This window comes from Sphingomonas glacialis, assembly GCF_006439055.1.
In the GTDB taxonomy this organism is placed as follows: domain Bacteria; phylum Pseudomonadota; class Alphaproteobacteria; order Sphingomonadales; family Sphingomonadaceae; genus Sphingomonas; species Sphingomonas glacialis_A.
In genome coordinates, this window is record NZ_RCZC01000006.1 from 1 (window position 1) to 115,343 (window position 115,343).

100 protein-coding genes, 3 tRNA genes and 1 pseudogene are annotated in these 115,343 nt (G+C 67.6%); 45 read left to right on the top strand and 59 right to left on the bottom strand.

Features of this window, described 5'->3' with window-relative positions; all coding sequences use genetic code 11:
* A pseudogene (locus tag EAH76_RS17355) lies at window positions 1-301 on the top strand (saccharopine dehydrogenase); the annotation flags it as partial.
* Window positions 302-419: 118 nt separating this feature from the next.
* On the opposite strand, the gene EAH76_RS17360 reads toward EAH76_RS17355, so the two are convergent.
* The 4 genes from EAH76_RS17360 to EAH76_RS17375 all read right to left on the bottom strand — a co-directional run bounded on the left by EAH76_RS17360 (window position 420) and on the right by EAH76_RS17375 (window position 8,610).
* Window positions 420-2,765, bottom strand: coding sequence for a ribonuclease R family protein (locus EAH76_RS17360; protein WP_140851547.1), 2,346 nt, complete (start codon window positions 2,763-2,765; stop codon window positions 420-422).
* A gap of 88 nt (window positions 2,766-2,853) precedes the next feature.
* Window positions 2,854-5,901, bottom strand: a complete 3,048-nt coding sequence (locus EAH76_RS17365) for a TonB-dependent receptor plug domain-containing protein (protein WP_140851548.1) — start codon at window positions 5,899-5,901, stop codon at window positions 2,854-2,856.
* 312 nt (window positions 5,902-6,213) lie between these two features.
* Window positions 6,214-7,281, bottom strand: coding sequence for an acyl-CoA dehydrogenase family protein (locus EAH76_RS17370; protein WP_140851549.1), 1,068 nt, complete (start codon window positions 7,279-7,281; stop codon window positions 6,214-6,216).
* Between the two features lie 111 nt (window positions 7,282-7,392).
* Window positions 7,393-8,610, bottom strand: a complete 1,218-nt coding sequence (locus EAH76_RS17375) for an acyl-CoA dehydrogenase family protein (RefSeq protein ID WP_140851550.1) — start codon at window positions 8,608-8,610, stop codon at window positions 7,393-7,395.
* Between the two features lie 326 nt (window positions 8,611-8,936).
* Here EAH76_RS17375 and EAH76_RS17380 point away from each other — a divergent pair, with 326 nt between their 5' ends.
* From EAH76_RS17380 to EAH76_RS17415, 8 genes are all read left to right on the top strand, one after another.
* Window positions 8,937-9,632, top strand: coding sequence for a glutathione S-transferase N-terminal domain-containing protein (locus EAH76_RS17380; RefSeq protein ID WP_140851551.1), 696 nt, complete (start codon window positions 8,937-8,939; stop codon window positions 9,630-9,632).
* A gap of 209 nt (window positions 9,633-9,841) precedes the next feature.
* Window positions 9,842-11,356 carry a class I adenylate-forming enzyme family protein gene (locus EAH76_RS17385; protein ID WP_140851552.1) on the top strand — a complete coding sequence of 505 codons (1,515 nt, stop codon included), beginning with the start codon at window positions 9,842-9,844 and terminating at the stop codon, window positions 11,354-11,356.
* The gene (locus tag EAH76_RS17390; RefSeq protein ID WP_140851553.1) at window positions 11,353-12,129 is read left to right on the top strand and encodes a thioesterase family protein; all 777 of its coding nucleotides are present in this window, start codon (window positions 11,353-11,355) and stop codon (window positions 12,127-12,129) included. The genes EAH76_RS17385 and EAH76_RS17390 overlap by 4 nt, the downstream gene beginning before the upstream one ends.
* Window positions 12,130-12,370: 241 nt before the next feature.
* Window positions 12,371-12,871 carry an EF-hand domain-containing protein gene (locus tag EAH76_RS17395; protein WP_140851554.1) on the top strand — a complete coding sequence of 167 codons (501 nt, stop codon included), beginning with the start codon at window positions 12,371-12,373 and terminating at the stop codon, window positions 12,869-12,871.
* A 104-nt stretch (window positions 12,872-12,975) separates the two neighbouring features.
* Entirely contained in the window at window positions 12,976-13,695 is a 720-nt protein-coding gene (locus EAH76_RS17400) for a response regulator (protein ID WP_140851737.1), read from the top strand.
* 44 nt (window positions 13,696-13,739) lie between these two features.
* Window positions 13,740-15,050, top strand: coding sequence for a sensor histidine kinase (locus tag EAH76_RS17405; RefSeq protein WP_194151039.1), 1,311 nt, complete (start codon window positions 13,740-13,742; stop codon window positions 15,048-15,050).
* Window positions 15,051-15,275: 225 nt separating this feature from the next.
* Window positions 15,276-16,541 (top strand): SAM-dependent methyltransferase, encoded by a 1,266-nt coding sequence (locus tag EAH76_RS17410; RefSeq protein ID WP_140851555.1) that lies wholly within the window; start codon window positions 15,276-15,278, stop codon window positions 16,539-16,541.
* A 31-nt stretch (window positions 16,542-16,572) separates the two neighbouring features.
* On the top strand, window positions 16,573-17,016 hold the full coding sequence (locus EAH76_RS17415; protein ID WP_140851556.1) for a nuclear transport factor 2 family protein: 444 nt from the start codon (window positions 16,573-16,575) through the stop codon (window positions 17,014-17,016).
* 24 nt (window positions 17,017-17,040) lie between these two features.
* Here EAH76_RS17415 and EAH76_RS17420 read toward each other — a convergent pair whose 3' ends face one another.
* Window positions 17,041-17,493, bottom strand: coding sequence for a GreA/GreB family elongation factor (locus EAH76_RS17420; RefSeq protein WP_140851557.1), 453 nt, complete (start codon window positions 17,491-17,493; stop codon window positions 17,041-17,043).
* A gap of 79 nt (window positions 17,494-17,572) precedes the next feature.
* Here EAH76_RS17420 and EAH76_RS17425 point away from each other — a divergent pair, with 79 nt between their 5' ends.
* Together EAH76_RS17425 and EAH76_RS17430 are read left to right on the top strand one after the other, a co-directional pair.
* The gene (locus EAH76_RS17425) at window positions 17,573-19,432 is read left to right on the top strand and encodes an ABC-F family ATP-binding cassette domain-containing protein (RefSeq protein WP_140851558.1); all 1,860 of its coding nucleotides are present in this window, start codon (window positions 17,573-17,575) and stop codon (window positions 19,430-19,432) included.
* 119 nt (window positions 19,433-19,551) lie between these two features.
* Window positions 19,552-19,935, top strand: coding sequence for a hypothetical protein (locus tag EAH76_RS17430; RefSeq protein ID WP_140851559.1), 384 nt, complete (start codon window positions 19,552-19,554; stop codon window positions 19,933-19,935).
* Between the two features lie 14 nt (window positions 19,936-19,949).
* Here EAH76_RS17430 and EAH76_RS17435 read toward each other — a convergent pair.
* A tRNA-Leu gene (locus EAH76_RS17435) sits at window positions 19,950-20,036 on the bottom strand.
* Window positions 20,037-20,254: 218 nt separating this feature from the next.
* On the opposite strand from EAH76_RS17435, the gene EAH76_RS17440 reads away from it, so the two are divergent.
* Together EAH76_RS17440 and EAH76_RS17445 are read left to right on the top strand one after the other, a co-directional pair.
* Window positions 20,255-20,857, top strand: a complete 603-nt coding sequence (locus EAH76_RS17440) for a DUF4337 family protein (protein WP_140851560.1) — start codon at window positions 20,255-20,257, stop codon at window positions 20,855-20,857.
* A gap of 94 nt (window positions 20,858-20,951) precedes the next feature.
* A complete protein-coding gene (locus EAH76_RS17445; protein ID WP_161989082.1) occupies window positions 20,952-21,497 on the top strand; it encodes a DUF2076 domain-containing protein in 546 nt (181 codons plus the stop codon).
* Window positions 21,498-21,530: 33 nt separating this feature from the next.
* On the opposite strand, the gene EAH76_RS17450 is transcribed toward EAH76_RS17445, so the two are convergent.
* A complete protein-coding gene (locus EAH76_RS17450; protein WP_241659779.1) occupies window positions 21,531-22,718 on the bottom strand; it encodes an FUSC family protein in 1,188 nt (395 codons plus the stop codon).
* 21 nt (window positions 22,719-22,739) lie between these two features.
* On the opposite strand from EAH76_RS17450, the gene cobO reads away from it, so the two are divergent.
* Window positions 22,740-23,348: a cob(I)yrinic acid a,c-diamide adenosyltransferase gene (gene cobO / locus EAH76_RS17455; RefSeq protein WP_140851563.1), complete on the top strand. Its 609-nt coding sequence runs from the start codon at window positions 22,740-22,742 to the stop codon at window positions 23,346-23,348.
* A gap of 150 nt (window positions 23,349-23,498) precedes the next feature.
* Here the strand turns inward: cobO and EAH76_RS17460 are convergent, their stop codons facing one another.
* Entirely contained in the window at window positions 23,499-24,353 is an 855-nt protein-coding gene (locus EAH76_RS17460; RefSeq protein WP_140851564.1) for an ABC transporter substrate-binding protein, read from the bottom strand.
* A gap of 98 nt (window positions 24,354-24,451) precedes the next feature.
* On the opposite strand from EAH76_RS17460, the gene EAH76_RS17465 reads away from it, so the two are divergent.
* Window positions 24,452-25,459 (top strand): FecCD family ABC transporter permease, encoded by a 1,008-nt coding sequence (locus EAH76_RS17465; RefSeq protein WP_140851565.1) that lies wholly within the window; start codon window positions 24,452-24,454, stop codon window positions 25,457-25,459.
* Window positions 25,453-26,226: an ABC transporter ATP-binding protein gene (locus EAH76_RS17470; RefSeq protein ID WP_140851566.1), complete on the top strand. Its 774-nt coding sequence runs from the start codon at window positions 25,453-25,455 to the stop codon at window positions 26,224-26,226. Before EAH76_RS17465 ends, EAH76_RS17470 begins: the two co-directional genes overlap by 7 nt.
* Before the next feature lie 22 nt (window positions 26,227-26,248).
* Here the strand turns inward: EAH76_RS17470 and EAH76_RS17475 are convergent, their stop codons facing one another.
* Window positions 26,249-27,259 (bottom strand): fumarylacetoacetate hydrolase family protein, encoded by a 1,011-nt coding sequence (locus EAH76_RS17475; RefSeq protein ID WP_140851567.1) that lies wholly within the window; start codon window positions 27,257-27,259, stop codon window positions 26,249-26,251.
* 162 nt (window positions 27,260-27,421) lie between these two features.
* Between EAH76_RS17475 and EAH76_RS17480 the strand changes: the two genes are divergently transcribed.
* Window positions 27,422-28,579, top strand: coding sequence for an acyl-CoA dehydrogenase family protein (locus tag EAH76_RS17480; RefSeq protein ID WP_140851568.1), 1,158 nt, complete (start codon window positions 27,422-27,424; stop codon window positions 28,577-28,579).
* A gap of 163 nt (window positions 28,580-28,742) precedes the next feature.
* Here the strand turns inward: EAH76_RS17480 and EAH76_RS17485 are convergent, their stop codons facing one another.
* From EAH76_RS17485 to ubiA, 4 genes are all read right to left on the bottom strand, one after another.
* Window positions 28,743-29,216 carry a c-type cytochrome gene (locus tag EAH76_RS17485; protein ID WP_140851569.1) on the bottom strand — a complete coding sequence of 158 codons (474 nt, stop codon included), beginning with the start codon at window positions 29,214-29,216 and terminating at the stop codon, window positions 28,743-28,745.
* Window positions 29,213-29,992, bottom strand: a complete 780-nt coding sequence (locus EAH76_RS17490) for a 3'(2'),5'-bisphosphate nucleotidase CysQ (protein ID WP_140851570.1) — start codon at window positions 29,990-29,992, stop codon at window positions 29,213-29,215. The genes EAH76_RS17485 and EAH76_RS17490 overlap by 4 nt, the downstream gene beginning before the upstream one ends.
* A complete protein-coding gene (locus tag EAH76_RS17495; protein WP_140851571.1) occupies window positions 29,985-31,343 on the bottom strand; it encodes a TldD/PmbA family protein in 1,359 nt (452 codons plus the stop codon). The genes EAH76_RS17490 and EAH76_RS17495 overlap by 8 nt, the downstream gene beginning before the upstream one ends.
* A gap of 170 nt (window positions 31,344-31,513) precedes the next feature.
* Entirely contained in the window at window positions 31,514-32,446 is a 933-nt protein-coding gene (gene ubiA, locus EAH76_RS17500; protein WP_140851572.1) for a 4-hydroxybenzoate octaprenyltransferase, read from the bottom strand.
* 176 nt (window positions 32,447-32,622) lie between these two features.
* Here ubiA and EAH76_RS24190 point away from each other — a divergent pair, with 176 nt between their 5' ends.
* Complete coding sequence (locus tag EAH76_RS24190) at window positions 32,623-32,778, top strand: hypothetical protein (protein WP_170208041.1); 156 nt, start codon at window positions 32,623-32,625, stop codon at window positions 32,776-32,778.
* Window positions 32,779-32,793: 15 nt separating this feature from the next.
* On the opposite strand, the gene EAH76_RS17505 is transcribed toward EAH76_RS24190, so the two are convergent.
* On the bottom strand, window positions 32,794-33,597 hold the full coding sequence (locus EAH76_RS17505) for an APH(3')-I family aminoglycoside O-phosphotransferase (RefSeq protein ID WP_140851573.1): 804 nt from the start codon (window positions 33,595-33,597) through the stop codon (window positions 32,794-32,796).
* Between the two features lie 300 nt (window positions 33,598-33,897).
* Here EAH76_RS17505 and EAH76_RS17510 point away from each other — a divergent pair, with 300 nt between their 5' ends.
* Together EAH76_RS17510 and EAH76_RS17515 are read left to right on the top strand one after the other, a co-directional pair.
* Entirely contained in the window at window positions 33,898-34,638 is a 741-nt protein-coding gene (locus EAH76_RS17510; protein ID WP_140851574.1) for a 16S rRNA (uracil(1498)-N(3))-methyltransferase, read from the top strand.
* 50 nt (window positions 34,639-34,688) lie between these two features.
* Complete coding sequence (locus EAH76_RS17515; protein WP_140851575.1) at window positions 34,689-36,077, top strand: glutamate--cysteine ligase; 1,389 nt, start codon at window positions 34,689-34,691, stop codon at window positions 36,075-36,077.
* Between the two features lie 117 nt (window positions 36,078-36,194).
* Here EAH76_RS17515 and EAH76_RS17520 read toward each other — a convergent pair whose 3' ends face one another.
* The 12 genes from EAH76_RS17520 to rutB all read right to left on the bottom strand — a co-directional run bounded on the left by EAH76_RS17520 (window position 36,195) and on the right by rutB (window position 48,042).
* Window positions 36,195-37,499, bottom strand: coding sequence for a methyltransferase family protein (locus EAH76_RS17520; protein WP_194151040.1), 1,305 nt, complete (start codon window positions 37,497-37,499; stop codon window positions 36,195-36,197).
* Between the two features lie 73 nt (window positions 37,500-37,572).
* Complete coding sequence (gene mmsB / locus EAH76_RS17525) at window positions 37,573-38,451, bottom strand: 3-hydroxyisobutyrate dehydrogenase (protein ID WP_140851576.1); 879 nt, start codon at window positions 38,449-38,451, stop codon at window positions 37,573-37,575.
* A 129-nt stretch (window positions 38,452-38,580) separates the two neighbouring features.
* Window positions 38,581-39,354 carry an enoyl-CoA hydratase gene (locus tag EAH76_RS17535; RefSeq protein ID WP_140851578.1) on the bottom strand — a complete coding sequence of 258 codons (774 nt, stop codon included), beginning with the start codon at window positions 39,352-39,354 and terminating at the stop codon, window positions 38,581-38,583.
* A 103-nt stretch (window positions 39,355-39,457) separates the two neighbouring features.
* Window positions 39,458-40,498, bottom strand: coding sequence for an enoyl-CoA hydratase/isomerase family protein (locus EAH76_RS17540; protein WP_140851579.1), 1,041 nt, complete (start codon window positions 40,496-40,498; stop codon window positions 39,458-39,460).
* Window positions 40,499-40,715: 217 nt separating this feature from the next.
* Window positions 40,716-41,861, bottom strand: a complete 1,146-nt coding sequence (locus EAH76_RS17545) for an acyl-CoA dehydrogenase family protein (RefSeq protein WP_140851580.1) — start codon at window positions 41,859-41,861, stop codon at window positions 40,716-40,718.
* On the bottom strand, window positions 41,858-43,012 hold the full coding sequence (locus EAH76_RS17550; RefSeq protein ID WP_140851581.1) for a polysaccharide deacetylase family protein: 1,155 nt from the start codon (window positions 43,010-43,012) through the stop codon (window positions 41,858-41,860). Before EAH76_RS17550 ends, EAH76_RS17545 begins: the two co-directional genes overlap by 4 nt.
* 25 nt (window positions 43,013-43,037) lie before the next feature.
* Window positions 43,038-43,418: a RidA family protein gene (locus EAH76_RS17555; RefSeq protein WP_140851582.1), complete on the bottom strand. Its 381-nt coding sequence runs from the start codon at window positions 43,416-43,418 to the stop codon at window positions 43,038-43,040.
* Between the two features lie 4 nt (window positions 43,419-43,422).
* Complete coding sequence (locus EAH76_RS17560; protein ID WP_140851583.1) at window positions 43,423-44,922, bottom strand: CoA-acylating methylmalonate-semialdehyde dehydrogenase; 1,500 nt, start codon at window positions 44,920-44,922, stop codon at window positions 43,423-43,425.
* A gap of 133 nt (window positions 44,923-45,055) precedes the next feature.
* Window positions 45,056-46,126, bottom strand: a complete 1,071-nt coding sequence (gene rutA / locus EAH76_RS17565) for a pyrimidine utilization protein A (protein WP_140851584.1) — start codon at window positions 46,124-46,126, stop codon at window positions 45,056-45,058.
* Between the two features lie 5 nt (window positions 46,127-46,131).
* Window positions 46,132-46,932 (bottom strand): pyrimidine utilization protein D, encoded by an 801-nt coding sequence (gene rutD, locus EAH76_RS17570; protein WP_140851585.1) that lies wholly within the window; start codon window positions 46,930-46,932, stop codon window positions 46,132-46,134.
* Window positions 46,925-47,308: a pyrimidine utilization protein C gene (gene rutC, locus EAH76_RS17575; RefSeq protein WP_140851586.1), complete on the bottom strand. Its 384-nt coding sequence runs from the start codon at window positions 47,306-47,308 to the stop codon at window positions 46,925-46,927. The genes rutD and rutC overlap by 8 nt, the downstream gene beginning before the upstream one ends.
* Before the next feature lie 2 nt (window positions 47,309-47,310).
* Window positions 47,311-48,042, bottom strand: coding sequence for a pyrimidine utilization protein B (gene rutB / locus EAH76_RS17580; protein ID WP_140851587.1), 732 nt, complete (start codon window positions 48,040-48,042; stop codon window positions 47,311-47,313).
* Between the two features lie 132 nt (window positions 48,043-48,174).
* On the opposite strand from rutB, the gene EAH76_RS17585 reads away from it, so the two are divergent.
* The 5 genes from EAH76_RS17585 to mtnA all read left to right on the top strand — a co-directional run bounded on the left by EAH76_RS17585 (window position 48,175) and on the right by mtnA (window position 51,214).
* A tRNA-Gly gene (locus EAH76_RS17585) sits at window positions 48,175-48,248 on the top strand.
* A gap of 11 nt (window positions 48,249-48,259) precedes the next feature.
* Window positions 48,260-48,874 carry a methylthioribulose 1-phosphate dehydratase gene (locus EAH76_RS17590; RefSeq protein ID WP_140851588.1) on the top strand — a complete coding sequence of 205 codons (615 nt, stop codon included), beginning with the start codon at window positions 48,260-48,262 and terminating at the stop codon, window positions 48,872-48,874.
* Window positions 48,871-49,413: a 1,2-dihydroxy-3-keto-5-methylthiopentene dioxygenase gene (locus EAH76_RS17595; RefSeq protein WP_140851589.1), complete on the top strand. Its 543-nt coding sequence runs from the start codon at window positions 48,871-48,873 to the stop codon at window positions 49,411-49,413. The genes EAH76_RS17590 and EAH76_RS17595 overlap by 4 nt, the downstream gene beginning before the upstream one ends.
* Window positions 49,410-50,084 carry an acireductone synthase gene (gene mtnC, locus EAH76_RS17600; protein ID WP_140851590.1) on the top strand — a complete coding sequence of 225 codons (675 nt, stop codon included), beginning with the start codon at window positions 49,410-49,412 and terminating at the stop codon, window positions 50,082-50,084. Before EAH76_RS17595 ends, mtnC begins: the two co-directional genes overlap by 4 nt.
* Window positions 50,085-50,182: 98 nt before the next feature.
* A complete protein-coding gene (gene mtnA, locus EAH76_RS17605) occupies window positions 50,183-51,214 on the top strand; it encodes an S-methyl-5-thioribose-1-phosphate isomerase (RefSeq protein WP_140851591.1) in 1,032 nt (343 codons plus the stop codon).
* A gap of 41 nt (window positions 51,215-51,255) precedes the next feature.
* On the opposite strand, the gene EAH76_RS17610 is transcribed toward mtnA, so the two are convergent.
* Together EAH76_RS17610 and EAH76_RS17615 are read right to left on the bottom strand one after the other, a co-directional pair.
* Window positions 51,256-52,398, bottom strand: coding sequence for an aminotransferase (locus EAH76_RS17610; RefSeq protein ID WP_140851592.1), 1,143 nt, complete (start codon window positions 52,396-52,398; stop codon window positions 51,256-51,258).
* Between the two features lie 24 nt (window positions 52,399-52,422).
* A tRNA-Tyr gene (locus EAH76_RS17615) sits at window positions 52,423-52,509 on the bottom strand.
* A 241-nt stretch (window positions 52,510-52,750) separates the two neighbouring features.
* On the opposite strand from EAH76_RS17615, the gene rlmB reads away from it, so the two are divergent.
* Window positions 52,751-53,497 carry a 23S rRNA (guanosine(2251)-2'-O)-methyltransferase RlmB gene (gene rlmB / locus EAH76_RS17620; RefSeq protein ID WP_161989083.1) on the top strand — a complete coding sequence of 249 codons (747 nt, stop codon included), beginning with the start codon at window positions 52,751-52,753 and terminating at the stop codon, window positions 53,495-53,497.
* Between the two features lie 115 nt (window positions 53,498-53,612).
* Here the strand turns inward: rlmB and EAH76_RS17630 are convergent, their stop codons facing one another.
* Entirely contained in the window at window positions 53,613-53,930 is a 318-nt protein-coding gene (locus EAH76_RS17630; protein WP_133186893.1) for a 2Fe-2S iron-sulfur cluster-binding protein, read from the bottom strand.
* A 71-nt stretch (window positions 53,931-54,001) separates the two neighbouring features.
* Between EAH76_RS17630 and EAH76_RS17635 the strand changes: the two genes are divergently transcribed.
* From EAH76_RS17635 to EAH76_RS17645, 3 genes are read left to right on the top strand one after another with little or no spacing between them, the layout of a single operon-like run.
* On the top strand, window positions 54,002-54,625 hold the full coding sequence (locus tag EAH76_RS17635) for a DNA-3-methyladenine glycosylase family protein (protein WP_140851595.1): 624 nt from the start codon (window positions 54,002-54,004) through the stop codon (window positions 54,623-54,625).
* On the top strand, window positions 54,625-54,969 hold the full coding sequence (locus EAH76_RS17640) for a hypothetical protein (protein WP_140851596.1): 345 nt from the start codon (window positions 54,625-54,627) through the stop codon (window positions 54,967-54,969). Before EAH76_RS17635 ends, EAH76_RS17640 begins: the two co-directional genes overlap by 1 nt.
* The gene (locus tag EAH76_RS17645; protein ID WP_140851597.1) at window positions 54,966-55,835 is read left to right on the top strand and encodes an S-methyl-5'-thioadenosine phosphorylase; all 870 of its coding nucleotides are present in this window, start codon (window positions 54,966-54,968) and stop codon (window positions 55,833-55,835) included. The genes EAH76_RS17640 and EAH76_RS17645 overlap by 4 nt, the downstream gene beginning before the upstream one ends.
* A 133-nt stretch (window positions 55,836-55,968) precedes the next feature.
* Here the strand turns inward: EAH76_RS17645 and EAH76_RS17650 are convergent, their stop codons facing one another.
* The 5 genes from EAH76_RS17650 to EAH76_RS17670 all read right to left on the bottom strand — a co-directional run bounded on the left by EAH76_RS17650 (window position 55,969) and on the right by EAH76_RS17670 (window position 64,135).
* A complete protein-coding gene (locus tag EAH76_RS17650) occupies window positions 55,969-56,787 on the bottom strand; it encodes an HpcH/HpaI aldolase/citrate lyase family protein (protein WP_194151035.1) in 819 nt (272 codons plus the stop codon).
* Complete coding sequence (locus EAH76_RS17655; protein WP_140851598.1) at window positions 56,784-58,265, bottom strand: efflux transporter outer membrane subunit; 1,482 nt, start codon at window positions 58,263-58,265, stop codon at window positions 56,784-56,786. Before EAH76_RS17655 ends, EAH76_RS17650 begins: the two co-directional genes overlap by 4 nt.
* On the bottom strand, window positions 58,262-61,450 hold the full coding sequence (locus EAH76_RS17660) for an efflux RND transporter permease subunit (RefSeq protein WP_140851599.1): 3,189 nt from the start codon (window positions 61,448-61,450) through the stop codon (window positions 58,262-58,264). Before EAH76_RS17660 ends, EAH76_RS17655 begins: the two co-directional genes overlap by 4 nt.
* Window positions 61,451-61,456: 6 nt before the next feature.
* Entirely contained in the window at window positions 61,457-62,659 is a 1,203-nt protein-coding gene (locus EAH76_RS17665) for an efflux RND transporter periplasmic adaptor subunit (protein WP_140851600.1), read from the bottom strand.
* A 207-nt stretch (window positions 62,660-62,866) separates the two neighbouring features.
* A complete protein-coding gene (locus EAH76_RS17670) occupies window positions 62,867-64,135 on the bottom strand; it encodes a metal-dependent hydrolase family protein (RefSeq protein WP_140851601.1) in 1,269 nt (422 codons plus the stop codon).
* Between the two features lie 53 nt (window positions 64,136-64,188).
* Between EAH76_RS17670 and EAH76_RS17675 the strand changes: the two genes are divergently transcribed.
* The gene (locus EAH76_RS17675; protein ID WP_140851602.1) at window positions 64,189-66,390 is read left to right on the top strand and encodes a penicillin acylase family protein; all 2,202 of its coding nucleotides are present in this window, start codon (window positions 64,189-64,191) and stop codon (window positions 66,388-66,390) included.
* A 5-nt stretch (window positions 66,391-66,395) separates the two neighbouring features.
* Here the strand turns inward: EAH76_RS17675 and EAH76_RS17680 are convergent, their stop codons facing one another.
* The 8 genes from EAH76_RS17680 to EAH76_RS17715 all read right to left on the bottom strand — a co-directional run bounded on the left by EAH76_RS17680 (window position 66,396) and on the right by EAH76_RS17715 (window position 77,682).
* Window positions 66,396-68,831, bottom strand: coding sequence for a TonB-dependent receptor domain-containing protein (locus EAH76_RS17680; protein ID WP_241659771.1), 2,436 nt, complete (start codon window positions 68,829-68,831; stop codon window positions 66,396-66,398).
* Window positions 68,755-69,711, bottom strand: a complete 957-nt coding sequence (locus EAH76_RS17685) for a FecR family protein (RefSeq protein WP_140851603.1) — start codon at window positions 69,709-69,711, stop codon at window positions 68,755-68,757. The genes EAH76_RS17680 and EAH76_RS17685 overlap by 77 nt, the downstream gene beginning before the upstream one ends.
* Window positions 69,701-70,261: an RNA polymerase sigma factor gene (locus EAH76_RS17690; protein ID WP_140851604.1), complete on the bottom strand. Its 561-nt coding sequence runs from the start codon at window positions 70,259-70,261 to the stop codon at window positions 69,701-69,703. The genes EAH76_RS17685 and EAH76_RS17690 overlap by 11 nt, the downstream gene beginning before the upstream one ends.
* Window positions 70,262-70,357: 96 nt before the next feature.
* On the bottom strand, window positions 70,358-71,230 hold the full coding sequence (locus tag EAH76_RS17695; RefSeq protein WP_194151036.1) for a glycosyltransferase: 873 nt from the start codon (window positions 71,228-71,230) through the stop codon (window positions 70,358-70,360).
* 272 nt (window positions 71,231-71,502) lie between these two features.
* Complete coding sequence (locus EAH76_RS17700; RefSeq protein ID WP_194151037.1) at window positions 71,503-72,969, bottom strand: ArnT family glycosyltransferase; 1,467 nt, start codon at window positions 72,967-72,969, stop codon at window positions 71,503-71,505.
* Window positions 72,966-74,255 (bottom strand): N-succinylarginine dihydrolase, encoded by a 1,290-nt coding sequence (locus EAH76_RS17705; RefSeq protein WP_140851605.1) that lies wholly within the window; start codon window positions 74,253-74,255, stop codon window positions 72,966-72,968. The genes EAH76_RS17700 and EAH76_RS17705 overlap by 4 nt, the downstream gene beginning before the upstream one ends.
* A gap of 27 nt (window positions 74,256-74,282) precedes the next feature.
* Window positions 74,283-76,640: a transketolase gene (locus tag EAH76_RS17710; RefSeq protein ID WP_140851606.1), complete on the bottom strand. Its 2,358-nt coding sequence runs from the start codon at window positions 76,638-76,640 to the stop codon at window positions 74,283-74,285.
* A 52-nt stretch (window positions 76,641-76,692) separates the two neighbouring features.
* A complete protein-coding gene (locus EAH76_RS17715) occupies window positions 76,693-77,682 on the bottom strand; it encodes a LysR family transcriptional regulator (RefSeq protein ID WP_241659772.1) in 990 nt (329 codons plus the stop codon).
* A 166-nt stretch (window positions 77,683-77,848) separates the two neighbouring features.
* On the opposite strand from EAH76_RS17715, the gene EAH76_RS17720 reads away from it, so the two are divergent.
* Window positions 77,849-79,147: a spinster family MFS transporter gene (locus EAH76_RS17720; RefSeq protein ID WP_140851607.1), complete on the top strand. Its 1,299-nt coding sequence runs from the start codon at window positions 77,849-77,851 to the stop codon at window positions 79,145-79,147.
* 121 nt (window positions 79,148-79,268) lie between these two features.
* On the opposite strand, the gene EAH76_RS17725 is transcribed toward EAH76_RS17720, so the two are convergent.
* Both EAH76_RS17725 and EAH76_RS17730 read right to left on the bottom strand, forming a co-directional pair.
* A complete protein-coding gene (locus tag EAH76_RS17725; RefSeq protein WP_140851608.1) occupies window positions 79,269-81,806 on the bottom strand; it encodes a TonB-dependent receptor in 2,538 nt (845 codons plus the stop codon).
* A 132-nt stretch (window positions 81,807-81,938) separates the two neighbouring features.
* Window positions 81,939-83,942, bottom strand: coding sequence for a tetratricopeptide repeat-containing sulfotransferase family protein (locus EAH76_RS17730; RefSeq protein ID WP_140851609.1), 2,004 nt, complete (start codon window positions 83,940-83,942; stop codon window positions 81,939-81,941).
* Between the two features lie 450 nt (window positions 83,943-84,392).
* Between EAH76_RS17730 and EAH76_RS17735 the strand changes: the two genes are divergently transcribed.
* From EAH76_RS17735 to EAH76_RS17750, 4 genes are all read left to right on the top strand, one after another.
* On the top strand, window positions 84,393-86,288 hold the full coding sequence (locus tag EAH76_RS17735) for a two-component system sensor histidine kinase NtrB (RefSeq protein WP_241659780.1): 1,896 nt from the start codon (window positions 84,393-84,395) through the stop codon (window positions 86,286-86,288).
* Complete coding sequence (locus tag EAH76_RS17740; RefSeq protein WP_140851611.1) at window positions 86,267-86,878, top strand: response regulator transcription factor; 612 nt, start codon at window positions 86,267-86,269, stop codon at window positions 86,876-86,878. Before EAH76_RS17735 ends, EAH76_RS17740 begins: the two co-directional genes overlap by 22 nt.
* A gap of 179 nt (window positions 86,879-87,057) precedes the next feature.
* Window positions 87,058-89,130 (top strand): catalase, encoded by a 2,073-nt coding sequence (locus EAH76_RS17745; RefSeq protein ID WP_140851612.1) that lies wholly within the window; start codon window positions 87,058-87,060, stop codon window positions 89,128-89,130.
* A 36-nt stretch (window positions 89,131-89,166) separates the two neighbouring features.
* Complete coding sequence (locus EAH76_RS17750; RefSeq protein WP_140851613.1) at window positions 89,167-89,628, top strand: hypothetical protein; 462 nt, start codon at window positions 89,167-89,169, stop codon at window positions 89,626-89,628.
* Between the two features lie 322 nt (window positions 89,629-89,950).
* Here the strand turns inward: EAH76_RS17750 and EAH76_RS17755 are convergent, their stop codons facing one another.
* Entirely contained in the window at window positions 89,951-92,053 is a 2,103-nt protein-coding gene (locus EAH76_RS17755; RefSeq protein ID WP_140851614.1) for an AsmA family protein, read from the bottom strand.
* 161 nt (window positions 92,054-92,214) lie between these two features.
* Here EAH76_RS17755 and EAH76_RS17760 point away from each other — a divergent pair, with 161 nt between their 5' ends.
* The 10 genes from EAH76_RS17760 (at window position 92,215) to EAH76_RS17805 (ending at window position 102,392) form a co-directional block, all read left to right on the top strand.
* Window positions 92,215-92,415, top strand: a complete 201-nt coding sequence (locus EAH76_RS17760; RefSeq protein ID WP_010187745.1) for a hypothetical protein — start codon at window positions 92,215-92,217, stop codon at window positions 92,413-92,415.
* A gap of 117 nt (window positions 92,416-92,532) precedes the next feature.
* Window positions 92,533-93,513 (top strand): aldo/keto reductase, encoded by a 981-nt coding sequence (locus EAH76_RS17765; protein WP_140851615.1) that lies wholly within the window; start codon window positions 92,533-92,535, stop codon window positions 93,511-93,513.
* A 216-nt stretch (window positions 93,514-93,729) separates the two neighbouring features.
* On the top strand, window positions 93,730-94,851 hold the full coding sequence (locus tag EAH76_RS17770) for an 8-amino-7-oxononanoate synthase (protein WP_140851616.1): 1,122 nt from the start codon (window positions 93,730-93,732) through the stop codon (window positions 94,849-94,851).
* Window positions 94,848-95,474 carry a dethiobiotin synthase gene (bioD, locus tag EAH76_RS17775; RefSeq protein ID WP_140851617.1) on the top strand — a complete coding sequence of 209 codons (627 nt, stop codon included), beginning with the start codon at window positions 94,848-94,850 and terminating at the stop codon, window positions 95,472-95,474. The genes EAH76_RS17770 and bioD overlap by 4 nt, the downstream gene beginning before the upstream one ends.
* Window positions 95,471-96,718, top strand: coding sequence for an adenosylmethionine--8-amino-7-oxononanoate transaminase (locus tag EAH76_RS17780; protein ID WP_140851618.1), 1,248 nt, complete (start codon window positions 95,471-95,473; stop codon window positions 96,716-96,718). Before bioD ends, EAH76_RS17780 begins: the two co-directional genes overlap by 4 nt.
* Before the next feature lie 77 nt (window positions 96,719-96,795).
* Window positions 96,796-98,928 carry a TonB-dependent siderophore receptor gene (locus EAH76_RS17785; protein ID WP_140851619.1) on the top strand — a complete coding sequence of 711 codons (2,133 nt, stop codon included), beginning with the start codon at window positions 96,796-96,798 and terminating at the stop codon, window positions 98,926-98,928.
* 18 nt (window positions 98,929-98,946) lie between these two features.
* A complete protein-coding gene (locus tag EAH76_RS17790; RefSeq protein WP_241659773.1) occupies window positions 98,947-99,249 on the top strand; it encodes a hypothetical protein in 303 nt (100 codons plus the stop codon).
* The gene (locus tag EAH76_RS17795; protein WP_140851621.1) at window positions 99,246-100,787 is read left to right on the top strand and encodes a PepSY-associated TM helix domain-containing protein; all 1,542 of its coding nucleotides are present in this window, start codon (window positions 99,246-99,248) and stop codon (window positions 100,785-100,787) included. Before EAH76_RS17790 ends, EAH76_RS17795 begins: the two co-directional genes overlap by 4 nt.
* Window positions 100,784-101,074: a DUF3325 domain-containing protein gene (locus tag EAH76_RS17800; RefSeq protein ID WP_140851622.1), complete on the top strand. Its 291-nt coding sequence runs from the start codon at window positions 100,784-100,786 to the stop codon at window positions 101,072-101,074. Before EAH76_RS17795 ends, EAH76_RS17800 begins: the two co-directional genes overlap by 4 nt.
* Window positions 101,075-101,147: 73 nt before the next feature.
* Window positions 101,148-102,392 (top strand): NAD(P)/FAD-dependent oxidoreductase, encoded by a 1,245-nt coding sequence (locus EAH76_RS17805; RefSeq protein WP_140851623.1) that lies wholly within the window; start codon window positions 101,148-101,150, stop codon window positions 102,390-102,392.
* Between the two features lie 4 nt (window positions 102,393-102,396).
* On the opposite strand, the gene EAH76_RS17810 is transcribed toward EAH76_RS17805, so the two are convergent.
* The 14 genes from EAH76_RS17810 to EAH76_RS17875 all read right to left on the bottom strand — a co-directional run bounded on the left by EAH76_RS17810 (window position 102,397) and on the right by EAH76_RS17875 (window position 115,199).
* On the bottom strand, window positions 102,397-103,098 hold the full coding sequence (locus EAH76_RS17810; RefSeq protein ID WP_140851624.1) for a haloacid dehalogenase type II: 702 nt from the start codon (window positions 103,096-103,098) through the stop codon (window positions 102,397-102,399).
* Window positions 103,095-104,189 carry a histidinol-phosphate transaminase gene (gene hisC / locus EAH76_RS17815; RefSeq protein ID WP_140851625.1) on the bottom strand — a complete coding sequence of 365 codons (1,095 nt, stop codon included), beginning with the start codon at window positions 104,187-104,189 and terminating at the stop codon, window positions 103,095-103,097. Before hisC ends, EAH76_RS17810 begins: the two co-directional genes overlap by 4 nt.
* Before the next feature lie 190 nt (window positions 104,190-104,379).
* Complete coding sequence (locus EAH76_RS17820) at window positions 104,380-106,095, bottom strand: DEAD/DEAH box helicase (protein WP_140851626.1); 1,716 nt, start codon at window positions 106,093-106,095, stop codon at window positions 104,380-104,382.
* 105 nt (window positions 106,096-106,200) lie between these two features.
* Window positions 106,201-106,587, bottom strand: a complete 387-nt coding sequence (locus EAH76_RS17825) for an endonuclease domain-containing protein (RefSeq protein WP_431358000.1) — start codon at window positions 106,585-106,587, stop codon at window positions 106,201-106,203.
* Between the two features lie 110 nt (window positions 106,588-106,697).
* Window positions 106,698-107,876 (bottom strand): NAD(P)/FAD-dependent oxidoreductase, encoded by a 1,179-nt coding sequence (locus EAH76_RS17830; RefSeq protein WP_140851628.1) that lies wholly within the window; start codon window positions 107,874-107,876, stop codon window positions 106,698-106,700.
* A gap of 55 nt (window positions 107,877-107,931) precedes the next feature.
* Window positions 107,932-108,285 carry a HesB/IscA family protein gene (locus EAH76_RS17835; RefSeq protein WP_140851629.1) on the bottom strand — a complete coding sequence of 118 codons (354 nt, stop codon included), beginning with the start codon at window positions 108,283-108,285 and terminating at the stop codon, window positions 107,932-107,934.
* 123 nt (window positions 108,286-108,408) lie between these two features.
* A complete protein-coding gene (locus tag EAH76_RS17840; RefSeq protein WP_140851630.1) occupies window positions 108,409-108,870 on the bottom strand; it encodes an SUF system Fe-S cluster assembly protein in 462 nt (153 codons plus the stop codon).
* Window positions 108,867-110,081 carry an aminotransferase class V-fold PLP-dependent enzyme gene (locus EAH76_RS17845; protein ID WP_140851631.1) on the bottom strand — a complete coding sequence of 405 codons (1,215 nt, stop codon included), beginning with the start codon at window positions 110,079-110,081 and terminating at the stop codon, window positions 108,867-108,869. Before EAH76_RS17845 ends, EAH76_RS17840 begins: the two co-directional genes overlap by 4 nt.
* A 127-nt stretch (window positions 110,082-110,208) precedes the next feature.
* On the bottom strand, window positions 110,209-110,961 hold the full coding sequence (locus EAH76_RS17850; protein WP_140851632.1) for a SufD family Fe-S cluster assembly protein: 753 nt from the start codon (window positions 110,959-110,961) through the stop codon (window positions 110,209-110,211).
* A 133-nt stretch (window positions 110,962-111,094) separates the two neighbouring features.
* Entirely contained in the window at window positions 111,095-111,838 is a 744-nt protein-coding gene (gene sufC / locus EAH76_RS17855; RefSeq protein WP_140851633.1) for a Fe-S cluster assembly ATPase SufC, read from the bottom strand.
* Complete coding sequence (locus tag EAH76_RS17860; protein ID WP_161989085.1) at window positions 111,825-112,007, bottom strand: hypothetical protein; 183 nt, start codon at window positions 112,005-112,007, stop codon at window positions 111,825-111,827. The genes sufC and EAH76_RS17860 overlap by 14 nt, the downstream gene beginning before the upstream one ends.
* A 182-nt stretch (window positions 112,008-112,189) precedes the next feature.
* Window positions 112,190-113,674: a Fe-S cluster assembly protein SufB gene (gene sufB, locus EAH76_RS17865; protein WP_140851635.1), complete on the bottom strand. Its 1,485-nt coding sequence runs from the start codon at window positions 113,672-113,674 to the stop codon at window positions 112,190-112,192.
* A 154-nt stretch (window positions 113,675-113,828) separates the two neighbouring features.
* Entirely contained in the window at window positions 113,829-114,242 is a 414-nt protein-coding gene (locus EAH76_RS17870) for an SUF system Fe-S cluster assembly regulator (protein ID WP_140851636.1), read from the bottom strand.
* 87 nt (window positions 114,243-114,329) lie between these two features.
* Window positions 114,330-115,199 (bottom strand): helix-turn-helix transcriptional regulator, encoded by an 870-nt coding sequence (locus tag EAH76_RS17875; protein WP_140851637.1) that lies wholly within the window; start codon window positions 115,197-115,199, stop codon window positions 114,330-114,332.
* Between the last annotated feature and the right edge of the window lie 144 nt (window positions 115,200-115,343).

Sequence of the window (115,343 nt, forward strand, 5' to 3'; positions counted from 1 at the left end):
GCTCACCAGCGACAAGGGCCCCAAGCCCGGCGAAGGCCCCTCGCCCGAGGAACGCGATGCGGGCTTCTACGACCTGCTGTTCATCGGCGAGGGCGCCAATGACGAGCGGATCGACTGCGTCGTCACCGGCGACAAGGATCCGGGCTATGGCTCGACCAGCAAGATGATCGCCGAGACGGCGCTGTGCCTGGTCGAGGATGTCGCGGGCGAAGGGGGGATCTGGACGCCCGGCGCGCTGATGGGGCAAGTGCTGGCCGACCGGCTGCAGGCGAAGGCGGGGCTGACGTTCCAGGCGGGGTGATCGCAGCCGTCGCCCCGGCGGAGGCCGGGGCCGCTGGAATGCGCGCGCGCGGCCGCGGCGCGCGCCATCTGGCCGGCCCCGGCCTACGCCGGGGCGACGATGGCGGTCGTCGGCCGCGCTACCGCTTCTTCCCCTGATGCCGGATGTTCGTCGGGCGTCCGCGATGCTTGATCACGCGCTTGGGGCGTCGCTCGTCGCTGTCGACGCGCGCGCCCCTGCCCTCGACCATTTCGAAGCGCAGCGCGCCCGACACCGGGTTGGCTTCCGCCAGCCGCAGCGGAAGCTTCTGCCCGCTGGCATAGACCGTCCCGCTCTGGTCGCCGATCAGCGTGCGGCTCGCTTCGTCGAAGCGGAAATACTCGCCGCCGATATCGCGCACCGGCATCAGCCCGTCGCCGCCGATGCCCTCGACCGTCGCGAAGAAGCCGAAATTTGTCACGCCGGTGATCCGCGTCTCGAGCACCTCGCCGACCTTCTCCGACAGATAGGCCGCGACATAGCGGTCGATCGTGTCGCGCTCGGCCTCCATCGCGCGGCGCTCGAGCATCGAGATGCTCTCGCCGATCTTCTCCATCGCCGCGGCTTCGCCTTCGGTCAGTCCGCCTGGGCCGAGATCGTAGGCCGACACCAGCGCGCGGTGGACGAGCAGATCGGCATAGCGCCGGATCGGCGAGGTGAAGTGGCCGTAGCTGCCGAGTGCGAGCCCGAAATGGCCCATATTGGCAGGGCTGTAATAAGCCTGCGTCTGCGTCCGCAGCACCTGCTCCATGATCTGCGGGCGTTCGTCGCGATCGATCACCTTGTCGAGGATGTGGTTGAAGGTGCGCGGCTGGACGACCTGGCCGAGCGCGAACTCGATCCCGAAGGTCTTGAGATAGTCCTTCAACGCGACGAGCTTCTCGCGGCCGGGCTGTTCGTGGACGCGGTACATGACGGGCGCCTTCTTCGCCTCGAGCGCCTTGGCCGCGGCGACGTTGGCGGCGATCATGTAATCCTCGATCAGCTTGTGCGCATCGAGCCGCTCGCGCGGGGCGACCGAGAGGATGCGGCCCTTCTCGTCGAGCATGACGCGGCGTTCGGGGAGATCGAGATCGAGCGGCGCGCGGGCGGTGCGGGCTTTGTTGAGCGCGTGCCAGCAGGACCAGAGGGGAAGGAGGGCGTGGAGGATTTCATCGCTGCCCGAATCCCCCTCCCGCTTGCGGGAGGGGTTAGGGGAGGGGCGTGCCTCAACCTCGTCGTCTCCCGCGCTGACAGGCCCTCCCCCGACCCCTCCCGCAAGCGGGAGGGGAGCAGTAAGGGCAGCGTGATGCGCATCCACCATCGCCTGCGCATCCTCATACGCCAGGTTCGCCGCAATCCGCACCACCGCGCGCGTAAAGCGCCAGCTCTTCAGCGCCCCATCCTTGCCGATCCGCAAATGGCACGCGAGCGCCGCCCGATCGACGCCCTCCTTCAGCGAACACATCTCGGCCGACAGGCTCTCGGGCAGCATCGGCACCACCCGGTCCGGAAAATACACGCTATTCCCACGCCGCCGCGCCTCGCGATCGAGGCTCGAGCCCGGGCGCACATAAAACGACACATCGGCAATCGCGACGATCGCCTTCCAGCCACCATCGTTCGAGGGATCGTCATCAGGCGCCGCCCACACCGCATCGTCATGATCGCGCGCATCGGCCGGGTCGATCGCGACGATCGGCAGATGGCGCAGATCCTCGCGCTTCTCGCCGAGCGGCTGCGCGGCAACGCGAACCGCCTCGTCGAGCGTCTCGGACGAAAAGACGTCCGGAATCCCAAGCTTGTGGATCGCGATCAGCGAGAAGCTGCGCGGCGCGAACGGATCGCCCAGCACCTGGGTCACGCGCACCGTCATGCGCGGTGGCCGCCCCGCCATCTCCGCCAGCACGAGGTCGCCGACCTGCGCCTCGCCCGCGTCGGACACCTGGAACTCGCGCCGCTCCTTCTTCTCGACGCCCTGCAGCCACAGCGTCTTGCCCTCCTGGCGCAGCACGCCGAGAACCAGCTCCTCGCCCTTGGGCAAGGTCTTCATCGGATGCGCGATCCAGCCCTGGCCGGCTTCCTCGGTCCGCGCGAGCACGCGGTCGCCGACGCCGAGCGCACCGTTCTTCTTCTCGCGCACGCGCAGTTTGGGCGCGGGCGTCGTCGCTTCCCAGCGCTCGGGTACCGCCCAGATATTGCCGCTGTCGTCGACATCGACGATCCGCAGCACCGTCACCTTCGGCACGCCACCCATTTTGTGAAACGCGCGGCCGGGGGCGCTGTCGATCAGCCCCTCATCGGCCATGTCCTTGAGCAGCGCTTTCAGCAGGATCTTGTCCTGCGCGGTCAGCCCGAAGGCGCGCGCGATCTCGCGCTTGCCCGCGGGCACGTCGCTTTCGGCGATGAAGGCGAGGATCTGGTCGCGGGTGGGCAGACCGGGGGTGCGCTTGATTGGCTTGGGCATCGCATAAGCGATACGCCACCCCGCGCCAAACGGCAAAGGGCGCGCCGTCCGATCCGAACGGCGCGCCCCTCCTCTGCCCTGCCCCGTCTCAGAACTTCTGCGAAATCCCGACCTTGGCGGTGAAGCCGAGCGGGCTCGCGGTGAACGGATCGTAATTCTGGTCGAGCCGCGCGAACGGCGGCGCCTTGTCGAAGATGTTGAGCGCCGACAGCGTGATCGCCGAACCCGTCCCGCGCAGCACCAGCCGATAGGTCGCATCGAAGGTGGTGAACGGCTTGATGGTCTTGCCCGCCGTCACCGACGCGCCCGCCAGCGCGCCCGTATTCGCGCCGAAGATCGCGGCGCCACGCTGGTCGGTATAGCCGTCGATGTAATTATACTGGACGCGCAGGCTGTGCCCGCCGACGGCACCCTGGACATAGGCGGTGCCTTTGATCTGCGGGATCGGATAGGCGGTGGTCTGGTAATTGAGCAACCCCACGCCATCGAAAGCAGGCTGGACGACCACGCCCTCGACCGTGATGTCCCTGGTCTTATACTCGATCACGTACGTGCCGTTGCCGCCGAATTCGAGGTTCGCCGCGCCGAGCCCGAAGCGATACGCCGCCTGCAGATCGAGCCCCGACGTCGTGACGTTGGCGCTGTTGATATTTTGCGTCCGCAGCCGCTGGACATTGGCGATGCCGCAGCCCGAGCCGGTAAAGGTAAAGCGCGCCTGGAGCGCGGCAAAGGTCGGATTGCCGCAATTGGCGGTGCCGCTCGCGCCGAACAACGCGGTGACCATCCCCTGGATCGGCTCGCCCTCGATCGGCCCCTTCAATTTGTAGCGATAATAATCGAGGCTCGCGCTGAAGCCGCCGCTGTGGAGCAGGAGGCCAGCACTGTAGGTCGTCGCCTTTTCGGGCGAGAGGTTGGGGTTGCCGTTGATATCGACCGCGCGGAACGACGTGCCGATGATCTGCAGCGCGGTCAGATTGCCCGACAATTGCTGTGCCGGCGGCCCGCGAAAGGTCGTCCCCGCCCCACCGCGCAGCGCCAGCCAGTCGGTCACCTGCAGCCGGATGCGCCCTTGCGGGTTGAAGGTCGAGCCGACCCGCCCGCCATAATCCTCATACCGCGCCGCGAGTTGCACATTGAGCCGGTCGAACACGGGCAGCTGCAGTTCGGCGAACACCGCCTTGATATCGTTGCTCGTCTTCAGATTGGCGTTGGTACCGAGGAAGCCGAGCGCGCCGGTCTGCTGCGTACAGGTCGCCGCCGGGTTGAGCGGCGAGCCCGGGCACGGATTGACCGCGATGTTGCTGTCATTGTTGTAGAGCACCGAATAGTCGTTCTTGCGATACTGCGTGCCGACCGCGAAGCTGAGGTCGCCGCCCGGCAGCCGCAGTCCGGTCTTGCCGCTCAACACCAGATCGCCGACCAGCAGCCGCGTGTCGTAGCGCGTGTTGGTGGTTCGGAAGAAATTGTCGAAGGTCGCCAGATCGTTGATCAACCCGGCGCCGGGGGTGAGGTTGTAGCCCGCCGGATTGCGCGTGCCGGCATAATTGGGGTTCGCCGTCCCGCTTACCCCGTTCGCCGCGACCGCGGTCGAGAAGGGGTTGAAGAAGGTGCAGCCATTGGTCCCGGCCAGCGCGGCGAGTTGCGCCGAGCTCAGCCCGGCGCGCGACTGCGGCGTCGCATAGGCGCAGTTCGCACCGCCAAAGCCCGCCAGCGCGTTCTGCAGCAGGTCGCCGAAGGTGTCGGTCCCCTCGCTCTCGCGATAATATTCGGAATAGGTGAAGCTGCCGGTCAGATTGAGATCGGGCGTCACGTCGTAGGAGAGATCGGCGGTGAAGCGCATCTCGTCGGAGACGCGCTTGCTGTACGCCGATCCGCGATCGTCGCCATTGCGACCGCGGAACAGCGGATTGCCGCCGAGCAAGGCCGGGCGGAACAGCACCGGGAAGGCGATTGCCGGCGCGAGTGGAACGCCGCCCGCGGTGATGCAGCCCGACGCCGCACCGTATAACGAACAGTAATCGCGCAACGCCGGGGCATAGGTCGGGATGACGAACAGCCCAGCGCCACCGCTCGCCGCGTTCACCGATGGCGGCAGCGTCGGCAGATAGGTCGGCGAGGTGGTGATCCGGGTCGAACTGTTGCCATACAGCGCGCTGGCCGAGAATTTGAGGGTGTCGGTCAGCTGGATCGAGGTCTCGACATAGGCCTGGATGCGATCCTCGGGCTCGACGAGATTGCCGAACTGGCCGTAATTGTTGAAGCAGCGGTCGGTCGTCGATCCCGCCTGGCTGCGGAACCCGCCAAGCGCCTCGCACCCGAGATCGCGGACGAAATTGGCCGAGCCGGCAAAGCCGAAATTGCCCGGATTGCCGCCGCCGGTATAGCCGCCCTGCGGGTTGTTGGCATAAGGCTGAATGGTGAAATCGCGATCGGTGGTGCGCAGTTCGGAACGGTGCTGATAGCCGACCGAGGCGAGGAAATGCAGCGCCCCGCCATTATGGCCGAAGCTCAGATTGGCGGTGTAGTCGCCGGTCGACCCGCGGATGTAGCGATAGTCCCCCGAGGCGAGGAAGCCCTTCTGATCGGTCCGCGTGATGAAATTGACCACGCCCGCGATCGCATCGGAGCCATAGGTCGCCGCCGCGCCGTCCTTGAGCACTTCGACCCGGCCGATCGCGCCCGAGGGGATCAGGTTGATATCGACGATCGGGATGCCGCCGCCGATCGGCACCAGCCGCTTGCCGTTGAGCAGGACGAGCGTGCGCTGCGGCCCGAGCCCGCGCAGATTGACCGAGGCGACGCCTTCATTGCCCTGGCTGCGGCTGTCGAACTGGTTGGCATCGCCGATCACGCCGCTCGAGGTCGGCAGGTTCTTGAGCAGGTCGACCGCGCTCGGCGTACCCTGTTTCGACAGTTCTTCGCTCGAAATAACATCGACCGGGATGGCGGCGTCCTCGGGCGTGCCGCGGATCAGCGATCCGGTGACGACGATGTCGGGGCCGGTGAGCTCCTCCACCGGCCCGCTCGGTCGCGGTGACGGTGGCGGCGTGGCCCCGATCTGCGCTGCGGCGGGCCATGCTAGGCCGACCGACAGCGCAAAAAAAGCGCACGACGTCACATGCCGCGAACGAGGCATCGCATCTCTCCCCTAATGGGTCAGAGCGCTGAACGGCTCCGTACCCGAAGCTCAAACTGACTCCGAAACGGTCCTAATGTCAAGTCGCACATGCGCTAATATGCCCTTGTTTCCGTAAGGGGAAATGCTCCTAAGGGATTTCACTAGGTCCAGGACGGCCAGAACCGATCCTCGAAGAGCCGCCACGTGCGACCACTGCAGCGGCGTCACGCACGCTTACAGGCGGCGCCCGCCCTTCCCGCGAAGAGAAAGCACCGCCCGCGTCTCTTGGTCCTTGATACGCCGGACGCGACGCGTCGCGCCCGTTCCGGCTCAGTAGCCGTTGAGCCGCGCGAAGCGCTCGCGGTGAAACGCCGCATTGCCCCACATCGTCTCGAGCACGCGCGCGCGCTTGAGGTAGAAGCCCGCGTCGTAATCGTCGGTCATGCCAATCCCGCCGTGGAGCTGGATCATCTCGCGGCTGACGAGGTGGAGCGTGTCGCTCGCCACCGCCTTGGCGAGGCTGACCGCCTGGTCGAGATCGGACCGCCCGGCATCGATCGCCTCGAGCGCGCCCTCGACGACCGAGCGCATCAGCTCGAGCTCGGTGAACATCTTCGCCATGCGGTGCTGGAGCGCCTGGAAGGTCGAGAGCTGCTGGCCAAACTGGACGCGCGTCTTGAGATAATCGTTGGTGGTGGCGAACGCCTGTTCGGCCATGCCGAGCATTTCCGCGCATACCGCCGCGGTTGCGCGATCGATTACCTGCGCCGTGAGCGTTGCGTCGCCCAGTTTCTCGGCCGGGGCGGCGTCGAACGTCACCTGCGCGTGGCTGCGCGAGTCGGCCATATGGCGCGGCGCGCGCGTCACGCCGGCATCGCCCGCGACGAGATACAGGCCGTCGGTCGTCGCGACGACGAAGACGCTGGCGCTGTCGCCCTCGGCGACGAACGCCTTGGTGCCGCTAAGCTTGCCGTCCACCACGCTGGTCGCGATCTTCGCGGGGTCATGCACCGGCCCCTCGTCGACCGCGAGCGTCGCGACGACCGCGCCGCTGGCGATCTGCGGCAGCCACTGCGCCCTGAGCGCCTCCGACCCGCCGAGCAGGATCGCGGTCGCCGCCGCTGAAGTCGACGCCAAGGGCGAGGCGGCGAGATTGCGGCCAAGCTGCTCGAGCACCAGCCCGAGCGAGAGATAGCCGAACGCCGTGCCGCCATGCTCTTCGGGGATGACGATGCCCGGCAGCCCCATCTCGCCAAGCGTCGCCCAGGCCGCGGGATCATAGCCCTCGGCGGGCGCCGCGGCGCGCATCTTGCGGAACGCACTGACGGGCGATTGCTCGTCGGACCATTCGCGCACCATGTCGCGGAGCATCGTCTGTTCGTCGTTGAGTACGGCCATGGTGCAGTCCCCGCTCGTGAAATGGGAAAACGGGGGAGGATGACTTAGGCCATCCTTCACCCCGCCCCTCTCCGGCCCGCCGGCAAACGCGCGCGGCAGCCTATCCTTGAATTACTGGTGGTCGAGCATCCCGAGGATGCGCTTCGAAATCACGTTGTTCTGGATCTCGGTCGATCCGCCATAGATCGACACCGCCTTGCCCCACAGCCAGGTGCGCGTCTGGGTCAGCTCGTCCTCACTGAAGCCCTCGCCTTCCCAGCCGAGCCCGGCCATCCCCATGATCTCGATCGACAGTTCGGCGCGATCCTGCGTGATCCGCGCGCCGACATTCTTCATGATCGAGGTGGCCGCCGACGGCCCCTGGTTCGACTTGGCTTCGAGCGCGGCGCGGCGCAGCGTCAGCGCGAAGGCGCGGCTGTCCATCTCGTGCCGCACGATCCGCATCCGCAGATCGGTGTCGGGAACGCGGCCCTGTTCGTCCTCGCCGCGATATTCCTTCGCGAGCTTCCCCATCGGCTTGCCCGCGAACAGCCGCGAAGCGCCACCGCCGCCGGACAGGCTGTTGCGCTCGTGCTGGAGCAACCGCGTGCCGATCTCCCAGCCCTGCCCTTCGCGCCCTACGAGGTTTCCCTTGGGCACCTTCACATCGGTGAAGAATGTCTCGCAGAACGGCGACTGGCCCGAGATCATCGCGATCGGCCGCACTTCGACGCCCGGCGCGGTCATGTCGAGCAGCAGGAAGCTGATGCCGCCATGCTTCTGGCTCTTGTCGGTGCGGACAAGCGCAAAGCATTTGTCGGCCCATTGCCCGCCCGAGGTCCAGGTCTTCTGGCCGTTGACGATGTAATGGTCGCCGGCATCCTGGGCGAAGGTCTGAACGTTGGCGAGGTCCGAGCCGGCGTTTGGCTCGCTATAGCCCTGGCACCAGCGCACCTGCCCCTTGGCGATCGCCGGGATATGCTCGTGCTTCTGCGCCTCGCTGCCATATTCAAGCAGGGTCGGGCCGAACATCATCACGCCCATGCCGCCGATCGGGTTCCACGCGCCCGCACGCGCCATTTCCTCGTTGAGGACGCGGATTTGCGCCTTGTCGAGACCGCCGCCGCCATAGGCCGCGGGCCAGCTCGGCACGCCCCAGCCCTTTTCGCCCATCGCGGCCTGCCACGCAGACTGGTCGGGCGAGAGCTCGGTCGGCCCTTCGAGTGCCGACAGCGCATTGTCCTTGCCCTTGAGCGACGCCGGGAAATTGGCGGCGAGCCACGCGCGGACTTCGCCACGAAACGCATCGAGAGGAGCTGCTGGAGCGTCGAGTTCGGGCGCGGTTGCCATGAAAGCTGTCCTCTCAGAACGAATCTGAAGATCGGGTATGGCCGCGCAATACGCCGGAATGCAGCGGATGGGAAGAGCCTGTGTTGCGCTTCGGTTCGCAACGACGTGCCTCCCCTCCCTGGAAGGGAGGGGCTGGGGGTGGGTCGGCTGATGGCGGGCGCCACGCGCGACAACGGGCCGACCCACCCCCGCCCCCTCCCTTCCAGGGAGGGGAGGCGCCCGCCGCGAGCGACAGCGACATCACGCCGCCGGGCCGCATGGTCGCGGTTGCGCGGGCGTAACGGCTGCCCCATGTCCCGTTGCGACCCGCAAAGGAGCCCGCGCCGATGATCGACCTGCATTACTGGCCCACGCCGAACGGCCACAAGGTCACGCTGTTTCTCGAAGAAGCCGGGATCGACTATCGCATCGTGCCGGTGAACATCGGCGCAGGCGAACAATTCCAGCCCGATTTCCTCAAGATCGCGCCCAACAACCGCATGCCCGCGATCGTCGATCATGACCCGGTGGGCGGCGGCGAACCGATCGCGATCTTCGAATCGGGCGCGATCCTGCTCTATCTTGCCGACAAATATGGCAGCTTCATCGGCATCGATCTGCGCGGGCGCACCGAGACGGTGCAATGGCTGATGTGGCAGATCGGCGGGCTCGGCCCGATGCTGGGGCAGAACCACCATTTCAGCGGCTATGCGCCCGAGAAGATTCCTTACGCGATCAACCGCTACGTCAACGAAACCAACCGGCTGTACGGCGTGCTCGATCGTCGGCTCGAGGGGCGCGACTTCATCACCGGCGAATATTCGATCGCCGATATGGCCTGTTATCCGTGGATCGTACCGTATGAGCGGCAGGGCCAGCGACTCGAGGACACGCCCAATCTGAAGCGATGGTTCGACGCGATCGCCGCGCGGCCGGCGACCGTCACGGCCTATGCCAAGGGAGCGGAAATCAGCGAGAACAAGCCGATGACCGAGGAGGCGAAGAAGGTTCTGTTCGGCCAGACGGCAAAGGTCTTGGGTTAACCCTTGATCCTCCCCCCGGGAACCGGGGGAGGGGGACCACCAGCCTCCTTCAGGCTGGTGGTGGAGGGGGCCGCCACACGCATAATGCTCGCGGACAGGCCCCCTCCGCCCGCTGCGCGAGGAGGATCCGCCGCATTCGAACATCGCGTATGGCCTTTCCTTCTGTCATCCTCTAGCGAATCGAACATCAAGACTTGCCGAGACCGCCAATGACCGCTGCCGAGATGCTTGCGAGCGACTTCGCCACCCTCCCCGACCTGATCCGCGCGCACGCCACCGAGCAAGGCGACAAGGTCGCGCTCGCCGAGGCTGGCGGCGAGCTCGACTACGCCAGCCTCGACGCGCTGATCGACCGCATCGCCGCCGCGCTCCAGCGCGACGGCGTGACGCAAGGCCAAGCGGTCGCGATCGTCGCCTCGGCCAGCATCGATTATGCCGCGGTGTTCCTCGGTGCGCTCCGCGCCGGTTGCCTCGCCACCCCGATCGCGCCGTCGGGCACGCCCGAGAGCATCGTCGCGATGATCGCCGATTGCGCCGCGCCGATCACCTTCGTCGATATGGACGCCGCCACCGCGCTCGCCGGGCAGCATATCCCGGGCAAGCTGGTCCGCCTCAAATCGCTCGGGAACTGGCTCGCGCCCGAGGGTGCCACCCCCGCGCCCGTCACGATCCGGCCCGAAGACGGCTTCAACATCATCTATTCGTCGGGCACCACCGGCACGCCCAAAGGCATCGTCCAGAGCCATACGATGCGCTGGGCGCATATCCACCGCAACGAGGCCGCGGGTTTCGCCACCGCGGTGACGATGATCGCCACCCCGCTCTATTCGAACACCACGCTGGTCAGCTTCCTGCCGACGCTCGGCTGGGGCGGCACCGTCGTGCTGATGAAGAAGTTCGACGCGCGCGGCTATCTTACGCTCGCCGAGCGGCACCGCGCAACGCACACGATGCTGGTGCCGGTGCAATATCAGCGGCTGATGGCGCTCCCCGATTTCGATAGGTTCGACCTGTCGAGCTTCCGCTTCAAGACCTGCACCTCCGCCCCCTTCTCGGCAGCGCTGAAAGCCGATATCCTCGCGCGCTGGCCGGGGCTGCTGGTCGAATATTACGGCATGACCGAGGGCGGCGGAACCTGCCTGCTTGTCGCCAACGGCTTTCCCGACAAGCTCCACACCGTCGGCCGCCCGGTCGAGGGCCACGACATCCGCCTGATCGACGACGACGGCAACGAGGTCCCACAGGGCGAGATGGGCGAAGTCGTCGGCCGTTCGCCAGCGATGATGACGGGCTATTTCGGCCGCAGCGAGGCCACCGCCGCAGCCGAATGGCACGATGCCGAGGGCAACCGCTACATCCGCCATGGCGACGTCGGACGCTTCGACGAGGACGGGTTCCTGACGCTGCTCGATCGCAAGAAGGATCTGATCATCTCGGGCGGGTTCAACATCTACCCGACCGATCTCGAGGCGGTCCTGTCGCAGCACCCAGCGGTCGCGGATTGCAGCGTGATCGGCGTGCCGTCCGAGGCGTGGGGCGAAACGCCGGTCGGCTTCTACGTCGCCCACACCGGGTTCGATGCGAGCATCGCGGAGATCCTCGACTGGACCAACGGGCAGCTCGGCAAGACCCAACGCCTGTCGGCACTCCACGCGATCGACGAACTGCCGCGCAGCGCGATCGGTAAAGTGCTCAAGCGGACGCTGCGCGAGCAGCTGGCATGACGCCGATCCGCGACATCCTCGCCGCCGCGACGCCGATCGCGGGTGGCTTCCGCGCCGAGATCCCGAGCGACTGGCTGCAGGGCCGCACCGCCTATGGCGGCCTGTCGAGCGCGCTCGCGCTGCATGCGGCACAGGGGATCGAGCCCGATCTCCCGGCGCTGCGCTCGGCGCAGATCTCGTTCATCGGTCCGCTCGCGGGCGCGGTCAGCGTCACCGCGACCAAGCTGCGCCGCGGCCGGACAGCTGCCTTCATCCAGGCCGATATCGTCTCGGAAGCGGGGCTCGGCTATCGCGCGATGTTCGTGTTCATGGCCGAGCAGCCATCGCGGATCGAGCTCAAGGGTGGCCTAGCCCGCCCGCTCCCGCCGCCCGCGCCGGATGCGCAGCTCTACACCGGGCCCGACGATTTCTTCACCGGCAATTTCAACTTCCTCGACCTCAAGGAAGAAGCCAAAGGCGAGGCCGAATGGCTGCGCTGGGCACGGCTGCGCGATTCCGCCGGGATCGACCCGATGGTCGAGGTGCTCGCGCTCGCCGACGCGCTCCCGCCCGCGGCGTTCAAGCTGTTCGGCAAGGACTTCGTGCCGCTGTCGTCGCTAACCTGGATCGTCAATCTGCTGACCCCGACGCCGGCCACGACCGACGGCTGGTGGCTGCTCTCGGCAGAGTCGCAGCATGCGGTCAATGGCGGCTCGAGCCAAAGCATGATGCTGTGGAACGCCGACGGCGTGCCGGTGGCGCAAGGAATGCAGAGCGTGGCGATCTTCGGATAAAGCGCGCCGTGTTTCCCTCCCCTCCCTGGAAGGGAGGGGGTTGGGGGTGGGTCGGTCTAGGGCGGGTGTCGCGCGCTCCACGCCCCCCCCACCCCCAGCCCCTCCTATCCAGGGGGGGGAGAGAGAATTGCGACATCTTGCGACACTTTGCCGCCACCACCGGCACACACGCGCGACAGAGTCTCCTACATAACAGGCTCAAGGAACGGCGCCCCGCCCAGCCAGCAAGGAGTTTTCCGGCATGTCCTTCACGCGTTTTCTCGTCGCGACGACGGTCGCCGCGCTGGCGACAGCCGCTGCGGTGGCGCAGGGCGGCGGCGGCATGTTCCGCAGCGCCGACAGCAATGGCGACGGCCTGATCTCGCACGCCGAGGCGACCGCGCAGGCCAATATCCGCTTCGACGCGATGGACCGCAACAAGGATGGCGTGCTCACCACCGACGAGCTGACCGGGCCGGGCAGCCGCATGATGACGCGCGCCGACACCGATGGCGACGGCAAGGTGACCCGCGCCGAATTCCTGGCGCAGGCCGACATGCGCTTCAACCGGATGGACGCGAACAAGGACGGCCAGATTTCCAAGGAAGAAGTCGCCGCCTGGATGGATTCGATGCGCGGCCCCGGCGGCCCGGCGGGGGCTAACGGCCGCCCCGGGCGCAGCGACCCCGCCGACGCGATCGCGCCACCACCGGCTTCGGCGCCTGCGCCGACGTCGCCCGCTTCCCCCCCTCCGAGCCAGTAATCCCCCCTGGCCCGGCCGCCGGGCGAGCCGCCCCCCGCTCGCCCGGCACCCTCCTTTCCGCGGGCGCCTGTTCCGAAGGGCAGATCATGCTAAGCAGCGACACCATGGGAGACACACCGCACCTGTTGCTCGTCGACGACGAACGTTCGATCCGCGAGCCGCTCGCGCAATATCTCACCCGCCAGGGCTTCCGCGTGACGCAGGCTGGCGATGCCGAGGGCGCGCGCGCGCGGATGACGGCCTATGCGATCGACCTCGTCATCCTCGACATCATGATGCCGGGCGAAGACGGCCTGTCGCTCACCCGCCACATCCGCGAGAGCGGCGAGATCCCCGTCATCCTGCTCACCGCGCGGACCGAGGAGACCGACCGGATCGTCGGGCTCGAGATGGGCGCCGACGATTATGTCGTGAAGCCCTTCTCGCCGCGCGAACTGGCGGCGCGCGTCAAGGTCATCCTGCGCCGCGCAGCGGCAGGCGGCACGCGCCAGCATGCGCCCGAAAGCGGATCGTTCGCCTTTGCCGGCTGGGTGCTCAAATCGGGCGAGCGCACCCTCGTCGACCGCGAAGGCGTGTCGGTGCCGCTCTCGACCGGCGAATATAACCTCCTCCACGCGCTCGTCACGCGCCCGCGCCAGGTGCTGACGCGCGACCAGCTGCTCGATCTGACGCAGGGCCGCGAGGCCGCCGCATTCGACCGCGCGATCGACAATCAGATCAGCCGGCTGCGGCGCAAGATCGAGGCCGACGCCAAGGCGCCCGAGCTGATCAAGACGGTGTGGGGCGGCGGCTATACGCTCGCGGCCGAAGTGACGCGCCTTTGACGGCGCCGCGCCTGCGGGTGATGCCGCGCAGCCTGTCGGGGCAGATGGCGCTGCTCATCGCGATCGCGCTGTTCGTCGCGCAGGCGATCAATTTCACGCTCGCGCTGCAGGACCGCCGCCGCGCGCGGCTCGACCAGGCGACCGGCCCGGTGGTGACGCGGATCGTCGATGCCGACGAACGGATCGCGGCGGGGCGGCATGTCGGCAACGGATCGGGCTGGAGCCGAATCCATCTCGCGCCGAGCTCGCCGATCCAGCCGAGCGGCGAGCATGTCGCCGAGGTCGAAACCGCGTTGCGCACCGCGCTGTCCGAAGCCGGGGTCAAGGTCTCGCGGATCCAGACGCAGGTCATGCCGATCCAGCGCGACGACCCGCGGCTGCGCTATGTCAGCGCGCAACGCGTCGAGCGCTTGTTGCGCGCCGGTGCCGAGCTGCAGGTCGCGGTCGAACGCCCCGCCGGGCAATGGCTGGTGCTCAGCCTGCCGTGGACGCGCGACAATTCGGACATTTTCTGGCGGCTGATCGCCCAGACCGCGATCCTCTACATCGTCGTCCTGGTGCCCTTGCTGTGGGCCGGGCGGCGGATTTCGCGCCCGTTGCGCGGCCTTGCCGAAGCCGCGCGCAGCTTCCAGCCGGGCGCCGCCGCCGATCCGGTCGCCGCCGCCGGGCCACAGGACGTGCGCGACGTGATCGCCGCGTTCAACGCGCTGCGGCTGCGCGTCACCGCGATGCTCGACGAGAAGGACCGGATGCTCGGCGCGATCGGGCATGACCTGCGCACCCCGCTCGCCTCGCTGCGCGTCCGCGTCGAGTCGGTCGACGACGATGCCGACCGCGCCAAGATGGCCGAGACGATCGCCGAGATGAACCGGATGCTCGACGACATCCTGTCGCTCGCCCGGCTCGGGCGGCCGAGCGAGCCGCCGACCGAGGTCGATCTGGCGGCGCTGGTCGATGCCGTGGTCGAGGATTTCCGCGAGATCGGGCGCGAGGTCGTGTTCGAGGAGAGCCCGCGCATCCGGATGCGGCTGCGCCCCGGCCTGATGCGGCGGGCGCTGCGCAACCTGATCGAGAATGCGCTGAAATATGCCGGTGCAGTCGAGGTCAGCGTCGAAGCGGGCGCGCATTCGGTGGCGGTCCTGGTCTGCGACCGCGGGCCCGGCATTCCCGCCGATCGGCTCGGCGACGTGTTCGAGGCGTTCACCCGGCTCGAGACCTCGCGCAACAAGGAGACCGGCGGGATCGGGCTCGGCCTTGCGCTCGCGCGGACGATCGTGCGCGATGCCGGCGGCGACATCACGCTCGCCAATCGCGACGGCGGCGGGCTGATCGCGCGGATCACGCTGGCGCGCTGACCCCGGCGACGGATTGTCTCTGCAGAGGATCGCGATCAAGCATCAGGCCGGCGCTGCGGTTGCCGGCTGACGCCCGCGCGTTCGCGCCGCCCGCGGGTTGCGCGCAACGGGCAAGACGGGCACGATCCCGCCATCCTACCTTGCGCGTGCCCTCCTCTTGCTTCGCCCGGTCTTGGGCGTCGCGATTCGACCAGCGACAGGGCCTTCGCGTGGAGAGTATCATCGATGTGGCTGTTCGACCGTTTCGCCAAGAACCTCGTCAAGCGCGGCGAACTGACGATCATCGACGCCGACGGCAAGCGCTATCAGTACGGGACGCCCGACCCCGCCTTCAGGCCGGTTACGCTGCGCTTCGCCGACAAGAACGTCGCGACCTATATCGCGCGCCACCCGCGGCTCGGCGCCGCGCTTGCCTGGATGGACGGACGGCTGCTCGTCGATGATGACGACATTGCCGGAATGATCGACCTGATCCGCGGCAATGGCCGCTGGGAAGACGGGCGGAGCACGCTCGGCACCAAGAACCCGGTCAAGCTCGCCTGGGCGGCGAGCACCGCGCGGCTGCGGCAGCTCAACCGCATCGCCAAGTCGAAGCAGAACGTCGCGCACCATTACGACATCGGCGACCGGCTCTACGATCTCTTCCTCGACGCCGACCGCCAATATAGCTGCGCCTATTTCACCGACGAGGACAACACCCTCGAGCAGGCGCAGCTCGACAAGAAGGCGCATATCGCCGCCAAACTGCAGCTGCGGCCGGGGCAGCGCGTGCTCGATATCGGCTGCGGCTGGGGCGGGATGGCGCTGTATCTCAACCGCGTCGCGGATGTGGACGTGCTCGGCATCACGCTGTCGGAAGAACAGCTCAAGATCGCAAGGCGCCGCGCCGAGGAAGCGGGCGTCGCCGATCGCGTGAAATTCGAGCTGATCGACTATCGCGAGCTGACCGGCCGGTTCGACCGGATCGTCTCGGTCGGGATGTTCGAGCATGTCGGCGTGCCCAACTACCGCACCTTCTTCCACAAATGCCGTGCTTTGCTCGAGGAGGACGGCGTGATGCTGCTCCACACGATCGGCCGGATGGGCGGCCCGGGGCAGACCGATCCCTTCACCGCGAAATACATCTTCCCCGGTGGCTACAACCCGGCGCTGTCCGAGATCGTCGGCGCGAGCGAATCGGTCCGGCTGATCACCGCCGATGTCGAGACCCTCCGCGTCCATTACGCGCTGACGATCCGCCATTGGTACGACCGCACGCGCGCCAATCGCGACAAGATCGAGGCGATGTTCGACGCGCGCTTCTATCGGATGTGGGTGTTCTACCTCGCCGGGGCGATGGCGGCGTTCAAGCATGGCGTGATGTGCAATTACCAGCTCCAGCTGATCCGCGACCGCCGCGCGCTGCCGCTGACGCGGGGGTATATCGCCGAGGCCGAAGCTAGGTTGCAGGGCGCCGAAGCGGCGCCGTTGCCCGAGCCTGCCTTGCCATGATACGCTAGCGTCACGATCCGGGGGGACGATCATGACGTATCGGCTGGTTCTCGCAGCAGTGCTGATGGCAGGCGGCGGGCTTGCCTCGGCGCAGACCACAGATGTCGCCGTGAAAGAGATCACGCAGGCCGAAGACGCCTGGCGACAGGCGCGGATCCACGCTGACCTCGACTTTCTCGAAGCCTTTTACGCCAAGGAAGGGCGGATCCAGGACATGACCGGCGCGGTCAAGACGCGTGCCGAGGATATCGACGTGTTCAGGACCGGCAAGATCAAGCCGAAATTCATCGATCACGGCAAGCTCGACATCGCCGTCTATGGCACTGCCGCGGTCGTCACCGGGGTCGATCACCTCGGCGGCACCGCCTTCGGGCAGTATGGCGAGATGTATCTGCGTTTCACCGATGTCCTGGTGAAGCGCGATGGCCGCTGGCAGTTGGTCGTCCAGCAGGCCACCCCGACGACGGGCTTTTAACGCGTACGCCGACCTGATCGACGATCAGGCGACCGCGACAATCTCGATCGCCTCGTCCTTGCCCGCAAAATCGACCCGCTCGCCGACCTCCGCGCCGATCAGCGCGCGCGCCAGCGGCGCCTGATAGCCGATCTTCCCTGCCGCCGGATCGGCCTCGTCGCCACCGACGATCTCGACGCTGCGCTCGGCGCCGTTGAGGCGGTACGTCACGCTGCTGCCGATGCCGACCTCACCCTCAGCCGGCGCCGCTACCACCTCGGCGGTCGTCTGACGCGTGTGCCAGTAGCGCAGCTCGCGCAGCGCCGCGTCGCGGTCCTCGACCGATGCGCCCGCCACCGCCGCCTCGAGCTCGACCACCTTCGCCCCGATCAGCGCCAACCCGCGCGGCGTCACCAGGTTCGGCCCCGGCGCGATCGGCCGTTCGAACTTGGGTTCCATATGTTCTTCGTCGCTCTCGCGGCGGAAGGCGACGCTCATTTAGGCTCTCCACAGGCTTTGTTGCACAACGTCGTGGCGGACACTTGGGTGCAACGCAACAATCTGCTACGGCCCGCCGATGCTGAATATCAATGGTATCACGGTGCGCCTCGGTGGGCGCGCGATCCTCGACGGTGCGAGCGCGGCGCTGCCGCCCAAGAGCCGCGTCGGCCTGATCGGGCGCAACGGCGCCGGCAAGTCCACGCTGATGAAGGTCATGATCGGCCAGCTCGAGCCCGATCTCGGCGAGATCGAGATGCCGCGCGGCACGCGCATCGGCTATATCGCGCAGGAAGCCCCCTCGGGCACCACCACCCCGGTCGAGGCCGTGCTCGCCGCCGATACCGAGCGCGCATCGCTCCTGGAAGAGGCCGAGACCTGCGAGGATCCCGACCGCATGGGGGTCATCTACGAGCGCCTGACCGCGATCGACGCGTACACCGCCCCTGCCCGCGCCGCGCGCATCCTCGTCGGCCTCGGCTTCGACGAGGAAATGCAGGGCCGCCCGCTCGATTCCTATTCGGGCGGCTGGAAGATGCGCGTCGCGCTCGCGGCGCTGCTCTTCTCCGAGCCCGATCTGCTGCTGCTCGACGAGCCGTCGAACCATCTCGATCTCGAAGCGACGCTGTGGCTCGAGAACTTCCTCAAATCCTATCCGGCGATGATGGTCGTCATCAGCCACGAGCGTGATCTGCTCAACAACGTGGTGGACACGATCCTCCATCTCGAGGGCGGCAAGGTCCATCTCTACACCGGCGGTTACGACAGTTTCGAGCGCCAGCGCGCCGAGCGCGTCGCGCAGCTCGCCGCCGCCAAGGCCGCGCAGGACACGCAGCGCGCCAAGCTCAGCGAATATATCGCCAAGAACTCGGCCCGCGCCTCGACTGCGAAACAGGCGCAGAGCCGCCAAAAGATGCTCGCCAAGATGCAGCCGATCGCCTCGATGGCCGAGGATCCGACGCTGTCGTTCGAATTCCCGAGCCCGGAAGAACTGCGCCCGCCGCTGATCACGCTCGACATGGCAGCGGTCGGTTATGCCGAGAAGCCGATCCTCCAGCGGCTCAACCTGCGACTCGATCCCGACGACCGCGTCGCCCTCCTGGGCCGCAACGGCAACGGCAAGACCACGCTCGCGCGCCTGCTCGCCGCGCAATTGCCGACGATGGACGGCGCGATGAATGCCAGCGGCAAGATGCGCGTCGGCTATTTCACCCAGTATCAGGTCGAGGAACTCGACGGCGACGATACCCCGCTCGAGCACATGACCCGCATGATGTCGGGCAAGACGCCCGGCGCGGTCCGCGCGCAGCTCGGCCGGTTCGGTTTCTCGGGCGTCAAGGCGACGCAGAAGGTCGGCAAGCTCTCGGGCGGCGAACGCGCGCGTCTGGCGCTCGCGCTGATCACCCGCGACGCGCCGCACATGCTGATCCTCGACGAGCCGACGAACCATCTGGACGTCGATGCGCGGGAGGCCCTCGTCCAGGCGCTCAACGCCTATGACGGCGCGGTCATCCTCGTCAGCCATGATCGCCACATGGTCGAGCTGACCGCCGATCGGCTCGTGCTGGTCGATAACGGCACGGCGAAGGAATATGCCGGCAGCATGGAGGATTACATCGCCTTCGTGCTCTCGGGCGACGGCGGGGGCGAAGGCGCCAAGGCCAAGGCCGCCAAGAAGGACGACAAGCCGCAGCTGAGCGCCGCCGCGGTCGCGCTGCAGAAGCGTGCTCACGAGGCCGAAGCGCTCGTCGCCAAGCTGACCAAGCAGCGCGACGCGATCGACCGCGCGATGCTCGATCCGAGCACGGCCGAGGCCTGGCTCGCACGGCTCAGCCCGGCTGACCTCGTCAAGCAGCACGCACAGATCTCGAAGAAGCTCGATGCCGCCGAGGCGGTGTGGTTCGAGATCAGCGAATCGCTAGAAATGGCAGCAGCTTAACCGCAATCAACGACGTTTCCTTACGGATGTGCAACGATTCGCCCGAGGGAAAAGGCGGAAATCGTAGACGCGTGTCGTCTTTCAGGTGACAGTGATCATATCCTGGGGAGGCAACACTGATGAAACTCTCACCACAAATGCGTGCGCGCCTGACCGCGGCTCGGAATGATCTTGCGGCGCGCAGCCACGCGAACATGCTCGACTGGTCCGACGACCAGTGCCTGTCCGCGCTGAGCCTGATCAACGCCGGCCATAGCGTGTGCGACGCGGTGGCGATCGTGCTCGGCGATGCGGTGCTCGAGGACGGCCAGGTCGATTACAATCCCGGCTGCGCGTGGATCGATTTCGCGCTGGCGCGTCGCGACCGGACACCGGCGCAGGCCGAAAACATCCTCGCGCACTGGGAAAGCCTGCAGCTCTTCCCGACGGGATCGACCGAGGCGCTGATCCGCGATCCGGGCAACACCGCAACGCCCTCGCAAACGGGGCACGCACTCTACTGAGTTTGCTCTGCTGATGGTGCGGGCGGTCGGGCTCGAACCGACACTCCGATTAAGGAACGGGATTTTGAGTCCCGCGCGTCTACCAATTTCACCACGCCCGCTTGGCCGATCGGGGCGGCGATGCCGCGCCCGTTCGGCGAAGCGCAGGCCTATAAGCGACGCGTCCGCCGATTTCCAGCGCGATTGTTGAAGAATATCGGCGGGCGCTTCCGCAGCCCGTCCCGACCCCCTCGGGCGCGATCATGACAGGGAATTCACGAGGAACGCGGCGCGCGTTGCTCGTACAAGGCGCGCTTCCGTTCGTATCTGGAAACGCCCGATGGTCGAAGCTGCCGACGCAAAAGAGTTGATCGACGACGCGATCGAACGCGCCGAGGCCGAGCGCGACGCCGGCGAGCGCGCGGAACGCGCCACCGAACGCGCGTTTCGCGACCGCGTGTCGCTGATGGTCGGCGGCTTCGCGGTCAGCCTCGCGGTGATCCATATGGCGGCGGCCGGCACTGCGCGAGAAAGCCTGTTGAAGGGGATCGAGGCGTCCGACACCTTCGCCTATATGCAGGCCAAGATCGTCCGCGAGACGGTGCTCAAGACCGCCGCGCAGGGTGGCGGCGGCGCCCCCGCCGACCGACGCGACTGGAGCGCCGAAGCCGCTCGCCTGCGCGCGCCCGACACGGCGGGCCACGGCATCGGCCAGCTGCAGGCGAAGGGCGATGCGTTGCGCGAAGAGGGAACCCATGCCGCGCGCGCCGGCGAAGGCTATGAACTCGGCGAAACCGCGTTGCAGCTCGCGATCGTGTTGCTGTCGATCGCGTTGATCGCACGTTCGCGGCCGATCGTCGTCGGGGCGGCGGGCCTCGCGGTGGTCGGCGTGGCGACGGCGATCGCCACCGCGCTGGGCGTCACTTTGCCCTGGGTCGCCTAGCCGCGCGGATGAAATTCGCGTCACGAACCGCCGCGCGGCTTGAAGCGCGCAGACCGCCGAACGATCTCCCACTCCCCCGATGCGGAGAGTGGACATGACCCCCGACGAACGCACCCTATTGACCAACTTTCTCGGCGAGCTGACCAGCGCGCGCGGCGGCGCCAAGGACAGCGAGGCCGACGGCCTGATCCGCCAGGCGCTCGCCGCCAATCCCGATGCCGGCTATCTGCTCGTCCAGCACGCGATCGTCGCCGACCAGTCGCTCCACGCGGCGCAGGCGCGGATCGCCGAGCTCGAGCAGCAGCTGAGCGCCCCCGCCCCGACCCAATCGACCAGCTTCCTGTCGCCCGCCGGCGGCCCATGGGGCAACCGCGCGGCGGCTTACGCCCCGCCCCCGCCCGACGAGCGCCCCGGGATCTTCTCGGGCGGCGGCGGGCTCGGCAGCTTCCTGCGCTCGGCCGGGACGACCGCGGCGGGCGTCGCGGGCGGCGAGATGCTGTTCAGCGGCCTGTCGGGGCTGTTCGGCGGGCATCGCTCGGAAGGGTTCGGCGGCGGCCAGGGCTTTTTCGGCGGTGGCGGCGAAGAGAATGTCGTCATCAACAATTACGGCGATGACGACGACGATCGCGGCAATTGGTGAGCGCAGCGGCGCGCGGGCAGCGGTGCCCGCGCGTCACGACACGCCGATACTGTCCGCCTCGCTGACCCGCGACGCGCGGCCGCCGGGGATGACGAGCGCCATCAGCAAGGCGAGCCCCCCGCCGATCAGCGTCGCGGCGATGCGGTGCTCGGCATTGGCGACCGCATCGCCGGTGCCGAGCGAGATCAGCAGCACGATCGTCGCGGTGATCGACGCGGTCAGCCCGGCATAATGCGCCTTCTGCAGCGCGAACGCCGATCCCGCGGCAAGCGTCGCGCCCGCGAGGAAGATCCAGCTCTCGGCATGGAACGCGGCGGCGAACAGCGTTGCGACCAGACACCCGCCGAGCGTCCCGCCGATCCGCGCGAGCCCGCGCGCCCGCGTATCGCGCAACCGCGGCTTGAGCACGATCAGCGCGGTCATCGGCGCCCAATAGCCATTGGCGAGCCCGAGCCGCTGGATCACGACGAGGCTGACCCCGACACACAGCGCCGCACGCAGCACATGCCGCACCAGCGTCCCGGTCTGCGGCGCGGGGAGGATCGCGGGCGCGAGGAACGGTGCCGCCGAGCGTGGGAACAGCCGCGCCAGGGCGACGACCATGCCGATCTCGATCGTGCCGCCGAACAGGATCATCGCCGAACGCTCGCCCGCGGCGGCGATCCCGCCATGATAATAGCCCGCGACGAAGAAGATGATGACGACCTGCAGCACCACCCACCACACATCCTCGTCATACAAGGCAAGCGCCGCGCAGCCGGCGGCGGCGGCGGCCGCGGCGACCACGAAGACCGTGCTCTCCTGCCCGAGCAAGGTGCCCGCAAACGCCGCGACGACCATCCCCGCCATCGCCCAGCCCATCGCCGCCCAGCGCCTACCGCGCATCTCGCGTGCCGCGCCGAAGCCGACCGCGAACGCCGCGCCTGCCGCGGTCGCCGCCTGGACCGGATAGCCGAGCAGCTGCCCCGCAAGCAGGATCAGCGGCAGCGCCGGCACGCACACCGCCGCCTCGCGCCAGTGGAAGGGTCGCAGATGATGGTGCCCGAGCCGCAACCGGCGGGGCGGTAGCGCTTCGGGCTGCGTCGCAGCGGTCGGATGGAGACGGTCCATCGCGGCTAAACTCGTCGCCGCGCCGAAGGAGCCAAGCTCGGGCGGCAGATTCGCCGACGCGCGCGCTTTGGCTTTGGCGTCGCGGCGCGCGATGCGGTACCCGCCGCGCATCTCACCCACCGGAGCACCGTGATGGCCGAACGCACCGACGCAGAGCACAACGCCAAGATGGCCAAGATCAAGGTCGCGCGCGACCGGATCGTCGAGGGCAAGACGCAGGAGAAGGGCTTGCTGATCGTCCACACCGGCAACGGCAAGGGCAAGACCTCGGCGGCGCTCGGCATGGTGGTGCGCGCGATCGGCCACGGGATGAAGGTCGGCGTCATCCAGTTCGTCAAGGGCGCGTGGGAGACGGGCGAGAAGCCGGTGTTCGACCGCTTTGCCGACCTGATCGAATTCAAGCCGATGGGCGAAGGCTTCACCTGGGACACGCAGGACCGCGCACGCGACGTGGCGGTGGCGCGCGAGGCATGGGACGAGGTCAAGCGGATGATCGCCGATCCGTCCTACGCGATGGTGGTGGCGGACGAGCTCAACATCGTGCTGCGCTACGATTATCTGCCGCTCGACGAGGTGCTCGCAGTGCTGGCCGCGAAACCGGCCGACACGCATGTCATCGTCACCGGCCGCAATGCCCCGCAGGCGCTGATCGACATGGCCGACCTCGTTACCGAGATGACGCTGGTCAAGCACCCGTTCCGCGAACAGGGTGTGAAGGCGCAGAAGGGGATCGAGTTCTAGGGCGGTCGCGCGAAGGCAGCTCCGTACCCGTCACCCCGGCCTCGTGCCGGGGTCTACCGTGACGCGCGTCTGGTCGGGCATTTCGCGCGTCCCGGTGGACCCCGGGACAAGCCCGGGGTGACGATGGAGGGGCGCGGCTTGAGCGAGGGGTTAGCGCCCGCGGAGTCCTTCCCGTCTATCCACCGCGCGGATCTGCGCCGCGAGCGAAGCGACCGCGTCAGCAAACGCCGGGCTGCCGCACACCGTCTGGGCCTGCTCGATGTACAGGTGCCGCGCCGCCGGGATCGCGGTATCGAGCAAGGGATGATGCAACGCCGCTGTCCCGCGATCGGCAACGGCCCGCGTCCCCGATTCGAGGATCAGGAAATCGGGCCGCGCGAGCGCCATCTCCTCGAGCGAAAGCTGCGACAAAGCCGGCCGCCCGAGCCGCCCCGCCAGATTGACCAGCCCGACGCGGCGGAACATGTCATCCACCAGCGTCCCCGTTCCGGTGAGATACCCCTGCCGCTGATAATAGGCCGCGACCCGTCCGCGCCCCGGCGGCGGCCCGACCGCCGCGAGCGCGCGCCGCATCTGCGCGATCATCCGCACGCCCCGCTCGGGATGGCCGACCGCCGCCGCCATCGTGGTAATCGCGGCTTCGATCGCCACCACGTCCTGGCTCCATGGCAGATCGAGCAGCTTCAATCCCTGCGCCTTCAGCGGCGCGAGCACAGCACGAGTCTGGAACGGCGCGCCGATCACCAGATCGGGCCGCAGCGCCATCACTTCTTCGGCGCTGCGATGGGTGAAGGCAATCGCGCGCGCCTGTGTCGCCACCGCCGAAAGCTCGGGATCGCGCGCCCATTCGGTCAGCGCGACGATCTGCGACCGATCGGCGAGGCCGACGAGCAACTGATCGGCGCACAGATTGAGCGACACGATCCGCCGCGGCGCGGACGGCGGCGACGTCGCCCCCAGCAAGGCGAGGCTTGCGAGCGTGAGCATGATCCGAAAGCTGCGCACGTTGGATTTCCTTCGCTTTCGCTCGCGTGCCCGCTACGGCTTGGACGAGGCGTCCGAGACTAAGTTACGGGCCCGACCGATCCTGAGCGAGGTCTGCCGTGCCGAACCTGCCGCCCGCGCGCAATGCCGCGTGGCTCATTCCCCTGCTGGCCGCGCTGGCGATCGTCGCCGGCATCGCGTCGCTGCTGGTCGGGCCGGCACATCTTTCGGCGGCCGCGCTATGGGCAGGGCTAACCGGGCACGGTGATCCGATCGTCCGCGCGATCCTGTTCCAGCTGCGCCTGCCGCGCGCACTGCTCGGGCTGCTGGTCGGCGCGATGCTCGGGATGGGGGGCGCGTCGATGCAGGGCTATCTGCGCAATCCGCTCGCCGATCCCGGCGTGCTGGGCGTATCGGGCGTCGCGGCGCTCGGCGCGGTGATCGCGATCTACTGGCAACTGGCGAGCGCGCATCCGTTCGTGCTGCCGCTGCTCGCGATCACCGGCGCCCTCCTTTCGCTGCTCCCCCTGATGTGGCTGTCGCGGCGTGGCGAGAGCACGCTCAGCCTGATCCTCGCGGGCGTTGCGGTCGCGACCGTTTCGGGCGCGGGGATCAATCTCGCGCTCAACCTAGCACCCAATCCGTTCGCGGCGATGGAGATCACCACCTGGCTGCTCGGCAGTCTCGAGGATCGCAGCTTCGGCGACGTGTGGATCGCGCTGCCGTGCGTCGCGATCGGGATGGCGCTGCTGCTGTGGGACGGTCGCGCGCTTGATGCGCTGTCGCTCGGCGAGGATGCGGCGCGCACGCTCGGCGTCGATCTGGCGCGCGTCCGGTTGCGGCTGATGCTCGGCATCGCGATCGGGATCGGCGGCGTCGTGGCCGTCGCCGGGAGCATCGGTTTTGTCGGGCTGATCGTGCCGCATCTCGTCCGCCCGCGCACCGATCGCAGTCCGTCGGCGATCCTTATCCCCTCGGCGCTTGCGGGCGCGGCGCTGCTGACCTTCGCGGATCTCGGGACTCGGCTGGTACCGACCGCCACCCCACTCAAGCTCGGCGTGCTAACCGCGTTCCTTGGGGTGCCGGTCTTCCTCCACTACCTGCTGCGGGAGCGCCGCTTGTGGTGACGATCGCGACCCAGGCGCTGTCGGTCGAGCTTGGCGGACGCCGCGTGCTCGATGCGGTCGACGTGACGCTCGATTGCGGCGCGCTGATCGGCGTGATCGGCCCGAACGGCGCGGGCAAATCGACGCTGGCGCGCGCGCTGCTCGGGCTCCTCCCGGCCGCGGCGGGGCGCGTGAAGATCGATGGCGCCGACCTGACAACGCTCGGCAGCGCCGAGATCGCGCGCCACGTCGCCTATCTGCCGCAAGCCTATGCGCTGCACTGGCCGCTCAGCGTCGCGCGGCTCGTCGGGCTCGGGCGGTTGCCGCATCTCGGGCCCTTCTCGCGGATCAGCGTGGAGGATCAGGCAGCGATCGACGCAGCGCTGCGCGACACCGGCACCGCACATCTCGCCGATCGCACCGCGACCGATCTGTCGGGCGGCGAGCGGGCGCGCGTCATGCTTGCGCGTGCGCTCGCGACCGGCGCGCCGGCGCTGATCGCCGACGAGCCGCTCACCGCGCTCGACCCCGGGCATCAGCTCGACGTGATGGGGCTTTTGCAGACCCAGGCCCGCAGCGGGGCGCTGATCCTGGTCGTGCTGCACGATCTGTCGATCGCGGCGCGCTTCTGCGATCGCTTGCTGCTGCTCGATGGTGGGCGGTTAGTCGCCGACGGCACCGCCGAGGCCGTGCTGACCGACGAAGCGCTCGCCAGCGTCTACGGCATTACCGCATGGCGCGGGGTGGCGGGGGAGCAGCCGCTGCTGCTCCCGTTCAAGCGGATCTAATCGCCGCCACGCCCGAGCAATCTTATGCCGCGGCGCCGACTGTCTGTTCGATCGTCCCGAAGATCGGATGGTGCTTGTCGTCCTCGGCCCAGATCCGCACGGTGTCGCCCGCCTTGAGGAACCCGGTGATCGGCGACCCGCTGACGATCGTCTCGACCGTGCGCAACTCGGCCAGGCACGCGTACCCGACCCCGCCTGCGGCGATCGGCTTGCCCGGACCGCCATCACTATCGCGGTTCGAGACCGTGCCCGACCCGACGATCGTCCCCGCCCCCAGCGCACGCGTCTTGGCGGCGTGCGCGATCAGCGTGCCGAAATCGAACGTCATGTCGGCCCCCGCCGCGACGCGCCCGAACGGCTCGCCGTTGAGATCGACCATCAGCGTGCGGTGGAGCTTGCCCTCCTGCCACCAGTCACCGAGCGAGTCGGGCGTGACGAACACCGGCGAGAAGGCGCTGGCGGGCTTCGACTGGAAGAAGCCGAAGCCCTTGGCGAGTTCGCCCGGAATGAGATTGCGCAGCGACACGTCGTTGGTCAGCCCTACAAGCCGCACCGCAGCAAGTGCCTCGTCGCGGCTCGCGCCCTGCGCCACGTCGCCGGTGACGACGACGACTTCGCCTTCGAAATCGCAACCCCAGCTCGCATCGGCGAGCGGGATCGCCTCACGCGGTCCGAGGAAGCCGTCCGACCCGCCCTGATACATCAGCGGATCGTGCCAGAAGGTCTCGGGCATCTCCGCCCCGCGCGCCTGCCGGACGAGCGCCACGTGGTTCACATAGGCCGATCCGTCGGCCCATTGATACGCGCGCGGCAAGGGTGCTGCCGCCTTGTGTTCATGGAAGCGCTGCATCGGGATCGTCTCATGCTCGAGATCGATCGCGAGGTTCTGCAGGTCGGGCAGCACGCGGTCCCAATCGTCGAGCGCGGCCTGCAGCGTCGGCGCGATGTGTCCGGCATCGGCGTACCAGGCGAGATCGTTCGATACGACGACGAGCTTGCCGTCACGCCCGGACTTGAGGCTGGCCAGTTTCACATGCGCTCTCCTGATTGTTTGCCCATCCTTAGCCCCCTTCGTCATTCCCGCGAAAGCCGGAATCCTGTTTTCGCGCGGATGACAGCGGGGATTGACGCTCGCGTAAAGACACCGCACACCGTCAAAAAACGCGTTGCAACGTGAAACCTAGGAGAGTCCGAAATGTCCTCGCTCGACACCGTCGCCGGCCGCTTTGCCTATACCGAGGATCACGAGGCGTTTCGCCAGACCGTCCGCCAGTTCCTCCAGAAGGAAGGCGTGCCGCATGTCGCGCAATGGGAGGAGGATCGGCTCGTCCCCAAGGATTTCTGGATGAAGGCCGGCGAGATCGGCATGCTCTGCCCGACCGCACCCGAGGCCTATGGCGGGCTCGGACTCGACTTCGGCTACAATGCGATCGTCGACGAGGAGATGGCGTATGCCGGCGTCCCCGCGGGCTTTTCGCTCCAGTCGGACATCGTCGCGGGCTATATCGAGACCTATGGCTCGGAAGAGCAGAAGGCGCAGTGGCTCCCCAAGATGGTCTCGGGCGAGGTGATCACCGCGATCGCGATGACCGAGCCGGGCACCGGCTCCGACCTCCAGGCGATCCGCACCACCGCGAAGAAGGATGGCAATCACTACGTCATCAACGGCTCGAAGACCTACATCACCAACGGCCAGAACACCGACCTGACGCTGGTCGTCGCCAAGACCGACCCCGACGCCAAACCCGCCTGGAAGGGCATGTCGATCATTCTGGTCGAGAGCGACCGCGCAGGCTTCAGCAAGGGGCGCAAGCTCGACAAGATCGGGCAGGAAGCCGCCGATACCTCCGAGCTGTTCTTCGAGGACGTCCGCGTGCCGATGACCAATTGCCTCGGCGAAGAGGGCAAGGGCTTCATCTATCTGATGAGCCAATTGCCGCAGGAACGCCTGTCGATCGCGGTGTCGGTCCAGGCCTCGGCGCAAAAGGCGTTCGACGAGACGGTCGAGTTCACCAAGACGCGCAAAGCCTTTGCCGGGATGGTGTTCGATTTCCAGAACACCCGCTTCGTGCTCGCGGACTTGAAGGCCAAGCTGCAAGTCGGCTGGGCGCATCTCGACTGGGCGATCGCGCGGCATCTGAAGGGCGAGCTGACCAACGAGGAAGGCGCTGCGGCCAAGCTGTGGCACACCGACCTGCAATGGGAAGTGATGGACGCCTGCCTCCAGCTTCATGGCGGGGCGGGCTATATGAACGAATATCCGATCGCGCGCGCCTGGCGCGCCGCGCGCGTGACGCGGATCTTCGGCGGGACCAACGAGATCATGAAGGAGCTGATCGGGCGCTCGCTCTAGCGGTTGCTCCCCATTGCTCGGCTCCCGTTCCCCGGCGAAGGCCGGGGCCCAGGCGTAGAACGAGCATAGGCAGAGGATCGCGCCCGCTTACCTTGGCCATCGCACCTTTGCCCCGGCCTCCGCCGGGGAACGGGTGAGGAGCGCTGCCCTTTCCCGGCTCGGCTCAGTGCTGCTTCTGCAGATAGGCGATCACGTCGGCGCGATCGAGCGGGTCGGCGAGCCCGGCGAACCCCATCGCGGTGCCGGGCACCATCGCCTTGGGGTTGGTCAGCCACACGTCCATCCGCTCGGGCGTCCAGGTGCCGCCTGCCGCCTGCAGCGCCCCGCTATAAGGAAAGCGCGGCCGGCGCTGTCCGACCGCCGCGCCCATCACGCCGAACAGGTTCGGCCCGCTGCGATCGGCGGCGGAAGCGTCGATCGAATGGCACGCAAAGCACTGGCCGAACACCTTCTCGCCGGCGGAGGCATTGGCGACGCGCAACAGGGCGGCCGCCGAGGGCGCAGGTCCCGCGGCGCGGCGGCGCGACTCCTTGTCGTCGCTCGGCGAACACGCCGCCAGCACGAGCGCGGTGACGCAAACAAGCAAGGTCGGACGCACCGCGCCGGCAGCACAGCCGCGCCGACTGGGTCCGCTCATGCCGACAGCGTCCGCGCCCGCTCGCTCAGCCGCTCGACCGCGGCGGCGTGGATGCCGGGCGTCGTCGCGAGCACGCCGAACGCCTGCGCGCTCGCCGTATTGAAGGCGAGCGGCGCGCCGAAGGCGTCGGTCACGCTGGCGCCCGCCTCGGCGGCGATCAGCGCCGCAGCGGCAATGTCCCACTCATAGCCCCAGCGCAGGGTGGCGACGAGATCGGCCTCGTCCGCCGCGACCATCGCAATCCGCAAGGCGATCGAATTGGGCTTGGCGACCACGACCAGATCGCTGTCGACCTTGGGCAGCCCATCGGTCGGCACGCGCGACCCGCTGAACACGCGCCGATCGCCGACCTGGATGGCGGCGCCATTGCGCGTCGCCCCCTGGCCCAGCGCCGCGCGAAAGATGTCGCCGCGCGCCGGCGCGTCGAGCACGCCGATCGTTACGCGGCCCTGCTCGACCAAAGCGACCGAAACCGCCCAGCCGTCGCGCCCGCGGATGAAGTCGCGCGTGCCGTCGATCGGATCGACCACCCATACCCGTCCGCAGGCGAGCCGATCGGCATTGTCGGCGGTCTCCTCGGACAGCCAGCCCGCATCGGGCAGCAGCGCCGAGAGCCGCGCGTGGAGCAGCGTGTTGACGTCGAGATCGACCTGGCTGACCGGATCGTTCGGCGCCTTTTCCCACCGCGCGAAGTCGGTCCGCCAATGCCGCAGCGCGAGCGCGCCCGCCTCGGCCGCGACCGCTGCTACCGCATCGGCGAGTCCCGCCTCAGCCACTCGCCACCGTCATCCCGTCGATCCGGATCGTCGGCACGTTGATCCCGTAGCGGAACTCGAGATCGTTCGCCGGGGTCAGCTCGCGGAACATGTCCTTCAGATTGCCCGCGATGGTGAACTCAGCAACCGGACCGGTGACGACGCCGTTCTCGATCCGGAAGCCCGCGGCACCGCGGCTGTAGTCGCCCGTCACGCCGTTGACGCCCATCCCGATCAGCTCGGTAACGAGCACGCCGTTGGCAATGTCCTCGATCAACGTCTCGGGTGGGAGATCGCCCGCTGCCATGTGAAGGTTGCTGGTCGACACGCCCGGCGCGCCGCCGACGCCGCGCGCGGCGTGGCCAGTCGGCTCGAGCCCCAATTGCCGCGCCGACGCGCTGTCGAGCAGCCAGGCCTCGAGCATCCCGGCATCGATGATCGCCATCGGCGAAACCGGCAGCCCCTCGCCGTCGAACGGGCGCGAGCGCAGGCCGTGCGGCAGATGCGGATCGTCGAGCACGGTCACACCGCTCGAGAACACCTGCGTGCCGAGCGCGTCGAGCAGGAAGCTCGTCTTGCGCGTGATCGCCTGCCCCGAGATCGCGCCGATCAGATGGCCGAGCAGGCTCGACCCGACGCGCGGATCGAACACCACGCTCATCGGCCCGCTGGCGAGCCGTCCGGGATTGACGCGCGCCACCGCACGATTGCCGGCGCGCGTGCCGATCTCGGCGGGATCGTCGAGCGCGGACCGGTGCCGCTTCGAGCTGTAGGCGTAATCGCGCACCATCGCGCCGCCCTCGCCCGCGAGCACGCTCGCCGACAGGCCGTAGCCGGTGGTGGCATAGGCCGCGGCGAACCCGTGGCTGGTGGCGAGCGCCCAGATCGAACGCGCCGCGCTGGCCGATCCGCCTTCGCTGTTGGTGACGCCCGGAACCGCACGCGCGGCGTCTTCCGCCGCCTGCGCCGCGTCGCGCAGCGCCGTCGGCGACGCTTCTTCGCCACCACGCGCGAGATCGTCGAGATCGAGCATCGGCGGGGCGCCATGCATCAGCCGCTCGGCGGGGGCGAGGCCGGCCCAGGCATCCTCGGGCGCCTCGCGCGCCATCGCGATCGCCCGGTCGACCAGCGCCGACAGCGCATCGGCCGACAGGTCCGAGGTCGAGACGCTCGCCGAACGCTTGCCGACAAAGACGCGCAGGCCGAGCTCGGCACTTTCCGACCGCCCGACATCCTCGAGCGCGCCGAGCCGCACCGCCACGTCGAGCGAGGTATCGGCGGCGTAGACCGCGTCGGCGGCATCGGCGCCCGCCGCCTTGGCACGAGTGACGATATCGGCAGCGCGATCGCGGGCTTGGTCTGGGGTCAACATGGTCCGGACTTAGGTGCGGGCGGGCGGAGGCGCAACCTTCCCTGCTCCCCTCCCCTTTAGGGGAGGGGCTGGGGGTGGGGCAGCGGCGGAGCGGGCTCGAGCTTCGGACCGAGCGAAGCCTTCGCGGCACGGCCCCACCCCAACCCCTCCCCTGAAGGGGAGGGGCTTGATCAATACGGCCACGGCGTCCCGACCACGACGCACGCCAGAAACACCAGCAGCCCTGCGAACCGGTTCGAGCGAAAGCGCTGCAGCGCGCCCGCGCCATCGTCGGGCGCGAGCGTCGCCACCTGCCACACGAAATGCCCCGCCACCGGCAGCAACGCGAGCAACGCCAGCCAATCCGGCCGCAACACCCAGATCGCCGCCGCCCAAAGCACCAGCGCCGCCACATAGAACAGCCCGACGCCGAGCCGTACCCGGCGCCCCATCCGCAGCGCCGACGAGCGAATCCCGATCAGCGCATCGTCCTCACGGTCCTGCAGCGCGTAGATCGTATCATAGCCGACCACCCAGCAAATCGACCCGGCATAGAGCAGCAACCCCGGCATGGTGAGCGCACCCGCGACATCGCTCCACCCGACCAAAGCCGCCCAGGAAAAGACGAGGCCAAGCCAGATCTGCGGCCACCAGGTGATCCGCTTCATGAACGGGTAAGCGGCGACCGGCGCGAGGCTCGCCACCGCGACGACCGCGGCATAGAGATGGAGCTGGAGCAGCACGACCAGCCCGATCAGGCTGAGCGCGACCAGCCACGCCCACGCCGCCCTGAGCGACACCGCGCCGCTCGCCAGCGGTCGGCTGCGCGTGCGTGCGACCTGTCGATCGAGATCGCGGTCGACGATATCGTTGAACACGCACCCCGCCCCACGCATCGCGATGCTGCCGAGCAACAGCCACAGGATCAGATCCCACCGCGTCATAGCGCCCCCCGCCAGTGCGACGCCCCACGCGCCCGGCCAGAACAACAGCCACCACCCGATCGGCCGATCGAACCGCGCGAGCAGCGCGAAAGGCCGCGCACGGCGCGGGAGCAAACCGACGAGCCCGCGATGCTCGGTATCGGGGGTGAGGTCGGCGGGGAGGCGATCAGCGGAGGTCATGGCACCCGCTCATACCCGCGCGGAAAGATTGCGGAAACGCTGTTGTGCGACCGCCCGAACGCTATTGCGCCGGCCTGTACGACGAGAGGCGCGAAAGACAGCCGCCTCGACTTCGCCATGCTCGGCCGCGATAGGAGGCCAACCCACTTCCGGGCCGGACAGCACAGGCGGACAGCATGGTACATCTCTCCGTCGCGATCGGACGGTTCTTCGAGGCTTTGCTCTGGGCGCTCACGCGCGGCATCGGCGTGATGGCGGGCTGGGCGATCCTGGCGGCGCTGGTGCTGGGGATGGTGGCGCTCGGGGTGCGCGCGATGTGGCGGCGGCGGTAGGCTGAAGGCAAGGCCTCAGAACAGCTCATCCAGGAGCAGATGGACCTGAAGCTTGGCGCGGTCGACCTCTGCGATGCCATAGTGCGCGAGAAACCGCTCTTGCAGCGCTGCGTCGAATTCCCCGAGACTGTTCCACGCGATGGCGATGTCCTGGTAGCGATCGGCGACACCGACCCGCCCGACATCGATGCAGCCGACCACCGCGCCATCGCGCATCAGGATGTTATCGAGCGAGAAGTCGCCGTGCGTGACGACCGAATCGGACGGCAGTGGCAACAGCTGCTGCAGCGCCCCCCAGACCTGTTCCGCCGTCCAGCCTTCGCGCGCCGCATCGAAATCATCCTCCTCGACCAGACCCGCATCGATCCGCGCGCGCGCGCGTGCGAGCCGGTGCGGAAGATCGCTGATGAAGGGACAATCGCTGACCGGGATGGTGTGGAGCCGCCGCAGGAATGTCGCCAGCGCGTCGATGGTCGCGATCCGGCAATCGGGGCGTTCCTCCAGCGCCTGATACGCCGTTTCTCCCGGTACTGCCGTCATCAGCAGCCAAGCTTCGTCCGGGTCAGCGACGAAGCGGATGACAGCCGGCACGGGCAGGTGGCGCGCCAGCCATCGCAGCCTGAGCATCTCGCCGGTTATGTCGTCGGCGACGTTATCGCTGCCGTGCTTTAGGAACAGGTCGGGAGCGCCGGCTTTGCTGTGCAGCCGGTATACGGCACCGCCGGATTGGCCGACATAGTCACGCGACCATGTATATCCCGCCACTTCGGCGGACAGACTCGCCGGCACGCACACGGCCGCACAGTCTTCTTCGCGCATCCCATCCCTCCACCTGTCGTCCGATCATGCCGCATCGCCTCAGCAGACGGTAGGCCTGCGCTTGGAGGCACAAACCTTCTCCCGGAGGGAGAAGGTTGGCAGCGTGCTGCCTAGCGGAGGTTGGATGAGGGGACACCGTCTCCGGAGAGGATGATCCCCTCACCCAGCTCCGACTAGGGCCCGCTGAAGGAGCGGACCCAAGTCTGCGCAACCCTCTCCCGCCGGGAGTGGGAAAAACCCGCGACGGTCCTCCGAGCAATGACGGTAGCAAACCGCCCCGCCACCCCCTACGACACGCCCATGCCCGCTACCCCCGCCTGGCCGCCGCAATCGACCCCACGCCTGTACGTCGAGACTCCACTCGGCGTCGGCCCGCTCCGCGTCGACGGGCCGCAGGCGCATTATCTCGGCAGTGTGATGCGGATGAAGCCGGGCGATCCCGTCAAGCTGTTCGACGGCCATTCCGGCGAATGGCTCGGCGTCGCGGCGAGTGTCGCCAAGCGCGAGCTGATGCTCGACGTCACCGAACAGCTGCGCGGCCCCGAGAGCGTGCCCGACCTGTGGCTCTGCGCCGCGCCGATCAAGAAGGGCCGGATCGATTGGGTCGCCGAGAAGGCCTGCGAGCTCGGCGTCGCGCGGCTGGTGCCGGTGCTGACGCGCCGCACCGTGGTCGATCGGCTCAACGGCGAGCGCCTGCGCGCGCACATGATCGAGGCGGCCGAGCAGTGCGGCCGCACCGCCGTCCCCGAGCTCGCCGAGCCGGTGAAGCTCACCGCCTTGCTGCGCGACTGGCCGCAAGACCGCGCGCTGTTCTTCGCCGACGAGACCGGTGGCGCGCCTGCGCTCCAGGCGATGCGTGACGGCCCCGCCTCCGCCGCAATCCTGATCGGCCCTGAAGGCGGCTTCGACGATGACGAGCGCGCGGCGATCCGCGCGTTGCCCGGCGCGGTCGCGATCGGGCTCGGCCCGCGCATCCTGCGCGCCGATACGGCTGCCGCTGCGGCGGTCGCACTGTGGATGACATCGCGAGGGGATTGGTAGCCGTTCGAAACCTGCTGGCGGGCGGGCAATCGCAGCGCTAAGGCGCGGACATGACAACGCGCCCAGACACCATCAAAAGCTCGCCCCTGATCGAATCGCGCGACCAGCTCGTCGCGAGCTTCGCGCGCGGCGAAAAGCCCGCCGACCGCTGGCGGATCGGCACCGAGCATGAGAAGTTCGTCTATGCCGACAGCGATCATCACGCGCCGAGCTATACCGAGAAGGGCGGCATCCGCGACCTGCTGAAAGAGCTCGAGACGTTCGGCTGGGCGCCGGTGACCGAGCGCGGCCCCGACGGCACCGAAAACGTCATAGCGATGACCGGCAGCGACGGCTCGATCAGCCTCGAGCCCGCCGGGCAGTTCGAACTGTCGGGCGCGCCGCTCGACAACCTCCACCAGACCTGCGCCGAGACCGGCCGTCACCTCGAACAGGTCAAGGCGATCGGCGAGAAGTTCGGGATCGGTTTCCTCGGGCTCGGCATGTGGCCCGACAAGACGCGGAGCCAGCTGCCGATCATGCCCAAGGGCCGCTATGCGATCATGCTGCGCCACATGCCGCGCGTCGGCTCGATGGGGCTCGACATGATGCTGCGCACCTGCACGATCCAGGTGAACCTCGATTACGCCTCCGAAGCCGATATGGTGAAGAAGTTCCGCGTCGGCCTCGCGCTCCAGCCGCTGGCGACCGCGCTGTTCGCCAATTCGCCCTTCACCGAGGGCAAGCCCAACGGCATGCTGTCGTACCGCAGCCATATCTGGTCGGACACCGATCCGGCGCGTACCGGCATGCTGCCGTTCGTGTTCGAGGACGGCTTCGGCTATGATCGCTACACCGACTATGCGCTCGATGTGCCGATGTACTTCGTCTATCGCGAGGGGAAATATATCGACGCTGCGGGCCTGTCGTTCCGCGATTTCCTTAAGGGCGAGCTGTCGGTGCTGCCGGGCGAGAAGCCGACGTTCGACGACTGGACCGACCATCTCTCGACCGCCTTTCCCGAGGTGCGGCTCAAGACCTTCCTCGAGATGCGCGGCGCCGATGGCGGCCCGTGGAACAAGATCTGTGCGCTGCCTGCGCTGTGGGTCGGGCTGCTCTACGATCAGGGGGCGCTCGATGCGGCGTGGGACTTGGTCAAGGATTGGACGATCGACGAGCGCCAGGCACTGCGCGACGCGGTGCCCAAGCTCGGGCTCGATGCGCCGGTGGCTGGCGGGCGCACGCTGCGCGATATCGCTGGGCAGGTCGTCGACATCTCGAGCGCTGGCCTCAGCGCGCGCAATCGCACCGATGCGAGCGGGAGCAACGAGACGGGCTTCCTCGATCCACTGCGCGAGATCGTACGCAGCGGTAAGGTGCCAGCGCAGCTGCTGCTCGACAAATATCACGGCGTGTGGGGCGGTGACGTTTCGAAGGTCTACGACGAACTGCGGTTCTAGGAGATCAAAAGCCGCTCCCCTTCAGGGGAGGGGTTGGGGTGGGGCTGTAACAAGCGCTGCGCTCTGCGAGGCATCCCCCACCCCTACCCCTCCCCTGAAGGGGAGGGGCTGATTAGGTCAGCGCTTCCCGCTCACCCACCCAAAAAACCGCGGCACCGCGCCATTGCGCGCCATCCATTCGGTATAGACCTGGTAGTCCGGGTCCATCCCCAGGTGCCGCTCCTCGGTCTTGGCGCGCCAGTAATATACCCCGCTGACCATCCCCATCAGGATCGTGGCGCGCGCCGCATCGACGAACGAGCCGGTCGTCAGGAAGGGGATCGTCGAGATCCACCAGAACAGGTTCTTCGACAGATAGGCCGGATGCCGCGAAAAAGCGTAGGGCCCGTGCGTCAGGATCCCGCGGTTGGTGAGGTTCGAGAAGCGGAAGCCGAACGCCACCGTCGCCCAGGCATAGATCGCGGTCAGGCCGATCAGCACCACGCCGATCGGAGTCAGGATCGCGGGATGCCCGGCGAACCAGGTCGACCAGCCATCCGCGCCATAGGTGCCGGGATGATAATCGAGCGGGCCATTGTCGGCCATGAGCGTGAACGGCGGATAGCAGATCAGCGCCGCCATCCACGCCGCCGCGAACGGGTTGGCGCTGCGGATGTGCGAATCGAGCGGGCGGAAGGTCAAAATGTAGCCCGCGGTCGCGAACGCGCAGTCGATCACGAACATAAAGCCGATCAGCCAATTGGCGAGCGCCACCGGATTGTGCAGCACCTCCGAGACATTGCCGCGAATGAAGCCCGCAAACCCAGGCGGCACCACCGCGAGCATGAAGGCGAGGAAGAACGCCTTCACCCCCCAACTGCGCAGATGGTTGAAGATCGCCTCCCGGTCGATCGATTCGTCGAGCCCCATCAGCCACGCGCCGAGTGCCCAGCAACCGTCCTTGGGCTGTTCGAGCCGGCGGTCGATCCAGGGGATGTAGACGATCGAGGCAATGAACAGCACCGGCGCAGCAATGCCGAAGCACGCCATCGCGAACGGGAACCCGCCCCATTGGTTGGTCCAATAGAAGCGCCCGGTGCCATAGATCAGCGCGATCCCGGCCCAGGTCAGCCACAGCCCGGCGAGCTTGGTGAGCGAGAGGTCGAGCGTCTCGCGCCACGGCTTCGGCGCGGACCAGTCGATCCCGGTCGAGGGACGGCGGTGCACCTTGTCGACCAGCACCGCCCACAGCACCATCGGCAGCGCGCACGCCGCGATATTGACGAGTGCGGCATAGGGGCCATCCATGCCGACATAGCGCGCGACCGCGACCCAGGCGAACAGCCCAGCGAGCCCGGCGAGGCCACACCCGGTGCTCACCGCCGATGCAGGTCGCGGGTCGGCGGCGCGCGCAGCGCGCGCTAGGGCGGTGTCATGGAACATCACCAATGGGGGTACCACGCAAGGGTTAGAAGCGGGTTAAGGATGTTGTCCTCCCTGCCCCGCCTCATCGCACTCAGCCGCGCAACATGCGGATGATCGCCGAGAAATCGAGCCCACTCTGCCCGTCATCGGCGAAGCGCTGGTAGAGTTCGGCGGCCTTGGCCCCCATCGGCGTGTCGGCGCCGGTATCGCCCGCGGCGGCGGCGGCGAGTTTCAGATCCTTGAGCATCAGCGCGGTCGCGAAGCCGCCCCGATAGTCGTGATCGGCGGGCGTATCGGGGCCGACGCCGGGGACCGGGCAATAGCTCGTCATCGACCAGCTCTGGCCCGATGCGACGCTCGAGATATCGTAGAAGGTCTGTGGGTCGAGCCCGAGCTTCTCGGCAAGCAGGAACGCCTCGCACGTCGCGACCATCGTCGCGCCGAGCAGCATGTTGTTGGCGATCTTGGCGGCCTGGCCGGTGCCGTTGGCGCCGGCGTGGATCACCGCCTTGCCCATCGCCGCGAGGATGACGCGCGCGCGCTCGAACGCTTCCGCGCTGCCGCCGACCATGAAGGTCAGCGTGCCGGCATTGGCCGCGCCGATGCCGCCCGAGACGGGGGCGTCGACCGCGGTGAGGCCCTTGGCGTGCGCCGCCGCGGCGACGCGCTTGGCGGTGGCGACGTCGATCGTCGAGCAGTCGAGCAGCAGCGTCGACGGCGCGACGTTGGCGGCGAACAGGTCGGCATAGACGGCTTCGACATGGGTCCCGGCGGGTAGCATCGTGACGATCGCCTCGGCGCCGTCGGCAGCTTCGGCGGCAGAGACGGCGGGCAGGCAGCCTGCAGCCTTGGCGCGGTCGAGCGCGTCTGCCGACAGATCGAAGGCGCGGACGTCATGGCCGGCCTTGGCGAGATTCGCGGCCATCCCGCCGCCCATGTTGCCGAGGCCGATGAAAGCGATGCGTGTCATGTTCTTCCTTCCTGCTCCCCTCCCGCTTGCGGGAGGGGCTGGGGGTGGGCGCGCGCTATCAGCGTCAGCTACCGTCGAGAGCGCGCGCCCACCCCCGACCCCTCCCGCAAGCGGGAGGGGAGAAGAAGGCTACTTCCCCGTCCAGGTCCCTGCGCGCTTCTCGACGAAAGCGCTCATCCCCTCGCTCTGATCCTCGGTCCCGAACAGCGCATGGAACAGCCGCCGCTCGAACTGCACGCCCATCGCGAGGCTCGTCTCGAACGCCGCATTGACCATCTCCTTGTTCGCCAGCACCGCGAGCGGCGCCATCCCGGCGATCGTGGTCGCGGTCTTGACCGCTTCCTCGACCAGCTCGGCCGCCGGCACGACACGCGAGACGAGGCCCGCGCGTTCGGCCTCGGCGGCGTCCATCATCCGGCCGGTGAGACACATCTCCATCGCCTTGGCCTTGCCGACCGCACGCGTCAGCCGCTGCGAGCCGCCCATGCCCGGCGAGACCGCAAGCTTGACCTCGGGCTGACCGAATTTGGCGCTATCGGCCGCGAGGATGAAGTCGCACATCATCGCCAGTTCGCACCCGCCGCCGAGCGCATAGCCCGACACCGCCGCGATCACGGGCTTGCGGGTCCGCGTAAAGCGATCCCAGCCCGCGAAGAAATCATGCGCGTACATATCGGCGAAGCCCTGCGCCTGCATCTCCTTGATGTCGGCGCCCGCGGCGAACGCCTTCTCGCTGCCGGTGATGACCGCGCAGCCCTGCGACGGGTCGGCGTCGAACGCCGCCATCGCGGCGAGCAGGTCGGCGAGGATCTGGCTGTTGAGCGCATTGAGCGCCTGCGGGCGGTTGAGCGTGACGAGCGTCACGCGCCCGCGCTGTTCGACGAGGAGGGTTTCGTAGGTCATGTGTCTCTCCGTCGCCCCGGCGAAGGCCGGGGCCGTTGGGTGGTGCGCGCGACGCCTGCCACGCGCGAATACAGAGCGGCCCCGGCCTGCGCCGGGGCGACGATCAGCCGGGCGTCCATTCCTCGGCCGCGGGCAGCGGTGCGAAGATCTGGTCGATGACGTGCGGGCTCACGCCCTCAGGCGTCGCCGGATCCCAGCGCGGGGCATTGTCCCTGTCGACGATCACCGCGCGGACGCCCTCCAGGAAATCGTGCCGCTGCACGACATGTGCACCGACGGCATATTCCTGGCGCATCTCGTCCTCGAAGGTCGCCATCATCGCGCCTTCGTGGAGCAGGCGCAGCGACACCTTCATCGTCTGCGGCGACTTGGTTTTCAGCGTCGAGAGCTGCTTGAGCGCCCATTCGCCGCCATCGGCCTCGAGCGCGGCGTAGATCTCCTCGAGCACGTCGGAGGCGAACAGCCGGTCGATCGCCGCGCGATCGGCGAGGATGCGCGCTTCGGGCGGCGCCACGGCGAGCGCGTCGAGCGTGGCGGCGAGCGTTCCGGGGTCAGCGCCGATCCGCGCCTTGGCGTCATCGAGCGCGCCGCTCGGAAGATAGTGCGTGGCAAGCCCCAGTGCGACGCATTCCGCGCCGTCGAGCCGGTGGCCGGTCAGCGCGAGATACTGCCCAATCCGCCCGGGCAGCCGCGACAAATACCAGCCGCCGCCGACATCGGGGAACAGGCCGATCCCGGTCTCGGGCATCGCGAACTTGGTGTTCTCGGTCGCGACGCGGTGGTCGCACGGACAGGCGAGCCCGACGCCGCCGCCCATCGTGATGCCGTCCATGAACGCGACGGTCGGCTTGGCGTAGGTGAAGAGGCGGTGGTTGAGGCGGTATTCGGTGTGGAAGAAGCGCCGCGCCTCCGCCCCATCGCCCGCGCCGCTCTCGGCGAGCATGCGGATGTCGCCGCCAGCGCAGAAGCCGCGACCTTCGGCGTGGTCGAGGAGGATGACTTCGATTGCGGGATCGGTGCGCCATGTGTCGAGGGCGTCGAGCATGGCTTCGCACATCGGGGTCGTCAGCGCGTTGAGCGCCTTCGGCCGGTTGAGGCGGATGCGAGCGACCCTGCCCTCAATCTGGGTGAGGACGTCGCTCACATCCCCTCTCCCTTTGGGAGAGGGTGGCCGAGCGCAGCGAGGTCGGGTGAGGGCGGCACCCGCCAGTAGGGCGCACTGCCCTCACCCTTCCCACTCGGCTGCGCCGAGCGGGCCCAGTTTCGGGTGAACAGCGCCCCGCGCTGTTCAGGCCATGCCGGGGGCATGGCCGACCCGAAACTCCTCTCCCACAGGGAGAGGGAGATTTCGAGCGCGCCCCTCATTGCCGCGTCAACTCGCGGCCGACGATCATCCGCATCACCTGGTTGGTCCCCTCGAGGATCGAATGCACGCGCAGATCGCGCCAGAAGCGTTCGATCGGATAGTCCATCAGATAGCCGTACCCACCATGCAGCTGCAGCGCCCGGTCCGCCACCGCCGAGCCGGTATCGGTCGCGAGCCGCTTGGCCATCGCGGCGAACTTGGTCTTGTCGGGCGCGTTCGCCGTCACCTTCGCCGCCGCCATGTAGAGCAGCGCCCGCGCCGCCTCCAGTTCGGTCGCCATGTCGGCAAGCATGAACTGCGTGTTCTGGAAATCGGCGATCGCGGTGCCGAACTGCTTGCGATCGCGCGTATAGGCGATCGCCTCGTCGAGACAGCGCTGCGCACCGCCGAGCGAACAGGCGCCGATGTTGAGCCGACCGCCGTCGAGGCCCATCATCGCGATGCGGAACCCCTCGCCCTCGCCGCCGACGAGATTCTCGGCAGGCACGCGCACGCCGTCGAAGGTCACCTGCCGCGTCGGCTGCGAGTGCCAGCCGAGCTTGCGTTCGTTCGCGCCGAAGCTGACGCCGGGCATGTCCTTCTCGATCACCAGGCACGAAATGCCCTTGGGCCCTTCGACCCCGGTGCGCACCATCGTGACGTACACCTCGTTCTCGCCCGCGCCCGAAATGAACTGCTTCGAGCCGGTGACGATATAATCGTCGCCATCGCGCACCGCCTTGGTCTTGAGCGCGGCGGCGTCCGAGCCCGAGCCGGGCTCGGTCAGGCAATAGCTGGCGATCCGGTCCATCGTGACCAGCGAGGGCAGATATTTATCCTTCACCGCCGCCGATCCGAACCGGTCGATCATCCACGCCGCCATGTTGTGGATGCTGATGAACGCCGAGGTCGAGGGGCAGCCATAGGCCAACGCCTCCATGATCAGCGCCGCCTCGAGCCGCCCGAGCGCGATCCCGCCCGATTCCTCCGACACGTAGATCGACGCGAAACCGAGCTCTGCCGCCGCCTTTATCGTCTCGCGCGGAAAGATGTGCTTCTCGTCCCACTCGGCGGCGTGCGGGGTGATCCGGTCGGCGGTGAATTTGCGCGCGAGATCCTGGATCTCGCGCTGGTCGTCGGTAAGGTCGAACTGGTCGGTCATGCGGCAATCCCTAGAGGGGTATGAAGGGGCGCGGCTAGCGCCGTCGAAGGACAGACGCGCCGCCACGGATGAAGTTTCACCGGGCAGCCGCGCGAGATCAGCGGTACGCTCGCGCTCGGCACACGGTGCAGGACCCGCTCGGCGAACAACCGGTTCGCGAGCAGGAGGTCGTTGCGCTCATAATAGAGCTTGCCGCCAACACCCTTCCGCCATGCCAGCGCCTCGGGCAAGGTGCCGTTCGCGCTGACGAAGTCGCTGGTGTCGTGATAGACCGGATCGGCAAAGGCGGCATCGGCGGTGACGATCGCCCAGCCATCCTTGCGCAGCTCCGCCACCAGCGCGGGCAGATAGCGCGCCGCGACATCGGTCTCATGCAGCAGCAGCACCTGCGGCGGCGCGCGGCCGATCGTGCGACGGATCAGCGCGTCGGAAAAATCGGCCGACTGCACCATCGTCTCGACATAAAGGTCGCGCAGTGCGGCATCGTCGATCGGGAGCCCAGCGCGCTTCGCGGCGATCGTCTGCCCTTCGATGTTCCAGTCGGAGCCATCGACCGAGACCCAGGCGATCTGCAGTCCGCGCGCGGCGAGCCCATCGATCACCGCGCGGCGCTTCACCCTATCACGGCCGCCCTGGTTGAGGCCGGGGAAGCGGAACCACGGCCGATACCCGGCCCGTCCCTCGAGCCACTGCTCGGCCTTGTCGATATCGGCGAGAAACGCCGGCGCCGCGGTCGAGGCGAGATCGTGATGCGAGAAGGTATGATCGCCCACGACATGCCCCGCCGCAACATACGCAGCGAGCCGCTCGTCGGCGCGGTTGGCGGGGCCGATCCGCCCGGGGTTGGCGAAAAACGCCGCCTGCTCGACCCCGGCTTCGCGCAACCCGGCGATGAGCAAAGCGGCGCGCTCGTCGGGCGTGTAGAAGGCGCCGGGGCCGCGCGGCACATCGTCGAAGGTCAGCGCGATGCGCTTGCCGTCGTTCCGCCACGGGAACGAGCGTTCGAGGCTGATCGCGGTCGGCACCGCGATCACGACGATCGCGCCGACCAGCAAGGCTATCCGGACGCGATACAGCCGTGCATCGCGCTTCGACGCCGGTAAGCGCCGCCGCTTGCGGGTCAGCCGCCAGAGAAGCCCCCCGCGCCTCACCCCAGCTTCGGCCGATCGACCCGCGTCACGCGCACATCACTTCGGCTTCGATCTCGACACGCCACTCGGGGCGGATGAAACCCGACACGATCAGCGTCGTCGTGGCCGGTCGCGCCGTGCCGAACCAACGGCCATGCACCGCCGCGACCGCGGGGAAATCGGCGCGATCGGTCAGATAGATGCAGGTGCGCACCGTATCGGCGATATCCCCGTCGAGATCGGCGATCGCCTTGGCGACAATCGCGCAGCAGCGTTCCATCTGCGCCGCGGCGTCGCCCGGCGTGGTCGATCCATCCGGCTCGATCGGCGCGGTGCCGGCGACCATGATCTGGCCGCCGGTCCGCACCGCGCGCGAAAATCCGAGGATAGGCTCGAGCGGCGAACCGCTGCTGACGCGGCGCTTCATCGGCTCATCCCATCGTCGGAATGACGAACGCGTTGGCGCCATCACCCACACCGCCATCGGGCCAGCGCTGCGTCACGGTCTTGACCTTGGTCCAGAACTTGACGCCCTCCATGCCATGCTGGTTGGTGTCGCCGAACGCGCTGCGCTTCCAGCCGCCAAAGGTGTGGTAGGCGACCGGCACCGGGATCGGCACGTTGATCCCGACCATCCCGACATTGACCCGCGCGGCGAATTCGCGCGCTGCGTGGCCGTTGCGCGTGAAGATCGCGACGCCGTTGCCATATTGATGCTCGCTCGGCAGGCGCAGCGCGTGCTCGAAATCGTCGGCGCGGACGATCTGGAGCACCGGGCCGAAAATCTCTTCCTTGTAGGCCGACATTTCGGGCGTGACGTGATCGAACAGCGACGGCCCGATGAAGAAGCCCTTCTCATGCCCCTGCAGCTCGAAGCCGCGGCCGTCGACGACGAGCTCGGCGCCTTCGTCGACCCCGGTCTGGATCCACTGCTCGATCCGGCTGCGATGCGCCGCGTTGACCACCGGGCCGTAATGCGCGTCGCTGTCGGTCGAGACGCCGACGCGGAGCGCGGCGATCGCCGGGATCAGCTTTTCGCGCAGGGCGACCGCGGTCTTTTCGCCGACCGGCACCACGACGGGGAGCGCCATGCAGCGCTCGCCCGCGCTGCCGAACGCCGCACCCGAGAGATCGGCGACGACCTGGTCGAGATCGGCATCGGGCATGACGATGCCGTGATTCTTCGCCCCGCCCATCGCCTGGACGCGCTTGCCCGCCGCGACGCCGCGCTTGTAGACGTAATGCGCAATGTCGGACGAGCCGACGAAGCTGACCGCGCTGATCGCGGGATGATCGAGGATCGCATCGACCATTTCCTTGTCGCCGTGGACGACCTGGAGGATGCCCTCGGGCAACCCGGCCTCGGCGAACAGCTCGGCGAGCCGCACCGGCACCGACGGGTCGCGCTCGGAGGGCTTGAGCAGGAAGGCGTTGCCGGTCGCGATCGCGACGCCCGACATCCACAGCGGGATCATCGCCGGGAAGTTGAACGGGGTGATGCCGGCACCGATGCCGAGCGGCTGGCGCATCGAATAGACGTCGATGCCGGGGCCTGCGCCCTGGGTATATTCGCCCTTCAGCACGTGCGGGATACCGCAGCAGAATTCGATCACCTCGAGCCCGCGCTGGATGTCGCCCTTCGAATCGGCGATCACCTTGCCATGCTCGGACGAGAGCAGATGCGCGAGCTCGTCCATATGCGCCTCGACCAGCGCCTTGAAATTGAACATCACGCGCGCGCGGCGCTGCGGGTTGGTCGCCGCCCAGCCAGGCTGCGCCTTCAGCGCGGCAGCGACCGCGGCATCGAGTGTCGCCTGCGTGCCGAGGTTGACGCTCGCCTGGACGAGGCCGGTGTTGGGATCGAACACGTCGCCGGTCCGCGTCGCTCCGCCGCCCGAAAGGCCGACGATGTGATGGTCGATGATCCGCATGGCATACTCTCCGTTTTGCGATGCTCTTTCGACCAATTTTCGCGCCGCGCCAAGCCCATCTAGTTTCCGATGTAACGGCCTGGCGTTCGATCCGATCACGTCATCCCTGCGAAAGCTGGCATGACGGTGAAGGTTAGGCTCCCACCCCCGCCCGGCACTTCATCAGTGGCTGGATCCGCGTGCCGAACGCTTCCACACCCTCGACGAAATCGTCGAAGGTCAGCAGCACGCCGCCGGTGTTGGGGACTTCCGCCATCTCGTCGAGCATCCGCGCGACGCTCTCATACGACCCGACCAGCGTCCCCATGTTGATGTTGACCGCCCCCTCGGGCGCGGCGAGCTGGCGGACGTTGGTGTCTTTGTTGTGCGTGTCCTTGGCGCCCTGATCGGCGAGCCAGGCGATCGCTTCGAGATCGACCCCGGCATTGTACGACTGCCACTTCGCCATCGCCGCTTCATCGGTCTCGGCGGCGATGATCATGATCAGCACGAAGATCGACACGTCGCGGCCGGTCTTGGCGGTGGCGGCGGCGAGGCGGCTGTTGTTCGAAGCGAACGCGGTCGGCGTATTGACGCCCTTGCCGAGGCAGAAGGCGTAGTCCGCCCATTTCGCCGAGAATGCGAGCCCCTCGTCGGACGACCCTGCGCAGATGATCTTCATGTCGCCTTCCGGCTTGGGCCGGACGCGGCAATCCTCCATCTGATAGTAATCGCCCTTGAAGTCGCTGACGCCCTCAGCCCACAATTCGCGCAGGATGTGCGCATATTCATCGAGCATCTTGTAGCGGTTGCGGAAATGCTCGTCGCCCGGCCACATACCCATCTGCGTATATTCGGGCGGCTGCCAGCCAGTGATGAGGTTGAGCCCGAAGCGCCCGTGGCTGATCGAGTCGATCGTGTTGCACATCCGCGCCGCGAACGCCGGCGGGATGACGAGCGTCGGACAGGTCGCGAAAATCTTGATCTTCTCCGTCACCGCGGCGAGCCCCGCCATCAGCGTGAAGCTCTCCAGGCCGTATTCCCAGAACTCGGTCTTGCCGCCGAAGCCGCGCAGCTTGATCATCGACAGCAGGAAATCGAGCCCGTGCTTCTCGGCGCTTTGCGCGATCGTCTTGTTGAGATCGAACGACGGCATGTATTGCGGCGCATTCTCCGAAATCAGCCAGCCATTGTTGTTGATGGGGACGAAGACGCCGACCTGCATGCGCGTTATCCTTGCACGGTTTCGCCCGCCAGCCAGGCGAGCACGAAGCTGTTGAACGCATCCGGATCGACCACGTTGACCGCGTGGCCGCCATGTTCGGCGCGGCAGAATCCGGCGATCGGCAGGCCGTTGGCGAGCGCGACCCCGGCGTTCGACGGGACGAGCATGTCGTCATCGGACACCACGACGAGTACCGGGCGATGGATATCGCGCAACCGCTCCGAAACATCGAACGCGGCAAGCGCAGCGATCCGCTTCTCCATCGTCGCTGCACCGGGGAAATGCGCGAGCTGCTCGGGCAATTCGGCCTCGAGCAGCGCATCGTTCGCCGAGATCCAGTTGGGCGGATAGAGGAACAACGGCTGCGCGCGCAGGTACGCCTCCGCCCCACTCCCTCGCAGCAGCGCCAGCCTTGCGGCGAAGCAACGCAGGAAATGCGGATCGGGCGACGCCCAGCCATTGACCACGACGAGCTTGTCGACCCGGTCGGGCGCCATCAGCGCAAGCGCCAACGCCGCTACCCCGCCCGCGGCATGCCCGACGACGATCGCCCGCGGAATGGCGAGCGCATCGAGCAGCGCGAGCATATCGGCGGCGAGATCGTCGACGCTCACCGTATCGGGCAGCGCCCGGTCGCTGCGACCCGTCCCGCGATGATCGTAGGCGATCACGCGATAGCGCTCGGCCAGCGCGGGGATGTTGGGCGCCCAATACTGCGCCGACCCGCCAAGCCCGGAGGACAGGATCAGCGGCGGCGCGTCCTCGCGCCCGTGAATCTCGTAATAGAGCCCCGCCGCCTCAGCCAAGATGCGCGACCGATGCGATTTCGACGAGGCACTCGGGCTTCACCAGTTCGGCCTGGATGCAATAGCGGGCGGGCTTCGCGCCCGGGAAATACTCGGCATAGACCGCGTTGAACGCGGCATAGTCGGCGAGGCTCTTGAGGAAGATATGGTTCATCGCCACGTCGTCGAGCGTCGCCCCCGCTGCCTCGAGCGTCGTCCGGATCGTATCGAGGATATGGCGCGTCTGACCGGCGGCATCGCCGACATGCAGCACCGCCCCGCCCTCGCCGAGCGCGAGCATGCCCGAGACGTAGATCGTGTTGCCCGCCTTGGCCGCGGCCGAATAGGGCGCGATCGGGGTCGGGAATTGCGGGGGATTGATCGCTTCGAAAGGCATGTTCACTCCTTGGGGGACTGGCCGAAGCTGCCGCAGAAATCCGCGGTCGTGCTGACCCAGCCGAAAAACTTCTCGACGTTATAGACGGTTGCGTCCTGCATCGCGGGCGGCCCGAGATGATGCGTCGCATCCTCGAGCATCACCCCGAAATATTCGAGGTGGAAGCCGTCGCGCAGCGTGCTCTCGACGCAGACGTTGGTGGCGATCCCGACGAACACGATGTTGCGGATGCCGCGTGCGCGCAGGACACTGTCCAGCTGCGAGTTGAAGAACGCCGAATAGCGCGTCTTGTGGAGCGAGATATCGCCCGGCTGCGGTTTCAACGCATCGACCAGCGCGTAATCCCACCCGCCGCGCGCGAGCAGCTGCCCCGCGAGCTCAGGCCGCTTGCGCATCGTCTTGAGCGCATTCGACTTGTGGAAGTTGGGCGATTGCGGGCCCCCTGCCTCGACATAGTCGGGATCCCAGCCGTTCTGCAGATAGATCACCTGCACGCCCGCCGCCCGCGCGGTATCGAGCACGGTGGCGATCTTGCCGATCGTCCCCGCAGCACCCGCAATGTCGAACCCGGCGAGATCGACATAGCCACCTTCGCTCGCATAGGCGTTCTGCATGTCGATCACGACGACCGCGGTCTGTTCGGGGGCGAGGCGCAACGCCTCGGGCCGCGCCGGGAGCGTCACCGCCGTGTCGCCGTCGCCGCCGGGGCAGGTTACGGTCTGGTCGTCGGGCACGCGGCACTCCTTGCGAGGAAGCGCCCGATCCTGTCGCGTTGCACGCACAAGTGCAAGACCCGCATCTTGCGCCGCGCGCAGCACCGCGCTAACCGATGCCCATCGCCGCACACGCGTGCGCGAAGCCGGCGAGCGGGTATAGTACAATGGTAGTACAGCAGCCTTCCAAGCTGAATACACGGGTTCGATTCCCGTTACCCGCTCCAGCCGCTTCCCGATGACCAGCACCAGTTTCGAAGCGGCGCGCACCGCGATCGTCGCGGTCGGGCGGTGGCTCGATGGCAAGGGCTGGGCGCCGGCGACCTCGGGGAATTATTCGGCACGGCTCGATGATGGCGGTTTTGCGGTCACCGTGTCGGGGCGACACAAGGGGCGACTCACCCCCGACGACGTGATGCGCGTCGATGCCGACGGCGCGTCGCTCGACGGCAAGAAGCCCTCGGCCGAGACCGCCCTGCACCTCGCGCTGTATCGCGCCTTTCCGGACGTCGGTGCCGTGCTCCACAGCCATTCACCGACCGCGGTTGGCCTCAGCCGCGCGGTGGCGGGTGAGGGATATCGGCTCGCAGGGCACGAGATGCTCAAGGCGCTCCCCGGGATCGCCACGCACGATATAACGGTCACGCTCCCGATCGTCGAAAACAGCCAGGACATGGCGGTGGTCGAGACGGCGATCGCGCCGCGGCTGCTGGAATCGGGGGCTATTCCCGCCTATCTCATTCGCAGCCATGGTCTTTATGGCTGGGGTTGCGACATGGCCGAGGCCGAACGCGTGATCGAGGCGATCGAATGGATGATCGCCGCCGAACTCGCCGAAAGGAGCTTTCGATGAGCCACTTGCAGGTCTTCGCCGAAACCGACGGTACCACGCCGCTGCTCGACACACGCGACGGCGCCGCGATCGCCGAGGCGCTCGGCGCGGTCGGCGTGCAGTTCGAGCGCTGGCCGCTGCGGCCGCTCGCTGCCGACAGCGACGTGCTTGCCGTCTATGCCGAGGAGGTCGCGCGGCTGGCGGCGCAGGGTGGCTATCGCTCGATCGATGTCGCCCGGATCGCGCCCGACCATCCCGAGCGCGCCGCGATGCGCGGGAAATTCCTGTCGGAACACATGCATGGCGAGGACGAAGTGCGCTTCTTCGTCGAGGGCGAGGGGCTGTTCACGCTCCACCACGAGACCCGCGTCTTCAACATGCTGTGCAGCGCGGGCGATCTGATCTCGGTGCCCGCGGGGATGCGCCACTGGTTCGACATGGGCGCTTCCCCACGCTTCACCGCGATCCGGCTGTTCGTGAACCCCGACGGCTGGATCGCACAGTTTACCGGCAGCAACATTGCCGAGCGCTTCCCCCGGCTCGAACCGGCTGCAGCGTGAAGGCGATCCTGACCGATATCGAGGGGACGACGTCGAGCATCGCGTTCGTCGCCGAGGTGCTGTTCCCCTATGCCCGCGCGCGTCTGGCCGACTATGTCGCGGCGCATCCGGCGGAGACAGCGCCGATCCTGGCCGAGGTTGCCTTTAGCGAGCCGGGTGACCCGGTGGCGACGCTCACGCGCTGGATCGACGAGGATCGCAAGGCCACCCCGCTCAAGGCGCTGCAGGGGATGATCTGGGCGGACGGGTACGCCGCTGGCGCGTTCACCGGGCATGTCTATGCCGATGCGGTCGAGGGCCTGCGGGCGTGGCATGCGGCGGAGGTGAAGCTCTACGTCTTCTCCTCGGGCTCGGTCGCGGCGCAGAAATTGTTGTTCGGGCATAGCGATGCGGGCGACCTGACACCGCTCTTCGCTGGCTATTTCGATACGACGACCGGGCCAAAGCGCGAGGCGGCGTCCTACGCCAAGATCGCGGCTGCAATCGGGTTCGAGGCAAGCGCGGTGCTGTTCCTGTCGGACACGCCCGAGGAAGTCGCCGCGGCGCGTGCGGCGGGGATGGACGCCCTGCTGATCGATCGTGCTGGCGGCGGCGGGGATATTGCGAGCTTCGACGAGGTGAACGCAGTGCGCTCCCCACTCGCTTCCCCAGCGAAGGCCGGGGCCCAGTAGCGTACCGCTGAACGGCGGGCGCGGCGCTTCGCTCGCAAAACCTTCGCTTCTGGGCCCCGGCCTTCGCCGGGCAAGAACAACAGAATTAGGAACGCGCGATGAAACTCGACGGCACGCATCAACGCTCGATCACGCGCACCGCCGATGGCGCGGGCGCGCGCATCCTCGAACAGCGCGAGCTTCCGTGGGTGGTAAAGTGGGTTGAATTGCGCAGCGCGCACGACGCCGAAATTGCGATCCGCGAGATGTGGACGCGCGGCGCACCGCTGATCGGCGCGACGGCGGCCTACGGCCTCGCCATGGCGCTTGCCGAGGACGGATCGGACGCCGCGCTCGACGCCGCCTACGCGCAATTGCTCGAATCGCGCCCGACCGCGGTCAACCTCAAATGGGCCCTCGACCAGGTCGCCGGGGCGGTCCGCCCCCTCCCCGCCGCCGACCGCGCCGCCGCCGCCTTCGCGCGCGCCGATGCGATCTGTGACGAGGATGTCGCGCTCAATCAGGCGATCGGGGCGCATGGCCTGGAGCTGTTCCGCACGCTCCACGCGAAAAACCCAGATCGCCCGCTCAACATCCTGACGCATTGCAACGCCGGCTGGCTCGCGACGGTCGATTACGGGACCGCGACCGCGCCGATCTATCTCGCGCACGATGCCGGGATCCCGGTGCACGTCTGGGTCGATGAAACCCGCCCGCGCAACCAGGGGGCGTTGCTAACCGCGTTCGAACTGGCCGGGCACGGCGTGCCGCACACCGTGATCGCCGACAATGCCGGCGGGCATCTGATGATGACCGGCCAGGTCGACGCGGTGATCGTCGGCACCGACCGCGTCACCGCCAATGGCGACGTGTGTAACAAGATCGGCACCTATCTGAAAGCGCTCGCCGCGAAGGATAACGATGTGCCGTTCTACGTCGCGCTTCCCTACACGACCTTCGATGCCGCGACCGCGACGGGCGCGGACGTGCCGATCGAGGAGCGCTCGGGCGACGAAGTGACCTATGTCGCGGGCGAAGGCGGCCGCATCCGCGTCACCGCCTCGGGCGCGGCGAACCCGGCGTTCGACGTCACACCGGCGCGGCTGGTGACGGCTTACGTAACCGAGCGTGGCGTGCGCGAGTCAGTCTGACACGCGCGGCATCGGGCAGGCAGGGGTGCGTCGGTCCGGCGTTACGGCCGCTTGGCCATCCGCTCCAACGCGGAATCCAGCGTAGCATCCTGCTTGGCGAAGCAGAGCCGCACGACGCTCGTCACCGGGTCCGCCGCGTAGAAAGCCGAGACCGGAATCGTCGCGACACCGGCTTCCTCGATCAGCCAGTTCGCGAAGGTGACGTCGTCCATCGCAACTCCCGAGGCCGCGAGGTCGAGCGACAGGAAATAGGTCGCCGCACTCGGCAGCACGACATAGCCGAGCGCCCCCAGCCCGCCCGCCAGCCGATCGCGCGACCGCTGATAACCCGCCCGCATCCCCTCGAAATAGCCGATGTCCTTGCCCAGCCCATAGGCGGCAGCCGCCTGAAGGTTAGGCGGCGTGGTGAAGGTCAGGAACTGGTGCGCCTTGGCCAGCACCGACGAGATCACGGGCGCCGCGCACATCCAGCCGACCTTCCACCCGGTCAGCGAGAAGATCTTGCCGGCCGAACCGATCTTGACCGTCCGCTCGCGCATCCCCGGCAGCGCCATCAGCGACTGGTGCTGCGCGCCATCGAACACGACATGCTCCCACACCTCGTCGCACATCGCGATCGCGTCGTGCGCGATGCAGAAATCGGCGATCAGCGCGAGCTCGTCCGGGCCGATCATCGTGCCGGTCGGGTTGAGCGGCGAATTGAGCAACACCAGCCGCGTCCGATCGCTCGCCACCGCGGCAAGCGCCGCGGCGGTGATGCGCCATCCGGGCGGCTCGAGCCGCACCAGCCGGGCGATGCCGCCTGCCCGCCGCACCAGCGGGAGATAGGCGTCGTAGAGCGGCTGGAACATCACGACTTCGTCGCCCGGCGTCACCAGCGCGAAGATCGCCGCGGCCAGCGCCTCGGTCGCGCCCGAGGTGACGATCACCTCGCTCGCCTCGAGATCGAGCCCCTGGTGCATGCGGTAATGGTCGGCAACAGCCTGGCGCAGCGCCGGCGTGCCCGCCATCGGCGGATACTGATTCGAGTCTTCGAGCAATGCGCGCGCCGCTTCGGCCAGCACGTCCTCGGGCCCGCGCCCATCGGGAAAGCCCTGGCCGAGATTGATCGCGCCGGTCGCGCGGGCGCGCGCGGACATCGCTTCGAAGATCGTCGTGCCGAGCCCGGCAAAAAGGGGATTCATCGCCGGATCGCCCCGCGGAAAAGTTGGTGGACAGGGTAGGGTTCGAACCTACGTAGGAGAAACTCCGGCAGATTTACAGTCTGCTGCCTTTAACCACTCGGCCACCTGTCCCCAGGTGCTCACCCTTGCGGGCGGACGCTCCGAAAAGCGAGGCGTGCCAATGCCGACCGCATCGGCGCGTGTCAACGGCTATAGCGTCGCTTTCGCGATCAAATCGCGCAAGGCTTGCACGCAAGGCATCCGGCGCATACCCGTGGCGGCAGTATTCGCGCCCCAGTGGCTTTGTCGATCCGAAGGTTTTCGCAATGCAGTCTCTCCCCCTCCCCGCTCGCATTTTCGGTGGGAACGCCTGATGGCCGGCCGTCGCGGACATCGCCCGTCGCAAGCCCCTGCCGGGCGCCCGCGCTTCTGGGGACGCCACGCCGTCACCGCCGCGCTCGAGAACCCAGAGCGCGTCGTGCGGAAAATCTGGGCGACGCGCGAGGCGATCGCCAATATCGATTTCGATCCCGCGATTCCGATCGTCTATGCGCAGGTCACCGACCTCGCACGGCTCGTGCCGGGCGACGCGCCGCACCAGGGGCTGGTGATCGAGGTCGATCCGCTCGAGGATATCTGGCTCGCCGACCTGCTCCAGCAGGGCGAGGGCGATCAGCGCCCGTTGCTGATCCTCGACGGCGTGACCGATCCGCATAACGTCGGCGCGATCCTGCGTTCGGCGGCGGCGTTCGATGCGCTCGGCATCGTCACGCCCGATCGCAACGCGCCGCCCGAATCGGGCACGATCGCGCGCTCGGCCTCGGGTGCGCTCGAGCTCGTGCCGTGGGTGCGCGTCACAAACCTGGCGCGCGCGCTCGAAGAGATTGCCGAGGCCGGCTTCTGGCGGATCGGCCTTACCGGCGATTCGAACCAGACGCTTGGCAAGGCGATGGGGACGCAGCGCGTCGCGCTCGTGCTCGGTGCCGAGGGCGAAGGCATGCGGCAGAACACCGCGGCGCATTGCGACGAGCTCGCCAAGCTGCCGATCTCGGACAAGATCGAGAGCCTCAACGTGTCGAATGCGGCCGCGATCGCGCTGTACGCGGTGGCGACGCGGTAACGGGGAACGACGATCTTTACCGTCACCCTCGCGAAAGCGAGGGTCCCGCTTCTTCTTCCGGCGTCAGGGCCAGGCAGCGGGATCCCCGCTTTCGCGGGGATGACGGGGGGAGTGTTTAGTCTTCCGCGGCGATCGTGACCTTCAGCCCGTCGAGCGCGTCGGTCATCGGCAGCTGGCACGACAGGCGCGAGGTCGCGGTGCGATCGGCCGACGAATCGAGCAGATCGTTCTCGTCTTCGCTCATCTTCGGAAGTTTGTCCGCAAACTCCGGGTCGACATGGACGTGGCACGTCGCGCACGAGCAGCAGCCGCCGCACAGCGCGAGAATCTCGTCGATCCCCGCGTCGCGGATCACTTCCATCACCGACAGGCCTGCCTCGCCCTCGATTTCGCGCTCTTCACCCTCACGGGTCACGACGATAAGCTTGGGCATATACGGTCCTTTACGATAGCGAATTTCCACCGCCATGCCGCCAGACGCGGCGCCGATCAAGGGATCACCGCATGGGCCTGAGCGCCGACCAGCTGAAGACCGCCATGGATGCGCTGGCGGAGCGCGAGCCCGCCTTCGCCGCGGGGCTCGCCCGGGTCGGCTACCCCGAACCGAGGATCAGCGCGCGCGGCTATGCGACCTTGCTGCGCACCATCATCGGCCAGCAGGTCAGCACCAAGGCGGCGCAGTCGGTGTGGCACAAGCTCGAGGGGATCGTCGGCGATCTCACCGATCCCGCCAACGTCACCAACGCGAGCGACGAGCAATTGCGCGAGGCCGGCCTGTCGCGGCAGAAGGCTGGCTATGCGCGCAGCCTCTCGGCGCTGGTGACGAGCGGCGAGCTCGACCTGGTCAACCTGCCCGCCGATGACGAGGAAGCGATCGCCAAGCTCGTCGCGGTCAAGGGGATCGGGCGCTGGTCGGCCGAGATCTATCTCCTGTTCGCCGAGGGGCGGCTCGACATCTGGCCGGCGGGCGATCTGGCGGTGCAGATCGAGGTCGGGCGCCTGCTCGGCCTGGAGGCGCGGCCGAGCGAGAAGCTGACGCGCGACCTGGCCGAAGCGTGGCGGCCGCACCGCGGCGCGGCGGCGATCTTTGCCTGGTTTCACTACCAGAGCGACATGAAGGTGATTTGATGGCCAAAGCAGACCGCCTCGCCCGGATGGACGAGCGCCGACTCGAGACCGAGACCGAATATCACGCGCTGCTGCTGAGCGCGTTGCAGCAGACGGCGGCCGGGCAGCTGAAGCTGTTCGGGCACGGCAGGGACAAGGCACAGCTCGCAAAGGCTGCGCCGGTCGTCGCCGAGCTGACCGAACTCGGCGAAACGATCGACGCATTGCGCGACCAATTGCAGATCGAGCCGTTCGCGCTGCATGCGCGCTTCCTTGCGTCGCGCGGTGCGGTCAGCGCACATGCGGTCGGCGAACCGAAACAGGCGCAGGCCTGGCTGGATCAGTGGACGGAGACTCCCGCATGAGCGGCAGATGGAAATTGGGCATCATCGGCGGATCGGGCCTCTACGCGATCGATGCCTTGGAGAACCCCGAGTGGCGCCGCGTCGATACGCCGTGGGGGGCGCCGTCGGACGAATTGCTGTTCGGATCGATCGGCGATGTCGAGCTCGTCTTCCTGCCGCGCCACGGGCGCGGGCATCGGATCAGCCCGTCCGAGCTCAACTTCCGCGCCAATGTCGATGCGCTCAAGCGCAGCGGCTGCACCGATCTGGTCGCGATCTCGTCGATCGGATCGCTCCGCGAGGAATTGCCGCCGGGGCATTTCGTCGTGGTCGATCAGTTCATCGACCGGACGGTCGCGCGCGAATCGAGCTTTTTCGGCACCGGCATGGTGGCGCATGTCTCAATGGCCGAACCCGTCTGCCCGCGCCTCTCGGCCTTCGCTGCCGAAGCGGTCCATGCCGCGGGCGGGACGGTCGCCAAGGGCGCGACCTATCTCGCGATGGAGGGGCCGCAATTCTCGAGCCGCGCCGAGAGCCTGCTGTACCGCCATTGGGGCGCCGACGTGATCGGCATGACCGCGATGCCCGAGGCCAAGCTCGCGCGTGAGGCCGAGCTGCCCTACGCGCTGATCGGGATGGTGACCGATTACGATTGCTGGCGCGAGGAAGCCGCCTTCGTCGAGGTCCACGAGGTGATCAAGCAGATGGGCGCAAACGGCGCGATCGCGCGCAAAGCCGTCGAAGCGCTGGTCGCGGCGCTGCCGGCCGAGCGCACGCCCTCGCCGCTCGACACTGTGCTCGACTATGCGCTGATCACCGCACCCGAGGCGCGCGATCCGGCGGTGCTGGCGAAGCTCGATGCTGTGGCCGGCCGGGTGCTGGGGTAGCGCTGCTATGCAACCGTCACCCCGGGCTTGTCCCGGGGTCCACCGTGATACGCGTATTTCGCCCGCAGCATGTGCGGCACGGTGGGCCCCGGGACGAGCCCGGGGTGCCGGTGGGGGGTAGGTGAGCGCCCTGCTACACTAAGGCGACGACGCGCTCGGCCTCTTCGAGATGCAGGCGCTCGACCATCTCGCCATCGACGCGGATCGCGCCCTTGTCGGCATTCTCGGGCAGCGCGAACGCCGCGATCACCGCTTGCGCCCACGCCACGCGCGCATCCGACGGCGCAAAGGCGCGATTGGCGGGCGCGATCTGCGCGGGATGGATCAGCGTCTTGCCGTCGAAGCCGAACGCCGCCCCCTGCCCGCATTCCGCCGCCAGCTCGGGCGTATCGGCGAGCACGTTCGACACGCCGTCGAGCGCGATCAGCCCGTACGCGCGCGCCGCGGTGACGATCGCGGTCAGGTGCGGCAGCAACGGCACGCGATCCGCCCCGGGCGTGCAGCGCATCTCCTTAGCGAGGTCGTTCGTCCCCGCGACGAGGCAGGCGAGCCCAGGCTCAGTTGCGATCGCGGGCAGCGCCAGCATCGCCGCGCACGTCTCGATCATCGCCCAGAGCGGCACCGCGCCGAGCTGTGCGCGCGCCAAGGTCAGGTCGCCCGGCGCAGAAACCTTGGGCAGCAACACCGCGTCGAACCCGGCATCGGCCGCTGCTGCGAGATCGGCCTCGCCCCATTCGGTGTCGAGCCCGTTGACGCGCAGCACCAGCAAGCGCGATCCGAATCCGCCTTCAGCCGCCGCGACGATCGCCTGATCGCGCGCCGCGGCCTTCTGCTCGGGCGCGATCGAATCCTCGAGATCGAGGATCACCGCATCGCAGTCGAGCCCGCGCGCCTTGACGATCGCCCGCATGTTCGATGCGGGCATGAACAAGGCGCTGCGGATCGCCCTCACGGAGTCGGCGCCGCGGCCGCGCGCCGCACCGGCGCGGGGGCGTCTTCCCAGCCGCCGCCGAGCGCCTTGAACAGGCTGATCTGCGCGTCCGATACCGCCGCATCGGATTGCGCCAGCGCCGCGCGCGCACTCGCCCGGTCGCGCTCGGCATCGATCAGCAGCAGGAAGCTGTCGGCGCCGTAATCGAAACGCAGTTGCGAGAGCTTGGCGGCCGCACTGCTCGACGCCTCGGCGCGACGCAGCGCCGCATTTCGGTCGAGCGCACCGGCATAGCGCGCGAGCGCCTGCTCGACTTCCTGTAACGCGGTCAGCACACGGCCGTCGAAGGTCGCGAGACTGGCATCGGCCCCGGCGCGTGCCTGGCGGATCCGCGCGCGCACGATCGTCTGGTTGGGGAAGCTCCACGAGATCAGCGGGCCGGCCGAATAGGTCACCGCGCTGCTCTTGAGCAGCTGGCTGCCGCGCTGCGCATTGAGCCCGATCGAACCGAGCAACTGGATCTTGGGATACAGATCGGCGACGGCGATGCCGATCCGCGCGGTATCGGCGGCGAGCGTGCGCTCGGCGGCGCGAACGTCGGGACGCCGCGCGATCAGCGCCGCACCGTCGCCGACCGGCAGCACTTCGGCGATCCGCGGCGGCGCTTTGCAAGCGTCGGCGGCGGCATCGACCTGCTCGGGCGGCAGGCCGGTCAGCACTGCGAGCGCATAGAGCGACGCGCGACGCTCGGCCTCGAAGCCGGGGATCGTCGCCTGGGTCTGTGCGAGCAGAACATCAGCGCGCTCGACATCGCGGCGCGTACCGCGGCCCGCATCGAACAGCGTGTTGGTCAGCGCGAAGGTGCGCTGCTGCAGCTGGACCGTCTCGAGCGCGACCGAACGCTGGGCGGCATTGCCGCACGCGGTCGCATAGGCGCGCGTGGTCTCGGCCGCGACCGAGACGCGCGCGGCATCGAGTTGCGCCTGCGCCGCCTCGACATCGCCGCGCGCCGCTTCGATCGCGCGCGTGATGCCGCCGAACAGATCGACTTCATACGACGCGTCGAAGCCGAGCTTGAAGCTGTTGTATTCGAACGTCTGTTGCGTCGACGTGCCGGTCGTCCCACCCGTCAAAGCGCCGGCGCCGACGCTCGCGAGATTGGCCTGCCCGCGCGTATATTGCGCGCTCGGCCCCGTCGTCGGGAGGCGCGCACCACGCTGCTCGTCGAGCACCGCCCGCGCCCGCGCGAGATTGCCCGCCGCGACGCGCACGTCGGTATTGTGCGCCAGCGCATCGGTGACGAGCCGATCGACGACCGGATCGTTGTACAGCCGCCACCAATGATCGGGCAGCGGGGTCGGCGTGATCGCCGCGCTCTTGCCCGCTTCGGCAAAGCTGCCGCCGACGGCTGGAACCGGGGTCGTCGGCTTGGTGTAATTCGGCCCCACGACGCACGCCGACAGAGCGAGTGCGGGGAGGACGGTCAGGATGCGCTTCATGCCGGCGTCTCCTCGGGCGCGGGGACGTGCTTTGGCGGCTTGTCCTTCTTGCGCGGCATCTTCGACGACACCCAATCGCCGAGCGATCGACTGATCACGTAGAAAGCAGGCGTGAACAGCAGGCCGAAGGTCGTCACGCCGATCATCCCGAAGAACACCGCGACGCCGAGCGCACGGCGCATCTCGGCGCCCGGCCCCGTCCCGATCACCAGCGGCAACACGCCGAGAATGAACGCGATCGAGGTCATCACGATCGGGCGCAGACGCTGTTCGGCAGCGTGGATCGCGGCCTGGTGCATCTCCATCCCCGCATCCTCGTTCTGCCGCGCGAATTCGACGATCAGGATCGCGTTCTTCGCCGCCAGGCCGATCAGCACGACGAGGCCGATCTGCGTCAGGATGTTGTTGTCCCCGCCGAACAGATTCACCCCGACGATCGCGGCGAGCAGGCACATAGGGACGATCAGGATCACCGCGAGCGGCAACACCAGGCTTTCGTAATTCGCCGCGAGCAGCAGGAACACGAACAGCACGGCGAGCCCGAACACCAGCGTCGCGGTATTCCCCGCCTGCTGCTGCTGGAAGGCAAGCTCGGTCCATTCGAACGCCATGCCCTTCGGCAAGGTCTCGCCCGCCAGCTTCGCCATCGTCTGGAGCGACTGGCCCGACGAATAGCCGATCGCGGTGTCGCCCTGCAGCTCGGCCGAAGGATAAAGGTTGTAGCGCACGACGCGATACGGCCCGCTGTCGTTCTTGAGCGTCATCACCGAATCGAGCGGCACCATATTGCCCGCCGCCGAACGCGTCTTGAGATGTCCGACGTCGGAGGTCTGGTCACGATACGGCGCGTCGGCCTGCGCCGTCACGCGATAGGTGCGCCCGAGATAGTTGAAGTCGTTGACATAGGTGCCGCCGAGATAGGTGCCGAGCGTCGAGAAGACGTTCGCGGTCGGCACGCCGAGCTGTTCGGCGCGTTCGCGGTCGATATCCGCCGACAGACGCGGGGTGCGCGTGTTGAAGGTGGTGAAGGTGCTGACCAGACCTGGGGTCTGGTTGGCTTTCATCATCATCGCAAAGGCCGCGCCCTCGAGCGCCTTGTAGCCGAGGTTAGACCGGTCCTCGATCAGCATCTTGAAACCGCCGCCGGTGCCGATCCCGCGGACGGGGGGCGGCGGCACGATCAGCAGATTGCCGCCATGGACCGCGCTCAGCGCGCCGCGCATCTGGTTGGCGATCTCGTCGGCGGTCTTGCGGTCGCCGAACGGCTTCAAGGTAATGAACATCGCGCCCGCATTCGGCGCGGTCGAGAAGGTCGCACCGTCGAGACCGGCAAACGCGACCGTCGCGAGCGTCGACGGATTCTTCAGCGCGATCTTGGTCGCCTGCTCCATCACCTCGGACGTGCGCTGCAGCGACGAGCCCGGCGGCAATTGGATCACCGCGATCAGATAGCCCTGATCCTGCGCCGGAATGAAGCCCGAAGGTGTGGCATAGAGCCGCCACCCGGCCAGCCCGATCAGACAGGCATAGACGATCCCGACCAGCGCCAAGGCACGCACCGCGCGCGCGGTGAACTTGCCGAAGCGGCTGCTGACCTTGTCGAACCCACGGTTGAAACCGCGCGCAAAGCGCGTCGGCCAGCCGAGCACGCCGGCGCGCGGCTCGGCATCATGCTTGGGCTTGAGCAGCAAGGCAGCGAGCGCAGGCGAGAGCGTCAGCGAGACGAACGCCGAGATCACCGCCGCCGACACGATCGTCAGCGCGAACTGCTGATAGAACTGCCCCGAAATGCCCGGGATGAAGCTCGTCGGGATGAACACCCCGCACAGCACGAGCGAGATCGCGATCAGCGCGCCCGACACTTCGTCCATCGTCTCATGCGCGGCTTCGCGCGGGCTGAGGCCCTTTTCCTCCATCAAGCGCTCGATATTCTCGACCACGACGATCGCATCGTCGACGACGATCCCGACCGCGAGGATCAGCCCGAACAGCGAGAGATTGTTGAGGCTGAAACCGAACACCGCGAGCATCGCGAGCGACCCGACGAGCGACACCGGCACCGCGATCAGCGGAACGATCGTCGCGCGCCAGCTCTGCAGGAACAGCAGCACGACCAGAGCGACCAGCACGATCGCCTCGACCAGCGTGTGGTACACCGCCTCGATCGACGCCTCGATATATTCGGTCGGGTTGTACGGGATCTGATATTGCAGCCCGGGCGGGAAGCTCTTCGCCGCCTCGGCAATATCCGCCTTGACCGCATCGGCGGTGGTCAGCGCGTTCGATCCCGGAAGCTGGGTGATGGCGAGACCGATCATCGGCTTGCCACTGAGCACCGCGTTGATCCCGTAATCCTGAGCGCCGAGTTCGACCCGCGCAACGTCGCGCAGCCGCGTGAGGCGCCCCTCGGTGTCACGCTTGACGATGATCTGGCCGAATTCGTCGGGACTCGTCAGGCGGCCCTTGGTCTGGATGCCGAGCTGGAACGCCGTGCCGCCCTGGTTGAACGGCGGCGCACCGACCGAGCCGACCGCGACCTGCGCGTTCTGCGCGCGGATCGCCGCGACGATCTCGTCGGTCGTCAGGTTGCGCGAGGCGGCGAGATCGGGGTTGATCCACACGCGCATATTGTAGTCGCGGCCACCAAAGGCGCGCACGCCACCGACGCCGGGAATACGCGCCATGCGGTCGATCAGCTGCGTCGTCGCATAGTTGGAGACATATTGCTGCGACAGCGAGCCATCGGGCGAGGTCAGCGCGATCACCATCAGGATATCGGGCGAGTTCTTCGCCACCGTCACACCGACACGGCGAACATCGTCGGGCAGGCGCGGCTCGGCGGTCGAGACGCGGTTCTGCACCAGGACCTGCGCCTGATCGACGTTGACGCCCTGCTTGAAGGTCACGGTGATCGACAATGCGCCATCGCCGGTCGACGATGACGACATGTAGATCATGTTCTCGACGCCATTGATCGATTCCTCGAGCGGCGCGGCGACGGTTTCGGCGAGCGTTTCGGCGTTCGCGCCGGGATAGGTCGCGGTCACGACGACGGTCGGTGGCGCGATCTCGGGATATTGCGCGACCGGCAGGCCGGGATAGGCGACGATCCCGAACACGACGATCAGGATCGACAGCACCGCCGCGAAGATCGGCCGCTCGATGAAGAAATGGGGGAATTTCACGGGCGCTTACTTCGCGGTCGCATCGGATGCGGGGGGCGCGGTGTCGGGCTGGCTGGTCGGCGCGGTGTTGGCCGCGCGCGGCTTCATCGTGGTCAGCACCGCCTTGACCGGCATTCCCGGCTGGAGCGTGGTGATGCCCTCGATCACGACATGCTCGCCGGCTGCTAGGCCGGTCTTGATGACGCGCAGGCCCTCGACCTGCGGGCCGGTTTCGACCGGGCGCTGGATCGCCTTGCCGTCCTTGCCGACGACATAGACGAGCTTGCGCGTCTGGTCGGTGACGACCGCTTCGTCGGGGACGAGCATCGCATGATAGGTGCCCGAGCCGAGCAGCCGCGCACGCCCGAACAGGCCGGGGGTGAGGAAGCCGTCGGGATTGGAGATCACCGCGTGCGCGCGGATCGTCCCCGAATTGGGATCGACCGCATTGTCGACGAATTCCATCCGGCCATGCCAGCGATAGCCGGTCTCGTCGGCAAGCTGGACCTCGACCGGGTTTGGCGTGTTGCGCGACGAGCCACGCTCCCCCGCCTTCGCCTGGCGGAGATACTTGAGGTAGAAACTCTCGGCGCCGTCGAACGAGAACCAGATCGGGTCGGTCGAGACGACGCGCGTCAGCACTGTGGTCGCGTCGGTCGCGTAATTGCCCTTGCTGACGCGGCGATCGGAGACGATCCCGGTGATCGGCGAGCGGACCGTGGTGAAGCCGAGATTGAGCTGCGCGGTGGTGACATTGGCATTGCCCGCGCCGAGATCGGCCTGTGCGCTGCGGACGTTGGCGAGCTTGGTCTCATATTCCTCGCGGCTGATCGCCTGCGCGGCGAGCAGCTTGTCGGCACGCGCGAGCTCGGAGCGCGCATTGGTCAGCGCAGCCTGCGACTTGGCGACCTGCGCGCGCGCCTGGGCGAGCGCGGCCGCATAGGGGCGCGGATCGATCGTGAACAAAGCCTCGCCCGCGCGCACACGCTGGCCGTTGGCAAACAGCACCTTGTCGATCGTGCCCGACACCCGTGGGCGCAGTTCGACGTCCTGGATCGCCTCGAAACGGCCGACATATTCGTCCCAATCGACGATATCGCGCTGCAGCGGGAGCGCGACGGTAACCTGGGGTGCGGGGGGCGGCGGCGGCGCGCTCTTCGAACACGCGGCAAGCGCCGCGAGACTGGCAACCGCCAAGAGCGAGCGAACCGAGCTCGTTAGCTTCATCATCTACGTCTATCCCCAAGACCTGGTCGTCACCAATCCACCCTCGTCCAGGTGATCCGCTCTCGGGGGCGGATTCACGGCCATCGCCCCTTAAGTGCGACGGCAAATGCTGCAATGCAAGCGGCCAGCAAGAAACGCTTGGTTTCCCTACCGCCACGAACGGGCAATAAATGTAGCAATCGGACTGTGCCGATCGCTGGCACCGCCGGGCTATGGTGCGATCGCTACACCATTCTTCATCACCCAGGCAACGTGTCGGACCGAATCGATCGTGCTGGTCGGATCGCCCTTAACGGCGACCAGGTCGGCGAGGAGCCCGACCCGCACCGTGCCCCGATCGCTGAGGTGAAAGGCGCGCGCATTGCCCGATGTCGCGGCGATCAGCACCTGCGCCGCGGGCATTCCCGCCGCGGCCATCAACACCATTTCGCGCGCATTTTCGCCGTGTGCGAAGACGCCGACATCGCCGCCCATACAGATAGGCACGCCCGCGGCACGCGCCAGCGCGAACGCTGCGCGGCTCTGCGCGACCGCCTCGGGCACCGGATCGCCGCCGTTCCAGCCGCGATAGCGCGCGACCGCATCGGACGCGGCGAGTGTCGGGCACAAGGCGATATGCTGCGCGGCCATCGCGCGGAAGATTTCGGGCGTGCCGCCATAGCCATGCTCGATCGTGTCGGCGCCAGCGGCGATCGCGCGGCGCATCCCCTCGGGGGTGGCGGTGTGGACCGCGACCGTCCGCCCGGCATCGTGCGCCGCCTCGACCGCGGCCTTCATTTCGGCGGTGGAGAAGGTCGGGCGGCTCGGCTCGCCCGGACCCCAGCGATAATCGCCATAGAGTTTTACGACATCAGCGCCCGCCGCGATCTGCGAGCGAACGACCCGCACGACCTCGTCGACGCCGCTCGCTTCCTCCGCGCCTTGCGGGATGACGAGACCGGGCTCAAAACCCTTGGGGCCATAAGCGCCGCGCGCGACGATCGCGCGCGTCGCGACGATCATCCGCGGCCCCGGCACGATCCCCTTCGCGATCGCCTCGCGTAAGCCCACATCGGCATAGCCCGCGCCCTCGGTGCCGAGGTCGCGCTCGGTGGTGAACCCCGCGCGCAGCGTCGCGGCAGCCTGCGCGACCGCGCGCGCGGTGCGCAACGCGAGCGGCTCGTGGAGCACCTGATCGTCCCAGCTCGTCTCGTTATAGGGGTGGAGGAAGAGGTGGCCGTGCCCCTCGATCATCCCGGGCATCAGCGTATCGCCGGGCAAGTCGATCGTCGCGGTCCCCGCCGGCACAGCGAGCGCAGGGCCGACCGCTGTAATCCGATCCCCGGTGACGAGCACCTGCCAGCCGGGATGCGCGACCGGCTCGACCCCATCGAACACCGCCGCCGGGCGCAACAAGGTCGTGCGCGGTGCCGCCGGTTCGGGCGCGGCGGCGCCGAGCATGAGCGGGACGAGCAGGATTGCAGCGATCACGCATTTCATCGGTCGGCTCCACGATCATTGTCGCCACGAGCGATGCCCGATAGCGTCGCGTCATGGATAGACTCACCCGCCGCCCGCGCAACCTGTTCGCTTTGGCGGCGCTGCTCGCGCCCTTGCTCACGGTCGCCGCCGCCCCCGCTCCTGACGAGCAGACGCGCTGGCGCGCCGAAGCAGCGCGCGTCACGATCACCCGCGACACCTGGGGGATCGCGCATGTCGTCGGGCGCAGCGACGCCGATGCGGTGTTCGGCGCGATCTATGCGCAGGCCGAGGACGATTTCAGCCGGATCGAGGCGAATTATCTGACGGCGCTGGGGCGCACCGCCGAGGCCGAAGGGGAAGGCGCGATCTGGACCGATCTGCGCCAGCGGTTGTATGTCGATCCGGTCGAACTGCAGGCGCAGTATCGCGCAAGCCCGGCCTATCTTAAGGCGCTGATGACCGCCTGGGCCGACGGGCTGAACTATTATCTGGCGACGCACCCGCAGGTCCGCCCCAAGGTGCTCACGCGGTTCGAGCCGTGGATGGCGCTGTCCTTTACCGAGGGCAGCATCGGCGGCGATATAGAGCGGATTTCGCTGTCCGACCTCGCCGCTTTCTACGGCGGTCGGCCGATCACGATCGCGTCGGAGGACACAGGCCCCCTCCCCCGCGAACCGCGCGGATCGAACGGCATCGCGATTGCACCGAAGAACACCGTCGGTGGCCATGCGCTACTGCTGATCAACCCGCACACCAGCTTCTACTTCCGCTCCGAACTGCAGATGACGAGCGGCGAGGGACTGAACGCCTATGGCGCGTCGACCTGGGGGCAGTTCTTCATCTACCAGGGCTTCAACGAGCAAGCCGGATGGATGCACACGTCCTCGGGCGTCGACAATGTCGACAGCTTTGCCGAGGAGATGGGCCGTTCGGGCAAAACCGCCTCGTATCGCTACGGCAAGACGATGCGTCCGCTGCGAAGCTCGGTCGTGACCCTCTCGTTCCGCAAGCCCGACGGCACGATGGCCGCGCGGAGCTTCACGACCTTCGCCTCGCATCACGGCCCGATCGTCGCCGACCGCGGCGGCAAATGGATCGCGCAGAGCCTGATGTGGAAACCCGTCCCCGCGCTCGAACAAAGCTGGCTGCGCACCAAGGCGCACGATCTCGCGAGCTACATGAAGGTCGCCGAGCGCAAGGCGAACTCTTCGAACGACACGCTGTTCGCCGACGCCAAGGGCGAGATCGCCTATCTCCACCCGCAATTCGTGCCCGTCCGCAACGACCGCTTCGACTATACCAAGCCGGTCGACGGCGCCGATCCCGCGACCGACTGGAACGGGCTGCACACCGTCGCGAGCCTCCCCAACGCGATCAACCCGACCGTCGGCTGGGCGCGCAACACCAATGACTGGCCGTGGAGCGCCGCCGGGCCGGACAGCCCCAAGGCGAAGGACTATCCGCGCTACATGGACAGCGTCGGCGAGAACCAGCGCGGCGTCCATGCCGACCTGCTGCTCAAGGACCGGCACGACTTCACCCCCGAACGGCTGATCGCGGCGGCGTATGACAGCTATATGCCCGCCTTCGCGACGCTGATTCCGCCCTTGGTGAAGGCGTATGACGCGCTCCCCGCAAGCGACCCGCGTCGGGCTAAACTCGCCGCGCCGATCGCGATGCTCCGCGGCTGGGACAGTCGCTGGGGCACCGAGTCGGTCGCAACCACGCTCGGCGTGCTCTGGGCCGGACAGATGTGGCGCGAGGTCGGCAGCTTCGTCCAGGCCGAGCAGATCAACGTGCCGCGCTACATCGCGACGCGCGTCTCCGACAGCGCCAAGCTCGATGCGCTCGGCGCAGCGGTCGAACAACTGACGCGCGATTTCGGCGACTGGCGTGTCGGCTGGGGGCGGATCAACCGCTTCCAGCGGCTCGACGATGCGATCGCCCCGCATTTCGACGATGCCCGCCCAAGCATCCCCGTCCCCTTCGCCTCGGCGCAATGGGGCAGCCTCGCCTCGTTCGGCGCGAAATTCTATCCCAATACGACCAAGCTCTACGGATCGAGCGGCAACAGCTTCGTCGCGGTGGTCGAGTTCGGCCCCAGGCTGCGCGCCTGGGCCGTCACCGCGGGCGGGGAAAGCGGTGATCCCGCCTCGCCGCACTTCGGCGACCAGGCGACGCACTACGCGAGCGGCGCCTTGCGTCCGGTCTATTTCTATCCCGACGATCTCGCCGCCCATGTCGAACGGCGCTATCGGCCGGGCGAACGCTGAACTCGCTACCAGGCGACCGACACGCCCAGGCGCACGTTGCGCGGCCGCAGCGGCGTCGTCTGCTGGCGCGAGGCGAGGATCAGCGGATTGCCGAGCGAAAAGCGATTCGCCGTCGCGTTCGCGAGGTTGTCCGCAGCCAGCGTCACGTCGAACTTGCGCCAATGCCACGCGACCTGCGCATCGAGCACGGCATAATTCCCCTGGCTGACGTCGAGAAAATCCCCCGTTCCCAGCACCGACCGCCCGACATAGCGGCCCGACGTCCCGACACTCAGCGTCGAGGCGTCCCGCAGCATCCAGTGATAGCTCAGCCCGGCATTCCCCGCGAACGCCGGGGTTTCGGGCAAGCGCCGATTGGCCTTGGTGGAGGATTGCGCGAGCGGTCCGTCGACGACGTTGTGCGTATAGAGAAAGGCGAAATTGGCGTGCAGCCCGGGCACCGGCACCCAATCGCCGGTCGCCTCGAGCCCGATGATATCGGCATTGCCGATATTGGCGGTGTAGGGCTGGCCACGCCGCGTATAGAGATCCGCCTGAATGTCGCGCCAGCGCGCGTAGGAGGCTGCCACCGTCAGCTCGAGCCCAATCGCACCGGTGCGCTGCTTGCGCAGGCCGGCTTCGATCACCGAGATCGAATCCGAGCCGAAATCCTGCACGCGCCCGACACCGCTCGCCACTGCGAGCCCGCCGGTGCGATATCCCGACTGCAGCCGCGCGAACAGCGCCAGGCGCGGTCCCACCAGCCATGACGCGGCGAGCGTCGGATCGACGCGCCGGGTCGCGCGCCCCTTGACGAAACTGTTGCTGCGCGGCGTGACCGACGGCTCGCCATCGGTGCGCGCGCTGGTCACGCGCGCGCCGCCGGTCAGCGTCAGCCGCTCTGTGACCGGCCAGTTCGCCTCGCCGAACACCGAGAGACTGTCGGTACGGTTGCTCACGCCGATGATGTCGCGCGGCTGGTCGGGAACGCCGAACGTACGCGCCTGGACGTCGCGATCCTCGAGAAAGGCGATCCCGACCAGCCATCCGATCTTGTCGGGCACCGCGCGCGACAGGCGCGTTTCCTGGACGAACAATTTGTCGCTCTGCTCGGTGGTATAAACGGTGGGCCCGGTCGCGCCGATCGCACGCGAGGCGTCGAACGTGTCGAACGTGCGCAGATCGACATAGCCCGTCGCCGAGACCAGATCGAGCCCGCTGTCCCAATGCTTGCGCACCACGCCGCGCGCGAGCTTGATATGGCTGCTATACGGCTGCGCGAGCACCGAACGACGCTCGAGCGGGCCGCTCATCGTCTCGGCATATTGCGCATCGGTCGCGTCGATCTTCTGCCCGAGCGCACCGATTTCGATGCTCCAGCCGTCGCCCGGCGCGATCAGCAGGCTGGCGCGCCCGCCGAGCCGGTCGGTCCGATTGATATTGCCGAGCCCGCGCATCGAATCGGTGAGGTAACCTCCGTCACGCTCGCGATAGCCGACGACGCGCAGCCCGACGCGATCGGTGAGGATCGGCAGGTTGATCATCCCGGCCGCGTCAAAGCCCGCCTCGCCGCCCTGCGTCGCGGTGACGCCGCCGCTGAGCGAGGCATGCACCTTGGCGAGATCGGTCGGGTTGGGCTCGAGATGGATAATCCCGCCGATCGCGCCCGATCCGTACAGCGTCCCCTGCGGCCCCTCGAGCACCTCGACGCTCTTCATGTCGTAGAGATTGAGGCTCGGCTCGGGGCCGGCAAAGCCCAACGGGACTTCGTCGAAATAGAGGCTCGCGGTGGATTGCGTCGGGCCGTTGAAGCTGCTGTCGGCGATCCCGCGAATGAAGATCTTGTTGCGCCCCTCGCCGAGCTCGGTGTTCTGCAGCACCGGCGTGTCGCGCGCGACATCGTCCATCGTCACCGATCGCGCCGCGAGCGAGCCCGGCGCGAACCCGCCGACCAGCAATGCGCTCCCGGGAAAGCGCAGCAAGGTCGATCCCTGCTTGCTCGCGGTGACGACGATGTCCGCGGTATCTCCGGGCGCATCGGCGCGCTTGTGCACCGGCGGGCGGGGTCGCGGCGCGATGGTCGCGACGGGCGCCCGCACGACGCGGTAGCTGCGCGCATCGATCGCGATCGCGCGATACCCCGTACCGTCGAGCAAGCGCCGCAACGCCTCGCGCGGCGCCATCCGCCCACGCACCGCGCGCGCGCGGACCCGCGAGAGGCCCGGCTCGGTGCTGATGATGTCGAATCCGCTTTGTTGGGCCAGCGCAGTCAGTGCGCGGTCGAGCGGTTCCGCCGCGATCGCGACCTGCACACCTTGCGCACGCGCACTTTCGGGAAGCAGGGTCGCTAGAGCAATCGCGAGCGGCGCAACGATGCGCAGAGCGTTATTGAGGCGAGATAAACCACCGCTCGCCATCGTGATGCCAGTCAGCCCCAACCAATGCGGCCAGATGCGGAACATCCCGCGCCGCCGTCCCCGTCAGGCGGACCATGCCGCTAAAGGGACGCTGCGACAAGCTCGAGTCGATCGAAAGCGTGACCCCGTCGATGCGCAGCACTGCGCTTGCGACGCGCCCAAACGGCTCGCCAGCAAAGGCGATCGCGCCGCTGCGCCACGCGCCGACTTTGGCGACGTCGATCTTCGACACGGTGATGCTGCCGACATCTTCCTGAACGCTCGCCGCCGCACCGGCGCGCAACGCGACCGCTTCGCGGTTCGGCTGGAGCAGCACCGATCCTTCGGCGACCTGCACATCGAGCCGCTTGCCGTCGCGCGCGACGTTGAACACGGTGCCGACATCCTGGACGACCTGCCCGCCAGACCGGACGGTGAACGGCGCGCCGGCGTCATGATGGACGTGGAAGGTCGCCTCGCCCGATTCGAGCGTGGCGATGCGCGAATTGGCGTGGTCGAGCAGCAGCCGGCTCGCGCCGTTGAGCTCGATCCGCGTGCCGTCGTTGAGCGCGATGTCCTGCCGCTGGCCGGGCTTGGTCTCGACCGTGTATGGCGAAGCGCTGCTCCCGCCGATGGGTACGAACATCAGCGTCAGGCTGGCCGCCGCCGCGACGGCGAGGCCGCCGCCTGCCCAGGCCCAAACCCGACGCGGCGCGCGCGCGGCAACGGGCTGATAGATCGGCGCCGCGAGCGGCTCGGCCGGATAGAGTTCGGGATGATCGCCCAGCAACGCCATGTCGAGCGCGACCGCATCGAAGGCGCGCGCATGTGCGGGATCTGCCTCGAGCCACGCCACGAAGGCATGCCACGCCTGATCGTCCATATCGGCCTGGCGTAGCTGCCAGTCGACGGCGCGATCGATGATGTGCGCTGCTTCAGCGGTCACGATTCGATTCCCCTTCGCTCGATAGACGATGTGGGTATTCGGAATCCGCCTCACTCGCGGCTTTATAGACTTGTATTTCTTTGACCGCCCTTCGCAACAGCTTTTCGACGCCGCTCAGCGTCATGCCGAGCCGCGCGGCAATCTCCTTTTGCGGCACGTCCTCGAGCCGATAGAGCCGCAGCGCGGTGCGCATCCGCTCGGGCATCGCCGCGAGCGCTCCCTCGAGCCGGGCGAGCCGCTCGCGGTCGAGCAGGCTGCGTTCGATCGTCGGCTGTTCGTCGGCGGCGGGCTGGACTTCGAGCCAGGCGGTATCGCGCGCACCCGCGCGGGTGGCGGCGATCCGCCGGTCGGCGGCATGGTTCGATGCCATGCGATAGAGATAGGCCGCGGGCTGCGCGACGGGTTGGCTGGTGGGAAGCTGGTCGAGCTTGATCCACATGTCCTGCAGCGCGTCTTCGGCATCTGCGCGATTGCCGAGCCGTGCGACGAGCAGCCGCAGCAGCATCGGCTGCTCCGCCAGAAACACGGCCTTGAGTCCGCTTTCGCTCACCGGATCGTCGGGGTGTGAACCATGCCGCAGCGTAGAGCGCCGAACGCGGTCGCCCGCAAGCCCCGTGACACGCAATTGCCCCGTAATGGCGCGAGCTTACGCCGCTTTCTGCAAGTCGGGCACGAAATCGCCCTCGGCGTGGAACTGCCGCTCGCGAATGCGGTCGCTCGACAGGCGCCGCGCGGCGAGGCGGCGAGCCAGGAACTGGTAGAAGAACCAGTCGCGCGCGGGCTTTGGCGTGGTGTGATAGAGAATCCGTTCACCGAGCGTCCAGCGGATCGATTCGCGGTCGCGCGGGCGCGGCGACGGGGTGCACCACAGGCCTTCGCCATAGGCCAGCCGCCCGAACTTCGCCATGCGGTGCATGATCTCGTGATCCTCGAGCACATAGCCCCAGCGCAGCGCATCGAACTGGCCGGCGCGGCGCAGCACGTCGGTGCGGAACACCTGCCCCGCCCCACCGGTATGGCATTGCGCCGGGAGCAACCGCGCCGCGCGCGCCATCCGCTTGGCGGCCTGGACATGGTCGTCCTCGGTCGCGTTCGGCGTGACGAAATAGGCGCCGCCCGCGACCGCGCCCGTATCGAGCAGCCGCTCGGCCTGGCGCAGATAATCGGTCGGATAGAGCGTATCGGCATCGCACGTCGCGACGAAGCGCGTGCGCGTGCGCTGGACGCCGGTCTGGAGCGCGTTGACCTTGCCCGGACGCCGCTCGACGAGCAGCGTGAAGGCGAGCCCGAGCCGGCGACACGTCGCCGCCGCGACCGCGCCGCTCCCGTCGGTCGAGCCGTTGTCGACGAGGATCAGCTCGAACGGCACGTCCTGCGCGGCGAGGCTGGCGAGCGTGCCATCGAGGAAATCACGCTCATTGAAGAACGGGATCAGCACGCTCCAGCGCGGCAACGCGGTCGCGGCCGGGTGCTTTCCCGGAGCTTCCCACTCGGGATAGTATTGCGATTCGAGCAGCATGGCCGTTTCCTGTGGGCGTCGGTCAGACGGACTTAGAAAAAAGCGGAGAGAGCGCGGATCGCCGGAATGGCCCGCGCTCGGTTTGCGATGGTGCGGCCGCCCCCCGGCCAACCGCACGCGATGCCGGACGCGATACGAGTGGTGAAACCCGTCAATTGGTTCGCGGTCGGCATCGGCAAACGAGATCTCCTCGCTGACACAACGATACCGATGCGGGGAAACCGGACGGAAACTTTTACAGGGGGGAACTTTTTTTCAAGTCGGACGTACGCTCAGCGACGCAAGGTCCGATCGTTGCGCAGATAGACGATCGCGCGATAGTCGTGGCGGGGCGTGCTGAACACCGGCCGATAGTCGCGCGCGAGCGCTGCCGCCACCGCGGCGTGGCTCTGCGCGTTCCAATCGGCAAGCGGGCGGCTGGCGCTGACGATCACCGGCGGGCGGCGCGAAAGGATGCGACGCACCTCGGCGGCTTCGTCGATCCCGGTCGCGCCTTGCTCGGGCGCATAAGCGAGCGTCGAAGGGAAGGCATATGCCGTCGGCAGGCACGCGTCGGCGAGCTGATAGACGATCGCATCGCCAATAAAGACATAGGGGCATTCGTCCCCGCTATTGGTCTTCACCACTCGCGCCAGCGCACGGACGCCGGGCGCGTCGTCAGGGCGGATCGCCGCCTCGACCGCAAACACCGTCAGCCCAGCCGCGACGATCGCCAGCGCGATCCGGCGATGCCGCGCGAACGTCACCGCGGCGAGCGTCAGCAACGGCGGCAGCAAGGGCAGCGCATAATGATCGAAATACACGCCGAGCAGGACGAACGGGACAAGCGCCGCACCCAGCCATGCCGTCGCCAGCCGGACCTCGGCGCCGTGCCACCCGCGCTTCACCGCGACCCCCGCGCAAATCGCCGGCAGGAGAAGCTGCGCGCTGATCCCGGCAAGCCGGCGCGCGGTCAGATCGGGCGGATAGCTGTACGCCCCGCGCGCGACGATCGAGGCGAAATTATCGTACCAGAAGGCCTGGAACGCCGCGGGACCGAGGTGCCAATAATAGCCGAGTGCCGCGACCGTCGGCGCCAGCCCCAGCGCCAGCCACACCGCCGCCGCGCCGAGCATGACGCGCCCACGCGCGCCGGCGCGGTGCAGATAATAGAGGTGCGCCAGGCCGAACAGCGCGCCCTCCACCGCCGGGGTGTATTTGGTCTGGATCGCCAAACCCGCGAGCAGGCACGCTCCCGCCCCGCTCAGCAGGATCGCGCGCGTCGCGCCAGCGCGTGCCAGCACCGGCAAGCGCAGCAGCAGGACCGCGCCCACGGCCATGAACAGGTTGAAGAAGACGGGTGCCTGCCCGGCACGCCCGCTCAGCAGCGGCAACCACACCAGATACGCCGCCCCGCCGAGCAACGCCCCGGCCGCATTCGCCCCAGCGAGGCGCGCCGCACGGCCGATCGCCCAGGCGGTCAGCACCGCGAAGAGCAGCGCCACCAGTTGATAGGCAAGGATGCCGTCGCCCGGGAACCGCTGCGTCGCGGCATAGATCAGGAACAGCCCGATCGGCTTGCGATCCCACAGGTCGATATAGGGCAAGGCGCCGTGCCACATCCGCGCGCCGACCAGCACGTAATATTGCTCGTCGGTATGGATGATCGGATTGCCGAAATCGGGCCCGCGCAGCGCGAGCGCGAGCAGCAGCAGGACGAACAGCGGTGCGGCCTGGCGCAGCCGCTCGGTGATGTTCAAAGTTCGCCCGGCCCGAACCCCAGCGTTTCGAGCAACGCCGCCCGCGCCGTCCGGCATCGCCGCCACAGATCGGGATCGCCGAGGTCGTCTGGGGCGATGTGCTCGGGCCAATCGCGCTCGACCAGCGCCGCGATCCGATCGCAGCGCGCCGGATCGAGCAGGAAGCGCGGGTCGATCGCCGCGTACGCCGCATCATCGACCGCGACACGCAAGCGCAGGCATGCCGGGCCGCCGCCGTTGCGCATCGATTCGCGCAGATCGAGCACGTCGATCCGCCGCACCGGGCCGTTCCCCGCGACCAGCCGCTGCAGCCAGTCCCAGACCGCGGGCAGTTCGCGGCATTCGCCCGGCACGATCAAGGCCATCGTGCCGTCGGGCAGCGTCACGAGTTGCGAGTTGAACAGATAGGAGCGGATCGCCGCCTCGAGCGAGACGCTCGACGCGGGAACCTCGAGGATCACTGCCTCGGGCAACCGCGCGCGGATGAAGCCATAGACCGCGGCCGGATCCTCGAACGCCTGTTCGTGCGTGAACAGTACGGTCTCGTTGGCGACCGCGACGACGTCATTGTGGAACGCGCCCGCGTCGATCGCCGCCTGGCTCTGCTCGACGAGCAGCGTGTCGGCCGGGTCGAGGCCGTGCCGACGCGCGACCGCCGCGCTCGCCGCGCGGTTCTGGCGTGCCGGAAAGCCGGTGTCGCGCCGCACGCCATAGACGAAGAGCTCGACACCGCGGGCGCCGTGGTGCGTCGCGAGCCGCATGAAATTGGCCGCCCCTTCGTCGCCGAGCGCGGCCGGGAGCGCATCGTGGACCGCAAAGTGGCGCGTGTCGCCGAACGCGAGGCGCAATTGCCGCGCAGTCTGCGGCGCCTCGAGGCTGCGGTGGAGCATCGTCGAGAGATTGGCGACCGACAGATGGCAGCGTCCGTCGCTCGTGTCAGGCGCGGGCGATACGGTCGCGGCGTTGGCGGTCCACATCGCCGAGGCGGCCGCGACGTTGCGCAGCAAGCCCGGATCCTCACGCCACGCCGCGGCGAGCACGGCGTCGTCATCGCCGGCAAAGCCGAGCTGGCGCAGCCAGGTCGCATCGGGCCGGTCATGCGGGAGCAGCAGCCCCTGGGGCAGCCCGAGCGCGAGCATATGGCGCATCTTGTCGATGCCCTGGAGCGCGGCGGCGCGCGGCGCGGAGACCGCGCCGGCATTGCTCGCCGAGGCGATGTTGCCGAACGACAGCCCGGCATAATTGTGGCTCGGCCCGACCAGCCCGTCGAAATTGATCTCGCGCATTCTCCGCAGCTACCGCACTCGCGGGCGCTAATCCACCGGCCCGAGGCAAAGTTCGGCGACCGCATCGACGATCGCCTCGGCATCGAGCCGATAGGCGCGGAACAGGTCGGGCAGATCGCCCGTCTGTCCGAACCGATCGGTGCCGAGCGGGCTCACGCGCATCCCGCGCACGCTGCCGAGCCAGGACAGCGTCGAAGGCGCGCCGTCGATGATCGTCACGAGCTTGGCGTCGGGCGCGAGTTCGGCGAGCAAGGTATCGGCATGGCTCGCCGCGGTCGCGCCGGTCCACCGCCCGGCGTGGCGCGCCGACCAGCCGCGATGCAGCAGATCGGGCGAGGTCACCATCAGCAGACCGAGCCCGGGCACATCCTCGGCGAGCAGGTCAGCCGCTTCGAGCACCTCGGGCGTCACCGCGCCGGTGAAGACGATCGCGATATCCTTATCGCCGCCCGGCCGCTTCAACCAATAACCGCCGCGCAGCGCGGCCTGCTCCCAGCCGTCGTCGGCGCGTTCGATCTGCGCAATCGTCCGCGTCGTAAGCCGGAGATAGACCGAGCCGCCGTCCTCGGCCTGCATATGCTCGAAGCCCCAGCGCATGATCAGCGCGAGCTCGTCGGCAAAGGCCGGCTCGAAATAGGTGAGCCCCGGCTGGCCGATCCCGATCAGCGGCGAATTGACCGACTGATGCGCCCCGCCCTCCGGCCCGAGCGTCAGCCCCGACGGTGTCGCGACCAGCAGGAAGCGCGCATCCTGGTAACACGCGTAATTGAGCGCATCGAGCCCGCGTGCGATGAACGGATCGTATACCGTGCCGATCGGCATCAGCCGCGTCCCGAACAGCGGCGCGGCAAGCCCGAGCGCCGCAAGCATCAGGAACAGATTGTTCTCGGCAATGCCCAGCTCGATATGCTGGCCCGCCTTATGCCCCGCCCATTTCTGCGCGGTCGGAATGCGCGCGGCGGAGAAGACGTCCTTCAATTCCTGCCGGCGGAACAGCCCGCGTTGATTGACGAACGCGCCGAGGTTGGTCGAGACGGTCACGTCGGGCGACGTCGTGACGATCCGGTCGGCGAGCGGGTGCCCCGATTTGGCGAGATCGAGCAGGATCCGCCCGAACGCCGCCTGGGTCGAGAGTTCGGCACCATCGGGCACCGGCAAACGCTCGGGGACCGGCACCGCCTGTGCCGGCTTCGCCTTGGCCGCTTGCGCCAGCGCGCTCGCCTCGACGACCGCGCGCGCCGAAGCCGCAGCATTGTCGCCGAGCCCGCCATACGGCGCCCATTCCTCGCCCGCCGCAATGCCGAGATCGCCGCGCAGCTGCTCGATCTGGCCCGGGTTCATCAACCCCGAATGGTTGTCCTTGTGCCCCGCAAACGGCAGGCCATAGCCCTTGACGGTATAAGCGATGAACAGCGTCGGCACGTCATCGTCACAGCGCGCGAACGCTTCGAGCAGGGTCGCGATACAATGCCCGCCGAGATTGGTCATCAGCGCGGCGAGCGCGGCATCGTCCTGCGCGGCGATCAAGGCGAGCGTCTCGCTCTGCCCCGCCAGATTGGCATTCAACCGCGACCGCCACGCAGCCCCACCCTGATACGTCAGCGCCGCAAACTCGGCATTGGGACAGGCATCGATCCAGTCGGCGATCGCTTGCCCGCCCGCCAGCGCGAACACTTCGCGCTGCTTCTTGCCGTGCTTCAACGTCTCGACGCGCCAGCCGCACGTCTCGAAGATATCGTCGAAGCGGCGGAACATCCGGTCCGCCGTCGTGCTGTCGAGCGACTGGCGGTTGTAATCGACGATCCACCAGCAATTGCGGATGTCGTGCTTGTACGCCTCGATCAGGCATTCGTAGATATTGCCCTCGTCGAGCTCGGCATCGCCCATCAGCGCGATCATCCGGCCCGCCTCGGCCTCGGCCATCTCGCCATGCGCGATTAGATAGTCCTGGATCAGCGATGCGAAGGCAGTGATCGCCACGCCCAACCCGACCGACCCGGTCGAGAAATCGACGGGGATCGTATCCTTGGTGCGGCTCGGATAGCTCTGCGCACCGCCCATCCCGCGATAGCGTTCGAGCGCGTCCCGGCTCTGCTGACCGAGCATATAGTGGATCGCATGCAGCACCGGCCCGGCATGTGGCTTGACCGCGACCTTGTCGTTCGGCCGCAGCGCGCCGAAATAGAGCGCGGTCATGATCGCGGTGATCGACGCGCAGCTCGCCTGATGCCCACCGACCTTCAGCCCGTCGCGGCTTTCACGCAGATGGTTGGCGTTGTGGATCGTCCAGGACGAGAGCCAGCGCAGCCGCGTCTCGATCGTCTCGAGCACGGCGATCGTGGCGGGGTCGGTGTGGTGCGCAGGCGGCGTAGCGATCATATCCATGTCGCCTGATAGCCGATCGGCGCGCGACCGCGATGCCCCTTTTGGCGGAGAATCACACCACCGCGACAGGTGCCCCCGGGCGCGCGGCGAATTGCGCGATCAGCCAGCTGCGCACCAGGCTGATCGTCGGATCGGCGAGATCGTCGGCGCGCAGTTTGAGGTAATAGCCAAAGCCGTCGTTGATCACGGTGTCGTAGGGCACGACGAGCCGGCCGGCGGCGATTTCGGGTGCGAACATGTCGATGTCGGCGAGCGCGACGCCGTCCGAATGCATCGCATAGCCGACCGCGAGCGCATTGGCATCGAAGGCGAGCCCGCGCTCGACATCGAGTTCGATCCGGCACTGGCGCGCGAAGGTGCTCCACAGCAACCCGCGCGGCTGCCCCTCGAGCTTGACGTGGAGCAGCGGATTGTCCGCCAGGAACTGCTCGAGCGACTTGCCGGCATTCCGCTGCGCAACCTCCGGCGAACAGACCGGCGCGACGCGCACCATCCACAGAAGGTCGGTCACGCGATCGTCGATATTGGGCCGATCGAACACGATCGCCATGTCGGTCTCGCTGCTCGGCAAGCCGACCGCGGACGAGCTCGAAATGTCGATCCGGATCGCGGGATGCGCGGCATGGAACGCCTGGATCATCGGCATCACGACCTGCTGCAACAGGCTCGGCGGAATGTGGAGGCGGATCGGGCGGCTGGTGTCGGGGTTGCTGCTGATCGCATTCATGGTCTGTTCGAGCCGATCGAACGCCTTGCCGACCTCGGGCAACAGCGTGGCGCCCGCCGCGGTCAACGCCAGCCCCTGCCCCGATCGATCGAACAGTTTATGGCCGAGCAGCTTTTCGAGGCTGATCACATGTCGGCTCACCGCGCTTTGCGACACGTCGAGCGCCTGCGCGCCCGCGGTGAAGCTCAGCCGCTGCCCGACCGCGTCGAACGCGCGCAGCGCGTTGAGCGGGAGCCAGCGCCGATTGACCGGGGATGGGCTGGAAATGGCGGACTCCTGAACGCTCGGTGCGGCACGGCTATGCGGGCCTACCAAGCGCGTTTTCCGCCGCGATGCAACGCCCGGGCGTGCGCGGCGCGCCCCTGCCGCATGGCCCGATCACGCAAGGCCTTTCTGCGCAGCCGTTCGGCCGCTAGGCGGGTCGGCTTGTAATCCGCGCCCGCGGTGCGGGACGGCAAAGCATCTGGGGGCGTGACGACGAATGATGGGAACCACACCGCGGCTCGAATCGGCGCGCTGGTATGTCGTGCTCGTGCTCGGGCTGGTCTATGCGCTCAACATCGCCGACCGGTATGTCGTCTCGACCGTGCTCGAGCCGATCCGCAAGGAATTCGGCCTGTCGGATTCAGGCGTCGCGTGGCTGACCGGCGTGTCGCTCGCCTTCTTCTACATCTTCGTCGGGCTGCCGATCGCGCGGCTGGCCGACCACGCCAACCGCCGCAACATCGTCGCCGCGGCGATCATGCTATGGTCGGCGGCAACCGCCGTGCTCGGGCTCACGCAGAATTACTGGCAGTTCCTGCTCGCCCGCATCGCGGTCGGCGTCGGCGAGGCGGGCGGCACCCCGCCCTCGACCTCGATCGTCGCAGACACCTTCCCGCGCCAGCGGCGTGCGTTTGCGTTGACGGTCTATGCGCTCGGCCTGCCGCTCGGCGCGTGGCTCGGGTCGAGCGTGGCGGGCGCGATCGTCGAGCATTTCCATAGCTGGCGGGCGGCCTTCATCGCACTCGGCGTTCCCGGCGTGGTGTTCGGGTTGATCATCCTGCTCACCGTGCGCGAGCCGGTGCGCGGGCGTTTCGAGCGGATCAGCGAAGCAAAAGTCCCCAGCGCGACCTTCCGCGAGACCTGCAAGTTCCTGTGGTCGCAGCGCTCGGCGTGGCACATCAATGCCGCGGGCACGGTGATCTGCCTGTGGGGCTGGGGTCTGCTGTTCTGGACGCAGACCTATTTCGAGCGCGCCTATGGCCTGTCGACCGCCGAGGCGGGCGCGCGGCTGGGCACGATCTATTTCTGGGCGGGCACCGTCGCGACGATCGCCACCGGCGCGATCCTCGCACTGCCGCAGATGCAGGATCCCAAGCGGATCGCGCAAGGGCTTGCCGCGATCGTCGCGCTCTCCACGATCCCGTCGTTCATCATCTACTGGACGCATTCGCTTTCGCTCGCGACCGCGATGCTGTGGATCGTCGTGCCGGCGATCTATCTCTATGTCGGGCCGACGATGGCGCTGCTGCTCAACTTCATGCCCGCCAATATGCGCGCGCAGGGCATGGCGATCAGCCTGCTCACCGCCAATGTCGCCAATCTGATCATCGCGCCGACTGTCGTCGGCTGGCTGAGCGATACGCTTGCCGGGCGGCTGGGCAGCAACGCGGAGTCGTTGCGCTACGCCTTGCTCGCACTGTCGCTGACCGGCTTTTGGGCGGCGTACCACTACTGGACGAGCGTGCGGACCTTCGCCGCCGACGATGCGCGGATCCAGGGAGCGGGCGCCGCCTGAGACCAGTAGTCGTCACCCCGGCCTTGTGCCGGGGCCCACCGTGCCGCGCGAACTACGCCGTAAGCGCGTGCCGCCCGGTGGGCCCCGGCACAAGGCCGGGGTGACGCAGGAGGAACGAGCGCTAGAACTTAACCTTCGCCCGCACGCCGATCGTGCGTGGGCGCGCATACGTCACGCGCGAGCCCGCCTGATAGATCGCGTAATAGGTCGCGCGCTGGATATCGATCACCTTGACGCCATTGAACAGATTGTTGCCGAAGATGCCGAACTCGTAATTGCCGATGTCATAGGCGATCGACGCGCTGGCATTGTGGCTCTCGGGGATCACCGCATAGGTCTGGCTGCGCCCGCCATTACTCGCTGTGTCGACGATCAGCTTTTTGGTCGCCGGATCGAGCGTGGTCGAGAAGTTGTTGAACGTCGTCTGCTGCGACGAGATGTATTTGTACGTCGCCTGCAGATGGATCGCCCCGCGCCCGAGATCGGCATCGTAGAACGCCCCCGCCGACGCCGTCACGCGCGGCGAATACGGCGTGCGGTCGCCGTCGAACGCGCCGACCGTCGGGATGTCGCCACGCGCGGTCGAATCGTTGAACGAGAAGCTGCCGTTGAGCGTGATGTTGCGCGTCGCCTTGACCGCCGCCTCGAGCTCGACGCCCTTGCTCGCGATCTTGCCCTTATTGTCGGTGAAGAAATACGAGCAGTTCAGCCGCAACCGCGTCTGCACGTCGGACCAGTCGATATAATAGGCGCTGGCGTTGAGCGTCACGCGACCACCCGCGAACTTGGCCTTTTCGCCGATCGTGTAGTTCCACAATTTGTCGGGCCCGAAGGTCCCCGGCGCGGCGCTATACCCGTACGAATTGAGCTGCGTCGTGCAGCGCCCGGCAAGCCCCGCCGTGCCGAGCGGCACCGGCTGGTTCGCGCCGCCATAGCGGAAGCCCTTGGCGGCTTCGGCATAGATCAGCACATTGTCGTCGAGCTTGTACGAGATGTTGGCGCGCGGATTGACGCCGTTCGATTTGAGCGTCGAGCGGATCGACTGGGTGGTACCCGTCGTGCGCCCCTGCGCGTCCTTGCCGAGCAGCACGCCGAACGCGCCGCCTTCATAGAGATAATAGCTCTCCTTGAAGTTGAAGTAGCGCAGGCCCGCGGTCAGATCGAGCCGGTCGGTCACGTGCCACGTGCCATCCGCATAGGCCGCGAACTGATGTTCGTGCACATCCTGCAGCCCCGAGAAGATGTCGTTCGAGCTGAATGCGCCATCGACGGTCTTCGAATCGTACAAGCCGGTCGGCGTCGCGAACGGGCCGAACGCGGCGTTCTGGTAGGACAGCGTGTCGAACCCGGCGACCGGGATGTCCTGGACGAGATGCCGGTTCTGCTTCTCGTAGAACGCGCCGACGGTCCATTTGACCGGGCCATCGCTCTTCGACACCAGCCGCGCCTCGGCCATGAAGTCGTTGAGCTTCTGGTTGATCGTATAGTTTTCGGCCGGGATAAGGCTCGTCACCGCATGGTCGTAGCTCGCGGGCGGGGCGTAGAGCGGGTATTTGCCGGCGCCGGTATAGGGCGCGTAATAATTGGCGAAATAATAGCCGATCTGCGGATCGGGGCTCGCGTTGAAGCCGATCTTGCGGTCGGTGTACGCCCCGGTCACGATCACATTGGCGAAGCCCGCGTCGTAATCGAAACCGCCGGTGTAGAGTTTGAACAGATCGCGCGTGCCCTCGGCGCCGTTGCTCTCATAGGTGTAGGGCGCGAGGCCATCGAGCCCGGTGTTGAGCCCCTTCGCGCGGCTGTTCTCATAGGTGAAGCTGCCATCGACGGTCAGTTTGTCGGTCGGCGTCCAGCGCACTGCGACGCGGCCCTGCGTCGAGCGGTTGCTGTTGGCGTTATCGACGCGGTGCTGGCCGATATTGTCGATGAAGCCGCCATCGTTGCCGACGAAGATGTTGCCGCGGACCGCCAGCTCGTCCTTGATCAGCGGGATGTTGACCATGCCGCGGACATTGTAGCTGCCTGCGCCATGCTCGGTGGTCGATCCGCTCGCTTCGGCCGTGCCGAAGAAGCTGCGCGCATCGGGCTTGGCCGTCACGAAGCGCACCGTGCCCGCCATCGAGCCCGCGCCGAACAGCGTGCCCTGCGGCCCGCGCAGCACTTCGACGCGGTCGAGATCATAGACCTTGAGGTCGGGCGTCTGCCCCTGCACCGAGATCGGCGTGTCATCGAGATACACCGCCACCAACGGTCGGTCCGACGTGTCCGACGTCACGTAACCGCCGGTCGCAAGCCCGCGCAGGTTGAACTTGTTGAACCCCGGCGCGCCCTCGGTGATGACGAGCGAGGGGGTGAATTTGGCGAGATCGGACAGATTGCCCTGCCCCGATTTGGTGATCTGATCGACGTTCACCACCGACACCGCGATCGGCACCGTCTGCAACGATTGCGCGCCCGAGCGTGTCGCGGTGACGACGATGTCGTTCAGCTCGTCGCCCTGCCCCGCCGCCTGCGGCGCATCGGCGGGCGCTTGTGGATCGGGTGCGGCCAGCGCCACGCCCGGCGCGATCAGCGCAAGCGCCGCGCCCGACGCCATGAGCCGCGCGACGATCCGCGCAGGACGCGCCGAAACGCTGTGACCGACAGAAATGCTCAACACGAAAGTCCCCTTTGCAACCCAGCTGCCCCGCCAAGGCAGCCATCGCGCACGCCATTCCCGGCTTATGCTTTCGACGCTGTCCTTGATCCCCGTTTGATATCGAAAATCGGATAGGGGCATCCAATTTTGGCATCAATGCCGATTGGCGGGCGCCTTGGCAAGCGGTCCGAGCCCGTCGGCGAGCGGGGTGAGCCACGCCTCGAAAGGGCGCCATTGGTCGAGGCCATCGCGATTGATCGGCCGGCGCACCTGTTCCGAACTCGGCGTCCGCACCGCCCGCCCGGTTTCGAAGAAGCGCAGGCACTGCGGCTCGAACGGCAGGCCGCAATACGCGAGCAGACGGCGGATTTCGGTCTCGGGATCGTCGATCAGCGCTTCATAGCCGATGCGGTGGACGCGACCGGGCAGCACGGCATCGAAATGCGCCATCAGCGCGACGTAATCGCGATAATAATGCCCGAGATCGGCAAGGTCGTAACTATAGGCCTGCCCGCGCGCGAACGCCTGTTTGAACAGCGAGAAGCAGCACGCCATCGGGTCGCGCCGGATATCGATGATCCGCGCGTTCGGCAGCATCAGCTGGATCAGCCCGGTGTGGAGGAAATTGCCGGGAAACTTGTCGACCAGCCACGCTTTCCCCGCGCGGTGGACCGCCGTCCGCTCGATGTAGGCACGGCCAAGCGCGGCAAAGGCGGCTTCGGGGACCTGCGCGATCGAGCCGGGATAGTCCGGATGCCGCTGCGCCAGTTCGCGCGCGAGCGTGGTAATGTCGGGCAATTCGGACGCGCCATCGACCGCGCTGTGGCTCGCGAGGATCTGCTCGACCAGCGTCGATCCCGACCGCGGCATGCCGAGCACGAAGATCGGCCCGGTCTCGGCGCACCCCGCCGCGGCGTTGCGGCGGAACAGGTCGGCATCGAATGCGGCGATCGAATCCGCCACGAAGCGGTGCATCGCCGCGGCATCGTGCGGTTCGAGCGCGGCGCGCGCGGCGTTGCCGCGCGCATAATGCGCAAAGGATTCGGCATACCGTGCCTCGTCTTCCAGCGCCTTGCCCAGCGCGAAATCGAGATAGGCGCGGTCGGCCGGATCGGGCGTTGCCGCGGCAGGGAGCGCCAGCATTCGGGTGAGCTCGGCAGCATCGAAGCGGACAGTCTTGAGGTTGGCGAGGCTCCAATACGCTTCGCCATAGCCCGGCCTGAGCGCGACCGCGCGGCGATAGGCGGCGACCGCCTCGTCCTGCCGCCCGACCGCGCGAAGCGCGTGGCCAAGGCCGTGCCAGGCATCGGCGTCGTCGGGCGTCGCGGCGAGCACGGTCTGGTACGCGGTGATCGCCGCCACAACGTCGCCGAGCTGCATGTGGATCGCCGCCGCGAGCGTTTCCAACGCGGCAAGCCCCGGCAGTGCCTGCAACGCCGCGCCGATCGCTGCGAGCGCGTCTTCGCCCCGCTCGAGCCGGTGGAGCGCAATCGCATGCGCGAACTGCGCCGGAACGAAGTCGGGCGCGGCCCGCCGCGCCTGCGCGAGCAGAGCTTCGGCCGCGGCAAACTGCCCGTGCTGCAGGGCGACATCCGACAGCAAGCGGACCGCGCCGAGATCGTTGAGGTCGATCCCGAAGCGCGCGTGGAGCGTGGCACGCGCGTCGGGCTCGCGCCCCTCGAAGAACGCCCGCGCGGCGACGCCGAGCGCTTGATCGGCGACACATCCCGGCACCCGCCGCGCTTGCGCATCGCGCGCCGCATCGCTGCGCCCGAGCAACAGCAGCTGGTCGCCGAGCGCGTGCCACGCCAGCGACGATGCAGGATTGGCGCGCGTCGCACGGTCGAGCGCTTCGGCCGCCGCCGGCCCGTCCCCCAACGCGGCGAGCGCCATGCCATATTCATACTGGACCCCCCACGCCCGCGGCGTGGCGGCCGCGAGCGGCGCCAGCACAGCGCGTGCCTCGTCCCAAACGCCATGTCGCCGCAGCGCCGCGCCCAGCAGGAAGCGCGCTTCGACCGAATGCGGGTCCGCCGCCAGAACACGTCGAGCGCACGCGGCGGCCGCGGCCGGGTCGGCGCCGAGCAGCCGCTTGGCCTCTGCCAGCATGGTTTGCACAGTCGAATTGCCCAGCCGCCTGGTCCCCGTCGCGATCATCGTCCGGGGGTCTAGCCAAGCCGCCACGGCAAATCCATCGATCGCCATGGCCCGCACGCGCTGCGGCATCTGAGACCGAGGGACATGACGCTCGAGGCCCGATCGACCCCAAGCTTGCTCCGCTTAACCCACAATACCCGCGAAAATCTTAAAGCAGGTTATGCGAATTTTTAAGAGCGCATCCCCTTAATACATATCCCAATAGGATATTTATTGATATAAGTTGAGTATGGCTAAGCCTATAGTAAATTGTTGCGCATCATGAGTGGCCGATCATACTTTGTACACATGACCGGGCTTGCGTGCGCCACGCTGCTTCTAGTCCTTTGTATATTCAGTATTCCCAGATCGATACTATATCCGTTTGATATTGCAGGACATCCGAGCTCTTCTAGCGCTTTCATAATTGACGTTTGGGCAAGCCTGGCTGCCTGTGCACTCTCGGTGACGATGATGCTGCTCGATCGACCGCGCAGTGCAACGCTCTTCGCCGCCATTGTCTTGATCCTGAGTATCGCCACCTTCCGCGATATTCGTTTTGCGTCCTTCTTCGTCGATGAACGCAGCGCATTTCCGCTTGGGGTCGGCACCAGCGTCTTCGCACGTTCGGGCTCGATCGCAGCGCTCGTACAGCTCGTATTGGCTGCGGTCTGCCTCCCGCTCGGGCTCGATCGGTCGCGGATCCCGCGGGATGTCCGCGTGGGGCTGCTTCTGTTCCTGGCGATCGCGATCGCGGCGGGAGCGCTCGCCGTCGCGATCGACACCGGCCTCAGCGGCGCCCACCCGTCGAACGCCGCCGGCGCCGTCATGGCGCTCGCGCTGACGCTTCTGGCGGTGGCGATCGGCGCGCAGGCCGAGCGACTCGACCCGATCTTGCTCGGCCGCCCCGGGCCATGGGGAATCGTCGTGCTGGCGCTCGTGATCGCCACCTTCGATCTCGTCGCGACACACATGGGCGCGGCGCGCTGGGCGTATGTCCTGGTCGTGCTCGGCGGACTGCTCTTCGCTGAGCGCGCCTTCGTCCGCGTGTTCACGGTGATCGCACTCGGACTGACGCTGTTCGGATCGGCCGCCGCGCCGCGCGGCGAGATCGCGACCTTCGCCGGGATCGCCGATGCCGGCCTCGCGATCGGCGCGATCCTGCTCGCGGCATTCTTCGTCGATCGGACGCTACGCACGCGCCAGGCGCAGCAGCACATCGCCGACCAGACCGCGGCGATCGAACACCTGACCGGAACGGCGCACTTCGAGCTCGACCTGACGAGCATGACCTTCACCCCCACGCCTGCATTCGGTGCGCTCCACGACGTTTCGGCGCAGCCGCGCCAGGATTGGGGCAGCTTCCTCGCGGCCCACATCCCCCCGCAACAGCAGGTCGAGCTGGCCGCCTCGATGGCCGCGGCGCGCCACGGCCAGACCGCCGAGACGGTCGCGTACAGTTTCCACCGCCGCGACGGCGAAACCGGCGACGCGCTGCTGCGCTGGGTGCCGATCCGCGACGACCGCGGGGTGACCGCGCGCCTGACCGGGATCGTCCATGACGTCACCCGGCATTACCGCTGCGAGCGCGGCAGCGCCGAACTGCGCGCGCAATTGTGCCAGGCGCAGAAACTCGAAACGCTCGGCCTGTTGGCCGGCGGCGTCGCGCACGACCTCAGCAACACGCTCGTCCCGGTGACGATCCTCGCCCCGCTCGTCATGGAGGCGATCACCGATCCGACCGATCGGCAAAGCATGGCGCTGATCATCGAATCGGCGCAGCGGGCACGCGAGCTGGCGCGCGACATGCTCGCCTATACCCGCGAGGAAGCCGTCACGCTCGAGCGGGTCCGGCTGGACGATCTGATCCGCGGCTATCTCCCGCTGCTGCGCGCGCGCGTTCCGGCCGAGATCAGCATCGTCGAAGCACTGGCACCGGTTCCGGCGATTACGGGCAATATCCGCCAACTCTATCAGGTCGTGCTCAATCTGACGGTCAACGCGGCCCAGGCGATCGGCTCGCGTGGCGGCACGATCACGATCGGAACGATCGCCGAACCCGCGCGCGACGGCGGCCGGCGTTCGGTCCGGCTGTTCGTCAGCGACGATGGCGAGGGGATCGACCCGGCGACGCTCGATCGCATCTTCGAGCCGTTCTTCAGCACCAAGCAGGGCGATGACGCGAACGGGATCGGCTTGGCGATCGTCCGCCGGATCGTCCAGACGCATGGCGGCGTGATCTCCGCCAAGGGCGCCCCCGGTCAGGGCGCACGGTTCGACCTGCTGTTTCCGGCTGCCACCGCTGCCCGCCGCCGGAAGTTCTCCTCCCCGGCAAGCGAGACCCAATGGCAAAGCGCATCTACATAGTCGACGATGACGCAACGATCCGCCGATCGCTGCTCACGCTGCTGACGCGACGTGACGATTGCCTGGTCGAAGGCTTCGCCTCGGGCGAGGCGTTTCTCGACGCGACGCCCCGGCTCGGCCCGGGGATCGCGCTGCTCGATCTGCACATGTCCGGACTGTCCGGACTCGACGTGCTGACCGCGGTGCGCCGCGATGGCCTGCCCTATCTGTGCGTGGTCGTCACCGGCAATGGCAGTATCGCCGTCGCGGTCGAGGCGATCAAGCGCGGGGCGATCGACTTTCTCGAAAAGCCATATGACCAGGAGACCCTGTTCGATCGGCTCGAGCGCGCGTTCGATCGGCTGGCGCGGAGCGGCGAGACGGCCGCGCGCGCCGCCGCCGCGCAGGAGCAGATTGCCCGGCTCGCCCCGCGCGAGGTCGATGTGCTGTGCGGCCTGATCGCGGGCAAGGTCAACAAGGTGATCGCGCACGATCTCGCGATCAGCCCACGCACCGTCGAGGTCTATCGCGCGCACATGATGAACAAGCTCCACGTGCAGTCGCTGCCCGACGCCTTGCGGATCGCGTTCGCCGCTGGGCTCGTCCATTAGCGCTGGAAACCGTGCCCCGCGCGACTTGCGCCGAATCAATACGAAATATCGGTACGATATTGGGATCATGGCGGAAAGAAACGGCGTTCGAACCGTTCTCTGACCGCGTGGTTTTCCCGACACAGGGCGCCCGCGCGCGCCCGTCGATCCCCATGCCGACATTTCCGGAGACTCCCCCCATGGCCACCACCCCCGAAACGACCCGCGGCAACGCGGGCGAAACCCACCAGCAGGCCGCCGACGGCGATCCCGTGCTGACCACCAACCACGGCGTTCCGATCTCCGACAATCAGAACAGCCTGCGCTCGGGCGAGCGTGGGCCGACGCTGCTCGAGGATTTCGTGCTGCGCGAAAAGATCTTCCACTTCGACCATGAGCGCATCCCCGAGCGGATCGTCCATGCCCGCGGCTCGGGCGCGCACGGCTATTTCGAGGCGACCGACGACATTTCGGACCTCTCCAAGGCCGCCGTCTTCACCAAGGGCGAGAAGACCGAAGTGTTCGTCCGCTTCTCGACCGTCGCTGGCGGATCGGGTTCGGTCGATACGCCGCGCGACGTGCGCGGCTTCGCGGTCAAGCTCTACACGCGCGAAGGCAATTGGGATCTGGTCGGCAACAACATCCCGGTCTTCTTCATCCAGGATGCGATCAAATTCCCCGACCTGATCCACGCGGTGAAGATGGAGGCCGATCGCGGCTATCCGCAGGCCGGCAGCGCACACGACACCTTCTGGGACTGGGCATCGCTTACCCCCGAAGCGACGCACATGCTGTTCTGGGCGATGTCCGACCGCACGCTGCCGCGCTCGCTGCGGATGATGGAAGGCTTCGGCATCCACACCTTCAAGCTGGTCAACGCCGAGGGCAAGGCGAGCTTCGTCAAGTTCCATTGGAAGCCCAAGCTCGGCATCCAGTCGACGATCTGGGACGAGGCGCTGAAGCTGCAGGCGGCCGACAACGACTATCATCGCCGCGACCTGTTCGAGGCGATCGACACCGGCAACTTCCCCGAATGGGAGCTCGGCATCCAGGTGTTCGACCAGGCCTTCGCCGACGCGCAGCCCTATGACGTGCTCGATTCGACCAAGCTGATCCCCGAGGACGACATCCCCGTCCGCGTGATCGGTCGGATGGTGCTCGACCGTAACGTCGACAATTTCTTCGCCGAGACCGAGCAGGTCGCCTTCCTGCCGACCAACATCGTACCGGGGATCGATTTCTCGAACGATCCGCTGCTGCAGGGCCGGTTGTTCTCGTATCTCGACACGCAGAAGTCGCGTTTGGGCACGACCAACTTCCACCAGATCCCGATCAACGCGCCGCGCTGCCCGTTCGGCAACTTCCAGCGCGACGGGATGATGCAGACGCAAGTGCCCAAGGGCCGGGCGAATTACGAGCCCAACAGCCTCGGCGCGCACGGCGAGGAAGGCGGCCCGCGCGAAAGCCCGAAGGGCTTCGCCACGGTCAATGCCGCGACCGGCCCGAACGAAACGGGCGACAAGCTCCGCATCCGTTCGGAGACGTTCAGCGACCATTACAGCCAGGCGCGGCTGTTCCTGAACTCGCAGACCGAGAGCGAGCAGGCGCATATCGCGTCGTCGTTCGTGTTCGAGCTGTCGAAGGTCGGGACGCTCGACCAGGTCCCGCCGCGGATGGTAGCGAACCTGCGCAACGTCGACGAGGCATTCGCCAAGCGCGTCGCCGACGGGCTCGGCATCCCGCTGCCCGACAAGGCCGAGGCGGCGCGCGAGCCGGTCGACATGAAGCCGTCCGACGCTCTGTCGATCCACAAGAACATGAAGGCGACGCTCGAAGGGCGTACGGTCGGCGTGCTGATTGCGGATGGCACCGATGCGGGCGAGCTCGACACGCTGGTCGCAGCGATCACGGCGGCGAAGGCGAAACCCTTCCTCGTCGCGCCCAAGGTCGGCGGCGCCAAGCTGTCCGACGGTACGATGAAGAAGGCCGATGGCCAGCTCGCCGGTTCGCCGTCGCAGCTGTTCGATGCGGCGGCTGTCGTTCTGTCGAAGGACGGCACCGCGGCATTGCTCAAGGAAGGCGCCGCCGTCCAATGGGTTATGGACGCGTTCGGGCACCTCAAGGCGGTCGGCGCGAGCGAGGCTGCGAAGCCTTTGCTCGACAAGGCCGGTGTCGAGGCCGATGAAGGCGTGACAGGGCTCGACAAGGCCTTCATCACCGCGGCAGCCAAGCGCTTCTACGCTCGCGAGCCAAACCTCCGCACCCTCGCCTAACCGCGAGGGCCGCGGCCCTCTATCGGGATGCACCTTATGATCGACCCCTTTGCCTATTGGACGCGTGTCATGTCGGCATGGGGGTCGGTCGGTGCGACTGGCGAGCGATTGAGCGAAACCGCCACCGCCTCGCACGCGGTGATCGCGTCGCGCACGAATACGATCGGTGAGGCGATGCGATCGCCGCTGAGCGGGGACTATGCCGAGCTCGGGCGGATGGTGCCCGAGAAGGTCGCGGCTTTCTCGCAATCGGGCACCGCCGGGTTGAACGCGTTGATGACGTTGCAAGCCGGCTATGTCGCGCAGGCGCAGGAGCTTGGCGCGATGTGGCTGCGCGGGCGCCCACCGACGCTGTTCGAACTTGCCGCGCTGTCCGAACGCTCGAGCCTGCACGCACTGAGCGCGCTTGAAACGGGCGCGCAGATGGGACGCGACGTCGTCGCGCCGCTGCACAAGGCCGCGACCGGGAATGCGAAGCGGCTGCGCAAGGCCCGCTGACGCGTTCCGAACGGATAGTTCTTACATTTCGTGGCGATGGCCTGGACCGGACTGCGCGTGGCACAGCGGGTCGCGCCACGATCGTAGCGTGACGCCCGTTACGTCGCACACCCCGTCACCCCAGCGAAAGCTGGGGGTCTCCCTGGGGCGGGCGTTCCGCCTAATAGTCGCGAGACCCCAGCTTTCGCTGGGGTGACGGGGTGTTACACGCGTTGGGGTAAAGTGGCATGACAGCCGCAGGGGTGCCGCAGCATGACACGCTGCCCGTCCAATACCCGGCCTTCGCCCGAAAGCTACGCGAAGAACGCTCCGCCACCCGCTATCAGAAGATCCCCAGAAACTTCTTCCGCTTGCCCGCGCCCTTTTCGGGCGTCCCGTTCCCGACATCGTCGCGCTTCTGCCCCTTGGTGGTGCGCTGCGCCGCTGCCGGCTTGGCCGACAGGACCGGTCCGCACGCCGCCGCCTTCGCATCGCCCACATCGACGAACGCGAGCAGCGCCGCCGGCGGCGTGGCGATCAACGCCAGCCCGAGCCCGGTCCCGGCACGACCGATCAGCTCGGGGCTGATCACCGCGATGCCAGGCTTGGCGAAGCTGCCGTTGAGCCCGACCGGCGACTGCGCCGAAATCAGGCTGAACTTCTTGCCGTCGGCGCGGAAGGCCAGATCGAGCGCTTCGGTGCCGAAGCTGAAACCGCCCGTTCCGCCGATCACGTTCTTGCTCGTGTCGATCAGGATCGGATCGGCAGCGGCGGCACCCTTGCGCACGGTGAAGGCGACCAGCCCACAGTTGATCCGCACCGGCTCCTTCAATTTGTCCTGGAACATCTTCTGAACGAAGGTGCCGATGTCGAGCTCGGCCAATTGGACGTTGCGCGTCCAGAAACTTCCTGCGGGCATTACGAAGGCGATCCGCCCGTCCGAACTGGCAAGCGAATCGTGCAGGCTGTCGCCGCTGCCGACGAGCTGCAGCCGCCCCTTGATCGTCCCCGTCGTCCCCGCCTCGGCGACGCCGAACCCGGCAAGCAGCCGCCCCATCGGGGTCGAGGCCAGACGGATGTCGTAGCTCGCCTTGGTCGGGCGGCGACGCGTGTCGAGCAAGATGTCCGACGCGACATTGCCGCGCGCCATCGAGAAGGTCAGCGGCGAGAGCTTGAGCACGCTGTCCTTGAGCGCAAGCGTCAGGTCGATGTTCGAGACGGGCACGTTCTTCGAACGCACGACCCCGACCGTCCATTTGAGATTAGCATCGAAGGCGTGCAGCGCGGCGATATCGAGCGAGGCGTCGGGCAACAGCCGCGCCGGCGCAGCGCCCGTTGCCGCTGCCGCCGCGGTCACGCCCTTGGTCGCGATCAGATCGGGATTGTAACCGATGAACGGCGCCATATCGATGATATCGACCTTCTTGCTCGCCAGCGTCGCATCGATATGGATCCGCGGCGCGATATTCTCGACCGTGAAGCGCCCCGCCAGATCGCTCGCGCCGAAGCGGCCGCGCAGGCGGGTGAAAGCATAGGTGTTGCCGGTCTTCACCAATTGCGCCTTGAGCGCATAGGCGCGCGATTGCGGGATGGTGACGCCGATGATCTGCAGCAACTCATGCATGTTGCGCCCCCGCGCGGTGACGTCGAGCGGGACATTCTCGATCTCGGCGAGGCTCGGCAAAGTCCCGGCGACATCGATCACGTTATGTGCGGCATGCGCGGTCATCGTCAGCTTGTTGGCGCCGCGCGCGACGGTCTGGTCGGGCGACAGCAACGCGCCGCTCAGCGTGAAGGGCGTGTCGCGGACCACGCCCTTACCGGTGAAATCGACCTTGTCGCCGATCTTCGCGTCGTTCGACTTGATCGTCGCAAAGTTCAGATCGGCGAGCAGCCGCATCCGCGTATCGCGATAGCGCACCGTCGTGCCGGCCAGCGTCGCGCGGTCGATCGTCGGGAAAGCGAGCGGCTTGCCGCCCTTGGTCTGGCTGAAGGTCCAGCTGTTGGTGGTGTGATCGGGGCTCCATTCGAGATCGACCGCGCCCTCGGCCAGATCGAGGAAGTACAGCCGGCGCTTGCCGAACAGCAGCGACAGCGGTGCGATCCGCGTGTCGATCTTCTTGGCCTCGAACAGATTGGGTCGGCTTGCCCAGGACGGGTTCGAGATCGTCAGCCCTTCGGCGAGGAACTTGATCTGCAACGGGTCGAAAAACAGCTGAAAGTCGCCGCGCACGCTGACGGTGCGATGCGTCAGCGATCCCACCACGCGCTCGAAGGTCGGCTTCAGGAAGCGCCCCTTGGTGATGTAGAGCACCAGCCAGATCGCGAACAGTACGCCGACGATGCCAAGCAGGATGTTGCGCGCGATCCGCCAGCGGCGGCGCGAACGCGTTTCCGCCGCGGCGGGCCCGGGCGTTGTGGTCGTAGGGGCTGCGGTGTCGGTCACGGTCGTTCGGTCTGCATGGCGGGACGCTTCATAAGATCGGGCATCGCCCTGGTACGGAACACAGCCATAGCCGCGCCAACTGAACGCCGCTTGAGCGGAAAAGTGCCGGCTCGTCGCACGGCGCTGGACAGCATCGCCGCTCGCTCGCTAACGGCTGCGCCATGAGTGTCACCGCAACGATCATGAATTCCGCCACGGGCGAGCCCATCCAGAAGATGGTGTTCGGCCGCATGCCCAAGCCCTGGGCGTCCTTTACGCTGACATCGGGCGAGCTCGTCACCGCCGACCGCGTCGATGTCGGCAAGCCCGCGCCGGGCAAGTTCGTCGTACCCGTCTCGGTGTGGGTCACGCCAAAGAAATAAGCGCTGTCGCAGTGGGAGCGCCTCGCGCCGGTCATCGTTAAAGCGTAGCACAAGCACGAGAATCCTCCCCGGCAAGGCCGGGGAGCGGTTCGCGCCCCCCCTACGAAGGACCGCCCCATGGACTATATCAAGCTCGGCGCGACCGGCCTCGACGTCTCGCGGCTGTGCCTCGGCTGCATGACCTTCGGCGTGCCCGATCGCGGTACGCACGCCTGGACGCTCGACGAGGCCAAAAGCCGCCCGATCCTGCAAAGGGCGGTCGAGGCCGGGATCAATTTCTTCGACGCCGCCAACGTCTATTCGGACGGAACGTCGGAGGAAATTGTCGGCCGCGCGCTCAAGGACTTCACGCGCCGCGAAGAGGTGGTCATCGCGACCAAGGTCCACGGCCGGATGCGCCCCGGCCCGAACGGCGCCGGGCTCAGCCGCAAGGCGATCCTGACCGAGATTGACGCGAGTCTCACGCGACTCGGCACCGACTATGTCGATCTCTATCAGATCCACCGCTTCGACCCCGAGGTCGCGATCGAGGAGACGCTCGAGGCGCTCCACGACGTCGTCAAGGCGGGCAAGGCGCGCTATATCGGCGCGTCGTCGATGTTCGCGTGGCAGTTCGCGACGATGCTCCACACGTCCGAGGCCAATGGCTGGACGCGCTTTGCGACGATGCAGGATTATCTCAACCTTCTCTACCGCGAGGAGGAGCGCGAGATGCTGCCCTTGTGCGCGGCGGAAGGGATCGGCGTGATCCCGTGGAGCCCGCTCGCGCGCGGTCGGCTGACGCGCGACTGGGACGACGCGACCGAGCGGTCGGCAACCGACGAATTCGGGGCGACTTTGTACAGCCACACCGCCGATGCCGATCGCCGCGTGGTCGAGCGGGTCGCCGAGATCGCGAAGGAGCGCGGCGTGTCGCGCGCGCAGATCGCGCTGGCTTGGGTGCTGGCCAAGCCTGAAGTCTCGGCGCCGATCGTGGGGGCGTCGAAGGTCGCGCACCTCGACGATGCGCTGGCGGCGCTCGAGATCGGGCTGACCGAGGCCGAGATCGCGCGGCTGGAAGAGCCGTATGTGCCGCATGCGGTCGTTGGTTTTTCCTGACGGGCTCCGCGCCTTTCATCATCCCGCCTGCCTCGTCACACACTCCCCCGTCACCCTCGCGAAAGCGAGGGTCCCGCTTCTTCTGCGGACCGCGGACCAGAAGCGGGATCCCCGCTTTCGCGGGGATGACAGGGGAAAGCGGGTGACCGGGGTGAACCCGTCCCCAAAAGCGCTACCCCATCGCGCGACGGCACCAACCGCGTTAGGGCGAGCGCGATGTCCGTTCTCGCCGCCCACGCCCGCGACCTTGAGTCGCTCGGTCAGACCCACCGCCGACGCACGCTGAGCCCGCGCACCGGGCTCGATTTCGCCTCGAACGATTATCTCGGCCTCGCCGCGTCGCCGCGGCTGCGCGAGGCCGTGGTGGCGGCGCTGGCGCGCGGCGTGCCGATCGGCTCGGGCGGATCGCGCCTGCTGCGCGGCAACGATCCCGAGCATGAAGCGCTCGAGGCCGAAGCCGCCGCCTTCTTCGGCAGCGAGGCGGCGCTCTATTTCTCGAGCGGCTTTGCCGCCAACGCCGCGCTGTTCGCGACCCTACCGCAAACCGGCGACCTGATCCTCCACGACACGTTGATCCACGCCAGTGCGCATGACGGGATGCGGCTCGCGCGCGCGCCCGCGCAGAGCGTCGCGCATAACGATGCACAGGCGTTCGACGATGCGATCACCGCGTGGCGCCGCGCGGGCGGCACGGGCACGCCGTGGATCGCAGTCGAAAGCCTCTACAGCATGGATGGCGATCGCGCCCCGCTCGCCGATCTGGCCGAAATCGCCGAGCGCCACGGCGCCATGCTGCTGATCGACGAGGCGCACGCGACCGGCGTGTTCGGCCCCGATGGTCGCGGGCTCGCGGCCGCGCTCGACGGGCAAGACACCGTCATCACGATGCGCACCTGCGGCAAGGCGCTGGGCTGCGAGGGCGCCCTGGTCTGCGCGCCCGCGATCGTGCGCAACTTCCTGATCAATCGCGGACGCGCCTTCATCTTCTCGACCGCCCCCTCCCCGCTGATGGCGAGCGCGGTGCGCGCCGCGCTCGCCATCCTCGCCGACGAGCCCGAGCGGCGTACGCGGCTCGACGCGCTCATCGCCCATGCCGGCCAGGTCCTCGCGCCCCGCGGCGCGACGGTGACGGGCGCGCAAATCCTTCCGCTGATCGTCGGCGATGCGGAGGCGACAATGGCGCTTGCGGCGGGCCTGCAGGCGGAAGGCTTCGACGTGCGCGGCATCCGCCCGCCGACGGTGCCGCCGGGAAGCTCGCGGCTGCGCATCTCGATCACGCTCAACGTCGATATCGCCGCGATCGACCGTCTCGCCACCTGCCTGGAAGCCTTGTCATGATCCCCCGCATCGTCGTCACCGGCACCGATACCGACATCGGCAAGACGGTCTTCGCCGCCGCGCTCGCGGGCGCGCTCGGCGCGGCCTATTGGAAGCCGGTGCAGGCCGGGCTCGACGGCGGCAGCGACGCCGCGCACGTCGCGGCGCTGAGCGGCCTGCCCGCCAGCAACATCCTGCCCGAGGCGTATCGGCTGGTCACGCCCTGCTCGCCACACCTGGCCGCGCGGATCGACGGCGTGACGATCGATGCCGAGGCGCTCGATCCGCCGCCGCACGACGGCGCGATGGTGATCGAAGGCGCAGGCGGCGTGCTCGTCCCAGTCAACGACACGACACTCTACGCCGACATTTTCGCCCGTTGGGGCTATCCGGTCGTCCTCGTCGCGCGCACCGCGCTCGGCACGATCAACCACAGCCTGCTCTCGATCGAGGCGCTGCGCGCGCGGGGCGTACCGATCCTCGGCGTCGCCTTTATCGGCGAGCCGGTCGAGGACAGCGAGGCGACGATCGCGCGGATCGGGGGCGCTCGCCGGCTCGGCCGCCTGCCAATCCTTTCGACACTCGACCCCGCGAGCCTCGCCGCCGCCTTCGCCGCGCATTTCTCGCTCGAGGATTTCCGATGAGTTCGCCCGTCTGGCACCCCTTCACCCAGCACGGCCTCGGCGAAACGATACCGCGCGTCACGCGCACCGAGGGCGCGTTTCTCTACACCGATGACGGGCGCCGGATCATCGACGCGATCTCGTCCTGGTGGGTGACGACGCACGGCCATTGCCACCCCGCGATCATGGCGGCGATCGCCGACCAGGCCGGCAAGATGGACCAGATCATCTTCGCCGGCTGGACGCACGAGCCCGCCGAGACGCTCGCGCAGGGGCTGGTGGAGATCATGCCGCCCGCGCTCGAACACGTCTTCTTCTCGGATTCCGGCTCGACCGCGGTCGAGGTCGCCTTGAAAATGGCGCTCGGCTTCTTCGCCAATCGCGGTGAACCCCGCAGCCGCATCCTCGTGCTCGAGCACAGCTATCATGGCGACACGATCGGCGCGATGTCAGTCGGTGCGCGTGGGGTCTATAACCAGGCCTATGCGCCATTGCTGTTCGACGTCGGCACGATCCCCTACCCGGCCGCGGGCGCCGAACAGGCGACGCTCGACGCGCTCGAACAGGCGTGTCGCGCAGGCCCCGCCGCCTTCATCGTCGAGCCGCTCGTGCTCGGCGCCGGCGGGATGCTGTTCTACCCCCCTCGCGTGCTCTCCGAAATGCGCGCGATCTGCGCGCGGCACGGTGTGCTGTTCATCGCCGATGAGGTGATGACCGCCTGGGGCCGCACCGGCACGCTGCTGGCTAGCGAACAGGCGGGCGTGGTGCCCGACATCCTGTGCCTTTCGAAAGGCCTGACCGGCGGCGCCATCCCGCTCGCGGTGACGATGGCGACCGCCGCGATCTTCGACGCGCATCTGTCGAGCGACCGCTCGCGAATGTTCTTCCATTCGTCGAGCTACACCGCCAATCCGATCGCCTGCGCCGCCGCCAACGCCAATCTCGAAATCTGGCGGACCGAGCCCGTGCTCGAGCGGATCGCCAACCTCGCACAGAGGCAAGCGGCATGGGCTGAGCAGCTGAGCCAGCGGCCGACCATCCACAACGCCCGCGTCTGCGGGACGATCGCGGCATTCGAACTGGCGAGTGCGACCGGCACCTATCTCGACGACCTCGGCCCGCGGCTGCTCGCCTTCTTCAAGGCGCGCGACCTGCTGCTCCGTCCGCTCGGCAACACGGTCTACGTCATGCCGCCTTACTGCATCGACGATGCCAGCCTGACCGCGATCTACAACGCGATCGCCGATGCGAGCGATACCACCTGACCCTGTTCTTGATAACGCTATTGATAAGCGTTCGCAAATACGCCACTAGGCCCCCACGATATCAAAGGGACCTACGAATGAAGCGTTTTGTCATCTCCGCCATGGTGCTGAGCTCCGCCGTCTATGCCGCGCCGGCACTGGCGGAAGATCAGGCGAACGAGGACAATTCGATCGTCGTCACCGGTGCCCGTCCCCGCAGCGAAGCGACCGCAGGAACCAAGAGCTCGGCGCCGATCGCCGAGACGCCGCAATCGATCAGCGTGATCAGCGCCGCCGACATCGCCGATCTCGGCCTGTCGAACCTCAACCAGGCGCTGCGCTTCGTCGCTGGCGTAACCACCGAGCAGCGCGGGTCGAGCGCCGAGGTCTATGACCAGTTCAAGCTCCGCGGGTTCGACGCACCACAATTCCTCGACGGGCTCAAGCTGATCGGCGGGGCGAGCTATCTCGAGCCCCAGATCGACGTCTCGCGGCTCGACCGGATCGAAGTGATCAAGGGCCCCGCCTCGGTGCTCTATGGCCAGTCGGGCCCGGGCGGCCTCGTCGCATTGTCGAGCAAGCTGCCGCTCGACAAGCCGTTCTATGGCGCGGTCTCGGGCACCTACGGCACCTACGACCTGTACCGCGCCGATGCCGATGTCGGCGGCAAGATCGGCGATTCGGTGCTTTGGCGGATCAACGGCAGCGTCAACGGCGCGCATACCCAGCAGACCTTCAGCGCGCGCGAGCGCCAGACGATCTCGGGCGCGCTGACCTTCAACCTCGATCACGCCACCAAGCTGACGCTGCTCGGCGCCTATTCGAATGATCCGCAGAACGGCAGCTACGGCGTGTTCCCGGCATCGGGCACCTTCCTCGCCAACCCCAACGGCAAGCTGTCGACCTCGACCGATTTCGGCGAGCCCGGCAATTACTTCAAGCGCGAGCAGGTCGCCGCGACCTATATCCTGACGCACGAGATCAACCCCGACTGGAGCATCCGCGCCTCGGGCCGCTACCAGCATGGCACCTCGCGGCTCGGCATCGTCTATGCGTCGGGATCGCTGGTCGACACCACCAACCCCAATTCGACGCTCTACAACCGCGCGTCCTACGCGACGCGCGAGCGCAGCGACTCGTGGGTGTTCGACAATCAGGTCCATGGCCGTTTCGCCACGGGCGCGGTGAAGCACGACGTGCTGTTCGGGGTCGATTACCAGACCGGCAACGCGCGCTCGATCAACGCCTTCGGCTCGGCGACCCCGCTCAACGGCTATGCGCCGGTCTATGGCACGATGGTCGTGCCGCAGAGCCCGGCGCAGGTGCCGAACTATTTCAGCCTGAACGACAACAAGCCACGCTCGAACCAGGCGGGCGTCTATGCGCAGGACGAGCTCTCGTACGGCGCGTTGCGCGTGCTGCTCAGCGGGCGGCAGGATTGGGCATCGGTGCGCACCGGACCGAACACCGCGTCGCAGGACTCGCAGAAGTTCACCTATCGCGCCGGTGCGCTCTACACGCTGCCGTTCGGGCTTGCGCCCTATGTCAGCTATTCGACCTCGTTCGAGCCGAACGGTACGCTGACGCAGCCGAACGGCGTGATCACCGTCGCCAAGCCGTCCGAAGGCAAGCAGATCGAGGCCGGCGCAAAATATACCGTGCCGGGCACGCAGATCCTCGTCACCGGCGCGTGGTTCCAGATCGACCAGACCAACCTCATCACCACCAACCCGCTGACCAACGTCGCGACGCAGAGCGGCAAGGTCCGCTCGAGCGGGGTCGAGGTCGAGGCGAGCGCGCCGCTGCCGTACGGTTTCAACGCCAAGCTCGCTTATAGCCGCCAGAAGGTGCGGACGATCGCCGATGCCAACCCCGCCAATATCGGCAAGGGAATCATGGGCGTCGGGCGCGGCGGCGTGTCGGGCAATCTCGAATGGGCGCCGCGCGCCGGCAGATGGCAGGGCTTCGCGATCGGCGGCGCGGTGCGCCATGTCGACAGCATCTATGCCGGCGGCGCCGCGCGCCAGAGCACACCGGGCTTCACGCTGGTCGATGCGCTGGTGCGCTTCGATCTCGGCACGATCGCGCCGCGCTTCCAGGGCGTGTCTCTCGGGGTGAATGCGGCCAACCTCTTCGACAAGAAGTATGTCACGACCTGCTATCTCGATTATGCCTGGTGCTGGTACGGCAACCGCCGCACCGTGCAGGGCACGATCGCGTACCGGTTCTAACCGCGAATGCCGCAACGCATGACCGAAGCGCGCCGCCAGTGGCGCCGCCGCGCCGACACCGCGCTGCGGATCGTCGTCGCGGTGCCCGGCGGCTATGCGATGGCGAGCCTGTGGGCGATGGCGCTCGCCCGGATCCTGCCCGGCGGGCCGGCGGCGGCAACCATCACCGCCACGCTCGTCGCCTTCGCGCTCTGCGCCTTCACCGCGATGTGGGCGTTCGCCGCGCGCAGCGGGTGGCGTGCGGCGTGGACGACGCTGCTCGGCGGGGGCATCGCAGCGGCGATCGCCTTCGGGTTGATCGCGCTGACGGGGCGGGTATGAGCAAGGGCTTCCGCCAGAGCCAGGCGACGCTCCACACCTGGTCGGGGCTGCTCGTCGGCTGGGTGCTGTTCGTCGTCTTCGTGACCGGCACCGCCGCCTATTGGCGCGAGGCGCTGAACCGCTGGGCACAACCCGAACTTCCGCGGATCGAAGAGCCCGCGCGGGTCGTGCGCGGCGCCCAGGCGCTGCTGCAACGCGAAGCGCCGGGTGCGGCGAGCTGGTTCATCACCGTGCCGAGTACGCGCTCGGCGAGCGGCAGCGTCTTCTGGGTGCCGGGCGCCGGCGCGCCCCCCGCGCGCGGCGAGACCAGCGGGCTGATCGACGCCAACGGCGCCAAGGTCACGGCGCGCGAGACGCGCGGCGGCGACTTCTTCTACCGCTTCCATTTCGACCTGCATTACGTCCCCTATTACGTATCGCGCTGGATCGTCGGGATCTGCGCGATGTTCATGCTCGTCGCGATCCTCAGCGGGATCGTGACGCACAAGAAGATCTTCCGCGATTTCTTCACGTTTCGGGGAAACAAGGGGCAGCGCTCGTGGCTCGACGGGCACAATGCCGTCGCGGTGCTCGGCCTGCCCTTCCATCTGATGATCACCTATACCGGGCTCGTCACGCTGATGACGCTGCTGATGCCGTGGGCGGCGATCGCCAATTATACCGACCCGACGAGCTTCGGCCGCCTGCTCTACCCCGATGCGCCGACCGTCCCGCGTGCCGAACGGCCTGCGCCGCTGGTCGATCTTGCCACGGTGCTGCGCGATGCTGAACGGCGGCTCGGCGCACCCGTCGATTTCATCAGCGTGACCGCGCCGGGCGATGCCTCGGCGCAGATCCTGCTCTCGCAAAGCACGCGTGGCGCGCTGTCGAGCCTGACACCGCGGCTGCGCTATGACGGCGTGTCCGGGCGCCTGCGCTGGGCGTCGCCGCCGCCCGGCGCGGCGACGATGACCGCGGGCGCGATGATCGGGCTCCATGCCGGGCGCTTCGCCGACGCCGCGATCCGCTGGGTCTATTTCCTGTGCGGGATCGGCGGATCGGTGATGGTCGCGAGCGGGCTCGTGCTGTGGAGCGTCAAGCGGCGCGAGAGGTTGCCCGACCCCGCGCACCCGCCGTTCGGCTTTCGCCTGGTCGAGCGGCTCAATATCGGCTTCGTCGCGGGATTTCCCGCCGCGCTGGTCGGGTTTCTCTGGGCCAACCGGCTTCTCCCGCTTACGCTCCCGGCGCGCGCGGAGGCCGAGATCAATGCGATGTTCGTGCTGTGGGGCGCGCTGCTGCTCCACGCCTTCCTCCGCCGGTCGCGCCGCGCCTGGGTCGAGCAGCTCGGGCTGACCGCGGCGCTGCTGCTCGCCTTGCCGCTGTTCGACATGCTGGCGACCAATCGTGGACTGCCCGCCACGCTTGCCGCGGGCGACGCCACGCTCGCCGGAGTCGATCTGACGCTGCTCGCGCTCGGCCTCGCCTATGCCGCGATCGCGCGTGCGGTCCACGCGCATGTCCCCGCCACGCGGCGAACCCGCGCCAGGGCAAGCGCATGACGGCACTGGCCTTTCTCGCGTCGGCACTCGCCTTCCTGCTGTTCGGCCTGGCGACCGACCAGCACCACGGCAAGCGCTTTCGCCGCCCCTGCCCGAAGCGCCGCGCGCTTGCATTGCGGGCGACGGCGTGGGCGTGCCTCGCCCTCGCGTTCGCGCTGTCGCTGCAGGCCTGGGGCCCGGTGTTCGGCGCGATCGGCTGGGTGGCGACGGTGATGAGCGGGGCCGCCTTGGTGTTCGGCGGATTGAACTTCATCCCCCTCTCCGCGCCCGCATTTCGGAAGGGATAATGCCCCTTGGGGACTGGACAGATCGCGGCGTTCCCTGCACTTCAGCCCGAAAGACGATAAAAGAGGGGCCGACATGATCGACAGCGCGCTTTCGTTCGACATATTGATCGTGGGTGCGGGGCATGGCGGTGCGCAAGCGGCGATCGCATTGCGCCAGCGCGGGTTCGAGGGAACGATCGCCCTGCTCGGCGACGAGCCCGAACTGCCCTATGAACGCCCCCCGCTGTCGAAGGATTATCTGGCGGGCGACAAGCCGTTCGAGCGGATCCTGATCCGCCCGGCCACTTTCTGGAGCGAGCGCGCGATCTCGCTGCTGCCGAGCCGGACGGTGGTGTCGGTCGATCCCGTCGCGCACCGCGTGACGACAGCCGACGGCGCGACGATCGGCTATGGCACGCTGATCTGGGCGACCGGCGGGCCGCCGCGCCGCCTGACCTGCGCGGGGCATGACCTGCGTGGCGTCCACGGCGTGCGCAACCGCGCCGATGTCGACCGGATGATCGCCGAACTGCCCGCGGTCCAGCGCGTCATCGTAATCGGCGGCGGCTATATCGGGCTCGAGGCGGCCGCGGTGCTAACCAAACTCGGCAAGCACGTCACCGTGCTCGAAGCCGCACCGCGCGTGCTGGCGCGCGTTGCGGGCGAAGCGCTGTCCCATTTCTACGAGACCGAACACCGCGCGCACGGCGTCGATCTGCGCACCGGGGTGACGGTCGAATGCATCGAGGAGACCGACGGCGCAGCGACAGGCGTGCGGCTCGCCGATGGCACCGTGCTTGCGGGCAGCATGGTGATCGTCGGGATCGGGATCATCCCCGCGGTCGCGCCGTTGCTCGAGGCCGGCGCTGCGGGCGGCAATGGCGTGACGGTCGATGCGCTGTGCCGCACCTCGCTGCCCGACATATTCGCGATCGGCGACTGTGCCGCGCATCCCAATCCCTATGCCGATGGCGCGACGATCCGGCTCGAATCGGTGCAGAACGCCAACGACCAGGCGACCACCGTCGCGCGCGTGCTTACCGGCGATCCGCAGCCCTATGATGCGGTGCCGTGGTTCTGGTCGAACCAATATGATCTGAAGCTGCAGACCGTCGGGCTTTCGACCGGCTTCGATATGGCGGTGCTGCGCGGCGATGTCGCGACGCGGCGCTTCTCGGTCGTCTATCTCAAGGCGGGCAAGGTGATCGCGCTCGATTGCGTCAACATGACGCGCGATTACGTCCAGGGCCGCGCGCTGGTGATGGCGCGCGCGGTGATCGATCCCGCGTTGCTGGCGGATGCGGACGTGCCGTTAAAGGAGATGCTGGCGGCGGGCTGACGCGTCAGCAACCGAGGCGGTCGGCCAATTCGGTCAGCGAAGCGGCGGTATAGTCCCACACTTGCTCGGCCGCGTGGTCGGGCTTGGGTGCGCCGCCCAATTCCATCGGCCGATCGACATAGGCGGTCGCCAGCCCACACGCTCGCGCCGCGGCGAGATCGCTGTGATGCGCGGCGACGAGGCATAGTTCGTTGGGCGCGATCCCTAGGATATCCGCGGTGCCGAGATAAGCCTGCGGCAATGGCTTGTAGATCCCGGTCGCCTCGGCCCCCATGATCGCATCCCATGGAAGCCCGCCATGCCGCGCCAGCGCGAGCATCAGCGCGACATTGCCGTTCGATAGCGTGACGATCGGGAAACGCGTCTTGAGCCGCGTCAGCCCGGCGACCGAGTCGGGCCAAGGATCGAGCCGCCGCCACGCCAGCGCGAGATCGGCCAGCGTCGCCTCGTCCGCCGCGATGTCGAAGCGCTCGACCAGCGTGTCGAGCGTCTCGCGATTGAGCAGGTCGAGCCGCGTATACGGCCGCCGCCCCGAACGGCATTCTTCCATCGCTGGCTGGTAGAGCCCGCGCCACGCGTCGGCGAAGCGCGCGGGATCGATATCCTCGCGCCCAATCTTCGCGAAAACTGCCGCCGCCTCACGCGCGATGCTCGTCCGCCAGTCGACGACGGTGCCGAACACGTCGAAGGCGAGCGCCTTGATCACCCCGCGACGATCTCGCGCAGCGCCTCGGCGAGGCCACGCGTCTCGGCCTCGGTGCCGATTGTCATGCGCAGCCCGTTGGCGAGCCCCTGCCCCGGCAGCCAGCGCACGATATAGCCACGCTCGAGCAGCGCCTTATACGCGGTTTCGGCGCTGACAGCGCCTTCGAACAGCACGAGCAGGAAGTTCGCTTCGCTGGGCACGACACGTAAGCCCGCATTGCCAAGCTTGCCCATCTCCTCGCCGAACCACGCCCGCCACACGCGATTGTGCTCGCGCGAGGCGGCGATGAAATCGGCCGCGCCGAGCGCTGCGATCGCGGCTTCCTGGCCGGCGGTGGTGCAGCAGAACGGCGCGCGGATGCGGTGCATCGCGGAGATCGCCTCCTCCGACCCATAGCCCCAGCCGATCCGCTCGGCGGCAAGGCCGTGGATCTTCGAGAAGGTGCGCGTGACGATCACGTTGGCCGCAGTGCGCGCCAGGTCGAGCCCGCCGTCATCGTCCTCTGGGGCGAGATATTCGGCATAGGCCTGGTCGAGCACCAGCATCACCTGCGCGGGAAGCGCGGCATGCAGCCGTGCAATCTCGTCCTTGCGCGTGAAGGTGCCGGTCGGGTTGTTGGGGTTCGCCACGAACACGACGCGGGTGCGCTCGGTGACGGATGCGAGGATCGCATCGACGTCGGTCGCGTAATCGCGGTCGGCGGCGGTGACGAGCGTCGCGGCGACGCGGCGGGTGGCGATCTCGTAGACCGCAAAGCCGTAGCGGACCTGAATGATCTCGTCGCCGGGCCCGGCATAGGCGCCGGCGATCAGGTGGAGCACTTCGTCCGAGCCCGTACCGTAGATCACGCGTGCGGGGTCGAGATCATGATGCGCGGCGATCGCCTCGCGCAGCAGCGCCGCACCGGCATCGGGATAGCGCGCGAGATCACCCGAATGGCTGGAAAACGCTTCGACGGCCTGGCGGCTGGTGCCGAGCGGATTTTCGTTCGACGACAGCTTGATGACGGGCGCCCCGCCCTCGCTTGTCGAGCGACCGGGCACGTAAGGGGCGATGGCCATGACCCATGGCTTGGGAAGCGGTGCGTTCATGGCGCGTGCGTTAGCGGGGAATCCCCGCCTATTCAAATCCTCCCTCGCGCAGCGGGGGAGGGGGACCATGAGCATTTAGCGAATGGTGGAGGGGGCCGTGCCACGAGCGTTACGCTTGTGCCCCTCCACCACCAGCCTGAAGAAGGCTGGCGGTCCCCCTCCCCCGCTGCGCGAGGGAGGATTTAGAAGATCAGCGCTGCGGGCGCTTGCTCGGCCCACCCGGACGCAGCGTCGGCCGCGGCTGGTGCCGCACCGGCGCCGGGCCGTTGGCGCGACGCGGGCTGCGCTCGGCTTCGACCGGCCCACCCTGGACCTGCTCGAACTGCACGCCGCCTTCGGCTTCCTCGCCGGCGGTACGCTTCACCGCCGCCATGAACTTGCCCGCGATGCCGCTCGGCACCTGGAACATCGTCTCGTTGGCGGCGATGCGGATCGCGCCGACTTCGTTCTTGGTGATGTGCCCGCGACGGCAGATCAGCGGCAGGATCCAGCGCGGATCGGCGTTCTGGCGACGGCCGATGTCCATGCGGAACCAGACGATATCGTCGAACCCGTCGCGGTGATGCTCCTTGCCCGCCTCGCGCGGCGAAGACCCGCTCGCCTCGATCATTTCCTCGGGCGCGGGCATCCGCGCGCGATAACTGCGCACCAGAGCGGCGGCGATATCCTCAGGGCTCTTCTTCTCGAGCAGCTGCTGCGCCAATGCGCGATCGTCCTCGTCGACTTCGACGTCTTCCATCAGCATCGTCATCAGCCGCGACTTGTCGGCCTTGCGAATGTCGTCAACGGTCGGGGCGTTCATCCACTCGACCGCGATCCGGGCGCCGCGCAGCATCATTTCGACGCGGCGCTTGCGCTGATACGGCACGATCAGAATCGCGGTGCCCTTCTTGCCGGCGCGGCCGGTGCGGCCCGAGCGATGCTGCATCGTCTCGGCATCGCGCGGCAGCTCGACGTGGATGACGAGCGACAGCGAGGGCAGATCGATCCCGCGCGCGGCGACGTCGGTCGCGACGCAAACGCGCGCGCGCTTGTCGCGCAGCGCCTGCATCGCGGCATTGCGCTCGTTCTGGCTATGCTCGCCCGACAGCGCGACCGCGGCGAAGCCACGCTCGATCAGCCCGGCGTGAAGATGGCGGACATTGTCGCGCGTCGCGCAGAACAGCATCGCTGTCTCGGCCTCGTGCAGGCGGAGCAGATTGACGACGGCATTCTCGATATCGGCCGGCGCAACGGTCACCGCCTGATATTCGATGTCGCCATGCCCGCGATCCTCGCCGACGGTCGAGATGCGCAAAGCGTCCTTCTGGTAGCGCTTGGCGAGCGCGACGATCGACTTGGGCATCGTCGCCGAGAAGAGGAGCGTGCGGCGCTCGGACGGCGACGCGTCGAGGATCAGTTCGAGATCCTCGCGGAAGCCCATGTCGAGCATCTCGTCGGCCTCGTCGAGGATGACCGCCTTGAGGTTCGACAGATCGAGCGCGCCGCGCTCGATATGGTCGCGCAGACGGCCCGGCGTGCCGACGACGATATGCGTGCCGTGCGCGAGGCTGCGGCGCTCGCGCGACGCGTCCATCCCGCCGACGCAGGTCGAGATGCGCGCGCCGGCCTTGCCGTAGAGCCATTCGAGTTCGCGGCTGACCTGCAGCGCGAGTTCGCGCGTCGGCGCGATCGCGAGCGCGAGCGGTGCGCGCGGCGGCGGGAGCAGGCCGTCCTCGGTCAGCAGCTGCGGCGCGATGGCCAGACCGAACGCGACGGTCTTGCCCGAGCCGGTCTGCGCTGAAACGATGACGTCGCGGCCTTCGGCTTCGGGCTGGATGACGGCGGCCTGGACCGGGGTCGGGGCTTCATAGCCACGGGCGGAAAGCGCTTCGGCGAGAAGCGTGGGGAGGTGTGTGAAGGGCATGGTATTCCGAATATGGGGGCGGCGGGTTCGCGCGCCAAAAAGGGCCCTTAGCACGGGCGTGGAGGAAAAGCACGGGGGGTCGGGATATCGGCTACACAGCCCGTCTTAATCCCCCGTCTTACTCTCCATCTTACTCCCCTCCCTGGAAGGGAGGGGCTGGGGGTGGGTCGGCCCGAGGCGGCGGCCGACCTCGGCCAGGATCGCTTCAGTGACCCCGCCGGGATTCGTGATGACCTCGGAATTCCAGAAGCGGAGCACCTGCCAACCGAGGCTTTCGAGGAACGCAGTTCGCTCCTCGTCGTAAGGCGAGTCGGTGTGCTGACCGCCGTCGAGTTCGATCGCCAGCTTCGCTTCGCGGCAGGCGATGTCGATGATGTATCGCCCGATAACGAGCTGACGGGTGAAGCGCGGGCGATACGATCGTATCCGCAGCCAGATACGGCGCTCAGCGTCGGTTGCGTTAGTCCGCAGATCCCGGGCGCGTTTCGTCATCTCGGGTGAGACTCGAGGCATTCCATAAGACTGCCGTCGCGCGATACGGAGAGCAACCCACCCCCAGCCCCTCCCTTCCGGGGAGGGGAGGAAGAAGGTCGCGGATAGCGCTAAACCACCTGCCCCGCCGCCCAGCCGCTCGCCCAGGCCCATTGGAAGTTGTAGCCGCCGAGCCACCCGGTCACATCGACCGCCTCGCCGATCGCGTACAGCCTCGGCACCTTCCGCGCCTCCATCGTCTGCGACGACAGTTCGGCGGTCGAGATGCCGCCCGCGGTCACCTCGGCCTTGGCGAAGCCTTCGGTGCCGTTGGGGCTGAAGCGCCAGTCGGCCAGCTGCCGCGCCGCCGCGTCGACCACCTTGTCGGTCGCCGCGCCGAGCTCGCCCTCGATGCCGAGCCGGTCGGCCAATGTCTCCGCGAGGCGGCCGGGCAGATGGTTCGACAGCACCGACGCCAGCGAAACGCGCGGCCGGGCGTGCTTCACGCCGACCAGCCAGCCGGGCTTGAGGTCGGGCAGGAAATCGATCCCGACCGGCTCGCTATGGCGCCAGTAAGACGAGATCTGCAGGATCGCCGGGCCGCTCAGCCCCTTGTGCGTGAACAGCGCCGCTTCGCGGAACTTGGTTTTGCCCGCCTTGGCGACGACCTCGGCCGCGACACCCGAAAGCGAGCGGAACAGCGTCTCCTCGCCGCCGAGCGTCAGCGGCACGAGCGCCGGACGCGGCTCGACCACCTTCAGCCCGAAGCGGCGCGCGAGATCATAGGCAAATCCGGTCGCGCCCATTTGCGGGATCGACGGGCCGCCGGTGGCGATGACGAGCGACGGCGCACTCGTGGTGCGGTCGCCGAAGGTGACGCGATACTGCCCATCGGCATGCTCGATGTCGCGGATCGCCTCACCCAGCGCGATCTCCACCCCGCCTTTGTCGCATTCGTCCTGCAGCAGCGCGACGATCTGCTTGGCCGAGCCGTCGCAGAACAATTGCCCGAGCGTCTTCTCGTGCCAGGCGATGCCGTGCGCCTCGACCAGCGCCAGGAAATCCGCGGCGGTGTAGCGCCCGAGCGCCGACTTGGCGAAATGCGGATTGGCCGAAATGTAGCGATCCGCGGCGGTGTGCACATTGGTGAAATTGCACCGCCCGCCGCCCGAAATCAGGATCTTCTTGCCAATCGCCTCGGCATGATCGAGCAGCAGCACGCGCCGCCCGCGCTGCCCGGCGGTGAAGGCGCACATCAGCCCGGCAGCGCCGGCGCCGAGGATGATCGTATCGTAGATGGGGTTCGTCATGCGGCGCCTGTGGACGCAAAAGCGCGCTCAGGCCAGTCCGGGGTGTCCGCTCTGGTCAGACGGTAAAGCTCTCGCCGCACCCGCATGCGCCCTTGGCGTTGGGGTTCACGAACACAAAACCCGCCGCGAAATCGTCCTCGACCCAGTTCATCGTCGAACCGATCAGGTACAGGATCGACCCGCCATCGACGAACAGCGTGCCGCCGGGCGTATCGATGCGCTCGTCGAACGGCTTCGCCTCGGTGACATAGTCGACCGAATACGCGAGTCCCGAACAGCCGCGCCGCGGGGTCGACAGCTTGACGCCGATCGCATCCGCTGGCGCCTTGGCCATCAGCGCGGCGATGCGCGCCTCCGCCGTGGGCGTCAGGATCAGCGCAGCGGGGCGAACGCGGGTTGCAGTGGTCATTGGTGTCTTCCTTCTTCTCCCCTCCCGCTTGCGGGAGGGGTTGGGGGAGGGACTGTAAACCTTGGACGGCGCGCCGGTGGACAGGCCCTCCCCTAGCCCCTCCCGCAAGCGGGAGGGGGATGATTACAGCATGCCCAGTTCGAGCTTGGCATCGTCGGACATCTTGGCCGGATCCCATGCCGGGTCCCACACCAAATTGACCTCGGCCGAGCCGACCCCCGGCACCGCGCCGACGCGCAGTTCGACTTCCATCGGCATCGATTCGGCAACCGGGCAATGCGGCGTGGTCAGCGTCATCGTGACGACGGCATGGCCGGCCTCGGTCACCTCGACGCCGTAGATCAGCCCGAGATCGTAGATGTTGACCGGAATTTCCGGATCATAGATTTCCTTGAGCGCCGAAACGACGCCCTCGTACAGCGCCCCGCCCGGCTCGCCGGCGACATCGCCTGCGGGCTTCTGGCTGAGGAAGCCCTCGAGATAGTCGCGCTTGCGCTCACCGCTCTCGACCGCGACATCCTCGACGCGCGCGCGCGGCGGCTGCTCGACGGCGCCGACTTCCTGGATCTCGATTCCGTTGCTCATCCGAAAATCCTCGTCACTCGCTCAATACCCTTGACCAGCGCATCGACGTCCGCCGCGCTGTTATAAACCCCGAAGCTCGCCCGCGCCGTGGCATCGACGCCGAGCGCCTCCATCAGCGGCTGCGCGCAGTGATGGCCGGCGCGCACCGCCACCTTGGCTTCGTCCAAGATGGTGCCGATGTCGTGCGGATGCACCCCTTCGATGCTGAAGCTGACGATTCCCGCGGAATCCTCAGGCCCGAACAGCGTCAACGAATTGATCTGCGACAGCGCATCGCGCGTCAGCTTGACCAGCGCTGTCTCGTGCGCGTGGATCCGGTCGAGCCCGATCCGCGTCACATAGTCGATCCCGGCGGCAAGCCCGAGCACGCCGACGATATGCGGCGTCCCCGCCTCGAAGCGGCCCGGCGGCGGCGCATAGGTGGTCTTGGCGAAGCTGACCTTGTCGATCATCGACCCGCCACCCTGGTACGGCGGCATCGCCTCGAGCAGTTCGGGCCGCGCCCACAGCACGCCGATCCCGGTCGGGCCGTAGAGCTTGTGCCCCGAAAAGACGTAGAAATCGCAATCGAGCGCGGCCACATCGACCGTCATCCGCGGGACCGACTGGCAGCCGTCGAGCAGGATCTTCGCGCCGACCGAATGCGCGATATCGGCGGCGCGGCGGCCGTCGAGCACCGAACCGAGCACGTTCGAGACATGCCCCAGCGCAACGAGCTTATGCTGCGGCGTGATCATCGCGGCCATCGCGTCGAGGTCGATGCGGTGGTCTTCGGTCAGCGGGATCACATCGATCTGCGCACCGATCCGCTCGGCGACCATCTGCCACGGCACGATGTTGCTGTGATGCTCGAGCGTCGAGAGCAGGATGCGGTCGCCAGCCTTGAGCCGCGTTCCCGCCCAACATTGCGCGACGAGGTTGATCCCCTCGGTCGCACCGCGGACGAAGACGATCTCGTTTTCCGAGCCGGCGTTGAGGAATTTGGCCACCTTGCGACGCGCCGCCTCATAGGCGAGCGTCATGTCGGCCGAGCGCTGGTACACGCCGCGGTGCACCGTGGCGTAGCTGGTGTCATAGGCGCGGGTGATCGCGTCGATCACTTCCTGTGGCTTCTGCGCGGTGGCGGCGGTGTCGAGATAGGCCCAGCCGGCAGGGATGGCCGGGAAGTCAGCGACGTGATCGAGCGGTCGGGTCTGGGTCAGCGCGCTCATTGCCTCCCCTCCCTGGAAGGGAGGGGTTGGGGGTGGGTCGGTCTGAAGGGTGAAGTCCGCCCGAACAACGGGCCAACCCACCCCCAGCCCCTCCCTTCCAGGGAGGGGAGCAGGTTGCGCGCGTTGCTCACAGCATCCGCTCCAACGCAGCCTGCGCAGACGCCTCGACGCGCTCACGTTCGCCCACGTCTTCGATCCCCTCGAACACCGACCCGATGAACGCGCGCAGCAACATCGCCTTCGCCTGAGCCGGCGCAATCCCGCGCGACGCAAGGTAAAACAAAGCATTCGCGTCCAGCTCGCCGACCGTCGCACCATGCGCGCACTTCACGTCGTCGGCGAAGATCTCGAGTTCGGGCTTGGCGTTGGCGGTCGCGGTGCGGCTGAGCAGCATCGCCTTCACCGACTGCGACGCATCGGTCTTCTGCGCGTGCCGTGCGACCGCGACCTTGCCGAGATACGACCCCGTCGCGCGTCCGCCGAGCACCGAGCGCACCACCTGGTTCGAGGTGGCGTTGGGCTCGATATGGTTGAGCACGGTGACGATCTCGAGCGTCTGGTCGCCGCCACCGAGCATCGCCCCGCCGAGCTCGAAATGCGAACCCTCATGGCACGTCACATCGATCGTCACGCGGCCGAGCTTTCCGCCCACGTTGAGCACGTGGAAGGTCGCGGTCGCACCGGCGTTGAGGATCACGCGATAATCGCGGATCGCCACGGCATCGGTCGCGGCGTCCTGCACGATGACGCGCGAGACGTGGGTGCCGGCGGGGACTTCGATCACCTCGGCAGCCGGGATCGGCCAGACCGAGGCGACGGCCTCGAGGTCGGAATAGCGCCACGATTCATCGCGGCGGGTGGGGAGCGCGAGCACGTTCATCGCCCCTCCCCTTCAGGGGAGGGGTTGGGGGKGGGGGACGCCTCGCAGAGACTACCGCCGGCGTGCGACGCGCGGCACGGCCCCACCCCAACCCCTCCCCTGAAGGGGAGGGGATTTATGGTTGCAAGGCCGCTCACGCCAGCACCCCCGCATAGCCTTCGCGCTCGAGCTCGGCCGCCAGCTCCGGACCGCCCGAACGGATGATCCGCCCGGCCGACAGCACATGCACGAAATCAGGCGCGACATACCCCAGCAGCCGCTCGTAATGCGTGATCAGGATCACCGCCTTGTCGGGCGCGCGCATGATCCGGTTGATCCCATCGCCCACGATCCGAAGCGCATCGATGTCGAGCCCGCTGTCGGTCTCGTCGAGGATCGCGAGCTTGGGGTTGACGATCCCCATCTGCACCATCTCGTTGCGCTTCTTCTCGCCGCCCGAAAAGCCGACATTGACCGGACGCTTGAGCATCTCGGCATCCATCGACAGCGCGGCGGCCTGCTCGCGCGCGAGCTTCAGGAATTCCGCGCCCGACAGCGGCTTCTCGTCGCGCCCGCGGCGTTGTGCGTTCAAAGCCTCACGCAGGAACTGCACGTTCGACACGCCGGGGATCTCGACCGGATACTGAAAGCCGAGGAACAGGCCGGCAGCGGCGCGCTCGTGCGGCGCCATCTCGAGCAAATCCTTGCCATCGAACTCGACCGAGCCCGCGGTGACCTCATAGCCGGGCCGCCCGCCGAGCACATAGCCGAGCGTCGACTTGCCCGCGCCGTTCGGCCCCATGATCGCATGGACCTCGCCCGCATTGACGCTGAGCGAGAGGCCCTTGAGGATTTCCTTGCCGTCGATTTCGGCGTGGAGGTTTTCAATTTTCAGCATGAGCTACTTCCGGAACTTTCCAATTTTCGGGAACAGCATCGAAGCTGCCCCACAAATGCCACTTGCCGTCCGCTTTGGAGTTTGAGGCCAATCCCCACTCCGGCGGATCAGGCCAACCGAACCAATCGCGTTGGATGAGGAAAAGGGTTTCCGCATCACTTTCAGCCACGAAACCAGTACCCGTACGTCGGGCCCAGTCGAAATCATCGCCTAGCCTATCCACAGGAGGCCAATCCGCCTCGGTCGCCACTAGCCATTCCAATGGGAGCCTGCTCCGCTCTGAGAAGCCGTGTTTCAATCTCCGGGAATGGAGAAAACCCAGCGTCCACGGTATGGGCGCCCACCCGAAAATCACCCCACCGACCCCTCGAGGCTGATCCCCAGCAACTTCTGCGCTTCGACCGCGAACTCCATCGGCAGCTGCTGCAGCACTTCCTTGGCAAACCCGTTGACGATCAGCGCCACCGCCGCCTCCTGGTCGAGCCCGCGCTGCATCGCGTAGAACATCTGGTCGTCGGAAATCTTCGAGGTGGTCGCCTCATGCTCAATCTGCGCCGACGGGTTGCGCACCTCGATATACGGCACGGTATGCGCGCCGCACTGGTCGCCGAGCAGCAGCGAGTCGCACTGGGTGAAGTTGCGCACGCCCTCCGCGGTCGGCGCCACGCGCACCAGCCCGCGATAGGTGTTGTCCGATCGCCCCGCCGAAATGCCCTTCGACACGATCGTCGAGCGCGAGCCCTTGCCGAGATGAATCATCTTGGTGCCGGTATCGGCCTGCTGGCGATTGTTGGTCACCGCGACCGAATAGAATTCGCCGACGCTGTTCTCGCCCGCGAGCACGCACGACGGATATTTCCAGGTGATCGCGCTGCCGGTCTCGACCTGCGTCCACGACACCTTCGAATTCTTGCCCTGGCACAAAGCGCGCTTGGTGACGAAATTGTAGATCCCGCCCTTCCCGTTCTCGTCGCCGGGATACCAGTTCTGCACGGTCGAATATTTGATCTCGGCATCGTCGAGCGCGACGAGCTCGACCACCGCCGCATGCAGCTGGTTCTCGTCGCGCATCGGCGCGGTGCAGCCCTCGAGATACGAGACGTACGATCCCTTGTCGGCGACGATCAGCGTGCGTTCGAACTGCCCGGTATTCTCGGCATTGATGCGGAAATAGGTCGACAGCTCCATCGGGCAGCGCACGCCCTCGGGGATGTAGACGAAGGTCCCGTCGCTGAAGACCGCGCAGTTGAGCGTCGCGAAATAATTGTCGTGCTGCGGCACGACCTTGCCGAGCCACTTGCGGACGAGATCGGGATATTCCTTGATCGCCTCGGAGATCGACCGGAAGATCACACCCGCCGACTCGAGCTCCTTGCGGAAGGTGGTCGCGACCGAAACGCTGTCGAACACTGCGTCGACGGCAACGCGGCGCTTGGGCTGGCCCTCGGCATCAAGCTCCTCGACGCCCGCGAGCATCTTCTGCTCCTCGATCGGGATGCCGAGCTTCTCATAGACGCGCAGGATCTCGGGATCGACCTCGTCGAGCGAGCCAAGCTTGGGCTTCACCTTGGGCTCGGCGTAATAGTACGCGTCCTGATAGTCGATCGGGTCCATCTGGAGCTTGGCCCAGTCGGGCGCCTCCATCGTCAGCCACAGGCGAAACGCCTTGAGCCGCCAGTCGAGCATCCACTCGGGCTCGCCCTTCTTGGCGGAGATGAAGCGGACGGTGTCCTCGCTCAGCCCCTTGGGCGCGAAGTCCTGCTCGATGTCCGAATGGAAACCCCATTCGTACGTCTTGCTGACGGCTTCATAGGCTTCGGCGTTCTTGGTGGCCATCAGATCGTCTCCGCCGCGATGCGGCTGTCTAAATTCTCTGCCGCACAGCGGCTCTCAAAAATCTCCGCGTCTCCGCGTCTCCGCGTGAATTCAATTTCTTGTTCACGCGGAGACGCGGAGACGCGGAGAAGAAGTGGGTAAGGCGCTGCGCGGGTCATGCCGGGATCCTCGACAGGCTCGCCAGCGAAACACCGTCGAGCGCCCCACGGACCGCGCCGTTGACGACGTTCCAATGCGGCTTGACCCGACAATCGCCCTCGAGCGCGCAATCGTGCCGCGCCTCGTCGACGCAGGTGGTCAGCGCGATCGGTCCCTCGACCGCCTCGATGATCTCGGCCAGGCTGATCGCCGCCGCCGGTCGCGACAACCGGAAACCGCCGCCGGTGCCGCGCGTGCTCTCGATCAGCCCACCCGCCGACAGCCGGCTGACGAGCTTCTGCACCGTCGGCAACGGCAGCCCCGTCTCCTCGGCGAGCATCGTCGCATTCAGCCTGCCCACGCTACCGCAATGCCGCGCGGCGGCGGACATCATCACGACGGCATAGTCGGCAAGGCTGGAAAGACGCATCGGGTCCAATCGGATGAATTCGCTCCGATTGCAAATGGGCGCGCGCACGATTCGGGTCAACCCCTACCCCGGCATGGGCTGGCAAAGTTAGGTCCCGCTCACCAGCGGGCTGACGACGCCTTCGAGCGCGGTACGGTGCGTGATCGTCAATTGCGACAGAATACCGGGGTCGGCGCGGATCTGCCCGGGGGTCAGCCCGGTAAACTGCTTGATCTCGCGGATCATGTGCGACTGGTCGTAAAAACCGCGATCGACCGCATCGCCGACGGTCTCGTCCCCCGCCACCATCGCCACTGCGGCACGCAACGCGCGATATTTGCGCGCGAGCAATTTGGGCGGGGCACCATAGAGCGCGTTGCATTTGCGCTCGACCTGCCGCCGCGACAGACGCGTGGTGTCGAGCAGATCGTCCATTTCGGGCGACGGACTCGCTGCCAGCCACGCATCGACCTGGCGCACGAACCAGATCGCGCCGAGCGTGCAATGGCCGTCTGCGCCGCGCAGGATATCGCGCACCAGCCCCTCGCCGACCGCGGCGCGCGCGGCGATCCCCTCGGTCTTGCGCAAAGCGGCGGCGGCAACCTGCAACCGGCCAACGCCGAACAGGAGCCCGGCATCGACCACCCGGTTGACGAGCGTCGATGCATCCACCCCGATCATCGCCGCCCAGCCGACCGCGGTGAGCCCCATCCCGAATACTGCGATCGGCCCCTCGGCATGGACATGGACCGCGCCGCTGGTCGGCCCGATCACGTGGAAGTCGGGCGATTCCTGCTCGGTCCCGTCGGCGAAGCGATAGCGCGCGCTACCCGGCGACAGACGAAAGCGAATCTGCGCGTTATCGGCGCGCTCGACGTCGTCGAAGATCGCGACGTCGGCGGAAAAATCATAGAATAGCGTGACATAATCGGCCAGATCCGCTGCCGGAACGGCATAGTCCAGCCGAACATCCCCCACAATTATGCGCCCCCCTATTCTTGGGCGCCGAGCGTAACGCGTTCACCGGACAAAGAAAAGCGGGCCGGCCAGTAAACTGACCGGCCCGAGGGAGAAGGCTCCGATCTGGAGCTTTCCGGGTCGCACTTCCATCTACCCTGATTC

Coding starts and splice junctions, on each gene's coding strand:
- EAH76_RS17360 (WP_140851547.1), bottom strand. CDS start 2,765: ATGCCCAAGCCAATCAAGCGCACCCCCGGTCTGCCCACCCGCGACCAG.
- EAH76_RS17365 (WP_140851548.1), bottom strand. CDS start 5,901: ATGCCTCGTTCGCGGCATGTGACGTCGTGCGCTTTTTTTGCGCTGTCG.
- EAH76_RS17370 (WP_140851549.1), bottom strand. CDS start 7,281: ATGGCCGTACTCAACGACGAACAGACGATGCTCCGCGACATGGTGCGC.
- EAH76_RS17375 (WP_140851550.1), bottom strand. CDS start 8,610: ATGGCAACCGCGCCCGAACTCGACGCTCCAGCAGCTCCTCTCGATGCG.
- EAH76_RS17380 (WP_140851551.1), top strand. CDS start 8,937: ATGATCGACCTGCATTACTGGCCCACGCCGAACGGCCACAAGGTCACG.
- EAH76_RS17385 (WP_140851552.1), top strand. CDS start 9,842: ATGACCGCTGCCGAGATGCTTGCGAGCGACTTCGCCACCCTCCCCGAC.
- EAH76_RS17390 (WP_140851553.1), top strand. CDS start 11,353: ATGACGCCGATCCGCGACATCCTCGCCGCCGCGACGCCGATCGCGGGT.
- EAH76_RS17395 (WP_140851554.1), top strand. CDS start 12,371: ATGTCCTTCACGCGTTTTCTCGTCGCGACGACGGTCGCCGCGCTGGCG.
- EAH76_RS17400 (WP_140851737.1), top strand. CDS start 12,976: ATGGGAGACACACCGCACCTGTTGCTCGTCGACGACGAACGTTCGATC.
- EAH76_RS17405 (WP_194151039.1), top strand. CDS start 13,740: ATGGCGCTGCTCATCGCGATCGCGCTGTTCGTCGCGCAGGCGATCAAT.
- EAH76_RS17410 (WP_140851555.1), top strand. CDS start 15,276: ATGTGGCTGTTCGACCGTTTCGCCAAGAACCTCGTCAAGCGCGGCGAA.
- EAH76_RS17415 (WP_140851556.1), top strand. CDS start 16,573: ATGACGTATCGGCTGGTTCTCGCAGCAGTGCTGATGGCAGGCGGCGGG.
- EAH76_RS17420 (WP_140851557.1), bottom strand. CDS start 17,493: ATGAGCGTCGCCTTCCGCCGCGAGAGCGACGAAGAACATATGGAACCC.
- EAH76_RS17425 (WP_140851558.1), top strand. CDS start 17,573: ATGCTGAATATCAATGGTATCACGGTGCGCCTCGGTGGGCGCGCGATC.
- EAH76_RS17430 (WP_140851559.1), top strand. CDS start 19,552: ATGAAACTCTCACCACAAATGCGTGCGCGCCTGACCGCGGCTCGGAAT.
- EAH76_RS17440 (WP_140851560.1), top strand. CDS start 20,255: ATGGTCGAAGCTGCCGACGCAAAAGAGTTGATCGACGACGCGATCGAA.
- EAH76_RS17445 (WP_161989082.1), top strand. CDS start 20,952: ATGACCCCCGACGAACGCACCCTATTGACCAACTTTCTCGGCGAGCTG.
- EAH76_RS17450 (WP_241659779.1), bottom strand. CDS start 22,718: ATGCGCGGCGGGTACCGCATCGCGCGCCGCGACGCCAAAGCCAAAGCG.
- cobO (WP_140851563.1), top strand. CDS start 22,740: ATGGCCGAACGCACCGACGCAGAGCACAACGCCAAGATGGCCAAGATC.
- EAH76_RS17480 (WP_140851568.1), top strand. CDS start 27,422: ATGTCCTCGCTCGACACCGTCGCCGGCCGCTTTGCCTATACCGAGGAT.
- EAH76_RS17485 (WP_140851569.1), bottom strand. CDS start 29,216: ATGAGCGGACCCAGTCGGCGCGGCTGTGCTGCCGGCGCGGTGCGTCCG.
- EAH76_RS17495 (WP_140851571.1), bottom strand. CDS start 31,343: ATGTTGACCCCAGACCAAGCCCGCGATCGCGCTGCCGATATCGTCACT.
- ubiA (WP_140851572.1), bottom strand. CDS start 32,446: ATGACCTCCGCTGATCGCCTCCCCGCCGACCTCACCCCCGATACCGAG.
- EAH76_RS24190 (WP_170208041.1), top strand. CDS start 32,623: ATGGTACATCTCTCCGTCGCGATCGGACGGTTCTTCGAGGCTTTGCTC.
- EAH76_RS17505 (WP_140851573.1), bottom strand. CDS start 33,597: ATGCGCGAAGAAGACTGTGCGGCCGTGTGCGTGCCGGCGAGTCTGTCC.
- EAH76_RS17510 (WP_140851574.1), top strand. CDS start 33,898: ATGCCCGCTACCCCCGCCTGGCCGCCGCAATCGACCCCACGCCTGTAC.
- EAH76_RS17515 (WP_140851575.1), top strand. CDS start 34,689: ATGACAACGCGCCCAGACACCATCAAAAGCTCGCCCCTGATCGAATCG.
- EAH76_RS17520 (WP_194151040.1), bottom strand. CDS start 37,499: ATGTTCCATGACACCGCCCTAGCGCGCGCTGCGCGCGCCGCCGACCCG.
- mmsB (WP_140851576.1), bottom strand. CDS start 38,451: ATGACACGCATCGCTTTCATCGGCCTCGGCAACATGGGCGGCGGGATG.
- EAH76_RS17535 (WP_140851578.1), bottom strand. CDS start 39,354: ATGACCTACGAAACCCTCCTCGTCGAACAGCGCGGGCGCGTGACGCTC.
- EAH76_RS17545 (WP_140851580.1), bottom strand. CDS start 41,861: ATGACCGACCAGTTCGACCTTACCGACGACCAGCGCGAGATCCAGGAT.
- EAH76_RS17555 (WP_140851582.1), bottom strand. CDS start 43,418: ATGAAGCGCCGCGTCAGCAGCGGTTCGCCGCTCGAGCCTATCCTCGGA.
- EAH76_RS17560 (WP_140851583.1), bottom strand. CDS start 44,922: ATGCGGATCATCGACCATCACATCGTCGGCCTTTCGGGCGGCGGAGCG.
- rutA (WP_140851584.1), bottom strand. CDS start 46,126: ATGCAGGTCGGCGTCTTCGTCCCCATCAACAACAATGGCTGGCTGATT.
- rutC (WP_140851586.1), bottom strand. CDS start 47,308: ATGCCTTTCGAAGCGATCAATCCCCCGCAATTCCCGACCCCGATCGCG.
- EAH76_RS17590 (WP_140851588.1), top strand. CDS start 48,260: ATGACCAGCACCAGTTTCGAAGCGGCGCGCACCGCGATCGTCGCGGTC.
- EAH76_RS17595 (WP_140851589.1), top strand. CDS start 48,871: ATGAGCCACTTGCAGGTCTTCGCCGAAACCGACGGTACCACGCCGCTG.
- mtnA (WP_140851591.1), top strand. CDS start 50,183: ATGAAACTCGACGGCACGCATCAACGCTCGATCACGCGCACCGCCGAT.
- EAH76_RS17610 (WP_140851592.1), bottom strand. CDS start 52,398: ATGAATCCCCTTTTTGCCGGGCTCGGCACGACGATCTTCGAAGCGATG.
- rlmB (WP_161989083.1), top strand. CDS start 52,751: ATGGCCGGCCGTCGCGGACATCGCCCGTCGCAAGCCCCTGCCGGGCGC.
- EAH76_RS17630 (WP_133186893.1), bottom strand. CDS start 53,930: ATGCCCAAGCTTATCGTCGTGACCCGTGAGGGTGAAGAGCGCGAAATC.
- EAH76_RS17635 (WP_140851595.1), top strand. CDS start 54,002: ATGGGCCTGAGCGCCGACCAGCTGAAGACCGCCATGGATGCGCTGGCG.
- EAH76_RS17640 (WP_140851596.1), top strand. CDS start 54,625: ATGGCCAAAGCAGACCGCCTCGCCCGGATGGACGAGCGCCGACTCGAG.
- EAH76_RS17645 (WP_140851597.1), top strand. CDS start 54,966: ATGAGCGGCAGATGGAAATTGGGCATCATCGGCGGATCGGGCCTCTAC.
- EAH76_RS17655 (WP_140851598.1), bottom strand. CDS start 58,265: ATGAAGCGCATCCTGACCGTCCTCCCCGCACTCGCTCTGTCGGCGTGC.
- EAH76_RS17665 (WP_140851600.1), bottom strand. CDS start 62,659: ATGATGAAGCTAACGAGCTCGGTTCGCTCGCTCTTGGCGGTTGCCAGT.
- EAH76_RS17670 (WP_140851601.1), bottom strand. CDS start 64,135: ATGAAATGCGTGATCGCTGCAATCCTGCTCGTCCCGCTCATGCTCGGC.
- EAH76_RS17675 (WP_140851602.1), top strand. CDS start 64,189: ATGGATAGACTCACCCGCCGCCCGCGCAACCTGTTCGCTTTGGCGGCG.
- EAH76_RS17680 (WP_241659771.1), bottom strand. CDS start 68,831: ATGTTCCGCATCTGGCCGCATTGGTTGGGGCTGACTGGCATCACGATG.
- EAH76_RS17695 (WP_194151036.1), bottom strand. CDS start 71,230: ATGCTGCTCGAATCGCAATACTATCCCGAGTGGGAAGCTCCGGGAAAG.
- EAH76_RS17705 (WP_140851605.1), bottom strand. CDS start 74,255: ATGCGCGAGATCAATTTCGACGGGCTGGTCGGGCCGAGCCACAATTAT.
- EAH76_RS17710 (WP_140851606.1), bottom strand. CDS start 76,640: ATGGATATGATCGCTACGCCGCCTGCGCACCACACCGACCCCGCCACG.
- EAH76_RS17720 (WP_140851607.1), top strand. CDS start 77,849: ATGATGGGAACCACACCGCGGCTCGAATCGGCGCGCTGGTATGTCGTG.
- EAH76_RS17730 (WP_140851609.1), bottom strand. CDS start 83,942: ATGATCGCGACGGGGACCAGGCGGCTGGGCAATTCGACTGTGCAAACC.
- EAH76_RS17735 (WP_241659780.1), top strand. CDS start 84,393: ATGATGCTGCTCGATCGACCGCGCAGTGCAACGCTCTTCGCCGCCATT.
- EAH76_RS17740 (WP_140851611.1), top strand. CDS start 86,267: ATGGCAAAGCGCATCTACATAGTCGACGATGACGCAACGATCCGCCGA.
- EAH76_RS17745 (WP_140851612.1), top strand. CDS start 87,058: ATGGCCACCACCCCCGAAACGACCCGCGGCAACGCGGGCGAAACCCAC.
- EAH76_RS17750 (WP_140851613.1), top strand. CDS start 89,167: ATGATCGACCCCTTTGCCTATTGGACGCGTGTCATGTCGGCATGGGGG.
- EAH76_RS17760 (WP_010187745.1), top strand. CDS start 92,215: ATGAGTGTCACCGCAACGATCATGAATTCCGCCACGGGCGAGCCCATC.
- EAH76_RS17765 (WP_140851615.1), top strand. CDS start 92,533: ATGGACTATATCAAGCTCGGCGCGACCGGCCTCGACGTCTCGCGGCTG.
- EAH76_RS17770 (WP_140851616.1), top strand. CDS start 93,730: ATGTCCGTTCTCGCCGCCCACGCCCGCGACCTTGAGTCGCTCGGTCAG.
- bioD (WP_140851617.1), top strand. CDS start 94,848: ATGATCCCCCGCATCGTCGTCACCGGCACCGATACCGACATCGGCAAG.
- EAH76_RS17780 (WP_140851618.1), top strand. CDS start 95,471: ATGAGTTCGCCCGTCTGGCACCCCTTCACCCAGCACGGCCTCGGCGAA.
- EAH76_RS17785 (WP_140851619.1), top strand. CDS start 96,796: ATGAAGCGTTTTGTCATCTCCGCCATGGTGCTGAGCTCCGCCGTCTAT.
- EAH76_RS17790 (WP_241659773.1), top strand. CDS start 98,947: ATGACCGAAGCGCGCCGCCAGTGGCGCCGCCGCGCCGACACCGCGCTG.
- EAH76_RS17795 (WP_140851621.1), top strand. CDS start 99,246: ATGAGCAAGGGCTTCCGCCAGAGCCAGGCGACGCTCCACACCTGGTCG.
- EAH76_RS17800 (WP_140851622.1), top strand. CDS start 100,784: ATGACGGCACTGGCCTTTCTCGCGTCGGCACTCGCCTTCCTGCTGTTC.
- EAH76_RS17805 (WP_140851623.1), top strand. CDS start 101,148: ATGATCGACAGCGCGCTTTCGTTCGACATATTGATCGTGGGTGCGGGG.
- hisC (WP_140851625.1), bottom strand. CDS start 104,189: ATGAACGCACCGCTTCCCAAGCCATGGGTCATGGCCATCGCCCCTTAC.
- EAH76_RS17820 (WP_140851626.1), bottom strand. CDS start 106,095: ATGCCCTTCACACACCTCCCCACGCTTCTCGCCGAAGCGCTTTCCGCC.
- EAH76_RS17825 (WP_431358000.1), bottom strand. CDS start 106,587: ATGACGAAACGCGCCCGGGATCTGCGGACTAACGCAACCGACGCTGAG.
- EAH76_RS17830 (WP_140851628.1), bottom strand. CDS start 107,876: ATGACGAACCCCATCTACGATACGATCATCCTCGGCGCCGGCGCTGCC.
- EAH76_RS17835 (WP_140851629.1), bottom strand. CDS start 108,285: ATGACCACTGCAACCCGCGTTCGCCCCGCTGCGCTGATCCTGACGCCC.
- EAH76_RS17840 (WP_140851630.1), bottom strand. CDS start 108,870: ATGAGCAACGGAATCGAGATCCAGGAAGTCGGCGCCGTCGAGCAGCCG.
- EAH76_RS17845 (WP_140851631.1), bottom strand. CDS start 110,081: ATGAGCGCGCTGACCCAGACCCGACCGCTCGATCACGTCGCTGACTTC.
- EAH76_RS17850 (WP_140851632.1), bottom strand. CDS start 110,961: ATGAACGTGCTCGCGCTCCCCACCCGCCGCGATGAATCGTGGCGCTAT.
- sufC (WP_140851633.1), bottom strand. CDS start 111,838: ATGCTGAAAATTGAAAACCTCCACGCCGAAATCGACGGCAAGGAAATC.
- sufB (WP_140851635.1), bottom strand. CDS start 113,674: ATGGCCACCAAGAACGCCGAAGCCTATGAAGCCGTCAGCAAGACGTAC.
- EAH76_RS17870 (WP_140851636.1), bottom strand. CDS start 114,242: ATGCGTCTTTCCAGCCTTGCCGACTATGCCGTCGTGATGATGTCCGCC.